Below are 113,952 nucleotides of genomic sequence, written 5' to 3' on the forward strand. Positions count from 1 at the left end.
TCAGCTCCCTATTCCAAATCACCCTCTTTATTCGTTTAAAGGGGGTGTTTTTTTGCTTTGTAGTTTCTCAAGATGTTTTATATTTGGTATTATCAGAAACTTAAAATGCTGAGACACAACCTTTATGAAAACCAAACGACAAAACACAAGTGTCGTAAAATCTGGTGTAAACGTAAGAAGGATGGCATGTCAAAGCTTGTACGATGTATCATTAAATTCTTTATAAAATAGAAAAAGTGTGGCAACTACCACACTTCTAAGAATAAATAAAATACAAGTTTCTTGGCGATTATTTTGATAAATCTATCGCATAATCTGCCAAGCCTTTATTTGAACCGTCGTCATTATTTACGACGCTAATATTGGTTAATCCTGCTTTTTGGGCAAAGTCAATTTTGTTTGCACTCGATTTAAAGGTTACAGGACCCGCTGTTTTCACTTTGACAAACCGCCAGCTACGACTGCTACCATTATTGGTTAATGATAAATTCTTAGCCGCTTTGATGTAGTTAATCAGGACATCACGATTGGCATCAGGTGATTCAACTACATTGGTACTATTGATGCTGTAGTATTCCTTTAGACCTGATGCACGATAGTTATTGGTTGCGATGATAAATGGTGCGTTGTCTTCAATCGGCTTGTCTTTGTAGGTTAAGTTTTGGATACGGCTACCGATAGGTTTAGTCACATCAATTTCATATTGCACATCGGCTGCGGTAAACATATCAAAGTTATACCCAGGAAAAGTGCTGATTAACGATTGTGGTGTGGTAAGGCTTGGGTTTATTTGATTAAAGCGTTTGGCGGAATTCTCTAGCCATTTTTTGATATCACTGCCTTGTATTTTTACTGCAAACACGGTATTTGGATACAGGTATAAATCAGCCGCATTGTTAATGGCGATATTGCCTTGAGCAACATCCGTATAATCTGAACCCCCTGCAAATCCGCTTTTAAATGGGGCACTCACTGATAAGACAGGGACATCTTTATATTGTGGCAAATTGGCGTTAATATAATCGCTAATATAGTTGGCTTGCGCTTGGTTGACCACTTGAATCGCTGACACATCACCCACATCAGCAAAGTAAGAAGTCATTGAGAAATCGGATGTACCGATTGGGGTTTTGACATAATTAATAGTGGCATTATGTTCTGCTTGAATTAATTGAGCCACTCGCGGGTTGGCTGCTACAAAAGTTTTATCAGCATTTTGGATTGTACGCACTTCCACTTTGGTATTGTTTTTATTGACGACCCATTTTTTGCCATCAAAGGTTAGATTCAGTTTGATTACGCCTAACCCTTTACCCCAAAAACTTGGCATGACCGCAGGTACGTTGTTTAATAAGCCATTAACTTTATCAATGCCTGCCTGGTCTAAGCGGGTGTCTTTGCTACTAGCATCAGGAAATACTTGATGTGTGTGTCCCATCAAAATCGCATCAATACCTGCCACTTGTGATAGATGCCAACTGGCGTTTTCCATCGTTGGGCTGTATGGTGAGGTATCAATACCACCATGTGACAAGGCGACAATGACATCTGCACCTTCATTTTTCATTTGTGGCACGTATTTTTCTGCCATTTCTTTCGCACCTGCGGTGGTGACTTTACCGTCTAGCCATTTTTTGTCCCATTGCATAATACCGGGTGTGGTAAAGCCAATGATACCAATTTTTAGCGGTACGGTAACCGTCTTACCCTCTGGTGTGGTTGCCGTAAAGGTTTTGGTAATGATTTTATAAGGCTTAAACAGTGGCTGATTATTGCGAGCGCTAATGACATTGGATAAAACCAAGGGAAAGTTAGGTCCTTTACAAGCACTAGCACTTGCGGTTATGCCATCAACATTAAACTGACTGCCTGTAATTTGATTAAGATAGTTCAACCCATAGTTAAATTCATGGTTACCAATCGTACCGGCATCATATTTTAGGTCATTCATAACTTTATAAATGCCCAGTGTTTCGTCGCATTTGACAGGGTTCACCGTTGCTTGATAGTCACCTAAAGCACTACCTTGAATGGTATCACCGTTATCTAGCAAGATATTATTGGCAGATTCACTACGAGCGTTATTGATAAGCGTTGCGGTTCGCTCAAGCCCAAAACTTTTGTCTTCTGTCAACTTGTAATAGTCATAACTCATGACATTATTATGCAAATCTGACGTTTCAAGAATAGTAAAGTTAAGGTTCGTATTGGTAGCGATTTGCTGTGGTTTAGGGTCATTACTATCATTATTATTGTTATTACAAGCAACAAGTGACATGCTTGCTACAATCATGGATGTGGTGAGGCAAATGCGCTTGATTTGGATATTTTTATAATGATGGTTTTTATAATGATGGGTTTTATAGTTCATGATCGCTCACTAAATTAGGCTCAAATAAGAGCGTTGATAAATTTGTGAAATATCATAGAAAGGTTGCGTGACAAAATGATGAATAGCTAGGGGCTAATAAAATTCGCTGCCCGCTGCCTAGTCTTAAGCGACCCTGCAAACAACCAATCGTTACGACCACGCACCCAAAGACGCGTTTGATAGTCTGCCCAATTCCGAGGTAACTCTTAGCTTGCTCGCCAATACACTTTAAGTACGCTATTATCGCGACTTAACTGTAATAACTCATCCAATAACGAACGCAGTTTTTTCGTTGTTGTCGCTTCAAGACCACCCCAGATGTGGTCAATTTTGTGAGGATGTTGTTGTAAAAAATCTTGTAGAGTCGTGAAAATCTGCGTATGGGGCAGTTGGTCATCATTCGCCACAATTGGCAACACCGTTGCGGGATACTGGGCTAAAACGTCTTCTAAATAAGCCAAATCTAGCGGGCTTTGCAAAAAGGTAAGTACAATCGGCGGTATTGTCCGCTTGGTCATTTGCCACTGCTCTAACAGTCTGGCTACGGTCGGCAGTGAGGTTTCATCAGCGATTAATAGACTTTGTCCCTGTGGCTGATTCACATCGAGATGATCGATTTTTTCGGGGAATTCTCGCTCACTGGTAAAAACATCGCCTGTTTTTAACGATTTTACCCAAGTTTCGCCAAGACTGATTTCGCCGTTTTTTTCTCCATGACAATAAATATCTATCCAAGCCAGATTTTGCGTTTCACCGTTTTCATTCACGGTTTGCCATGCCTTGCGAAGCGTATAATAGCGGTAGGGGCGGGGGTGTTTTTTTAGGTCGGTGTCGGGCAGTTTGACATCAAACAAAAACGCATAACCTGCCGGTAAATCGGATAAATCGCTATCGGTTTGCACTGTCAAACGATACATATGGTGACTGACCGCTTCCACGCTTTGCAGACAAAATTGACGCTGCTTGATGTCAATGGTTTTTTTACCTTGTTTGCGGTCACTGCGCTGCAATAAGGCGACATACTGGTCGTTAAATTTCTCAAGGGTTTGGGTCGGCTCACTAAATGCCAAAAGCTGATTGTCTAAGTGCGGCTCGTTTTGCGCAAATTGCAAATCCAACAGTAAGCCTTGTTGATAGATTTGGCGTAAGGTCGCATTTTTTAAGGTTTTTTGCTGAACCTTGGTTAAGTTTAGCAAGCCTAACGCCATGTGCTTCATATCATCGCTGTGGTCTTCGTTGATGTGATCGATGATGTCGGCAATTTCTGGGTCATCAAATAAAGTCAGATTTTCTGGGTGCATAGAATGTAATTTTTGTTAAAGGGCGATAAGGAAAGGACTTGGGGTAACAAGTCCTTGGTTTAGATTTATGAACATGATTAAAACTTCGCGATTAAGCTAACACTGGCTTGTCGCTCTGCGCCCATCCAGCAATTATTGCGGTCATAACAACTACCCACGTAGGTTTTGTCAAACAAGTTACTGACAGTCAAGCCCACATCGAACGTGGGGTTAATTTGATAACTACCAGCCAAATCCACCAAGGTGACGCTTGGCAAAGTATCTGAGTTTTCTCTATCAATCTGCATCCCAGCGATGTGGCGCACACCCACTTGCACCGCGGTTTTGGCGTTGGGTTTCATACTTGCCCACAGTGTGGCGTTGTGCTTGGCAATTTGTTGCGGGGTATTGCCGACCAGCTGGGGGTTAAACTCATCCTTGGTGATTTCGGCATCGACATAACCATAGCCGACACCCACATTTAACCAATCGTTGAAACGATGATCGGCAGAAATTTCAAAACCCTTTGATGTGGTTTCACCTGTTTGGGTTTGTTTGGTCCAGTCGATGGCAGTGACCTTGTCATTTTTGCGTGTGATATCGTAGGCAGACAGCGTAGCCTTGGTGGCTTTGTCTGCTGAGCTGTATTTTATGCCGACTTCAACTTGATTGGCGGTGGTGGGCTTAAATGCTTCACCTGTAATATAGTTGACGCCTAACACGGGTTGAAATGACTGAGCGTAGCTGACATAGGGGGCAAAACCATTGTCAAGTTGATACAGGGCTGACAATCGCCCGGATGTTTGGTTGGCTTCGTTGACGGTGGTTTTTGCATCGCTACCTGTGGCAGTGGTTTTAGTGGTGCTTTTATAGTCATCGTGGCGTAACCCTGCGACCACAGTGAGCTTGTTCCATTGCATTTCATCTTGTAGATAAACGCCGAATTGACTTTGCTCAATATCATCGGTTTGTTGATAGCCTGTCAAACTCAGGGCAGTTTTGCTAAATAAATCATAATCAGGATCGCTTAAATCGATAATGGGTATGCCATTGTACATGGCATCTGCGTACTTAGCCGTGCTGTCAGTTTTTTGATAGTCCACACCCAATAGCAAATTGTGCGAGGTATTATCGGTAATCAGATTATAAGCCAATTGGTTATCGGTTGCCCAGTTGGTCATTTTCTCATCGGTCGTGTAGGCGGTGCGTATAAGCTTGCTGTCTGAGCCTTCGCTAAAGCCTTGATGGTAGGTGTTTTTTTGTTGGGCGTCGGCATCGGTATAACGCAAGGTATGTTTAAAGGTTAATAAATCATTGATTTTCCAGTTGATGGTCTCGCTTGGCATAAAGACTTTTTTACTAAAATCATTCCATTTATCGCCGGCGTAGGCATCCGCGTCTAACTTACCATAACTGGCTTTATACACTGTGCCAACGCTTGGTAGTGGGGTAGAAGGGACTTGATGAGGGTCATCTTGATAATACAAATTGGCAAGCACCGAGATATTGTTGCTCGGTTTGTATTCGATAGAAGGATTGATTAATACCCGTTTTTCTTCGGTCGTTTGCATTTGTCCGTCTTTTTCACGGGCTAATGCCACCATGCGATAATTGGTGGTATCGTTAATAGGACCTGTGCTGTCAATGGCGATTTCTTTAAGATTATTGGTGCCTGCGCGTAGTCTGATTTCGTTTTCGGGGGTATTTTTTGGGGTTTTGGCGATTTGATTGACCATGCCGCCCGGCTCATTATAGCCGTACAGCGACGAAGCAGGTCCCTTGAGTACTTCCACGGCTTCGGTGGCATAGGCATCGACTTGGGGCATTAAATTCCAAGTTCCATCATACGGCAGCCGCATCCCGTCATAAAAGTTGGAATAATTCTTAAAACCACGCAGGGTGTATTCATCAAAAATGCCAACCGTCCCACGACTTTCGCTACTGACACCTGGCTCATAACGCAGTGCACTCGCCACACTGTCTGCTTGGCGTTGCTGCAATGTCTCTTGCTCGATACGAGAATAACTCATGGGGGTTTTTTCGGGGTCAAGGGCGGTCTTGGTAGCGGTGGTGCGGTAAGCATCACTACGAATGACCAAGGTATCTAATGTGGTTTCTGGCGCTTCTTTGCTATTGGCTGCAACGTCTGCCATCACTTGACTGGTAAAAACATGGCTGATACCCACCGCTAAACACGCCCGTATTGCTACTGATAAAAAAGATAAACGCATAAGTGACCCCGCCCTAATAAATAATTACAGAAATTTACAGTATGTTAAAAGTAATGAAAATAATAACAATAATTATTCTCATTTGCAATTATATTTAATCCGCTTTTACGAGGTTTTAGGGCAGGTCGTATAGATTCTTAATGCTCACCAATCACTGTAATGGCATCTAGACTGGCTTTTTCGCGTTGCAAACCGGTCAGCTCGCTGAGTTCGCCATTTTTCATCATCAACAATCTATCCGCCTTTTCAAAATAGCTGTCATCATGACTAATAATAAACAGCGTTTTGCCCATTTTTTGCAACATGGGAATAATAGTGTGATAAAACACACGGCGATAGGCAGGGTCTTGGTCGGCAGCCCATTCATCAAGCAGTAAGATAGACTTTTCTTCGGCGACAGCAAGCAGCATGGCAAGGCGTTTGCGCTGCCCTTGCGAAAGCTCGGTGGCGCTAAGTTGGTTATCGGTGACGCTGACTTTTTCTTTGATGGCTAAGATATCAAGCCAATTGTCGATTAACTCAGCATCGGGCGCATTTTGCGCGCTTCCCATCACAGTGTTAAACAGATAAAAATCGCTATAAATCGCTGAAAATAACTGGCGATAATGGGGGTAATGTTCTGAGGCGACAGGCTGATTATCGATAAAAATACCGGTGTTTTCCGCAAATTTAGGCTGATATAACCCTGTGATGAGCTTGGCAAGTGTCGATTTTCCGCTACCATTTGCGCCAATTAAGAACACCACTTCGCCCCGTTTTAACGTGAAGTTGATATGTTTTAAGCCAAAACTTGCGCTATTGTCATAGTGATAATTTATATTTTTAAAAGTAATGACTTGCCAATTTGGGGTTAAAATTTGGGTATCAAAATCGCGGCTATAGTCAGCAAGCTGTAATGATTGTATTTTTTCCAAGGCAACTTTAGCCGTTTGCACGGTGGGAAATGCCCCAATCGCCATCAGTAGAGGCGACTGGATAAATAATACGGTGAGGGCAAACGTAGTAGCGGTGGCGGTATCTACCCAATGATAAATATTGGCTAGGGCATAAATCACCCCAATTACGGCAAACATCATAATATTTGACCAGCTTACGGCTGATAGATGAAAAGTATCGGCTTTGACAATATGGTTGAAATAGTCGCTTGCATGGCGTTGATAGTCACTGGTAAATAGACGTTTGGCACGTTCACGATTTAAGGCAAGTTCTTTTCGTCCATCAATCACCGCTTGATAATCTTGATACAGTGCATCATTGATCTCTCGTAATGTAGCTAAATGGGCATACACATGACCCACGAGTTTACTACTGATAAAAATGGTCAGCGTAATACACCCCATGACCACAAGTAGCATTGGCAGAGACAAAAAACCCAAATAAACCGCGGTCGCCGTGCAAATAATCACCCCTTGCACCAGCTCAGGCAAGCGTACAAACGCCACGGTAATCGACTGCACATCGGTAGTTAAGCTGGCTAACAGCTTGGCACTACCGATTTTTTCAACTTGGGCGATTGAAGTGTCTAAGATACGTTTTATCAGTTGCGAACGTAATTCAAATACAAAGCGATGCCCTAACTTAGTCAAGGCAAGCTGTGACGTAAACGTTGTCGCTAATAAACCCATAATCGCTACCAAAAATACCGCTAATATCTGCCAACTGCCTAAGAGGGGATTATCAGTGCCGACTGCTGCGATTAAAAAACGGTTAATGAAGGCGATAATGGCGACATTCACCAAGGCATTAAGCAGATTGAGCAAGATGACTTTGATAAAGGCAATGCGGTGCTGTTGCCAGATGAGGGTCATAAGGGGCATGGTAGTAGGGAACATGTATTTCCTGTTTAGCTTTTATTTTTTAGGCAGTCTCAAATAAAAATCGGACAAAGCAAGCTTTATCCGATGACAAACGTTAACAATGGGTGAAATTAAAAATCAAAGGTCGCTGACAGCTTCAATGTGCGTGGCTCACCTAAGGTAAGATAGCCTGCACCGTTGTCACCTGCGGTATTTTCATAACCGCCCACCGATGACCAGTAGTCTTTATCGGTGACGTTAGCAATCACCCCTTTGAGCGTGACTGCTTTACCGGCAAGTTGGGTTTTATATCTTGCACCCAAATCCACAGTGGTGTAGCCATCGACTGTTAGGGTGTTGGCTTCATTGGCGTAACGTTTGCCGGTATGGATGACATCGCCTGTTAAGGTTAAGCCATCTACTTGTGGTAAATCATATTCTAGCCCTAGGTTCAACAGGTGTTTTGCCGCACCGATAACTTGCTTCCCTTCAGTGGCATCGCTACCGGTATCTTTTTGTTGGGTATCAAGAAATGTCACGCCGCCTAGCACTCGCATATTGGCGGTGGGTTGTCCATATACATTGAGTTCAACGCCTTTATGTTGGTTTTTGCCGTGCGCTTCAAAGGTGGTATCAACGGTAGTATAACGCGGCTTGTTGGTTTGAAAAGCGGTGAGACCTGCACCGATAACGCCGCGGTCGTATTTCACGCCGATTTCGCTTTGTTTGGTGACGTACGGTGACATGGCTTGACCTGCATTGGTCAGCTCAGTTGCTACGCCATCGATGGTGGTGGTGAGAGGGGCAGTTTCGCCTTTGCTGAGGCTTTGCATATAGTTAGCAAAGACTGACCATTCGTTGCTAGGGCGATATAATAGGGCAAACGCAGGCGTGGTTTTACTTTCTTTATATTTGCCATTACTGGCTTGGGTGGTGGGGTCAAAACTTTCATCTTCAATGGTTTGGTGTCTTGCCCCCAAGGTCACTTGAAGTTTATCATCCATGAAGGCTAGGGTGTCTGCCAATGCCACACTGGTGAGGGTGGTTTCGCCTGTCTTAGTAGGATGGTCGATATCGCCACCTGCCAACGCCGCCGCTGACCAGCTGGGTTTGGCGTACGAGGTTGGGTGATATAAATTGGTCGTCAGCGTGTTTTGCCAATCAAATTGATAAGGTGCTTTTATCTGTGATTTATAGATATTGCCAGACACTACCCAGTTATGGTTGATTTTGCCTGAGGTCAGTTTGCCACGGATACCGATTTCACCTGTGTTGATGTCGTCTTCACGGGCATTGTCAAAGCGGTAGGTGGTGCCATCGCCATTTAAATTGGTGACCGTCAAGTTAGCGAGCGAGTTCTCTTCTTCGCCATGACGAAAGCCATACGCGCCATACGCAGTCAAATTTGGGCTAAGGTCATATTCAGCCCGTAATGTACCAAACACATCTTTTTCATTTGAATAACTCCACGGTTGCGACCAGTTGCTTTTGGCATCAGCGGCCTTGGGTACACGGGTCAAACCTGACAAGGTGACATTGGTGCGCGTTTTTTGCAGTTCGTTATTTTGATAGCCCAAATCTGCCGATAACCGCATGTTATCTTGGCGATAATCTAAGCCCAAACCGACCAAACCCAATTTGGCTTTTTCATCATCGACTGCTGTACCGCCATCTTGATAAGCGACATTGGCACGCACACCGTACGCTTGATTTGCGCCAAACCGTTGTCCGACGTCTAGGGCAATTTTACCATTTTCGGCATTTTCGCTGCTGATAGTGACTTTACGAATCGGCGTTTGAGTGGCACGCTTTGGCAGTAAATTGACTGTGCCCCCTTTATTACTACCCCCGGGTGCCATGCCATTTAGGAAGGTGCTAGCGCCACGTTGTACTTCGACCCGCTCAAATAGCTCACTTGCGATAAATTGACGAGGCATAATGCCGTATAAGCCATTCATCATGGTATCGTCAGAGTTGGTGACAAATCCGCGAATCAGATAAGCTTCTTGAAAGTTACCAAAGCCACGAGCCACACGCACCGTTGAATCTTTTTTTAGGATATCCCCAACAGAATCCGCTTGTTTATTTAAAATAAAGTCATTGGTATAGGCCGTGGTCGAAAAAGGCGTTTCCATGGTCGATTTATTACCCAAAATACCGATACGGCTACCGGTGGCGACTTGCCCACCTTGATAGGCTGGCGGCAAACCAGTTTTTGATGCATCCGCACTTGCAGTCACCACGATTTCATCGAGTAGGGTTTCTGTGGCGGCATCCGTGGTATTTGCTTCTTCTGCCATCGCCGCGGTCGATAATAAGCCAATCGTACTTGCTGCCAAAGCCGAACGCACGGCTAAAGATAATAGGGATAAACGCATATTCAATCACTCAAAGGACAATAGATAAAACATTTTTGCGAATGATAACAATTATTATTTTTATTTACAATAAATAATGATAGCGCAACCAAAGAAGTTATCTGTTTAATTTTTCATACCTTTCATCAACCATAAAAAATATAAACCGCCTACGATGGAAGCGATTGTGCCCGCAGGTATTTCATAGGGAAAAATCGCATAACGTCCCACCCAATCAGCAATCAACATCAATCCTGCGCCCAGTAGCGCTGATAAGGCTAATTGGTGAGGTAACTGCACCGCCCCAAGTGTCTTGGCTAAATGCGGCGTCATTAATCCAATAAAACTTAGCGGTCCAACCGCCAATGTCGAAACAGTGCTTAACACTGCTACAAGACTAAAAATCAGTATTTCGCTACGTTTTACTGATACGCCCAAACTGCGAGCCATTGTTTCATCTAGGCTAATCACCCTAAGCGGCTTTAGTAGCAAAAAACTGAGCAAAAATAACACTGCACCAATGACCATCAATGCCCACGCTGTCACAGGATAAGCATGATACGTTGTACCCGATAGCCAATTGAGCATCGCTTGTAAGCGAGGGTCGCCTGACAGTTTGATTAAAGTTAAAATACCACCCATCAATGCAGAAATCGCCACACCCACGAGCAACAAATAGCTTGAGGATAGCCGACGCGCAAGCCATAAAACCAACAGTAACACCAAAGCCGCACCTAACAGTCCGCCCAATAACGGCAATCCCAATGCCCAAACAGAATCGGTTGCCAGTCCCAGTGTGCCTGATATCACTGGACTAAGCACGAACACCAATACCACCCCCAATGCTGCACCTGAACTGATGCCCATCACTTCAGGACTTGCCATCGGATTGCGCGTCAAGTTTTGTAATAGCACCCCTGCGGTAGCCAGCATCAGACCTGTTGCCATTGCCGATAAGGTACGCGGCAGGCGAAAATTTTCGATAAAACTTGCCTCGGCATGCCACCCAAAACTGCCCATTGCATCAGGGGAAATATGTAATACACTTACTGTCAAAAGCAGCAACAACCCTACCGAAACCGCCCAAAAACCGCCACCAAAATATCGGCGTTTGCCGGCCAACAGGCTAGGGCTTTGTTCGGCAATCATCGGCTGTTTACTTTGTCGAATGACCAACCAAATAATCAACCCGGCACCTAATATTCCTGTGACCGACCCCACAGGCAGCGTTATATTAAGTAACTGTTTAAACCAAGGTGACAGCAGCGTCACAATGTTATTGGTCAGCCACAACAACATCGCCCCAAAGGCAAATCCTGCCAGTAATCGTTGTCCAATCGGGCGAATCGCTACTACATTAACGACACTTGCCGCAGCCAAGCCCACAAAACTTAAAACGCCCACGCGGCTTACCACGCTTGCCGTGACTATCGCAACAAGGATTACTACCAACATACGCACGGCAGCCACAGGCACGCCCAAGGCTTTGGCTTGGCGTTCATCAAGGCTCATGATGGTTAAAGGTTTGACCAAAAACAACAAGATGACGGGCAGGACTAGGCTTATTAGCACAAAAAACTGGCTATTTTGCCAACTGGTTTGGGTTAAGTTACCGCTTTCCCATGCCATGACCCCCATAACCCTTTCTGAGAAAAAAATCATCAACAGTGAGGAAATAGCAGAAAACAAAATATTGACCACCAAACCACCCAAAATGAGCACCACAGGATTCATACGGCTGTTGGCAGCAATCGCAAACACCAAGCCCATACTCAGCAATGTCCCAACAAACGCCACCCAAAAGCTACCATACAAGCCAAAACTGGGAAAAAACAGCGTCACAATTAATAAAGCCAATTGTGCCCCTGTTCCTACCGCAAGGGTACTATCTGAAGCAAGGGTATTTTTGACCAATTGTTGTAGCAAGACACTGACTACGCCCAGTAATCCGCCGGCAAATATCGCCACTAACATAGTCGGCAAAATTTGTAACTGCGCCACCATTTGCGCTAAGGTCAGCGACTGTGAACTGGCAAATAATAACCACAATGCATCATGCCAAGTGCTGTTAAGGACTAAAGCCGTGGTTATTAAAACCAGCGACAATAAGCCACTAAAAAGCCAACAGGCAGGGGCATTAAAGGGCTTGGTAATTCGCTGGTTATGTTGTAGCCTAGTTTTATTATCCATGCGCCTTGCCCCCTAACCAATGAGCCTGATTTAATCGCTCGCCAAATACCACCATAGAAGACACACCGCCATACAGCCAAATCGGCGGTAACACTGCCATACAGCGGCTATTGTTAGCCCTTGCGCCATAGCCTAGCCGCTGCCACAGCAAATTCTTGGCTAATTCTTGACGTAGCATAGGACTAAACGGCTCAACCACTACCAAACAGGTATCATCATCAAGTTTTGCCAAATCACTCAATACCAACGAATTAAATCCCCAAAGATTACCTTTACCCATCTGATCTTCAAGTGTAATCAAATTTAACCCCATCACCTCAAATGTCGGTCGAAACAGACTATTGTTGGTATAAATCCGCAAATTATTGCTATCGGCAAACTGCACCACCGCAATTTTTTTGATGTGAGGATGTGTTTGGCGAAATGTCGCACCAAGCTTGCCAAGCTGTTTTTTTGACTGGGTTAAAAATTGCTGGGCGCGCTGCGGCTGATGAATAATTTCACCCAGCTGAAGTGTCGGTTCAGCATAGTCCTGCCAAGTCGCTATCGCGTTTTTTGACATAAAACTCACCGACTTATGGGGTGTGTTGCCGTAAGCAGGTCTTAGATGAGCATAAAAATCATTATCAATAATCACAATATTGTTAGAAGATGAGGTGAGTTGGGCAAGCCGTTCAAAGTTTGGGGTGAATCGTTCCCCAATATCGATAATATCACTTGGCAGCGCGGGCGTCCCCACCCATTCACGGTAGCTTTTGGTATCGCCTGTGGCAATCGGTGGATAGCCTAGGGCGGTGAGTGTCGAAGCCACCGCCCAATCAGGGGTGATGACTTTGACGCTGTGAGCCTCTGCGGGGGGCGCTTCAAGCTTTAAATCCCGCTGAGGCTGGCACGCTGTCAAAAAAAACAAAACAATTAGCAAGCAAAAAGCTCTCATCACACCACCGCCACTTTATTACCGGTGACTGGGTGACTTAATAAATGCAAATTGATACCAAAAATCTGGTCAAGCACTTGCGGTTGCATGGTACTGGCGATATCACCAACATGACAAAGCTTGCCGTTTTTTAACGCAATAAACTCATCACAAAACTGTGCCGCAAGATTAATATCATGAATAATAATCACAATCGCCTTGTTTTTCTGCCGTGCCAAATCACGAATGAGACGCAGTATTTCAACTTGATAGACGATGTCGAGCGGGGCAAGTGGTTCATCAAGTAGCAAATAGGGCGTATCTTGGGCGATACACATGGCAAGCCATGCCCTGGCGCGCTCCCCTCCGGATAGCGTTGCCACTGATTGCTCGGCAAACGGCGTGACTTGGGTCAGCGCCATTGCTTCACGCACCTTAGTATGGTCTTGTGGCGTAGGCTTTTGTAGCCATTTTTGATAAGGGTATCGCCCTAACATCACCAGTTCGGCAACCGTAAATTGACTGGCATCAGGCAATTTTTGCGGTAAATAGGCGACTTGTTGGGCGAGGGTTTTTGGCGGTAAATCAAAGATTGATTTGTCAGCAAAATCCGGTAATAAAATCTGTCCGCTAGTGGGGGTGGTTTCCCCTGCCAAAGCTTTAATCAATGTCGATTTACCCGAACCGTTATGCCCAATTAAGGCATAGATTTTTCCCTTCTCAATGGTAACATTGATGTTGTTTAAGAGGGTTTTTTGTTGGCGCATGACGGTAAGCGATTGGGTGGTTAGCATGAGTTGACCCGGGTCAAAGTTTTAAAATAGCAAATCATAGCATTGATGATAATAATTATCATTAATTTTTATAAATAAGAATTAATATCATTTAAGATATTGATAACGATTCTCATTCACACTATAATACAGCGATTTCAAAAGTTTCCCTAAACATACAGCGCTATAACTATGTCTATCCAACGTCACGCTAACTTTAGTCCAGCCCATTTCTCAAACGATATTAGCAGCATAGTCGATAAAAAGTCGGGCACGTTGGCACTGATTGGTGTATTGAGCTTACATGGTATCGTAGCGATTAGCTTGGCAAATATGGCAACGCCTGATATCAAACCGCCCAAAGTCACGCCACCGTTAGAAATTAGCTTTATCGCGCCACCACCTGCGCCAACCAAGCCTGAAGAGATGACGGTAACAGCCGAGCAACAACCGATAAAACAACTACCTAAGCCCGTCGAAAAGCCAACAGAAAAGCCCATAGAAAAAATAGCAGAAAAACCAGAAGAAAAGCCGATAGAAAAACCCATCAGCAAGCCTGTTGAGAAAACAGTCGAAAAACCGATTGCTAAGAAACCTGTAGAACAACCGATTAAACCATTACCCGAACCGTCGAAACCAGCTGAAAAAACTATCGTCAAGCCGCCACAGGTTGACCAAAACATTGTCATGGCAAGGCAACTAGCCCTCGCCAATGAGCGAGCCGAACAAGCGCAAAAACAACAACTTGAACGCCAGCAAGCACTCGTCAGACAGCAAGAATTAGAAAGACAACAAGAATTGGAACGCCAACAAGCGCTTGCACGGCAAAAAGCGTTGGAAAACCAATTAATTGAACAACAAGAGCGTGAGCGCAAACAAGCAGAAATAGATCGTCAAAAAGCGCTAGCTGATGCCAAAGCCAGACAAGCCGATGAAGCTAGGGCGAAAGCCGAAAAGGCAAAACAACAACAAGCCGACAAGGATAAAGAAGCCCAGCAAGCGCAAAATAATTCACCTGTGAGCTTTTCGGCAGGGCAAGCAAGTTGGCGGCGGCAACCTAGCTTTAGCTGTCATAGTGAAGACCTGGAAAACGGCGCATTAACAGCGATTATTCGCTATACGGTGGACAAACAAGGCAATCCAACCAGCGTCACTTTAGCCAAATCGACCGGCAATGTCAGAGTCGATAGACAACTGTCTATGCAGGCTAAGAGCGGCAAATTTAACCCCTTTACCAAAAATGGCGTACCGGTGGTAGGTATTGTCAATCTACCGGTTCGCTGTCAATAAAGATGATTATTAAAAAAATCCGTACTTCATAAAACCTATCCCCGTACAAATTGCTTTAACCAATATCACTTGCCCATTGTAGATATAAAAAACCCTCTAAATAAGCTATTTAGAGGGTTGTTCTTAGAGATTTTTTTGCTAGCTGATGAATTAATTGTATTCAATCACAAAATCTTCAGTGGCTACGCGTACTTTTGCCATAGGCGCAATCCAATCACGTGCTGGATCTGAAACACCCACATACATGATTACGATACTTTTTAGCCCCAATTTCTCTAAACCTAATACCTCGTCAATCAGCTTAGGATCAAAGCCTTCGGCAGGGCAACTATCTACTTTAAGCTCTGCTGCTTGTGCCAACGCAAGTCCCAAGCCAATGTAAGCTTGGCGAGCGATATGTTCAAAGTTTTCGTCTGCACTTTTTTTGGCCACACTTGCTTTGAGCATGGAAGTATAACTATCAAAACGTCCTCTAGGTAAGCCACGCTCATCTGTGGTCATGTCATACACGGTATCAATTTTTTCGGCGCTATAATCCTGCCAACCTGCAAAAATAAGCACGTGAGAACATTCTTTCATGCAGTCAGGATTGAGCGCACCCGCCACTAGCTGCGCTTTGATGGCTTGGTTTTTGACCACGATAACTTTAAAGGGCTGCAATCCCGATGAGGTGGGCGCCAGTCGAGCGGCTTCGATGATTTTGTCGATATTTTCTTGACTCACGCTTTGGTTTGGATCAAAGGCTTTGACGGCATGGCGCCATTGTAAGTTTTCAATCAGTGACATGAAATATTCCTAATCTAGTGATAAAACTATAATGATAATAGTAGAGCGATAAAAGTTATTGTCCGAGCCTTTAAACAAAGCTAAAGAAAGCTCGATGTTACCAATTTTGTCATTGGCTGTTAGAACGCTTGAATGGCTTTCAACTTGCTCAACTAAACGGTAAATGTGCCCAAATGGGTCTTTGACATTTGAGCACGCCGCTTGCAATGGAAATTATGTTAAATTGATTATGCCACTACTTGGGTATGCAGACGTACGTCAACATTGCCGCGCACGGCATTAGAATACGGGCAGACTTTGTCCGTCGTTTCAACCAAGTCTTTCGCTTGTTCTTCGCTGACGCCGCTAAGTTCAATATACAAATCGATGTCAAGCGCATAACCGCCTTGGGCATTCATGCCCAGTCCCACAACCGCTGAGGTTTTTGAGCTGACGCCTTCTAGCTTCATACGCTGTGCCACATGAGTCAACGCATTGTCAAAACACGCGGCATAGCCCATGGCAAATAATTTTTCTGGGTTGACGCCTGTACTATTTTGCTCAGGGGTTTGTAAATCAAAGCCTAGTGAACCATCTTCTAGTGCAACATGACCTGAGCGGCCGCCTGTTGAGGTAGCGGTTGGGGTTTTATAAAAAATTTTCATAAGAGTACCTTATTTTGAATGCTTAACTTGCGTGAATAAATAAAAAAATCGGCGATAGGCGTGACAACATTTGCCATAGCATTTAGGTTTTAATGTTTAGGTTTTAATATTTAAGTTTTAAAAAATTATATTTTACACAATATAATTTTCGGTGCCTAGATAAGGTAATAAAATTCTCACACGCTGCATACAAACTAATAACAAATGACTAAAAATGCTAAATCTAACGATACCCTAACAAGACGCATGATAATAGACAAGACGTAGGCAGATAGCGCTTAAAGATGAAAATTTGTTTAAGGATTTTTGGGTGATAGATTGTGGGTACACTCGCTTGTATGAGTCGGGCAGAGTTTTTTCGCCACTTGCTGTAGCAGATCTATCGCTTCGTCATCTAACTGCATGGCAGCTAACATAGCACTAGGAATGGTAGCGGCTTGCACTTTTAAGGCATCCCCTTTGGCAGTGAGCGATATTTGTACTACCCGTTCGTCTTGTGTGGCACGCTCACGGTGCACAAAGCCTTTGGCTTCAAGTCTTTTAAGTAAAGGGGTAAGTGTGCCGGTATCAAGGTCTAAAAAATCGCCCAATGTGCCGACAGTTTGTGGACTTTTTTCCCATAGCACCAACATGACAAGGTATTGTGGATAGGTCAAATCCAAGGCTTTTAGCAGGGGACGATAGTGGTTAGTGATACTTTTTGACAGTGAATAAATGGGAAAACATAACTGGTTACTCAGTTTGAGGGCATCAAGGCTCATCGTATTTTTTGGGACTCTAGAGATGAAAGGGTCATTGACCACTATAGGAAAAAACACATCTTTGTGCAATCATTAACCACAATTGGCGGTCTGTGCGGTCAAGCAGTTGATAGCCGATGATAGTGCATAATGTGACAAAGATGGCGGGTAAATAACGGCATTTGTTTTTAAATTCATAATCTTGCATAATGGGTTTGGTATAGTAAAAATCAAGGTGGGGATATGCTAATTGAGCCTTGGCACTGGCTGATTTTGGGGTTAGTGCTGATTATTCTTGAACTATTCTTGACCAGTTTTGTGAGTTTATCGATTGGTGTGGCAGCGATTGTGGTAGCCGCTTTGTCATGGCTATTACCGTTTAGCTGGTTTTTTTGGCTGATGGTATGGCTGATACTGTCGGTGATTTTTACTATCATTGGCTTTAAATTTATCAAGCCGTATATGCAAAATCGCACCACAGCAGGATTGGGTTCGGGGGTTATCATCGGGGAAACAGGCATGATTATTCAAAGTCCGCAAGCAGATAAATTGGGCAAGATTCGTTTTAGTGTGCCAATTTTTGGGGCGGATGAATGGGTGTGTCGTAGCTACCAAAGCGCACCGCTAGCAGTTGGCGATAGAGCGATAGTCGTGGATGTTATTGGAAATGAGTTGCTTGTAGAATCCACCAAGCATCAATAAGCATTAGTAAGCATCAATAAAGGAATTGTCATGGAAGCGTTGAGCGGTATTGGTATTTTTTTGGTCGCCTTTGTGCTATTTACCCTTTATAAAGGGGTAAAAATCGTACCACAAGGGTTTAAATGGATTGTACAGCGTTTGGGTAAGTACCATCAGACCTTAGAGCCTGGGTTGAATTTTATCATTCCTTATGTCGATAACGTGGCATATAAAGTAACCACCAAAGACATAGTGCTAGATATTCCATCGCAAGAGGTCATCACCCGTGATAACGTCGTGATTATCGCCAATGCGGTGGCGTATATCAATATCGTGCATCCAGAGCGCGCCGTATATGGTATTGAAGATTATGAGCAGGGCATTCGTAATTTGGTACAAACCTCACTGCGTTCTATCATTGGTGATATGGATTTTGACAGTGCGTTATCATCGCGCGACCAAATCAAAGCCGCGCTAAAAATGTCCATTTCTGATGATATTGCCGATTGGGGAATTACCCTAAAAACCGTGGAAATCCAAGATATTAGCCCATCACCTACCATGCAAATGGCGATGGAAGAACAGGCGGCTGCGGAGCGTCAACGCCGTGCTACAGTGACCAAAGCGGATGGGCAACGCCAAGCAGCGATTGCAGAAGCTGATGGACGTCTTGAGGCGTCACGGCGTGATGCCGAAGCGCAAGTGGTACTGGCACGAGGCAGTGAGCAATCAATTCGCTTGATTAGTGAAGCGGTGGGCGAGCGCGAAATTCCCCTGCTATATCTACTAGGTGAGCAGTACATCAAAGCCATGACTGATATGTCAAAATCACCGAATGCCAAAACCGTGGTACTGCCTGCTGATATCTTAAATACCGTGCGCGGTATGATGGGGGAAGTGGGCGATAAAATCCACCGTCCTTAACATTGGGCGTGACTCATCTGCTAATTAAAACGCTGACTGAAACCGCATCACCTTGCGGTTTTTTATTCGCCAAAATTGGGTAATCATGACATTTTAGGATATACAGTATGCGTGAAATGAAAAATTTACTATTGGTACTACATACCCCATCAGATAATACCCAGCGATTAGCAGAAGTTGCAAAATCCGCCACACAGCTAGCGGATATTGATAACGTCACCGTGATTGTTAAAACACCGTTACAAACCCAAGTGGAAGATGTGTTAAAAGCGGATGCCATTATCATTGGCACAACCGAAAATTTTGGTTATATGGCGGGGCTGACCAAGGATTTTTTTGAGCGAATTTATTACCCGGTGCTTGAGCAAAAACAAGGACTGCCTGTGGCGTGTTATATCCGTGCTGGGCTTGACGGTACAGGTAGCAAACGCGCGGTAGAGAGTATCGTCACAGGATTGCGTTGGCGCTGGATACAACCGCCTTTAGTATTAAAAGGTGAATGGTCAAGCGCATTTGATGAGCAAGTCGCTGAGCTTACCATGGCAGTCTGTGCAGGTTTATCATTGAATATTTTATAACGGCTTTAGCATGATTTCCGAGTAAATTACTCAAGTTTTTTTCCGCGTGATTATCAAGTTTGTTATAATATCAACAATTTCACATTGTATGACACGCTGTAAGGATAGTTATGACCCGTAAGCCTGAACTTTTATGCCCTGCTGGCACTTTTCGTAATATGCAATATGCGTTTGCCTATGGCGCAGATGCCGTCTATGCGGGACAAGCACGTTATAGCTTGCGGGTGCGCAATAATGATTTTGATGAGGAAAATCTTGCCAAAGGGATTGCCTACGCCCATTCACTCGGCAAGCATTTTTATGTCGTGGTCAATATCCAAGCGCATAATGCCAAGCTTAAAACTTTTATCGAAGACATCCGCCCTGTGATTGAGATGAAACCCGATGCGCTGATTATGTCAGATGCTGGGATGATTATGATGGTACGTGAAGCCTTTCCAGAGCAGGTGATTCACCTATCGGTGCAGGCGAACGCGGTGAACTGGGCAACGGTCAAGTTTTGGAAACAAATGGGCGTCAGCCGCGTGATTTTGAGTCGCGAGCTGTCACTCAAAGAAATCGAGCAAATCATCGCTGAAGTGCCCGATATGGAAATTGAGGTGTTTGTGCATGGGGCACTTTGTATGGCGTATTCGGGTCGTTGTTTGCTCTCTGGGTATATCAATAAACGCGATGCCAACCAAGGCACTTGTACCAATGCCTGTCGCTGGTCATACAACACCTATAAAGCAGAAGAAAACGAAACGGGCGATATCGTGCCAACACAGCCTATCACGCAGCCTATCAGCCAAGCTATCAATAGCCCAGAGGTTTTTGTGCCTACTCAAGCCACGCAAGAAGATGCCATTCAAACTATCAATCTAAATGGTGATGTGGTGATGGGCGATGACTATGTACAGCAGCCATCAGATGAAGTGGTACTGATTGAAGAACAAGGTCGCCCAGGCGAATTGATGGCGATGTTTGAAGATGAACATGGCACTTATATTATGAATTCTAAGGACTTACGTGCTGTTGAGCTAGTGCCTGAGCTGACCCATATGGGCGTACACTCACTCAAAATCGAAGGCCGTACCAAGTCGCATTATTACGTGGCGCGCACCGCGCAAGTGTACCGCCAAGCGATTGATGATGCCGCCGCTGGTAAGCCATTTGATACAGGCTTAATCACCGCACTCGATGGGCTCGCCAATCGCGGCTATACCGAAGGTTTTTTACGTCGCCACGTGCACAGTGATTACCAAAACTATGAATATGGGTCATCAAAAACCGATCATCAGCAGTTTGTTGCCGAGATTAGCGACATTACCCCAACGCGCTTAACCTTGGTAATTAAGAACAAATTAATGGTGGGTGATACCATCGAAATCATGACGCCGCAGGGTAATTTGAGCTACCCACTCAAAGAAATGTGGAATAAACAAGGTGAGCCAATTGATGGCGCTTTAGGCTCTGGCTGGGTGTGTCAAATCGCCAATCCGTTTAAAGAGATGCAGGATGATGTGTTGCAATTTGCGCTAATCATGAAAAGCGTCAGTGAGCCAATTTTTACCTAAGTTGGTCTTGTTGTCACGGTATCAGGCATTAGGTTAAGGAATTTTTGTGGTTCACTCATACCAGCAAAATAAATCAGACACCATTTCAACGATTGTTGAAGCGGTGAATGTTGAAGCATTGCAGGATTCCCTAGCACTTCGCCGTAATGTGTTTATCCAAGGATATTTATCACAGGATTTTAAAGCCATTGAGACGACTTTGGCGGACAACTTTCGGTTCGTTAACGGTAAAGCAATCCACAATCGCGACAGCTGGCATGAGATTTTACATAACTTATGGCAATCTCGAGACTGGCAGTCTCAACCGCTATTGCCTGACCGTGTTCGCTATCACTTTTTCTCACTCACCGAATGTATGATCACTTTGTATTATAAGCATGAACCGCTGGCAAATGTCATGCAGGAATTGTGGATGCAAGATAACAATGTATGGCGCCTAAGTGCGGTGTCAATCGTTAATCGCTAAAGGTTTTAATTGCTAAGGTAAAAACAGACTACAAGACATGGCACTAAAAATCACTTCCGACTGTATAAATTGCGACATTTGTGAGCCCGAATGCCCAAATGAAGCCATTAGCTATGACAATAAAGTACAAAAAACCTACGTCATCAATCCTGACTTGTGCACCGAATGCATCGGGTTCTATGATGAGCCAACCTGCGATAAAGTCTGTCCGATTGACTGCATCATCAAAGACGATGAGCGCCCTGAATCGCCCGAACAGCTGCTTGCAAAATATAAGCAAATTTGGCAAAAATAATACTAACAAAAAGTTGCGGTAAATGTTGCCAAAACATTTTACTATAAGTTAATCAATTTTTTTTGAAGTGATTACTGGCATTTTTTATCAAAAACAACATTTAAAGTGACATTTAAAGTAAAGTGACATTCATGTTTAAAAAAAATAGCAAAGCGACTGACTCTCAAGCACAACAATCGAAGCGCTCAGCACAGCCTCGCAAACAAAAAAACAAAGCTAAAAAGCGTCACGTTGTCGCGAAACTCATTGGCGTCGGTGTGACAGCCACAGCGGCAACGGGCGCAACTGCTGTCTTAGGCAGTTATGGCGCATGGCAATATGCCAAGCAGCAATATAAAACGCGCCGTTTGTATACCCCTGCATTTAGCGGGGTTGTCACTAATCAGCATTTTAAAGGTAAGGTGCACAAAGTCGGTGAGTATTTAACCTTTGTCACCGATGGCGCTACCTATGCGCTCAATGATCCATTACTGCGTATTCAATCACTGTATCAGTCCAATAAAACACCTACTGACAATCAAGCCAGTCATCAAACCAAGCTTATGGATCAGGTGCACTGTGATGACGTCACTATTGTTGCCGAACTCAGTGAAAAAGGACATTATGGCTATTTAGGGCATTTGGACTATCAGTTAACTGTGGTCGACACCGCAGATGATGCCATGAATTTTTAATGGCGTTTTTTTAATAGAGTATAGTATAGCATTCGTGACATACGAATGATTGTAACCACCCAAGTTGAACCATCATCAAAGGAGCTGAAGATGACAACAAAATTTATCCCAAAACCCTATCGTATCGAGCGCAATGACTGCCAAGCCATGCTGATTGATATACAAGAAAAACTTGCGCCCCATATTGCCGAACATCGAAAATTACTCAAAAAAACAGCGATTTTGATTCAAGGTCTACAAGCGCTTAATGTGCCTATTATGGTTAATGAGCAATATCCCAAAGGACTGGGGTCTACCTTACCAGAGTTGACGCAGTTACTATCTGAAAAAAATACCCCAGTGTTTGAAAAAACCACCTTTAGCGCCTGTGATACGCCAACCTCTTGGCATCATATCGCCCAGCAAAATCGCAACAATGTGATTTTATTTGGTACAGAAGCTCATGTCTGTGTCATGCAGACGGCGTTAGATTTACTCGATAACGGTATGCAGCCCATCATTATCACCGATGCGGTGGGCTCGCGAGACCTGTATGACCGTAAAATTGCGATTCGTCGTATGCGCCGTGCCGGTGCCGTCGTCACCACCACCGAAGCGATTTTATTTGAGCTGTGTCGTAGCTCAGAAGATCCCGCGTTTAAAACGATTTCAGCGCTAGTCAAGTGAATACGACTCAGACCATGCATGATTAAGAGGTATTTGATGCAACCACTTATTGATTATCTGTTGGCATTGGATGCCTTAAAATCAGTCAACCGCCGCAACTATACCACCCAACTGTCTAAAGACACGCCACGCCGTCTTGAAAATTCTGCCGAGCATTCATGGCATTTGGCGATGGCGTGTTGGGCAGTCGCGCAGCATTTCAAACTGGATGTCAATCATGAAAAACTGCTTAAACTGGCATTAGTTCATGACTTGGGCGAAATTGAGGCGGGTGACACATTCTTATATGCTGATAAACGCTCGCAGGCGCATGTTGATGAGCGTATCGGCGTTGAAAAACTGGCAGCGATGACTGGCAACCCCGTTTCAGAATTGTTAACGCTGTGGGATGAGCAAGAAATAGGTCATAGTGCTGAAAGCAAACTACTTAAAGTAGTGGATAGGCTATTGCCCTTTATGCTTAATATGGTGACAGATGGCGGTGCGTGGACAGACCATCAGGTCAAGCGCTCCCAAGTCCAAGCTGCCCAATCATTTATCAGCGAGGACTTTCCCATCATTCACGACTGGATAACCGAGCAAATTGCCATTGCGGTACAACAGGGTTGGTTGATTGAAGATTAAATGCTGCAGATGGTCATATGATTAAAAAATTAGCGATGGCTTTAGGATTGGCTTTAGGTCTTATGGGTATTACCCATGCAGAAGTTTACAAGCTAGACCCAAAATCAACCCAATGCTATCTTTTTAGCCACGATAAATTACAGCAAAAACTCGCTTGCAATATGACAGCCACCGCTGCCGCGGGCAAAGTTTGGTGGACGAAGCGAAATTTTAAGCTAGCCAATGGCAAAACTATCAAAACATTTGCCAAAGACACCCAGCGTAAATACCTATCCAAAACCGATAAAATTTTGATGCCTTTTACTTCAGAGCTAGACAGGGGTGATGACCAAATTAGCATTGCCACCATTAACGATCAACCTGCAATTCGTCAAAACCGCTGGCTAAAAGATTACCGTGTGATGAATTGGGAAGAATTTTGGGGCAATCATACTGAATTATTGCCTAATCAAATGACAGACAGGTTGGCGTGTTTACAATTAGAGAATAAGTCTTTCGAGATTTGCACCCCTTACAACCACAATGATTTTCGTACCGATTAAGCCAAATAAAAAACTAAGCCAAATAAAAAACGTGCCACATAGGCACGTTTGTTTAACTCGCTATTTTTAAAATCACTAACAGTTAAACAATCTCTGGCGATTGGTTATCATTAATCACTGCCTCATTGACTGTGACGGTTTTGCCGGGTGTCATTGAAGGCAGTTCATACATGGTATCGAGCAGCGCGTTTTCAACAATGGAGCGTAGACCACGCGCGCCGGTACGACGCTTTAGCGCTTGTTTGGCAATCGCAACTAGCGCATCATCGGTAAACGATAACCTCGCATTTTCCATCTCAAACAAGTATTCGTATTGTTTGACCAGCGCATTTTTTGGCTCGGTTAAGATTTTTACCAATGCTTCTTCATCCAGTTCTTCTAATGTCGCCACCACAGGCAGACGACCAATTAACTCTGGAATCAGACCAAATTTAATCAAATCTTCTGGCTCGACTTGCTTGAACAATTCACCGGTTTTTTTGCCGCTGTCTTTGGCTTTTACCTCAGCGTTAAAACCGATACCGGTTTTTTCGGTACGCTGTTGAATGACATTGTCGAGACCAGCAAACGCACCGCCACAAATCACCAAGATATTACTGGTATCGACCTGAATCATCTCTTGGTTTGGGTGCTTACGACCACCTTGCGGTGGAATATTGGCAACCGTACCTTCAATCAGTTTCAACAGCGCTTGCTGTACGCCTTCACCTGACACGTCACGGGTAATCGAAGGGTTTTCGCTTTTACGGCTGATTTTATCAATTTCATCGATATAGATAATGCCTTTTTGCGCTCTCTCGACATCAAACTCTGCCGCTTGCAACAGTTTTTGTACGATGTTTTCCACGTCTTCACCGACATAACCTGCTTCGGTCAGGGTAGTCGCATCGGCGAGCGCAAAGGGGACATCAAGTAGGCGGGCAAGGGTCTGCGCCAGTAAGGTTTTACCAGAGCCAGTTGGACCAATCAGCAAAATATTACTTTTTGATAGCTCAACCATCGCATCATCGGCGCCAAGTGTTGTCAATGCTTTATCTTCACGCAGTTTTTCACTGACCTTTAAGCGTTTGTAGTGGTTGTAAACCGCTACCGCCAAAGTTTTTTTGGCTTTATCTTGACCGATAACATACTCATCTAAGTGGCTGCGGATTTCTTTGGGGGTTGGCAATTTGCGCGCTGCCCAGTTTTCGCGCTCATCGGTATCACTACCGTCGCTGCCCGATGACTTTGATTCGGCGATTAAATCATCGCACAGTTCAATACACTCATTACAGATATTGGCGTCTTGACCTGCAATTAGCTTTTTGACTTCATGTTTGGCTTTACCACAAAACGAGCAGTGTGGCTCAATGTCATTTTTTGACATAAAAAAACGCTCCTAAAATTATGCTTGTCTTAATTGCTTGGTGAATGTGTAACCTATTAAGCAACGCTTGGACGTTTTTCTAACACTTCATCAATCAGACCGTATTCTTTGGCTTCTTGGGCATCTAGCCAATAGTCACGCTCGACATCAAGGGCGATTTTCTCAAGTGGCTGACCGGTACGTTCTGCCAAGATTTTATTCAAGCGTTCACGGATTTTTAGGATTTCACGCGCATTGATTTCAATATCAGTCGCTTGACCTTGTGCCCCACCTGACGGTTGGTGAATCATCACACGCGCATTGGCTAAGGCATAGCGTTTACCTTTTTCACCCGCTGCCAGTAGGAATGAACCCATGCTATAAGCACCGCCCATACAAATCGTTGACACTTGTGGCTGGATAAAGTTCATGGTGTCAAACACGGCAAGACCTGCACTCACAGAGCCACCTGGTGAATTAATGTATAAGTGAATGTCTTTTTCTGGATTTTCCGCTTCTAGGAACAACAACTGGGCGACAATTAAATTCGCCATGTGGTCTTCAACTTGACCGGCTAAGAACACCACACGCTCACGCAATAAGCGTGAATAGATGTCAAATGAGCGCTCACCGCGAGCCGATTGCTCGACCACCATAGGTACTAAAGCACTTTGTGGTGACAACACGTCACGGGTTACGGTATTTTGGATTTGACTCGTCGCGAAAGGCGAGTCCAAGAATTTTTCTAACATGTTATTGTCCTTTTTAAATATGCAAAAGCCCTTATCGTTTATAAGGGCAATTGGCATAAAAACAAGTTACTAAGCTGACTAATTACTAAGCTGACTAAAAATAAATTCTTAAATGCCTAAGCTTAAATACCTAAGCTTAAATGCCTAAGAATGGATTGAGCCAATTATTACATCATTGCTTGTTGTTGGCTAGCCAGTAAGTCTTGGTAAGATACTTCCCTGTCAGTTACTTTACCTTGAGACAAGATATGATCAACCACTTGGTCTTCTAACACCACCGCTTCGATGTTGGCACGTTCCTGCGCATTGTTGGTGTAATAGTCGATAACTTCGTTTGGATCTTCGTAGTTTTCTGCCATTTCATTGATATATGTGGTCACACGTTCTTGGTCAACTTCAAGTTTATTTGACTCAATCAGACTCGAAACGATGATACCAAGGCGGGCAGCGCGCAGGGCTTGCTCTTCAAATAATTCGTTTGGTAGCATGTCTTTGTTAAAAGTTTTAGGATCGGCACCAAATTGCTGGGCAAAACGGTTTAACATCATACTACGTTGGCGATCGATTTCTTGCTCAAGCATCGATGCAGGTACGTCGATTTCATTTTTTTCAAGTAGGGCGTTAAATGCCGCTTCTTTCACTTGGTTACGGGCAGCGCTTTTTACTTCGCGCTCCATGTTTTTACGCACGTCTGCTTTAAGTTTGTCTAAGCCGCCTTCTGTTACCCCAAATGCTTCAAGGAACTCATCGTTTAATTCTGGTAATTGTGATTGCTCAACTGATTTGACGTTGATTTTGAACTGTGCTTGTTTACCTTGTAGGTTTTCGGCTGGGTAATCTTCTGGGAACGTCACGTCGATGGTTTTTTCTTCGCCTGCTTTCATGCCTTTGATACCATCTTCAAAACCTGGAATCATACGGCCACTGCCTAGTACTAGGCTAAAGTCTTGCGCGCTACCACCTTCAAATTTTTCACCGTCGATTGAACCTTCAAAGTCAAACTTGACTTGGTCGCCTTCATCTGCGGCATCGTCTTTGGCAACGTAAGTTTGGCGTTGTTTTTGTAGGTTTTCAATCATGGTGTCAACATCTGCGTCGCCCACGTTGGCAACTTGACGCTCAACTTCGATGTCTGATAACCCTTGAACTTCTACTTCTGGGAATACTTCAACCGTTGCTTGATAAACCAAAAAGTCGTTTTCAAGTTTCACGTCATCAATGTTTGGCATACCCACAGCGCGGATGTTTTCTTGACGAATCGCATCAAATACGGTATCGCGAATCACATCATTGATCACTTCCTGTTGGATACCTGCGCCATATTGGGCGCGAATGTGTGATACAGGCACTTTACCTTTACGGAAACCATCGATTTTAGCGGTTTTTGCCACTTGGTTGATGCGTTTTTCCACACGACCTTGAATGGTTGACACAGGTACTTTAACCGTGAGTTGGGTTTCAAGGTTTGATTTTTTGTTGGTAGTTACTTCTAAGTTAGTAACTGTTGAATCTGACACATTTGAATTTGACATAACAAAACCTTCCATAAAATATCAAAAAAGAGCAGCGTGGGTGCCACTCATAAAGGTAAATAGCGATAAGTTATCAGGCTTTTAAGGTGATTGAAAAAAGCCTATAAAATACGCAATCCAAAATCTGTTGGTTAACGCATGCTAAAAGGCAAAAATTAACCGAAAGTGGTATAGTATAAATTAATCATCTAGTAAAGTAAAAAAATTGTTGCTGTAAAATCTCTGTATTGACTACCTTAGCAGTCACACCCTGTCTATCTGCAAGAGCGTGAGTTGAAAACCTTTACTTCATCAATTGCATTAGCAGTTGCTGCATCGCTTGCCCGCGATGACTGATGCGGTTTTTATCGGCCTTGTGCATCTCGGCAGCGCTTTTTTGTAAGCTAGGTAGCCAAAATAGCGGGTCATAACCAAAACCAAGCTCACCTTGCGGGGCGGGCAAGATTTCACCTTGCCAAATCCCTTGGGCAATGATGGGTAGCGGGTCATCGGCATGGTGCACGAGTGCCAACACGCAAACAAACTGCCCGATAATCGGCTCATTCGTATGTCTGTGGGGTTCCAGCAGCCGCAATAATTTTTGGTTATTGGCTAAGTCTTTATGCTGGCTAAAGCTGGCTTCATCTTGGGCAAAACGCGCAGAATAAATTCCGGGTTGACCGCCCAAGATAGGTACACATAAACCCGAATCATCAGCAATCGCAGGCAGTCCGCTAATATGGCTGGCATGGCGGGCTTTAATCAGCGCATTTTCAATAAAACTAAGTCCATCTTCGACTGCGTCCTCGATGCCCAATTGCCCTTGTGGGATGACTGTTATTTCAAGATTGGCTTGTTCAAATAATTGCTTGAATTCCGCGAGTTTGCCTTGGTTATTACTGGCGAGGACTAACTGGCGGGTAGGAAATAGTTGATTAAGGATAGAAACTGACATACAGACCCACTGTGTGTATTTTGCATAAAAAACTTGACCTTATCATAGCATAGTTAACAGTGGCTCGCGCTGCAAATACTCACATTGCAAAAGCCTTATACCAAACCACTACAGTTTTTTTTGAATAATTTGCTATCATCAAATAGCAAGTAACGGGTTAAAAATCAGCTTATTAGCATGCACTCATTGATTTTTACCCCACAAGATAATAAATCCCCACTATAGAAACGGTTAAATTTTACCAATTTTTATGGCAAAATAACCCATGTGTTATGAGGATATTATCAAGGCTAATGATAGCAAGGTTAATAAACAAAGCTAACGATAGTAAAATTGGTGAGCGTTTTTAACCCTTGATAAAGCTTGATGAAGCATAGATAAATAACATAAACTAAATAACATCAACCCAGCCAACTTGCCATTTTGGATATGGTTTTGATATATGCGCTTTTAATACAAAGCTTTTATCACACAAATGGCATGTGGTTACTTTTATCATAAAGTCATCACAACAATAGCGAAGGAAAAAGGAAAATAATATGTCACACATTACATTACCAGATTTACCATACGCCAAAAATGGGCTTGAGCCACATATCAGTGCAGAAACCCTAGAATTTCATCATGACAAACACCATGCAGCGTATGTCAACAAACTAAATGAGCTACTACCAGGTTCAGGTCTTGAAGGTAAAGAGCTGGATGAAATCATCAAAGCCACCGCAGGTGATAGCAGCAAAGCGACCATCTTTAACCAAGCGGCGCAGGTTTGGAACCACACTTTCTATTGGAACTGCTTGACAGCCAATGGTGGCGGTGAACCAACAGGCGATCTAAAAGCCAAAATCGAAGAAGCGTTTGGTTCGTATGCAAAATTCCGTGAAGAATTCAAAAACGCGGCTGTAAGCCAATTTGGTTCAGGTTGGGCATGGTTAGTGGCTGACAGCGTGGGTGGTCAATTATCAATCACCAAAACGGCAAACGCAGACACCCCATTAGCCCATAACCAAGTTGCGGTATTGACTTGTGACGTGTGGGAGCATGCTTACTACATCGACTACCGTAATCGTCGTCCAGACTACGTTGACACCTTCCTAGATAAACTTGTCAACTGGGATTACGCAAACGCCAAATACAAAGGTCAACCAGCTGGCGTAGAAAAATAATCGCCTATCTTGGCTTCTTTAAGCCTTTTAATTTTTTAAAAAAGCCGAATCAACTTCGGCTTTTTTTATTATTTTTTTTTATTAATAGGCACTAAAAGTAAACGTTATTAATTCTATAGCAAGCCTTTCGTTGTTTGCCACATTGGTGCTAATTAACCTATCGCAAGCAGATTACCAACGTGCAATTTACGGTTGACCCACCTATCAATCTACTTATCAGCCAAACTTATTGTTTAAATAAAAAATATAGACAAAAAAAGGCGAGTATTCAATGACTCGCCTAATTTATTTGCACATTTGTGGTAAAGATAAAGCAGTGTTAAGAAACTTGTACAGGAATCACGTTGGCAGTGTCTTTAACGATATTACCTTCATCAAGGTAAACCAAGCGTGGATGATGGTTGTCGGCTTCTTTCTCATCCATTTGCGCGTAAGCAGCGATAATTACCACATCGCCTAAATCCGCCATGTGAGCGGCTGCCCCGTTTAGCGAAATCATTTTTGAGCCTGCTTCTGCACGAATCGCATAGGTGCGAAAACGTTTACCGTTGTTGACATTGTAAATGTCGATTGATTCGTTCTCACGGATGCCCGCCAAGTCGAGTAACTCGCTATCAATGCCACATGAACCTTCGTAGTGAAGCTCACAATGGGTCACACGCGCACGGTGAAGTTTGGCTTTTAATAGGGTTAATAACATGATCGTTCCTTACCTTGTCAGGTTAACGCGATGCGCGTCATTGTGGTAAAAGTGAGCAGGCTAGTCATGAGAGGCTATTAACCAACTCGATAAAAGTTAAACATGATTGAAATATCAGGTGAGAAATTCATCCATCTTGCAATCAATATATGGAAGGAAAATAAAAGTTCAAGGATAGACCCTAAGATTTATCAATCTTGTCCTTTGGTTAACGTTAGGCATTAGGTAGTTTAAAACTATTGATGGCTTGCTGGGCTTTGGCTAAGTCACCTGTCACCAAATCGGGCAGGGTACGCATGGCAGCGTCTAGCATACTGTCAAATGCGATTTGCTCATCAGCGGTCGGTTTGCCAAGCACATAACCCGATACTTTGGACTTATGTCCTGGATGACCAATCCCCAAACGTAAACGGTGAAAATCCGCGCCGATATGTGGCACGATATCACGCAGTCCATTATGACCGCCATGACCACCGCCTGTTTTTAAGCGCATACGACCCACATCAAGGTCAAGCTCATCATGAACAATCAGCAGTTCGTCATTGTGGATGCCATAAAAATTTACCATCGGTACCACCGCTTCCCCTGATTTATTCATAAAAGTATGCGGTAACAATAAACGTATATCCATGCCATATACTACGCCACGCCCAACCAAACCATGAAATTTTTTATCCAACGTCATGGTAATATTAAACATCTCGCTTAGACGCTCCACAAACCAAAAGCCAGCATTATGCCGTGTTTGGGCATACTGCTGACCTGGGTTGCCAAGTCCGACAATCAGTTTCAGTTTTGACACGCTGATTATTCCAACTTAAGCGGCAAATGATAAATGATTATTCATCATCAGATTTTGGGGCATCATGGGTATCATCTTGTGCTTGAAGCTTACGTGCTTCTTCGTCACCTTCAGGATCACGAGTACCCGCAGCTTCTTCATTTGCTTCTGGCTCGATTGGCTCTTCAACTTCCACCGTTGGCGCTTGCATAGTAGCCACGGTACGGTTAAACGGTTCAGTCACTTCAAGCTCACGAATGGCAACGCCTTCAGGTAACTGGATATCTAACAAGTGAATCGAATCACCGACGTTCATGCCAGATACATCGACTGTCAAGTATTCTGGGATTTTTGAAGGAATAGCAGTGATTTCAAGTTCAGTGGCATTCGATACAAAGATACCGCCTGCTTTATGACCTGGTGCATCTTCAGCGCCTACATAGTGTACAGGAACAGTGATGTGCATCGCTTGACCACGGACGATACGTTGGAAGTCAGCGTGCATTGGGGTGTTTTTGGCTGGATGACGTTGTAGTGCTTTAATCACCACTTCTTCCGTACCTTGACCTTCTACGTTGATGGTCAAAATGTGAGAGAAGAAACTTTCTGTTTCAAGTGATTTAATCAATTCATTGTAACGGATAGCAATAGAGGCTGGCTCTTTGTCCGCACCGTATACGATTGCTGGTACTAGGTTTTGTTTACGAAGGCGGCGGCTCGCACCTTTACCTTGTAACTCGTCGCCACGTACGACAGCGTTTAATTCAAAAGTTTGGTTACTCATGGGAGTTTCCTTGGGTTAGGCTAGTCAGGGATGCCTTGTCAGTATGATTTGGCTGTTTGCCTTTACTTACAACGCTCTGCTTATAAAAATTAGCAAGTAACTAGCGAGTGAAAAAAAGCATAAATTTGCGACCAATTTATGCGTTATACGCCATTTTTCAAAAAAATAGCAAAACTTTAACAATTATTTTGTAAATAGCAAGTTAATAATAGCAACATGGGCGTAGCCGATAAGCCCGCATTCCACATGCTGGCTAACATTGCCTAAAATTACCTACATAATGTCAAACATCGCACTCAATGATTCTTCATTGTTGATACGACGTAGCGCTTCAGCCAGCATAGGCGCAATGGTCACTTGGCGAATTTTGCCCGTGTTTTTTGCGGCATCTGACAGTGGGATAGTATCGGTTACGACAAGTTCATCAAGCACTGACGCGGCAATTGTTTGGATGGCTTTACCTGACAATACGGGGTGGGTGATGTAACCCACCACACGGCGCGCGCCACGTTCTTTTAATGCGGCAGCGGCTTTACACAGGGTACCTGCGGTATCCACCATATCATCAATAATCACGCAATCGCGGTCTTTAACATCACCGATAATATGCATCACTTCTGATTCGTTGGCTTTGGCGCGGCGTTTATCAATAATTGCCATATCGGCATCGCCTAACTGTTTTGCCATTGCACGGGCACGAACCACACCGCCTACGTCAGGGGATACTACCATCAAGTTATCGTATTTTTGCTCACGTAAATCTTTAAATAAAACCGGCGTACCGTAAATATTGTCTACAGGGATATCAAAAAAACCTTGAATCTGGTCTGAGTGCAAATCCACGGTAACAACACGGTCAATGCTCACAATATTGAGCATATCAGCGACCACTTTTGCTGAGATAGGTACACGCGCTGAGCGAGGACGACGGTCTTGACGCGCATAACCAAAATAGGGCATCACTGCCGTAATACGACCTGCACTGGCACGGCGCAAGGCATCTGCCATTACCATGATTTCCATCAAATTGTCATTGGTCGGTGAGCAAGTTGATTGTAGGATAAAGACGTCTTTACCACGTACATTCTCTTGGATTTCAACCGCGACTTCACCATCCGAAAAACGCGTCACATCGGCACGTCCTAGCGGAATATGTAAGTGATTGGTGACATTTTTTGCCAATTCTGGATGGGCATTTCCGGTAAAAATCGCCAAATAAGGCATATGCGAGTCCTATTTTTCTAGACCAACGACGGTTTCATCAAACAAAAAAACTCATCAACTAACTTTTACAATTAGGATGAGAAAAACGTCATTACGTCAACTACTAAAAATGGGTTAGTAAAGAAAATGGCAGGGGTAGCTGGACTCGAACCAACGAATGCCAGGATCAAAACCTGGTGCCTTACCAACTTGGCGATACCCCTGTGACGGTGCGAACTATACCGATTTTAGGCGATTTTGTCAATGTAAAATGTCTTGAACAGCGCAGATTTTATGACAAAATTTTTACTACGTGAGGCACAAGAAAATCTGTACATCTTTGAATATGGCAGGGGTAGCTGGACTCGAACCAACGGATGCCAGGATCAAAACCTGGTGCCTTACCAACTTGGCGATACCCCTATATTGGAAGCGATATTTTAACCAAAAAACATAAAATTGCAAGCTTTTTTTGGGCATAAACATCAAAATTTTTGCAATTGTTGATTTTCCAAAATTTTGTTACAGCGTATGCACCCAATACGCCTGAAAAGGTGAGGACTGCAGACCGTGTTTAATGCTATTTTTATCAACATCGCTAGGTACTGGCAAAAACACACAGCTCCCTGAGCCCGTCATGCGCGGTGTGGTGTGGGTGTTGGCGGCAAGCGTCATTAAAACATTCATCGCGGCGTTGACGTCTGCAGATAAGGCACATACTACAGGTTCAAAAACATTGGTAAAGCCATCGGTTAACTCATTGGTAAAGGCATGGCAATGGCTTTTTAAATAGTCATGAGAAAGGCTTGCGCAATCCCGTTTTAACAGCGGATGGACGAAAAGTTCAGCCGTGCTGATATGGGCATCGGGTTTTAGCAATAAAAATTGCTGCGCAGGCAAGTCAATCGGCGTTAAAATCTCACCAATGCCTTCAGCAATGGCATCTTTGCCAAAAATAAATATCGGTACATCCGCGCCCAGTTTTGCGCCAATGAGGCGTAGCTGCTCATTTCTCAATCCCAGTCGCCATAAGGTATTGAGCGTCATCAGGGCTGTCGCACAATTAGACGAACCCCCGCCCAAGCCTGCCCCCATCGGAATGTGTTTATCGAGGTGAATATCAACAATCGGTAATTGGGCGATTTGCGAGTCACTCAAAATTTGATGATTTTTGGCAAAGGCTAATAAGGCAATGGCCGCTTTAATAATCAGATTGTCGGCAGGGGTGTCGGTGACGTGCTCGGCATTGGTCAGGGTGACGGGCAAGTTGTCGCCAATGGTTTTATCCGTATGACTAAAAGTGAGCGTATCGTACAAATCTATCAGCCGAAATACGGTTTGTAGATTGTGATAGCCGTCGGGGCGTTTACCGGTAATATGTAAAAATAGATTGATTTTGGCAGGGGATTGTTGGGTAAGGGTCGGCATATTTTTATAATGAGTGACAGGTTTGCTCGAAATTTTAACACATCAATTTGCATTGAAGTTCATTGAAAGGATAAAAATCGGCTGTGCTATAATGCCTTTCCTTTTTGATTCGATGTTCAAATTTAAAAAATGTCTCAACTTAAACCTTTTCTAAAATGGGCTGGCGGTAAATCACAACTCATCGGTGATATACAAGCACGTTTGCCAAATTATACAGCCAATCAAGATTTCTGTATGATTGAGCCATTTCTAGGTGGGGGTGCGGTCAGTTTTTGGGCATTATCTAACTTAAAGTATCTAAAAAAACTTATTATTAATGACTTTAATGAAGATTTAATAAATGTCTATCAGGTTATCAAGGCAGATGTTCAACAGTTAATGATTGAGTTAGATAACTTGCAAAAAGATTATGATAAGTTGTTAGATAAAGATGCAAAAACGCCTTATTTTTATGCTAAACGTGCAAGTTTCAATCAAAGAAATCTTGATCCAGTGAAGCAAGCCAGTTTATTTATATTTTTGAATAAAGCCAGTTTTAATGGGCTATATCGAGTTAATAAAAAAAATCAGTTTAATGTGCCAATAGGTAGTTATAAAAGACCCGTTTTTTTGGATAAAGCATTATTACTTGCAGTCTCTGACGCGTTGCAAAAAGTCGTGATTTTACAGGGTGACTACGAGCAAACGCTTAAAGCGCTACCAAACAACTTACCTTGCTGGTTTTATCTTGATCCACCTTATCGCCCGATTAGCGAAACAGCAAGTTTTACTGCGTATTCTCATCAAGTTTTTGATGACAGTGAGCAACGTCGGCTGCATGAGTTTTGCCAGAAAATTGATAAGTTGGGGCATCAGTTTTTATTAAGTAATTCTGACCCAAAGATGCACAGTGAGTATGATGATTTTTTTGATAATCTTTATCAAGATTTTAATATAGAGCGAGTAACCGCTAATCGTGCTATTGGGGCAAAATCAACCAGTCGTCAAGCCGTCAATGAATTGTTAATACGGAATTATTAATTATGGATAGTCAATTGTTTGCAGATGAACATTTTGAGAAGTTCATTGAGACACTAAATTTAAAAGGTATCACTCAGTTTGATTATTTTGTGAACTGGGGAAAGGTGTTTAAAAATATTACCCCAATCGAAAAAGAGCTGAATTTGTTAAACACTGCCATTGGTAAAGAAGATATCGAAGCGGCATTGTTCGATATTCTTAAGACTTATCCGAAGACAATTAAGACAGTACCCACTCTTTTGGCAATTCGAGATAAATCAGTTGAAGTTTTGATTGATAGCACGGCTTTTATTTATAAAAATTTTGACTTCAATTTAAAAGAAGTCACAGATGAAAAAATTCACGATGTGGTAAATCTCTTGATTGAGAGTGGTTTTGCGGAATTGATCAAAACCAAGCAAATTAAAAGTATCCCTGACTATTGTATTGGTGTAGAAGTTGGACTTGATTCCAACGGTCGAAAAAATCGTGGTGGTACATCGATGGAAAAACTCGTTGAATCCTTTGTCGCCATATTTTGTCATGAACATAATTTAGCTTATTTGGCTCAAGCCAACGCCAAAAAGATTAAAGAAGTTTGGGGCATCGATATTGCTGTTGATAAATCTTCGAGAATCATCGATTTTGTAATCAAAAAAGATGCGCAGTTATTTTTTATCGAGTGCAATTTTTATGGCGGTGGTGGCTCAAAGTTAAAATCCACCGCAACTGAATATATCGAAATGAGCCGCTTTTGGCAGGCTCAAGAGGTTACTTTTATTTGGGTGACTGATGGGAAAGGTTGGCTGAAAACTAAAAATCCATTAAAAGACTATTTTGAACGCAACAATATTTTGCTCAATATTGAAATGTTAAAAGATGATTATTTGGGTAAAATTTTATTCCCAAACAATCTTATTAAGTAAGTCAGCAACATTAAAAAAGTAGTCCGATTGATTATCTCGAATATATTGCAACGGGTCTTTATATTTAGGCTTATCAAACCATTCGCTTAGTAAGTAATAAAAATGAACTTGTTTTCCTAAAGGGGTAAACATTTTTTGATATTGCTGGGTTTTAAAAGGAAAAGTTGTCAGTTTCTCATCAACTGACCCGCCTGTATTTTGAAACTTTTTCTCTATGATATAACATGACTTTTGGGTAATTAATACATCATCAGGCAATAATTGAGAGCTAATAAAATCTTGCCAATTTATTTGATTAAGCAATAAGTAATTCTTGTACAAGCCATACTTAGAAAAATGTTCAGCGACCAAAATATTTTTCAAATAAATTTTATTATTTACCGTATGAAAATTAGGTAGAGCATCAATCACTGTCAAAAGATTCATGTCTCTTTCAAAGGTTAGACCATTAATATTGGTTTGTGCCCCACCGCCAAAACTATTAGGCTGTCTTGCCATTATTTATCCTTAAATTCAAATAATTCACTTAACGACAAATCAAACGCGTTAGCAAAAATCTCAATATTGATTAGTGCAGGATTTCGCTCGCCACGTTCGACCATCCCAATATAGTTACGATGAAACCCTGTCAGTTCTGCTAACTGCTCTTGACTGAGGTTTTTAGCTTTACGCAGTTGGCGAATTTTTTGCCCAAACTTGATTAAAATGTCATTTTCCATTGCGTTATTCTCACTCATTGTTTAAAATAAACTACACACAATAAGTGTTATTTTGGGATTATTGACATGCATGTTGCTTACAAGTTCAATGATGATTGTGAATGGCTAGCGGATGAAGGCATCAAAGGCAAAATTGTGAATACCTTGCGAATGCTTAGCTTGGATAGTCGATTAGAAAACCAGACGGTTTTCATTCCTGATGGTTGTGAAAATATGGGTTTTTTAGAAGGGAGTTATGATATCGCGTCAATGTTGCACTTTATTGCGGATATGATGGAATGATTTTTTATCAATCAGAACTACAGGACTTCACGCTGTTGCAAGGCGATAGTTTGCACATCCTACCAACTATCCATGATAAATCTATCAATATGATTTTTGCCGACCCGCCCTATTTTTTATCCAATGACGGGTTAACGGTAAAAAATGGCATGGTGCAATCTGTCAATAAGGGCGAATGGGATAAATTTAGTGATGATAATGAAGTCTATATTTTTACTTATGATTGGCTAAGCCAAGCAAAGCGAATGTTGGCAGATAATGGCACGATTTGGATGAGTGGAACCCACCACAATATTTTTACGCTAGGGCGAGTATTATCACAACTCAATTTTAAAATCTTAAACATGATAACTTGGGAAAAACCCAATCCACCGCCAAATTTTTCTTGTCGCTATTTCACCTATTCAACTGAATGGATAATCTGGGCAAGAAAAACCCCAAAAATTCCGCATTACTTTGATTATGAATTAATGAAGTCGCTCAATGGTGACAAACAAATGAAAGACGTTTGGCGACTGCCTGCGGTATCAAGTTGGGAAAAGCAATTTGGCAAACATCCTACGCAAAAACCGTTAGGATTGTTGTCAAGGATTGTTTTGGCGTCTACCAAAGCTAATGATCTCGTGCTTGACCCATTTACAGGCTCATCGACAACAGGTATTGCTGCCAATTTATTTGGTAGAAAATTTATCGGAGTTGACCAAGATAGTCATTTTTTAACCTTAAGCAAAAATCGCTATCTTGGGTTGGATGAAAAATCACGCCAATATTTTAAAGAGAGAGTAAAACAACAGATTAGCTTATAGCTTTCATTATTTTCGGCTCTTGAATCGGCAGATTGAGCACAGCAGCCAAGGCAGCCAGTGCCATATCGGCATACCACATATACTGTTGACTTCCTCCCCTCCCTATCGTTCGGGGATTTCTTCTGCAAGACGGTCAAGCCCGACCGCAAGAATGTTCTTAGCAGCATTAATATCTCTATCATGCCATGTGCCACACGATGCACAAGTCCATTCCCTTATTCCAAGCGATTTTCTACCTTTCGGACTATTGTCGGTGATGTCACCACAACACGAACATCGCTGAGTCGTGTATTTCTCATTCACGATTTCAAAACGGCAACCTGCGTTCTCGCATTTGTAGGTCAGTTGCCTTTTGAGTTCAAACCAACCTGCATCGTAAACCGATTTGGCTAGTTTGCCTTTTTTACTGTTAAATTGATTGGTTTTAACGTCACCAACTACAATTAGGGCATTGTCTTTAACTAGTCGTGTGGTGAATTTGTGAATTAGGTCTTGCCGTGTATGTTTGATTTTGGCATGAATCGCTTTGACACGTTTTTTGTTTTTGGCACGTTGGGCGGTAGCTAACGCTTTGGCATATTTAAGCGTTTGCTTGATTTGTAGCTTGTCACCGTTTGAGGTGGTGGCACTTTCCTTTAAACCTAAATCAATACCTACACTACCTGTTCCGCATGATTGTTTGGGATAGTCTTTGACGGTGATACACGCATACCAACGGTTACGGCTGTCTTGCACGACCTCAAGGGTGTTGATTTGGTAAAGCGATAGGTTGTAGCTGTCCCATAGGTCGATGATTAGCTTTTGTCCTTTGGCTAGGCTTAGTTGTAGTGTTGATTTTAAGCCCTTTTTACCAGTTTGGTGCGTGGCAATATGCTTAATGGCAGATTGTTTAAATGGTAGCCAACCCAAGCTTTTACGCTTAGAGTTTGGGTTGTTGGTTCGCCATGATAACTTAGCTTTTTTGAATTGCTTACGGCTTTTGGCGTGGGTTTCGTTGATGGCTTGGATGGTCTGACTATGCAAGCCTAGTAACTCACCACTACCTTTGGTGTATTCGTTCAAGTCATAAGCTGAAAAGAATTTGCCAGTTTTTTGTAGGTGTCTGTAACTCAAATCATTGACGTAGTTCCACACGAAATTGACCGCACCGCTTAGGCGGTTTAATTGGTCTACTTGTTTATCTCGTATGCGTAACTTGAGTGTTTTCATGGGTTTATTTTAACACATTTAGCAAAATTTTGTGCGTAAGCATGGTTACGGAGTTGCCTTATATCCACCGCCTGAAGTCGGTGGTTTTACGGCAACAGAGGATAAATGAGCGATTTTATACAATCAATGTGCGCCGAGCAATCTTGATTAATTTAACCCATAAAAACAAAAAACCCTAGTAAATACTAGGGTTTCATAAACTTTAATGGCTAGCTTAACACTTAACCAAACATTCGTTGTATTAAATTTACTTGCTTTGAAACCAAGAATCCGCACGGCTACGTGCAGTGGCGATGTCTTGTGATGACAAGTTTAATGCCAATTGACCGATTTTACTTTGCGCGCGGGTGCGTACTTGGTCTGATAGCATGCCGTCACGAGCGGCTAGGTCATACCATTTATAGGCATCGACCAATTTCTTTTCTTTTTCATCCAGCATGGCTAGGGTATAGCTGGCACGGTTATCACCAAGTTTTGCTGCTTTTTCTAACCAATAACGTGCTTGCCCAGCATTAGGCTGCACGCCTTCACCACGAATATACATCATGGCAAGATTTAATTGTGCAGGTGCAATGTCTTGTTTGGCGGCGGTGGTGTACCACTGGATGGCTTGTTGGAAGTTTTGCTGAATGCCAAGACCTTTTTGGTAGCGTTTGGCTAGGAAGAATTGGGCTTGTTGGTTGCCAGTTTTAGCTTGGCTAAGTAATTCCATCGGTTCCATGCTGTCATAGCGTGAGCCGTTGAGTGGAATATTGGCAACCAGTTCGGCGCTTGCAACGCCCGATAAGCCTAAAAATGCAGTTAATACGGTGACTTTCAATAATTTCATAACCAACTCCGAGTATCAAGCTGCAGCCATCGCAAGCTTGCCTAGGTTTAGATAAAATAAACTTAATAAATAGGTAAACGAATTAACAGAAAATCTTAAATTTTACAATGATTTAGCCATTCGTTATGTTTTAATAGGATAACGCAATCTTTTGATTGTTTTAGGTTAACACTGTTTGCTTTGCGTTTCAAATATTTAAGTGAAAATGTAAACAGTTGTTACAATATTTCACAGGGGAAACAAACACTTGCGACGTTTGGTGTCGTGTAGGGCTTTACTTTTGTGACATATTGTTAGATTAGACGGTAATTTATCCGCTGACCAAATTTTCATAGGCATAGAATCAGCGATAAAACAGCTTAGTTTTTGGTAACACGATAGATTGCCACATCGGCAAGTAAGTTGGGGTTTTTGCGGATGATTTGCGCCAATGCCCAAGGGTAGGGCTTTTCACTTTCTTGTACCGCAAAACGATTGATGATGCGGATGTCATTGTCATCACACAGCTTTTCAAAGTCTTTAAAGGTACACAAGTGAATATTGGGCGTGTTGTACCAAGCAAACGGCAGGGCTTCAGACATTGGCATCATACCTTTGATACCCAAGTGAATACGGTTTTGCCAATGCGCAAAATTAGGGAAAGTGACAATCACTTCTTTGCCAACACGTACCATGTCGAGGAGTAGTTGGTCGGGCTCTTTGACCGCTTGTAGGGCGCGCGCCATCACCACCGTGTCAAAGCTTGCGTCGGCAAACCGCGCCAACCCATCATTTAAGTCTTGCTCAATGACGTTAACGCCTTTGGTGATACAGTCATTGATTTTAGTTTGGTCGATTTCGATACCATAGCCAAATACGCCCAATTTGTTTTGCAAATGCGCGAGTAAATCACCGTTGCCACAGCCTAAATCTAAGACTTTGGCATTGGGTTTGATCCAGCGTTCGGCAAGTTGATGGTCGATTTTCATTCAATTCTCGTTAAATCTAAGTTAAGCCGTTAAAAAATTAAATACCGATTGACGATAGGTCGGGATATCAAACAAAAACGAATCATGCCCATAGGCGGCATCGATATTGATATAGCTTACGGGCTTACCATTGGCAATTAGCGCATCCACAATTTCTTGCGAGCGCTCTGGGCTAAACCGCCAATCGGTGGTAAAGGATATAATTAAAAACTTACATTGGGTATTTGCCAATGCCAACCGTAGCGCATCGGTATCAGTCAAGCTATCATTAAGACTGTCATCCGCAATCGCGCCACGCGCCGGGTCAAAATAATCCAAGGCTTTAGTCATCAGCAAATAGGTATTGGCATCAAACCGTTCACTAAACTGCTCACCTTGATAGCGTAAATAACTTTCCACTTGAAATTCTACATCGTAATTGAACATCAGCTTGCCGGCTTTCAAATCGCGTCCAAATTTTACCCGCATCGCTTCATCGGTGAGATAAGTGATATGACCGACCATACGCGCCAAAATCAAGCCGCGTTTGGGGATTTTGCCTTGCTCGATATAGCGTCCTTCACAAAAATCAGGATCGGATAAAATCGATTGGCGTGCCACTTCGTTAAAGGCAATATTTTGCGCAGACAGCTTGGGCGTGCTGGCAATGACCACACATTTTTTCAGCCGACCCGGATAGTCAATTGACCACTGCATGGCTTGCATGCCGCCCATTGAGCCACCAACAATGGCATGCCAAATGTCAATGCCCAGATAGTCAGAGAGCATGACTTGTGTTTTTACCCAGTCTTTGATGGTGACTAAGGGAAAATCTGGACCATACGGCTTGCCGGTTTCTGGGTTGGTACTGGTTGGACCGGTCGAGCCGTAGCAGCTACCAATGTTGTTAAGACACACCACAAAAAAACGCGTGGTATCAATCGCTTTGCCAGGACCGATAAAAGTATCCCACCAGCCGGCTTTTTTATCATCGCTACTATGATAGCCAGCCGCATGATGACTGCCCGATAGCGCATGACAAATCAATATCGCATTGGATTTATCGGCGTTGAGCTCGCCATAAGTTTCCACCATTAAATCAAAAAATGGCAGCGTGCGATTGCATTCTAGTGTCAATGGGGTATCAAAATGAATTTTTTGCGGTGTGACGATACCCACAGATTTGCCACCAGATTTGGCAAAACTAATAGGATGATCGTCGTCAAAATTTTTGGGGACAGTCAATTCAGCTTCAGGTAAAATCTTGGCATGTGGTTTGTGTTGCTGTGTGCTCACCCGCTTTCTCACTAATTTTTGATTGATAACGCATTAAAAGTATAGCTATTGTAAGGGTTTATATGGGTTATCACAACTTGGAATTCAAATGCCAAATTTAGCATCATCACCCCACCATACATTCCTATCGCTCACGGGATTGGCGCTCACGGGATTTTTGGCATTGACGTATTTAGCGTTTCATCAGCCAACATCGGTTTTGGCTGCCAATGCTAGTACAGTTACAAGCGATACAATGGTCAGCCATCCAAACAGCCACCAAAGCCACCAGCCCAAACAGCATAACCACCAATCAGACGGTGAATCGGCTAGCAGCCCCTCACAAAACGCAATCTTTGAAAGACCTGTTAAAAGTCATGCTAAAAGCCCCGTATCCTCTGAACAAAATTCTCGCCTAGTGGATGCCCTACTGGTGATGGGTGGGATAGGTTGTCATTGATTCAAATATAGCTTAAAAAATGCAACAATTGAGCAATTTTAGGTGATTATCCAGTACGCGCACCTTAGTAAATATGCTAATCTTAACCCCACTTTTTTTATGATTTTTTGGATTAAAGACAAATTATGAAGCCAAGCAACCCACCTGAAATTGCCGTTGTCCTTGTGAATTTGGGAACACCCGATGCACCAACTGAAGCAGCGGTGCGCCGCTATCTCAAACAATTTTTGTCCGATCCGCGCGTGATTGAAATCCCGCAGTTTATCTGGCAAATCATCTTAAACTTGTTTGTGCTACGCAGTCGCCCCAAACGGGTTGCCCACGCCTATGCTAGCGTGTGGGACGGTGATTCCCCACTGCGTAAAATCACGCTTGCCCAAGTGGACTTGTTGCAGCAGCGTTTTGACCAACATCAACTGCCTTGCAAAGTAAGCGTCCATGCTGCCATGACCTATGGCAAACCTGCGTTAACAGATGTGCTATCGGCACTAAATGCCAAAAAAGTAGAGCAAATCGTAATGTTGCCAGCTTATCCGCAGTTTTCCGGTTCCACCACTGGCGCGGTGTTTGATGTCGTCGCCAAATGGGGGCTTAAGCAGCGTAATTTACCCAGCATCAGCTTTGTCAAAGATTATTTTGCCCATCCGCAATACATCCAAGCCTTGGCTGAGAGCGTCAAACGCTTCCAAGATGAACATGGCAAACCTGAAAAACTGCTATTGAGTTTTCACGGGATTCCAGAGCCATATGAGCAAAAAGGCGATCCGTATGCCAGACGCTGTCGCTGTACGGCAGCGCATTTGGCGCAAGTGTTGGGGCTTGAGCGTCATGAGTGGGAATGTAGTTTTCAATCACGCTTTGGTAAGCAAGAATGGGTCAAACCCTATACGGATGTCACCTTAACCGAGTGGGGCAAGCAAGGGATCAAGTCAGTGCAGGTGCTAAGTCCGGCATTTTCGGCAGATTGCTTAGAGACGTTAGAAGAGTTGGCAGTCGAAAATCGACAGACATTCCAGTCCAATGGCGGTGGGGATTATCATTATATCCCTGCACTTAATGTAGATGCTGCGCATATTGACTTGTTTGAATCATTGGCATTGCCACACGTGCAAGCGTGGCAACAAAATCTGCAAGGATGGTATTAAGACTTATTGTTAAAGCTTGAGATTAAAGCGGATTATTAAGCGCATTAATAGCAAGTCTTATTAACAGCAAGCTAATAAAAAAGGTTGGTAGCTTACCAACCTTTTTGGTGTTTCTTTTTGACCTTTAAATACAAAAAATTTCAGTACAGGAAATCAGTCTTTATAACTTTCATCTGCGGCATCAGGGTCAGCGATATCACCAATAGTCGGATAGTGCTCTTCGCTAAAGCTATCCTCAACCAGTAATTCATCAATCCGCTGCTCATCAATATTTTGGCGATGAATCGGGGTCAAACCACTTTCACCCGCTTCAATATGGCTTGATGACAAGGATTCATCATCCAATTGCACAGTAAAACTATCCGAATCAATATCGGTCAAATTGCTAGATGTTGGTTTGGCTTTCATTGTTGTTCCTTCATTTTCATTTATTGTTTATTATCAGTGTTATGTCGGTATCATAGCCAGTAATCAGCATGACATCTATGTTGCCAATGTGATATTTGTGTTATGTTATCGAAAACAGTTTTTCGCACAGACAGCGTTTTTAACAATTTTTATGGATAAAACAGGAAGTGACTATGTTTAAAAATCTTGCCTCAGATGCATTGGGTTTAAGTGACATCGGTAAAATCATCCCAGCCAGTCAGTTTAACCAAACCGATATTGATGACTATATTTTTCATGAAGATAACGAGCGCATTTATTTTGTGATTAAGTCAAAAATGGACGAATATTGCTTTACCAATGTCGCCTTTATCCACCTTGATGGGCAGTCGGCGACCAGTAAAAAACGCTTGCTAAAACGCTATCCGTACCGCAATTTTCAGCCCGCCAATATCATGATTGAGACCGCAGGCACGATGGATATGGATGCTGAGCTAAAATTTAGCTTGGGCGGTGTGGCGTTTTCGATTGATATCGACAAAAATCAAATCGAGCAAATCCGCGACATCTATAAGGCGCTGACTGCGATTAGCGAGCAGTGCAAACGCATTGCCCATGAAGAAACGGTGCTAGAAAAATCCTTTAATACCGTCACCAGTATGTTTAGCTTACGCGAATTGTCAGAAAACGTGGTGCTTAACTTGCCGGATGTCATCAACCAAACTGTCGCACAAGTAGAAAATGCCTATGGCGAGCGTTTAAAGACCATTCGTAATTATGACTTTGGCGAGATTTTTGAGCATTACTTGCGTCAATAATTGCTAAAATTTATGCAAACTGTACTCACCGCCTACGCTGAGCAAGGTATCAAACTTGCGATTGAAAGCAAACGGGTCAAACATATCAACTTTCGTATCAAATCGATTGATGAAGCACCGTTTACCAGCTTGCTCAGCGTGTCTTATCCGATGCGTATGCCACAACACCTGCTGATGCAATCGCTTGAACATCGCCTTGCATGGGCAATCGACTGCCAGCAAAAACAACGAAAATTTAAAGAACTTACACCCAAAAAACCTGCTTATATCAATGATGTTAAAGACTTGGCAAATTTGACCCTTGAAAGCAATATTTATTTTGAAGGGCAACAGGTTTTAGTCAGAGAGTTATTGTTAAAGCACCCCATAAAACCAAGCGAGCTGGCGCGATTGGATGTTGGCAAAACCTTACGCCATATTTATAAATTTTGGCTCACTCAATTTATCCAAAACCGCCAAGCGTTTTGGCAAGACAAAGTGGGTAAATCCGCCAGCAGAATCACGCCTTACACCATGAAAACCCGATGGGGCAGTTGTAGCACCCAAGCCAAAACCATTCGCTTGTCCGTTTGGCTCGCGCAATTCCCGCCAGACTGCGCGGATTATGTGTTGGTGCATGAGCTTTGTCATCTGATTGAGCCCAATCATTCGGCACGATTTTGGGCGCAGGTGGCACGAGTCATGCCAGATTACAAACATTGGCATGATAAGTTGAAATTTGGGGATTTATAAATGAAAAAAGCCATATCGCTTTGATATGGCTTTTTTGCAAGCATAAAAATATAATAGCAGAGTTTGGCGTGACGTTATGCTAAACGAGCCGTTAAGCTTGGACTTAACACTTAACGGAGTAAAGAACGATGAAACGCTGTTTAATCATCATCGTTCTTGTTGTCCTAATGCTGTTAAGCAGTAACGCTTATTAGACGGACGCAAGACAGCGTGGCAGTTGCTGGAACAACTAAAACGCTGGGGCTTTCGGGAAACCGTTAGCCCACTCCTTGTCTTTATTATAAAGTTGCAAATCCTCAAAATCAATCTGTTAAAATGTAATCAGATTGCATTTTTTCACGAAACCCATCTTTTTCACGATACCATTGATGACGGCGTTTAGAATTGTGTTTCCAACTTTTTGCATATTTGAACGCATAAGTTGGTTTGTCATCCCAAATATGCGGTAAATGCTTACCACGCTTGGGGCGTAGCTTGATGTTATAGTCCCAATATTCCGCTTTGTGCAAATAATGAAATGAGCGTTCTTGTTGCGTTCTAAAGTAGCTATAAATCTGATTGCGTAAATTTGGATAACGACAACTTTCCCACGGAAAATAGATTTTCTTACGCCCAGAACTGCGATATTGAACTTTGGTTTTTTTGTGAGTTTTTTCAAGTTTTTGCATAATAGATTTTTCCTAAGTTAAAAAACTTAGAAAAAATCCAATTTGTAATAATTCATCGTTGATTGCCTGTAGAAAATTCGGTCTAAAAACAAAATTTGGGTTAAAATTTTGTTTTATCCTAGCATCTATTTAAAATTTCGTAAAATTGAAAAAGAAAATATCATGAACAAAATTCATTATCAATTCGACTTTAAACGCTTCCGCGAACACCTTGTCGATGTCACGCTTACGTTTACTGCGGACAACGACAACCCAATCGTTTGGCTACCTGCTTGGATTGCGGGTAGTTATATGATTCGAGAATTTAGCAAACACATTACGGCAGTCACTGCCACCATCCATGACCCCAACGCCAAGAACAATCAACGCCTTAAAAAACTTGATAAAAACCACTGGCAAATCCACGCCAAACAAGGCGACCGCATTAGCGTCACTTATGAAGTCTATGCTTATGACTTATCCGTGCGTGGGGCATATGTCGATGAAACTCGCCTGTACGGCAACTTCACCTCCCTAGCATTAGCGGTACAAGGGCAAGAAAACCAAGCGATTAAAGCCGAACTCATTTGCCCGCAAGACTTTTATGAGGTAAACGGCGTGGAAGTCAGCCTAGCCACTGTTTTACCCGAAAAAATGCACCAACAAGCCGAACAAACCATCTATCAGCTAACTGCCGACAACTACGAGCAACTCACCGACAGCCCGTTTGAAATTGCTGAGCAAGATGAATTTTGGTTCGATGTAAAAAGTGGCGAAAACACCATTGCCCACCGATTTGTGATTTCTGGCGTACACCACAGCGACCTTGAACGCCTAGAAACTGACCTTAGCAAAATTTGTCAAAGCTATGTCGATTGGCTCGGTGATACGCCGTTTGATGATTATCTGTTTATGACCATAGCAACTTCAAGCGACTATGGCGGGCTTGAACACCTTGCCAGTACCAGTTTGATTACCCCACGAGATGACCTACCCACATTTTTTGAACAAGCTGAGCCAAGTGAGAGTTATCAACGCTTTTTGGGCTTGTGTAGCCATGAATACTTTCATGCGTGGTGGGTTAAAACCGTGCGTCCCGAAGTTTTTTTAACCGCCAATTTTAACCAAGAGACTTACACCACCTTGCTATGGGTATTTGAAGGCTTTACCAGTTATGTGGATGATTTTATGCTACAAAAAAGCGGGGTTATTTCACAACATAGCTATCTAAAGCTACTTGCTGAACAAATCAATCGCTACTATCAAACCCACGGACGCGCCTTGCAAAGCGTGGCAGAGTCAAGCTTTGATGCGTGGATAAAGCTATATCGTAGCGATGAGAACACCGCCAACGCGGGGATTAGCTACTACAACAAAGGCGCGCTGGTGGCGTTATGTTTAGACTTGACTTTGATAAACCATGGCAAGCGTATTTTTGATGTGATAAAAGTTTTTTATGACAAAGCCAAAGCCCAAGATAATCGCCGTTTTGGTATGACGGACGCCAATCTAGATGACGTCATGAACGAATGTTTACCCAAAGAGGTTTGGCAAGATTTTAGAGCCAATTATATCGACGGCACGACAGAATTACCGCTATTTGAACGGTTGTCAGAGCAGGGTGTGAGTATCGAACAAAAAGATGATGATATTACTTGGGGCATGAAATATATGAGCGACCCTACGGGGTTAAAAGTGCAACGTGTTGTGCGAAATAGCCAAGCCGCCGCTGCAGGGATTTCTGCTAATGACGTCATCGTGGCAATTGATGGGTTAAAGGCGAGCGAAAAATGGCTCAAAGCCACTGCCAAAACCCAAACAATTAGTGAAGACCCTGCCGTGTGTCATGTATTTCGCCGTGATGAGCTGCTCGTGCTTGAAGTGCCACCCGTGAGTGACGTGCATGTTAAACAACCGCAAAAATGGACGCTGTTAGCGGGTGAAAATATAAGCCTCACAAAATGGCTGCAGTGGAAATAACTTGCAAAAATAAAGCAAATCTAGTAAAATTCGGCTTCCAATTTTATCAATCCATCCTGTGTTGGCTTTAATCGGTTGGGTGTTTGGGTGAATTTTTAGCAAAATAAACATTCACGCCACGCATACTAACTGCAGACCAAAGGGCAGGATAATGACTAGAGACCTAACCATGCGCCCAGATATCCATCCAGCTTATCAAGAAGTTTTATTCCACGACACCAACGCTGACGTTTACTTTTTAACTCGCTCAACTATCAAATCAAAAGTAACTCGCGAATACGAAGGTAAAGAATACCCATACGTTGCACTCGATATTTCAAGTGCCTCACACCCATTCTATACCGGCGAACAACGTAAAACCCAAAACGAAGGTCGTGTGGCAAGCTTCAACAAACGTTTCGGCGCATTTGCAGGTCGTAACAAAAAATAAGTTTAATCGCTTATTATCAAAAACCCTTTGCAATCGCGAAGGGTTTTTTATTGGCTGGAATGGGACATACTAGACAATCCCTAACGATACGCCATAAAAAAGCCCACCGAAGTGAGCTTTTTTTGGATTTATTTGTTTAGGTTTAATAGGAGTGAATTTTTACGTTTTTGGGTAGTAACAATTCTTTTTTGAGTGGCAACTGCGGTGATAACTCAAACAAGGCGCGGCGATATACATTACGTTTAAATGCCACCACTTGGTTAAGTGGATACCAGTAACTGACCCATTCCCAGCGGTCAAATTCAGGTTTTGCCGTATCAAAACGGATATGTTCTACATTGTTCTCATCTAGCTGGAGCAAAAACCATTTTTGTTTTTGCCCAATACACAAAGGATATTGTCCTTGTCGTACAAAACGTTTTGGCAACCGATAACGCAGCCAATTTTGGGTTTGTGACAACACTTTGACATGCTGAGGGTACAATCCGACTTCTTCCCACAATTCCCGATACATTGCATCAAGCGGCGTTTCACCAAAATCAATGCCGCCTTGTGGAAATTGCCAAGCATCGTGACCCACGCGTTTTGCCCACAGTACTTGTCCGTGTGTATTTGCCAAGATGATACCTACGTTGGCTCGAAAGCCGTCTGCATCAATCATGACGATTACCTTCAATTTAATGGTTAAAATTGGCAGGCAATCACATTATCAAGTTTTTTGGGTCGCAAGGTTTACACACATCCTTGCAGACCATTATTAAAGTTTTGGTCAATCAAATCATCGGGCATAAACCCATCTCATACCAACAGACGCTTATTTTATTATTATTGCTAAAAAACATGGACAATGTAATCACTGCCTTTATTACCCACTATTAAACCAGTTTTTATGTCAAAAGTGTAATGTTTATTTGCTATAAATTGTTTCACGGACATAAAAAGCGCATAATATCGCTTGATTTTATACAAAACATTTTTTAAAAATTATAAGCATCTGGGGATAGTATGAAAGCAACAGTAAATTGGTTAAAAAACGAAGACATTAATTTTGAAGCCGTGACCGAAAACGGCAATAAAATTATCATGGATTCAGCCGAAAAATTGGGTGCCAAACCCATGGAAATGGTTTTGATGGGGCTTGGCGGCTGTGCCAGTTATGATGTGGTCAGTATCCTGCAAAAAGCCCGTCAGGCGGTGAGCGATGTTGAGTGTCAGTTATCGGCTAAGCGTGCCGACACGATTCCTGCAGTATTTACTGATATTCATTTGCATTTTGTGGTCAAAGGTAGCGCCATCAAAGAAGCGCAGGTTAAAAAAGCCATCGAGTTATCGGCAGAAAAATACTGCTCAGCAAGTCGTATGCTAGAAAATGGCGGTGTCAAAATCACCCATGACTATGAAATCATTGATGAAACCTCTGATGAAATCACTAATGAAACGGTTAAAGGGTAGGGAATAACGGCATGTTTCCCTATCTAAGTGCTGTCCCTGCCACCAATAGCAGCGTGGTGCTGGCAATGATGGTTGCCAGTTTATTGCCCTTGGTGTTTGCGATATTGGCAAAGGTCTTTGGCGGATTTAAAAGCAAAGACAATGCCAATCCGCGCGAGTTTTTGGGTAAACAAACGGGCGCGGCAGCGCGTGCCAATGCCGCGCAGCAAAATAGCTATGAAACCTTGCCGATATTCTTGGCAGCGGTAATTGTGGCATTGCTATTTTTTGTACCGCTTTCAGTGGTGACCCAGTTGGCGTGGTTGTATGTGGTATTGCGGATTATTTATGGGTTGGCGTACATAGCCAATTGGGCAACTTTTCGCTCAATTATTTGGTCGCTTAGCCTCGCTTGTCCGCTGATGTTGTTTTATTTAGCGATACGATTGAGCTAATTTGCTATGAGCCATCGACAGCTTGGGATTGTGCTTGCAACATCGCAACAATGGTCTCAAGCTGTTTTTGTTTTTTGACCGTTTGCCAAAGCTCGCTGGCTTCTTCATAGCCTTGGGTCAACATGCCAAGCCACTGTTTGTAACGTCCTACCAGCATATTGTCGCTACGGGCATGTCCTTGCAAAAACGCAATTTGTAGCTTAAGTAGCGTGTGCCAAGCCATATTTTCTGCCCTGTCACCTTTATCCATCGCTTTGATTTGATTCACTAAGTCAGGACGAGTGACCGCACCACGTCCGAGCATGATATGTGGGGTGTTGGCTTGTTTGCGGCAACGCATGGCTTGTTCAGTCTGCCAAATTTCGCCATTGGCAATAATCGGTAAGCTTAACCGCTGGGTCAGGGGCGCGATTAACTCCCAATAGGCAGGGGGTTTATAGCCTTGGGTTTTGGTACGGGCGTGGATGGTCAGCCAACTGGCATTGGCTGATTGCACCGCATCGCCGATTTCTTGGGTTAGTGAGGTATCTTCATAGCCGAGTCGGATTTTTGCTGATACAGGCGTATCTGATGGTACGGCTTGGCGTACTGCATGGATGATTTGATACAAGGTTTCAGGTTCGGTGAGCAACACCGAGCCACCGCGGTGACTATTGACAGTTTTAGCAGGGCAACCAAAGTTAATATCAATGGCTAACGCACCAAGCTCGACCGCTTTGACGGCATTACCTGCCATCAAGTCGGGCTCACTGCCCAATAACTGTACATGTACTGGCGTGCCGTGAATGGTTTTGCCTTTTAAACCATCCTCATGCAAAAGTTCGGGTACAAATTTATAAAACACATGCGCGGGCAGGACGTGCTGGGTGACGCGAATGAACTCACTCACCGTCCAGTCGTAATGCCCGATACTGGTTAAAATATCCCGCATCAATGGGTCGGTCAGTCCTTCCATCGGCGCAAGGACAATTTGCGGCTGGGTAAAATCGGTGCTAAACTGCGATAAGTGACTAGCCATAAATCACCTTTTTATCTTTGAGTCCGTGAATCAAATCTTGAATATTAAAAATATCCAAATTCACTTTGGCGCGGGTACAGGCGACATACAGCAGTCGCAATTCTTCGGGGGAGATTTTTACCGCCTGAGAAGTCACATCATAATAAAAATCATTGTCAATTTGCACCCGTGACCATTCCAACCCTTTGGCTTTATGTGCGGTAGAAATGATGTAGTCGGCTTTATCCAGTGTGGTCAAGCTATTGATTGCCTGGTTTAGCGTTTCGGTGCCATGTTCATCCACCAGTTTGACCAGAGTTTTTAAATCGCTGCCTTCGTTCGTCTCGCTATAATCCTGCACGTCGCGCCAATTATTAAAATAGGCAAGCTCAGGCACACCATACGCCGCTTGTCCTTTTTTTAGCCGTTCGGCAGATTGGCTAAATTTGAGCAAACGCTCTGTATCGGCTTGTAGCGCAACTTTATGTCCCATTTTAAGCCCAGATAACAGATTGACCATCGCACTGGCATTGGTACGGCAGAGAATGGCATCTTTTTGACCATGCACCATACTTTTGCCTAAGGTGGACGCCATCGCAGGATTACCGCGCAGGGGCACCTCTTCTTGTAGCGCTTTTAAAAACCCATTCGCCACATCGGCAATTTGGTCGCCAAATCGAAACGATTGGGTAAGCAAGGTTTGGGGTAGCGGCAGGCGCTTCATGGCATTGACAGCGCCGCGCCATTCATAAATTTGCTGATGCGCGTCACCCACATAGATAACTTGGTTGGGCTGATTGGACAAAATCCCCATCATCAAGGGGTCGGCATCTTGCGCTTCATCAAATAAGATAAAATCCGCAGGAATCACCGGTTTAGATAGCGCCCAGAGTTTGAGATAAATATCATGCCCAATCCCCGCAGGGTGGCGCGGGTCAATTGACTGTTGCCAGCGGCGCTCTACATACGGGTATAAGGTATCGCGCAGCTGCTCAGCTTCACTGGCAACCAACCAGTCAGGAAACTGCAAATGGCGCGGCGCGGGGTAACTGGCATGGGTACTACAAAACGTGCTCACCGCATCGGACACAAAGCGCGCTTGTCGCTCTGGCGTTAAGGTTACAAACTGGCTTTTGCCTTCAATTTGGCGTTTGACTTGCACAGGGGTCAACCCCAAATCTGAGGCGAGGCGACTGGGAGAAAAACGCGGTAGTTGTAGCTTTGCGGTGATATCGCGGGCAGTATGACGAAATGCCAATGAGTGAAAAGTGCGACAGTCGACATGGTGGGGAAATTTACGCTGGGCTTCTGAAGCAATCGCTTTGTTAAATGCCAAATAAATCCCGCGACCACGTAGCTGATTGCCAATCAGGTTAAGCGTGGTGGTCTTACCTGCGCCGGCATACGCTACCACCTTAAACGACTGGCGCGTGAGTGCCATATCGACAGCCTGCTGCTGCTCACCCGTTGGGCGTTGGGTCGGGCTGTTGACAAGGGGTTGGGTGGGGATAACGCTGGGGTTTGACATAAGGCCATTGCTAACAGAAAAGTGAGCTATTTTAGCAAAATTTGGCAAGTTTTGCTCAGTTTCCTTTATTTACTCAACCTGTATTTACTAAACCTTTATTTACTAGCCTTTATTTACTAAGTGGGGATGAATGAGAGGTTGACTAGGCTTTAGCGTTATCCAGCCACATTAGCTGTTGTTCTGTAATAACGCTTTCTCTTTAACCAATACCCGCGCCATCACTAGACCGAGTTCAAACAATAACCACATCGGGATAGCCAGCATCACCATCGACAAGCCATCTGGCGGTGTCACCAATGCCGCAATACCAAAACAACCCACGATGATGTAACGGCGTTTTTGCGCCAAGCTATCCACCGTCACTACCCCAGCCAACACCAGTAGCAGTGTCAACACAGGAATCTCAAAGGTTGCCCCAAACACCAAAAACAGCTTGAGCACAAAATTTAGATAGCTTTCGATATCGGTCATCGGTAGCACATTGTCGGGGGAGAATTTGATAAAAAAAGCCAGCACGCTTTTGAGCACGACATAATAGGCAAACGCAATCCCCAGATAAAACAAAATCACCGATGACAATAGCACGGGTAGGGCGATACGTTTTTCATGCTTATATAGCCCTGGGGCGATAAACGACCAAATTTGGTACAAAATATACGGCATAGCCAAGATAACAGCCAAATACAGCGTCAATTTAATCGGTGCCAAAAATGACGAGGTGATATCGGTTGCAATCATAGAAGAATTGACGGGCAGCAACGCCGTTAACGGGGCGGAAAAAATATCGTAGATTTCTCGCGAAAAGCCCGCCAATGCCAAAAAAATCACCAAAACCGCCGCAAAACCATGAATCAAATGACGGCGCAGCTCAATCAAATGCTCAGTGATGGGCATATCTACCAAAGTGTTGTCTTGCGATGGTTCATCATTTTTAGCTTGTTCAATGGCTAATTGTTCAGGCGTTTTTTTGGTTTTGATAAGCTTAATCACTGGGCAACTCCACCCAAACTTGGCAATTGGTGCAGTAAAGGATCGGCCTCATAATTGGGTAAAAACGGCGGATTGGGAAGACGTCTGATACGGTCATAATCACTGAGCAAAAACCAACGATAATACATTGGTTCAGTGGCAGCAAATAGCGCTTCATGTAAGTCTTTAGCCACTTCATCGGCTTCGACATCAGCCTCTAGACTCAGCAAATAATCGTCTGCTTTGGTTTCTGTCAGATAAGACCCGTCAGATGGCTTGTCTAGTAACAGCGCGCTGGTATCTGTTGTTGGCTCAGCTAAATGACTGGGTGGTTCATGACTGGGTGTTTCACGACTGGTTTGTTCAGTGGGTAGGCTAACTGCGTTAGTATCATGACCAAGACTAGGGGTTGTATTAGCCGACTGGGTGTTGTGAGCTTGCATCGAAGGTACTTTGCCATGTTGCTGTAATTCGCTCACACTGCTGCGAAGGGCTTCCATCTCGCGCTTCATATCAACTTCAGCTTGGCGGATTTTTTCCAGCTCAAGCTGCATTTGCTTGCGCGTTTCGGCAAGGTCAAGCTCAGCTTCAATTTCTGATTGCAGTGTTGCAACCGTACGGCGGAATTTGGCATACCACTGACCTGCAGTACGCGCCGCTTGGGGGAGTTTTTCAGGGCCCAGCACAATCAGTGCAATCGCCCCAAATAACAGTAGTTCGGAGAAACCTATATCAAACATAACAACCGTGGCAGTTAGGGATTAAAAACCAAAGAAAAAGTAACGACTAGGGTTTAAACGTTATGTTTATCTTGTTGGGTCTGCGTGGTATTGAGCTCAGCTTTTTCGTGTTCAAGGACACGGTTTTTGTTCAGATGCTGTTCGTTTTCATCTTTGACCGCATCTTTAAAGCCTTTAACGGCACTACCCAAATCTTTACCGGCATTTTTTAGTTTTGAAGTGCCAAAAATGACCACAACAACAACCAGTAAAATTAACCAATGTGTGATTGAGAAACTACCCATGAGAATATCCTTTGATTAACCTTGACAATAGGGGTGAGGACAATATGAATTTGCAGTGTAACACATAACCATTGCGTTGACATAACTGTGCAAAAAACGGTGTAAAACACGGCGAATTTTTTGCACTTTTAGCCAGCAACACTCAGGAATTATCGACTGTTTAGTGGCGTTTACTTAAGGGCGCTCACTTAAGGGCTATTACTTAAGGGATTTGACGTGCGGCTTTTTCGTCGATACCCGATAAGCCAAAACGTCTTGCCAATTCATTGGTGACAGCCCAAGACGGTATATTAAACCATGCCAATGTGACCATTGTGTGAAACCAAACATCAGCAATTTCATACACCAAATCTTTCACTGAGGTATCATCGGCGACGGCTTCATAGGGGGTATCATTGGCAATGTTGATATCTTTGGCAGCGATAATGGCTTCGGTGGCTTCTTCACCGACTTTTTCTAAGATTTTGTTGATACCTTTATGGTATAGGCTTGCCACGTATGAGCTATCAGGATTGGCATCTTTACGCCCAATCAATACTTCATCTAACGCGGTTAAAATATCCGCTGACGTCGTAGCGGTTGGTGTCGCATGGCTTGTTTGGGTTGGATTGCTTGTTTGTGTCGAATTGCCTGCAAGCTGCGAGTGTTCATGAGTTGGTTTAGCGTTGTCACCATAAATCGCATCAGGGTCTTTGATGACCGCATCCGTGATTTGCCATTGTAGCTGTCCGTGGTCATCGGCAAGCAGACGATAAAAACAGGACTGCCGACCCGTGTGGCAAGCAATCCCCCCCACTTGGGTGACTGACAACACAATCACATCAGCATCGCAGTCTAGACGGATTTCATGGACTTGCTGAAAATGCCCAGAGCTTTCGCCTTTGTGCCATAATTTACCGCGAGAGCGTGACCAATACACTGCTTGCATTTTTTCGGCAGTCAGGCGTAATGACTCGCGATTCATCCATGCCATCATCAAAATGCGCCCTGTATGAAAATCTTGAGCGATTGCAGGCATGAGCCCATTGTCATCAAATTTTAGTGTATCTAGCCAATCCATATTCACGCCCTGTATCATACTATGCAAGCCTTAGCCAAAAAAAAGCACCCATCAAACGATGCGGGCATTTATCATAATTCATCAAGCCCTAAATCTCAAAGGGTTTCACATCTAAGGCGTCTTTGATGGCAGCTGATAACGGGATTTCTTGGCTTTGACGATAGTCATACGCCACAAAGCCCATTTTGGCATACGCCACCAAAGAGTCATCAAACATCCGCGAGACTTTAAACACAAAATCACCACCCAAATCGGTTAAATGCTGCACGCCAACCTCAAACAACAGTTCTTCACGCGCCCGTGCCCGATCAAGGATTTGGGTCTCGATATGATTAATGACCAAGCCTTGGTACTCAGCATTAACTTCCTTAATACTTTTTGAATATAAAAAACGAAAACGGGCTTCGGTAAGCAATGCTACCAAATTTTCAACCGTTAAATGTTGTGCTAATCCAATTTCGGTATTGCGCACGCGCATGACGGTCTCAAACACGAAATGGGCAACTTCAATATTTGTGCTTAACGTTGACAAGAATTCTAACCTCATGATGTTGATGAAGATGAAATAGCATTACACGTTAAACTTTACAAAAGCCTGCGAACGATAAATACCTTAAGGTTAAACGAACTAATGTAAACTGTGTCCGAAATAGGGCTTACTTATCACTTTTAGCCAACTGAGCCCCAGTTTTTGTAAATTAAGTTGTTAACTTAATTAAGGTAATCTCGTGATACATTTGCCAAGTTATTCATGGTAAATAATTGATATCATAGATTTTTTAAAATTTTATAAAAACTGGCTGAATAAAAATTTATTATAGTAAAGAAATGTTAAAGTAGCATAAATAAAATGGATGTCAAAGAAAAAATTAGTTTTAACAATTGCGTGCATTCACCAATGATTTTTGATAAAATACCGCCTCCCACCTCAAGGCAAAAAATCCAGTGTAATAAGGATTTTTTGACAAACAGGTTAACTTCACTTGATAAAGATGTTTAATCCTTGTCAAAAACGAACAAGAGGCTATCATGAAATTAAAAACTCGCCGTGGTGCTGCCAAGCGTTTTAAAAAAACTGGTAACGGTATCAAACGCAAGCAAGCATTCAAACGCCACATTTTGACCAAAAAATCTCCTAAGCGTATCCGTCAATTGCGTGGATGCAAATTGGTACACGTGTCTGATGAGAAACGTGTTTACCGTATGTGTCCTTACCTATAATTTATGATAAACATAAGTTCACAGGTATTCAATCAACTGATATTACAAAACTTTAGGAGTAAATTATGGCTCGTGTAAAACGTGGTGTACAGGCAAATCGCCGTCATAAAAAAGTATTGGCTCGTGCAAAAGGTTATTACGGCGCGCGTTCTCGTGTGTTCCGTGTTGCTGTACAAGCAGTTACCAAAGCTGGTCAATATGCGTATCGTGACCGTCGTAACAAAAAACGTTCATTCCGTCGTTTATGGATTGCACGTATCAACGCGGGTGCGCGCTTAAATGGCTTAAGCTACAGCCGTATGATCAACGGTCTGAAAAAAGCCAGCATCGAAATCGACCGCCGTGTATTAGCAGACATCGCTATGCATGACGCGCAAAGTTTTACGGCGTTGGCAGAAAAAGCAAAACAAGCACTGGCTGCTTAATTTGTTTTAAAGCGATTTTTCAAAAAGCCATTAAGTGCAAGCTTAATGGCTTTTTTTATCGCCATATTTTAGTTAAAATGCCTATCACTATTGATAACCAAGATTGCAACGCTCATGACAGAAATAACGACTGACAAACTTACCCAATATTCTGAAAATTTAACCGATATCACCCAAGACCAATTCACCCAATTTGTTCAAGATGCCAAAGTCTTAATCAGCACCGCACAAAATCCCCAAGACCTACAAAACATCCGCGTGACTTTAACCGGCAAAAAAAGCCATTTGACCACCTGGTCAAAACAGCTGGGCGGACTCGATGCCGACGGCAAAAAGACCATTGGTGGTATGCTGCATCAAGTACGTACCCAAATCAATGACAGCCTACAACAAGCGCAAAGCGATTTAGAAGCCAAAGCCTTGGCTGCCAAACTTGCCAGTGAATCCATTGACATCACCTTGCCAGCACGTGGACAACAAGCGGGTAATTTGCACCCTGTCACCATGACCGCTGAGCGTATGCAAGGGTTTTTCCGTCAAGCAGGTTTTGAAGTCGCAACAGGCCCTGAAGTTGAGAGCGACTACTACAACTTTGAAGCGCTAAATATTCCAAGCCATCACCCAGCGCGCGCCATGCACGATACCTTTTATTTTGAAAAGCAGCATTTTAATGCCAATTATGTGCTACGTACCCATACCAGTTCGGTGCAAATTCGCACCATGGAAAAAGGCAACCTGCCGATTCGTATCATCTGTCCAGGACGCGTGTATCGCAACGACAGCGACCAAACCCACTCGCCTATGTTCCACCAGCTTGAAGGTTTATATGTCAGCGAATCGACCAATTTTGCTGAGCTAAAAGGCTTGATTCATGAGTTTTTGCAGGCGTTTTTTGGTCGCAAGCTCACGGTGCGTTTTCGCCCATCGTATTTTCCATTTACTGAGCCGTCTGCAGAAGTGGATATCCTTGCCGATACTTATGCAGGTGGGGGCAAATGGCTAGAAGTGATGGGCTGCGGTATGGTGCATCCAAAGGTATTGTCCGATAGCGGTATTGACCCGACCAAATACCAAGGTTTTGCATTTGGGATGGGGATTGAGCGCTTTGCCATGTTGTATTATGGGGTAAATGATTTGCGCTTGTTCTATCAAAATGATGTCAGATTTTTAAAGCAGTTTGCTTAGGGGAAAACAATGAAAATTAGCGAAAACTGGTTACGCCAATGGGCAAACCCAAACTTAAGCGCTGAGCAAATTGGCGAACAACTGACGATGGCAGGCTTAGAGCTTGATAGCTTGGATAAAGTTGCCAAAGACTTTAGTGGTGTGGTGGTCGGTGAAGTGATTGACGTCACCCAACACCCCGATGCTGATAAACTGCGCGTTGCCAAAGTGAATGTCGGTGAGCATAGCGAAGCACCCCTACAAATCGTTTGCGGTGCACCCAATGTCGCCGCTGGCGTGCGTGTACCTGTGGCACTGGTGGGCGCCAAACTGCCGCCCGCACAAGGGGATGAACCCTTTAACATTAAAAAAGGCAAACTGCGCGGCGTAGAATCGCACGGTATGCTGTGTGGTGGTAGTGAGATTGACTGTGATGATGGTGTTGATGGCTTGTTAATTTTGCCACAAGACGCCCCGATTGGCATGGATATCCGAGCGTATCTTGGCTTAGACAATCATGTGCTAGATATTTCAATTACCCCAAACCGGGGGGATTGTTTTAGTGTGCGCGGTATCGCGCGTGAGCTTGCCGTGCTCAATGATTTAACATTTCAGCTACCCTTTGACAATATCACCGCAGCTGTGACCGACAACGACAGCCAAGCGGTTAGGGTAGAGACCACCGACTGCCCACGTTATTACGCGCAACTGGTCAGTGGGCTGACAGGCACGACGCCATCACCTAATTGGATGAAACAAGCCCTGAATGCCTCAGGTGTTAAACCACGTAATTTACTGGTGGATGTTACTAATTATGTATTACTTGAGCTCGGTCAGCCGCTGCATGCGTTTGATGCCGATAAGTTGGTGGGCGCAATTACCGTGCGCCATGCCCAACAAGGCGAAACCCTTGAGCTTTTAAATGAGCAAACCATTACCTTACAAGGCGATGAACTGGTGATTGCCGATGAACAAGGTGTCATTGCGTTAGCGGGGATTATGGGTGGGCTTCGCACCGCAGTGACCGATAGCACGACCCGAGTGGTAATCGAGAGCGCATTTTTCAAACAGTTGGCGATTGCAGGTAAAGCACGCCGTTTTGGCTTGCATACCGATGCGTCACAGCGTTTTGAGCGGGGTGTTGATTTTGAATTGCCAAAATTGGCACTCGACCGCGCGGTCAATCTATTGGCGACATTTGGCAATAGCTCAAGTGAGGTTAGGGTCGGTCAAATCACGTTGGTTGAAAACACCGCTGAACTGCCAAAACGTACGCCAGTGACGCTGCCGATTGTCAGTATCAATAAATTGTTAGGCGCGGATATCGCCACCGACAAAGCCATTGAGATTTTAAATAGTCTACAAATCAGCACCGAGTTACAAGGCGAAAATCTGGTTGCCACGCCGCCGAGCCATCGTTTTGATATCAGCTTGCCCGAAGATTTGATTGAAGAAATCGCCCGTATTTATGGCTATAACAATATTGCCAACAAACTGCCGGCGTTTACCAGTAACTTGTTTGATAATAAACGCCAAAATGATCTGCATAACTTAAAAATGAGCTTGGTCAATCAAGGTTATTTTGAAGCGGTGAGTTTTAGTTTTAGTGATGCCAAAGTCGAAGCGTTGTTTGATGGGGCGCATTTTGCTGCACCACTCGCGCTTGCCAATCCAATCTCAAGTGACTTAGCGGTCATGCGTCGTACCCTGCTGTCTAGTTTATTGCCTTGTGTGCAATATAACTTAAACCGTCAACAAAACCGCGTGCGTCTGTTTGAGACGGGTCTGCGTTTTGATGGCAGTGATATCGCAAGCTTAAACCAAGTGGACACTTTGGCGATGGTGGCAGTGGGCAGCACTCATCCAGAACAGCATCATGACAGCCGTGTGATGGATTTTTACGACCTAAAAAATGACGTCGAATCGGTTTTCCCACGGTTTTCCCAGTCGGCTATCAGTTATCAACGTAGCCAGCAGCCGTTTTTACACCCCGGTCAAAGTGCCGATGTACACTATCAAGGTAAGGTGATTGGCTGGTTGGGTCAGTTGCACCCACAGATTGCCAAAGCCTTGGATTTGCCGACCAGTTGGGTGGCGCAGCTGAATTTACAGGCGGTGATTGACATGCACCAGCAGGCATTGACCATCATGACGCCAAGTAAATTCCCACAAGTACGCCGTGATATCGCCGTGGTGGTAGACAAGTCGATTGCTATGCAATCAATGAAGGATACTATCAAACAAGTCGGGGGCGAGCTATTAAAAGATGTGTGGTTGTTTGATGTTTATGCCGGTAGTAATGTGCCTGAAAGCCAACAATCGCTTGCTTTTGCACTGGTTTGGCAAGACATCGAAGCCACGCTTTCTGACGAGCGTATCAATGCGCAAATGGAAGCTGTCATCGCTGCGCTACATGAGCAGTATCACGCAACGCTACGTATGTAATCTTGGACTAGCAAATTATGCCAGTCGATACAATGTTTTTCTTTGATTTTAAAGTAAAAATAACTATCGACTGTATTTGCTAGAATCGCTAGAATAGGAACATTTAGTAGGGTGGGTATGATAATGAATATGCAAGTTGAAGGCAAAACCTTAACCAAATTAGAAATGATCAATCATTTGATGGAAAATTTGGGCATGACGCGTCAAGACAGCCGCGCATTTGTGGAGAATTTTTTTTCAGAGTTGTCGGAGACGTTGACCAAAGGTCACCAAGTCAAGCTATCGGGGTTTGGTAACTTTGAAATCAAGGATAAAAGCCAACGTCCAGGTCGCAACCCAAAGACTGGCGAGATGGTTCATGTCACAGCGCGCCGCGTTGTTACCTTTAAAGCGGGGCAAAAAATGCGTCGCAGTATTGAAGATAAACTATTCACAGAATAACGCGCTTTATTATTTTTTAGATTATTTCCAGTTAATTTAGGCGTTTTAAAATCAATTAACGCATTTTGACCATAAAACATTCTGTCTATAAATTTTAACCATAAAAAAAAGAAGCTTAATGCTTCTTTTTTTATGCCAATCATGCCACTATTTGGCAGCAGAGGCGGTTGCACTGGCAGCTGCTGGTGTCGCAGGGTTTTCACCCCAGATAGCTGGGTATTTGTAACCTGGGAAAGTTTTGTGGGCGTATTGTTTAAATTCTTCTGAATTATACGCATTGGTCACGTCTTTTACCCATTGTGTGTCTTTGTCTTTGGTGCGAATCGCTGACCAGTTGACATACGCATAGCTAGGTTCTTGGAACAGCGCTTCAGTCAATTTGATACCTGAGCTGGTCGCATAGTTACCGTTGATGACTGCAAAGTCAACGTCTGAGCGCGCACGTGGTAATTGTGCCGCTTCTAGCTCTACCAATTTGATATTTTTTGGGTTTTCTGCGATATCATTTTTTGATGCGGTCAGTGGGTTGATATTGGCTTTAAGTTTTACCCAGCCTAGTTCGTTGAGCATTACCAGCGCGCGTGCAAAGTTGCTTGGATCGTTCGGTGCAGCCACGGTGGTACCGTCTTTGACTTGTTTTAGGTCATTTAATTTACCTGGGTAGATGCCAAGCGGTGCGGTAGGCACTTGGAAGGCTTCAACGATATCTAAGTTGTTGTCTTTTTTGAAAGTATCAAGATAAGGTTTGTGTTGGAACACGTTGATATCAATATCGCCATCGGCTAAGGCTTTATTTGGGCGCACATAGTCAGAGAATTCAACCAATCTGACTTTATAGCCTTGTTTTTCTAACTGCGGTTTTACAGAGTTTTTGACCATGTCACCAAAGTCGCCCACAGTAGTACCAATCACAATTTCAGATTTATTCGGGTCGATACCTGTGCTTGCCGCTGCCGTGGTCGTGGTTGAGCTTGCGGTGGTCGTGGTTGTAGTTGTGGTGGTGCTGGCTTGTGCTGTGGTTTCGGTTTTGCTTTCTGGTTTGCTACAACCGACTAGGGCAATCCCTGCCACCCCTACAGTTGCTAATAGCTGCGCGATATGGCTTGATAAATGCGTTAATTTCATACATAACTCCAAAAAAGAAAAAATAAACGGATAAAATAATCAGCTTACCTTAACATACCTATAAAAAAAATGTTATTGAGAGTTAACCTATGGATATGAAATTTTTTCATAATTCCTAGAAAAACCATCAATAACAATTTTTTAAACAGCCATCAGCTAAAATTAACGTTTATCCAGACGGTGCGCCAAAATATTACCAACCGATTGGATAATAATCACCATCACCACCAATAGAATCACCATAAAAATCATTACATCATTTTGATAGCGGTTATAACCATAACGAATCGCCAAATCACCGAGTCCGCCACCCCCAATCATACCCGCTGCCGCACTGTAAGAGAGTAAACTAATCATCAAGGTAGTAATACTTAAAATCAAACTTGAGCGTGACTCGACCAATAGCACGTTACGAATAATTGTCCCTGTACTTGCACCCATCGATAACGCCGCTTCGATGATACCTTTTGGCACATCACGCAGATTTTGCTCAACGAGCCTAGCAAAGTAGAAGATACCGGCGACACTCAAAGCAAGCGATGCCGCGATTGGGCCAATGGTGGTACCGACAATGAGGCGAGTGACAGGAATAATCACAATCATCAAAATCACAAACGGAAAAGCACGCATAATGTTGGTAAAGTTGCCAAGTCCTGCATACAGCGATTTGTTGTCGGCGAGCTGATTTTTACTGGTCAAAAAGAGCGCAACGCCGAGCAATGTACCAAAGATGACTGACGCAACCGTTGAGATACCCACCATAATCAGCGTCTCCCAAAACGCTTGCCAAATTTCTGCCTTCATCCCCAAAAGATTATCAACCGCGCTTTGCCAAGTTAATGTGTTTGCCATGAAATTACCCAACGATTCAATTTAAAACTTAAAAAATTATCCAGCCATCGACGATGTTTGTGCGCCATTAATCATCACTAATCAGCAGCTGCCCAATCGGCGTGGTGGCATGAATTTGCCCCGAATGTACGTCAGCAACTTCCAACAATTTGCCTTTATCAAGCAGAGCGACGCGGTTACACAGCTTGCGAATCACAGACATTTCATGGGTCACAATCACGATAGTGACGTTAAACTTGTCATTAATATCCTTGAGACAGGCTAACACCGATTTTGTTGTCGCAGGGTCGAGCGCCGAGGTGGGCTCATCGGCGAGCATTACATGAGGCTTGGGTGCTAACGCCCGTGCGATACCTGCCCGCTGTTTTTGACCGCCAGAGAGCTGGGCGGGATAGTGGTTGGCGCGATTGACCAAATCGACAATTTCAAGGCATTCCATCACCCGCGGCATGATGGCTGCTTTTTCCCAACCGGCAATTTCTAGGGCAAAGGCAATATTTTGTGCCACCGTGCGATTTGCCATCAGATTAAACTGCTGAAAAATCATCCCGATGTTTTGACGGGCATGGCGCAAATCGTGGGTGGATAGCGAAGTCAGCTCCTTGCCATCGATGGTGACCGTGCCGCTATCTGGGCGTTCAAGTAAATTAATCAAGCGTAGCAAGGTGGATTTGCCCGCGCCCGAATAACCCATCAAGCCAAAAATCTCGCCTTGTTGGATTGTGAGCGATGTCGGCTCTACCGCGGTAAACCAGTTGCCATCTTGGGTTTGGAAGCGTTTGGTAACTTTATCAATGGTAATCATGATAATAAAAAATTTTGCAGTGGCTAAAAGAAGGTAATTTTAGCACAGCTCGTCGTCAGCGTTTAGTCGCTTTAACGAATAAATAAATGCCGAATGGTGGGTTTAATTAAATAATAAAGGAGAAAAGCAAAAAAAATTGTGACAAAACTATAGGCAGAGTTAAAAGCGGTTACGATTGGGTGATAGGTAATGTGACCAAAAAGCGGGTATGACCATGCACTGTGTCGGTGATGATACTACCGCCATGGGCTTTGACAATCTGCGCGACCAAAGATAGCCCGAGCCCTGAGCCTTTTTTCTCTTGTTGTAGCCGTACAAATGGACTGAAAATATCGGTGCGTTTGTCTTCAGGAATGCCTGTACCTTGGTCGATAACCGCAATACACACCTGATGAAATTCTGGCAGGTGCACAATGTCAGATTTTTTACGGGAAAAAATAGAGGATTTATTTTTTGGTTTGTTAGCCAGTTTGTTCGAAGTTGCTTCGCTATCTGCTGTGTCCGTTGCTGTGTTTGTTGCTAGAGGTATAGTGGTCGCGGATATCGTAGTATCAAAGGTGATGTCATTGCCGTTTTTAAGGGCACTGGTGGTATCTTTTATAGGGGCGGGCAACGCTATTTTATCTTTTTGAGCATCGATATGTTTTTGAGTATCGGTATCTTTGGTACTCTCTTGGATGGTAGGTAGAGCATCAATTGCCAGTTGATTACCCGCATCATCAATGGCGTACAGCTGTACGCTCACAGGTGGGACGCCATGGAGATGGGCATTGTCGAGCAAATTACGCACCAGGTGGGTGAGAAGTTTGGCTTGTCCTTGGATGATAATATGACCACCCGTAAAGCTAGCTTGGGGGTAGTGCTGAATCTCGTTTTTAATTAACTCATATAAATCGACGTCTTCTACTTTTTCTATCGCATGACCGGCATCCATACGACTGACGAGCAAAATACTTTCCACCAAATCATTAAGACCCGTTAAATCACGGTTGATGGCATCGGCACGTTTTTGTACTTTATCTTGTATTGTTTTGTCAAAATGACTTGCCAGCATGGTCATCATTTCAACTTGTAGACGAATACGGGTAATCGGTGTGCGAATCTCATGAGAAGCATGCGCTAACAGCAGTTTATTGGCATTCATCAAGGTTTCGATACGCTCGGCGGTTTGGTTAAAACCGCGTGCCAAAATGGTAATTTCATCGTTGCCCACGGGCGTGACACGGGCAGAGAAATCGCCATCACCCAGTTGGGTGATTTGCCGACTTAGCTGATTGATACGCCATGTCATGGTACGTGCAATCATCCATAACATGCCCGACATAATGAGCAGCAGTAGCAAGGTGCCTGTCAGTAAATTAATCGCGGGCGAAATCGCACGGCGGTTACTAAGTTTTGATTGGTATAACAGCACATAACCCGATTGGCTATTGACTTGAATTTCGGTCGGGTGTTTTGGATCATCTCTAGGAAACAAAGAGGAAAAAAATGGCGGGTTTGGGGGTAAAGTGGCAGGCAGCCCACGCATGATCATAATCGCTTCGCCACTTTTGCCATCGTATAGACCAAATTTGGCGTTGAGTGAATCGCTATAGATATTAAAACTACGACGTACGAGGGCAAGTAAATAACGGGTTTCGAGGTTTTTTTGTTGGTCTTGAGCGGTACGTAGCTCCACTAGTAGCGGGTCTAGCTGCTGGGTGACTTGGCTGGCAATGACTTGGTGGCGGGTGTTGGCCGAAGTATCGTGTACCAAATGGCTTAAAACTACCATTGCCCCAGCAAAAATGACCAATGCCAGCATAACGCTGGCAAATAACTTGCTAAATACACTGTTAAATTTTATGCCGCTTAATCGCACACAGAATCCAGAAATCGTGGGTCATCATTGGCTATTATAATAGCTTTGCTAGCATAAATAACCAAGGATGATGACCTTTTGCGTGTTAAATTTGTCAAGCTATCTTACACTCTTACACTTGGTCAGTGGCAAACTGATAGCCGACACCACGCACTGTGATAATGCGTTTTGGCTGGCGAGGATTGTCTTCAATCAGCGCGCGCAGACGTGAAATATGCACATCAATGGCACGGTCGATGTTATCACTGCTGTCATCGTTTGGCATCGCATGCCAGAGCTGTTCACGGCTCAGTACTTTACCTGAGTGGGTAGCAAAGTAATGCAATAACTGAAACTGGTGGGTGGTCAAACGCACCGGCTCATCATCAATCGTCACTTCATGGCTGTCCGGATAAACCTTTAAGCGACCAAATACTAAGTTATCTTCTTTTTGCTGATGAAGCGGCAGGTCATGACGGCGCATGACCGCACGGATACGCGCCAATAGTTCACGCGGTTCAAATGGTTTTGAGACATAATCATCCGCGCCCATTTCAAGACCCAACACACGGTCAGTGGTGTCACCTTTGGCGGTGAGCATGATAATCGCCGTTTGCGCCAGACGACTATCTTTGTGCTGACGAATACGTTGACACACTTGCATGCCATCCATATCCGGCAACATCAAATCTAAAATTACCAAGTCAATGGATTTGGCAGGGTTAAATAGCGTCTCTAGACCTTCTGTTGCGGTTGGGGCATGCTGAACCTCATAGTAGTTCATGCCCAAATATTCGCTAATCAACTCGGCTAAATCTGGATCATCCTCAATCAATAGTACGGTTTTAGTACCACTATTATTTTCTTCCATCACCAACTCCAAAAATTCTCTAAAATAAATCAGTTGTTATTATTGCTTTTGCTCATCAAAGCCAGGCTTCTATCATCAATCAAGAGCCTATTATCATATAGCAATAGACTGCCAATATGATAGTGTCTTACACAGATTTATAAAACTTCTTAGCTGCCAATCATACAGCTATCAATCACACAGCCCAATTAATGCATAGCCCAATTTAAAATTGTACTGGGCTACTCATTCTTAAGTTTCTTTACACTGTATAAAATTGTAATGAATTATTGCTTAAAGTGAGTCGTGGCGCTCTATTGCAAGGGTTTTTGCTTCCTTTTTAGCAAATAACCGAAAAAACCGCTGTTTGCCATCATCTAAATAGGTATAAATCACCGGCACCACAATCAAGGTCAATAAAGTTGAAGTAATCACCCCGCCAATAATAGCGTGTGCCATCGGTGCTTGCTGCTCCGACCCTTCACCGATGCCCAGTGCCAGCGGTATCATCCCCATCACCATGGCAGCGGTAGTCATCAAAATGGGGCGCAGGCGCGTTTGACCCGCGAGCATAATAGCTTCATTACGACTCAAACCGTTTGACAAAGATTCTTTAATAAAATCAATGAGCAAAATCGCATTCTTACACACCAATCCCATCAGCATGATAATGCCGATGATAGAAAACATATTAAGACTAGAGCCAAATAAAAATAACGCAAAGAACACCCCAATCAGCGATAACGGCAGCGATGCCATAATCGCCACAGGGTATAAAAAGCTATTAAACTGTGACCCTAACAACATATAGATAAATACAATTGCCAGTCCAAGCGCGGTTGTTGCGTAGCCGATGGATTCTGCCATGTCCTTGTTAGAGCCTTGTACCGCAAAGCTGTAACCGGGCGGCAGTTTCATCTCGTTTTGGATTTTTGTGATATCCGCGCCGATATCACCTGCCGGTCTGCCGTCCGTGTTGGCTTGGACTACCACCTCACGAAACAGCGAACGCCGGTTGATTTGCGGTGCACCTAAGGTTTCACTAAAATTCGCCACTTGCGATAGCGGCACTAGCACTGGTTGACCATTTTGATCCGTACGGCTTGATGACAAGTACATGGATTGTAGTTGCGAGATGGTCTGGCGGTTGTCGTCATTTAAGCGCACGTTGACATCGATATTGTTGCCGTTGTCATCTTTAAAGGTGCTCACATTGTCACCGGCCAGCAGCGGGCGTAATGCTTGTCCGATTTGCCCAATCGAAAGACCGGCGTCATTTGCTGCTTCTCGGTTAATGGTGACATTGACCATTGATTTGGGCTGTTTAAGCGTGCTTTCCAAATCTACCAAGCCATTGACGTTTGAGAGTTTTTGCATAAACTCATTGGATAAACGTTGCAGCTCATTTAAATCATTGCCTTTGATGGATATCATAATCGGCTTAAGACCACCGCTGACCGCCATGGCAGCGGCTGCCACAGAGGTGACTTTAATGCCGCCTACCTGCTGCAATTGCTCACGCATGGCACGGTTTAAGGCATCTAGTCCGCGCGTGCGCTCATCTTTGGGTACTAACGATACATTCACTTGTACCCGATTGTTACCGCTATAGGACATCGCATTAACCGTGGCATAAGTATTGGTAACCTCAGGAAAACTTTGTAATACCGCATTGACTTGTGCTGCTTTTTGCTGGGTGTAGTCAAGATTGGCATTAACAGGTGTTTCAAATTTGACTTTGATTTCATTCATATCCGCTTGCGGGACAAACTCTTTGCCCACCAACCCCACGGCAAAAAATGCGGCAACCAGTGAGCCAATTGCAATAAGCACCGTTATCAAACGATGGCGTAGACTCCACGCAAGAATATGGCTATATAGATTGGTCAACCGATCTAACAGGCGCTGAAAACCCGCTAATAGCCAAGCAATCGGTCGCTTGCGAAACGATACCCGCCCATTGAGTCGGTCATGTTGGTGCGCGGCATCTGGGTCTGGCCAAATCGAAGACAACATCGGGTCAAGTGTGAAACTAACAAATAACGACAGCAACACAGCGGTGGAAACGGTCACGCCAAACTGATAAAAAAAGCGTCCGATAATCCCGCCCATAAAAGCCACGGGTAAAAATACCGCCACAATCACCAGCGTCGTCGCTAGCACGGCAAGCCCGATTTCTTGGGTGCCATCAAGCGCCGCTTGGCGGTGATGTTTGCCCATACCCACATGGCGTACGATATTTTCCCGCACCACAATCGCATCATCAATCAGTAGTCCGATACATAATGCCAGCGCCAGTAGGGTCATCATGTTGATGGAAAAACCAAACGTCCAAATCGCCGCTAAAGTACCGAGCAGCGAAATGGGCAGCGTCAATCCTGTGATAATGGTCGAGCGCCACGACCCTAAGAACAACCAAACAATAAACACCGCCAATATCGCCCCTTCAATCAAGGTGCGTACCACATTATTTAACGAGCCGCGAATACTTTTGGAGCTATCAGCCACCACCGTCATAGTGACACCTGAGGGTAGGGTCGCTTGGATTTCTGCCAGACGCTGCTGGGTTTTATCAACCACATCAATCACATTGGCATCCGACATTTTGATAATATCCATTGCCACCGCAGGTTGACCATTTTGTAGCGACGCTGACTCAGCCTCGGCTTGCCCATCAACGACTTGGGCAACTTGCGATAAGTACACAGGCACGATAGCACCCGTGCTTGAACGATTTTGGGCGACAATGATTTGGTTAAACTCATTGGGTGTTTTGACCAACCCGTTGACTTGAATCACCATTTCTTGGTTTTGATTGTTGATAGTACCAACAGGTAATTCGACGTTTTCTGAGCGTAGCGCATTGCTAATTTGATTGACTGAGACTTTATAGGCATTCATTTGGGTGGGATTGAGTAGCACACGGATTTGACGCTGACGACCCCCCAAGATATCGACACGACCCACCCCTGTGACTGTTTGTAGCTGTTTTTTGACCGTGTTGTCTAAATAAGTGGATAATTCCCGAAGCGACATTTTGTCAGAGCGAAACGTGACAGACACTACAGGTGCGTCGGCAGGATTGTACTGCGCAACGATAGGCGTGGTGACTTCATCCCGAAAGGTGGGGGTCACCAGTGCCAATTTATCACGCACATTTTGCGCGGCAACATCGGACGGGATATTTAAATCGAACTGCACGATGACTTGTGACAGGCCTTGTTGGGTGACGGAGGTCACTTCTTTGACACCGGCGATGGTATTGACTTGGTCTTCAATTTTTTTGGTAATGTCGGTCTCGATGACTTCAGGCGAAGCACCACTATAAACGGTATTGACCACCACAAAAGGGAATTCAATATTAGGAAATTCCTCAACTTTCATGCGAAATGTTGCCAGTAATCCAATGACCATCAGCGCGAGCATGATCATGGTGGCAAATACAGGATTGTTGATACTGACGCGGGTGAGCCACATAGCAAATTCCTAATACTAAAATTTTTAACAATATAAAATGATTGAATGAAACACTATCAGTAAGCTATTTGAGCACGACTTTTTTACCCACATCATTGGCATTGAGATTTGCCACAATCACTGTGGTGTTAGGCTCGATGCCAGCAATTAAATACTGACTGGTATCGTCAAGGTGTTTGAGTACCTTGATAGGCTGTTTGGTAATCACATTGTCTCTATTGACCACCAAAATCGTGCCTGCTTCTAAGGTTGGGCTTGTGGCGGATTGGTCGCTGGGTTTATTGGCTGCGCCTTTAGCCGTATCTTTGGCGTTAGAATCTAAGGCTTTTGACTCAAGCATTACCGCTGACATCGGCACCAATACCCCAACTTGTGCAACCCCATAATTAAGCTTGCCCGTGGCATACATGCCTGGTCGAAGTCCACGATTACGCTGAGAAGGTTTAACCGCGATATAAATGGTCAGCTGGCGAGTGGCGGCATCGACTTGGGGCGAAATGCGGCTAATTTGTCCGATGTACTGATTGGTTTGATTACTAATAGTAAAAGGCACTTGTTGACCCAGTTGTAGCTGTGTTTGTGCTTCGCTAGGGACATTGGCGGCAAACTCAAGTTTATTTGGGTCAATGATTTCCATTAAGGCTTGGTTTTGCGTGACTACCTGTCCGACATTGACGCTGCGACTGCTGACAATCCCCGCGGTAGGCGCATAAATCGTGGTATCACCAAACATTTTTTGTGCGCTACTTAATTGGGCTTGTTTGGCTTTGATGGATTCACGCTGGGCAATGCTATCTGCCACACTGCGCTCATACTCTATTTGTGATACAAAGCCTTGCTCGAGCAAAATTTTATTGCGCTCAGCAAGTTTATTGGCGACGATGGCTTGTGCTTGGGCGGCAGCAACATCGGCTTGCGCTTGAGCGAGTTGGTTTTTACTATCGCTGATATCAAGTCGAACCAGTGGCTCACCTTTTGCCACAGTTTTACCCACATCAGCGAGCACTTGCTGCACTTGCGCATTCACGGTTGATTGCACCACTGTGTGGTCTGAAGGCTGCAGCGTCCCTGTCACGGTGACACTTGGTTCAAAACGGTCTGCTTTGGCGGTGATGACATCAGCGGCTAATAGCTGAATCTCGTTATTGGCGATTTGCGTGGTGGCTGACGCGGTGGTGACTTGAGTCTTTTGGGTTGACAGCGGGCTTTTGCTGTCGTTTTGCTGTTTTTGGCAGCCACTCAAACTCATAACAGTGGTAGCCACAGCTAGGCTCAGCGGTACAACTTTGGTGATAAACTTCGATGTTATCATGAACGAGACGTCCTCAGCGCAAACAATCAACTTAAAAAAATATAAAATGATGTAGAAATAACCAGTACAATAAACTTTTCTAAGCTTATCTCAAGATGTGTCACTAGCATCATGGAATCCGTGCATATTAACATGGGTGTATGGGCAATCTACAAAGCAGTCAATAGATCAGACCTGAATCATCATAGGATGTTAAAAATGAACGGTAAGTGCATCGATTTAAGCATACTTTGCAGCAAAAAAGTATGGTAGTATTTTAAAAATATCACCATACAGTTGGTTTGTAACTATACTGTATGAAATATTTGTTATATCTTATAAAAATTATTTAGAATAGCTTTGTTTAATTGTCAAAAATTGTACCAGTTGCTTTTGAGGGTTGAGGCATCATTTGATAGTTGCCCCAACGCCTATAACTTAAAGTTTTGAGCAATCGCTATAGGACAATGGGTAGCAAAATCGTAGCGAAACAACCATTAGGAAAATATTATGGATGCAAATTTTGAAGGCCTAAAAGTCATGATTATTGACGATTCAAAAACCATTCGTCGTACCGCAGAGACGTTACTTGCCAAAGCAGGCTGTGAGGTGACTACTGCCGTTGATGGCTTTGATGCGTTGGCAAAAATTGCGGATACCAACCCAGATTTGATTTTTGTCGATATCATGATGCCACGCCTCGACGGTTATCAGACTTGTTCACTAATCAAAAACAACGCAGATTTTGCTGCCACGCCCGTGATTATGCTGTCATCAAAAGATGGCTTGTTTGATAAAGCGCGCGGTCGTATCGTCGGCTCAGATGAGTACTTGACCAAACCATTTAGTAAAGAAGAGCTATTTGATACCATTGAGCGTCATCGTCCTGCGTCTTAATGCGCTGTGCTTCTTCATGCGCTAGGTTGAAGCTAAACAGCATGCCATTGCTTGCAACTGTTGTTAACCCCTAAAGTCTGCAATCACTCGATATGACTGAAATATAAGCCCAGATTGCAACCTAGCTAGACGTAGATTTGGGATGCGTGTTTAGTTTAACCGTTGTGCTGTTGGGTTTTTATTCCCACCGACATACAAAACAGTAAAATATTAATGCAATCAATAATTAGGTAAAAGGGTAAGTGTATGGCCAAAATCTTAGTAGTTGATGATTCACCATCAGAAATGGCAAAATTTCGAGATATTTTGACTCGTCATCAGCACGAAGTCATTGAAGCGCATACAGGCGAGGATGGGATTCAAAAAGCCAATGAGTTTTTCCCAGATGTGATTTTGATGGATGTGGTCATGCCAGAGATGAACGGCTTTCAAGCGACCCGCAAACTTACCCGTGACCCAAAAACCAGTCATATCCCTGTTGTTATCATCAGTACTAAAAATCAAGAAACTGACCGTGTATGGGGCAAGCGCCAAGGTGCCCGGGATTATCTAAGTAAGCCGATTACAGAAGAAGCATTAATCACTGTAATCTGCGCCGTGATGGAGTAGGTTTCGTGTCCTCAAACGGCTTTATCGAGCTTTTAAGACTCGCTAACCGCGGTATCAAACGACAAAAAGGTACTCACTTTGACCAAAGAAATCAGTGGCTAGGGGTCGCGTTTTCGCTAGGTGGCCACCACTTGGTAGCCCCACTCGGTGATGTGGCTGAGGTACTATCTCTGCCTGCCTATACCTCGGTGCCTTTGTCAAAACCTTGGCTACTAGGGATTGCCAATGTTCGGGGACGGTTATTACCGATTACCAATTTGTCGAACTTCTTAGGTTTACATCCATCAGGCTTAAACTATCAATCAGGCAATCAAAAGATTTTGTTGATTGATCAACCAAAGCTCTTTAGTGGCTTACAAGTTGATGAGGTATTGGGTATCCAAACCTTTAGTCGTGGGCAATATCAGCCTATCGAGATGCCGAACGATTCGCCGCTCGCGCAGTATACGCATGGTCGTTTTAGACAAAACGAGCAGATTTGGTATGTGTTTATGCCAAGCTTATTGGCGCAAGACACGCGTTATTTAGAAGCAGCGTTATAACCTAATTTTCTAACTCATTAAAACAATTGAGGGTTTACCATATCATGGATACTAAAACTTCGACCCTAAGTACCAATACCAACTCCCCTGTCGCGGTCGGGCCTGGCAAGAGTAATTATCGTTTGAATAGAGGGGGCTCAACCAACTGGATTATTTGGGCAAGTATCTGTGGTGGTGTTGCTAGTTTGGCATTTATTTATCGACTCTACCAATTGCTGATTTTGGTACGTCAACAGAATAGTGTTGCCCATAATTTTTTGACGATTTGGTTGCCCTCTATTTTGATTGTATTAGGCGTCATTGGGGCGATTTACTTTTTGACCCGCCAGATTAGTGCCAAAACCCATCGCGAAATGGTAGAAGGTGAGCGTGAAACGCTGCGTCAGCGTCATGAGATGGAGGTTGAATCTGAACGTGCCCGCAGAATCCAAGAAGAAAACGAACGTAACCAAATGGCGATTTTGCGTTTGCTTGATGAGTTAGGTGACTTGGCGGAAGGTGACTTGACCGTGAACGCAACGGTATCAGAAGACTTTACAGGTGCGATTGCAGACTCGGTCAACTTTGCAATTGACCAATTGCGTCAACTGGTTTCTGCGATTAACGTCACCGCAGAGCGAGTCGCTCGCGCCTCTGACCAAACCCAGGCAACGGCAGTTGAACTAGCCCAAGCCTCTGAAAGCCAAGCGCAAGAGATTGCGGGAGCCTCTGCAGCGATTAATGAGATGGCGGTGTCTATTGACCAAGTATCTTCAAATGCCGCCGAATCTGCTGCGGTTGCGGACCGTTCGGTTGCGATTGCCTATAACGGGGCAGAAGTGGTACAACGTACCATCGATGGTATGAATACCATTCGTGACCAGATTCAAGAAACCTCAAAACGTATTAAGCGCCTCGGTGAATCATCGCAAGAGATTGGCGATATCGTTGGACTGATTAATGACATTGCTGACCAAACCAACATCCTGGCGTTGAATGCAGCAATTCAGGCATCGATGGCGGGTGAAGCAGGTCGTGGTTTTGCGGTTGTTGCTGACGAGGTACAGCGCCTAGCAGAACGTTCAGCCACAGCGACCAAACAGATTGAAACACTGGTTAAAACCATTCAGGCAGATACGAACGAAGCGGTGATGTCGATGGAATCAACCACCGCAGAAGTTGTACGCGGTGCAAAACTTGCAAAAGACGCGGGTGAGGCGCTTGAAGAAGTACAAACTGTATCTAACAACTTGGCATCATTGATTCAGAGTATCTCGAATGCTGCGCGTCAGCAGGCAGCCTCGGCGGGTCATATTTCAAATACGATGAACGTCATTCAAGATATTACCTCGCAAACCACCTCAGGTACCATGGCAGCCGCTCGTTCAATCGGTCAGCTTAATGAAATGGCGGCGGCGCTTCAAGAATCAGTATCGGGCTTTAAATTGCCAGATGATGCTTTAGCAAGCGCTTAATGGCTAATGCTTAATTAGGCTTAGTAATCAACAGTTAGCTAAAAGTAAAGGGTGGTTTTTACCACCTTTCTTTTTATGACTGTTAGATGAATTATAAGTAGTAAACAAGGGTATGGGTGTTAGATGAGGAGTTGGACGCGGTTGTTTTAATCACTAATTGAGATTTTTTAATGCCAAGTCACGTACCGATAATAAGTTATTCACCGATAACAACTAGGCTAGAGGTAAGACTAAATAACTTTTATGCAACAATACCATCTATCTGAGCAAGCATTGTCACTGTGGCTCAACTATGTTGAACACCAAGTGGGTTTTATCCTACCAAAGTCTCAGAACAACTGGGTAAAAGGTATCATTGAGCGGCATATGCGGCGCAATGCGCTTGACAGTACGGCGTTATTACAGACAATTGTGCAGAATACTACTATCTATCATCAGCTAATCGATGATATATTGATTCCTAGAACCCAGTTTTTTCGGCATTTACCTACTTTTGCATTTGCTGAAGCAGTTGCCAACGCATGGCATTTGCAGCCACAAAACCAACAACATAGTTTTACAGCGTGGAGTGTGGGGTGTTCGACAGGGCAGGAGGCAGTCACGATTACACTATGTCTAGAAAATGCCTTGGATGGGATGCAAGTTTATCAGGTGTTTGGCTCAGATTTTCACCAGCAATCATTGATTGATGCAACGCTTGGCAACTATGACAACGCGCAAAAACCGTTTATTCCTGCTCTGTATCATCACTATCTTAAAGACGTTGGTAGGGATAAATTTACGCTAATCCCTACAATAAAATCGCAATTGAAGTTTTTTAGCAAAAATTTAGTCGATGCTCAGCAATCGATTCCTCTAGAGGCAGGTCAATGCCAAATGATTGTCTGCAACAATGTGTTAATTTATTTTCGGCAATTTGAGCAGCGTGACATCGTGCGTTATTTAGCCCGTTATTTGGCGGATGATGGTGTTTTGTTATTAGGCGCAGGTGAAAGTCTGGTGTTTAGTGATCCAGATTTACAGCAAATTGCCGTACCGACAATCAATGGCTATTGCAAAACGGTTGCCCCAGATTGGCTCAAAGCAGTGGCAAATATTGAGCGCTAATCAGTGAAGTCAATATTGAAGGTTATAAAAGCTATCAACCTGAGTTGACGCCAGACAGCGGGTAAGTTATTTTAAGTGATATAAGAAATTAATAAACGACTGCGTTACAGCTAACTTAACATCGAGAAAAATCGTCATCGTTTTTGACAGTCGTTGTACTAGGAATATGGTATGAGTAAACAACGTAATTTGATCGCCTTAGACTGGTTGATGCCGGTTTTAAAAGACGTATTTGGTGAACTTAACCAGTTGCTACAACGACAGGACACGCAGCCAGCGTGGCAGTTAATCGGTCAACATTTGCACCAAATCACCGGTGCACTCGCGCTTGCCAACCAGCCAGCCTTATCAAAACTGGCAAAAACGCTTGATAAAACCACTATCGCCATTCAGCAAGAAACTTTATCCCCGCAGTATTTTAGTCAAATCAGCCATGCGGTGAGGTTGCTGCAATTTGATATTGAACAAGTACAAGCTAAACAGCAGATTCATACCGACTGGGTCAATGACCGAATCGCTTATTTTGAGCAATTGCTTGGCATAGCATCATCTTATGAGCCCATCCAAGCTGCCACAGACAATACTTTATTATTTTTAAGCCAATTACCCACGCCAGACATCAAACATTCATGGGACAGTGCCCAAGCCGATGAGTTACTTAAAATCTGGCGTTATACCAGTTTGCAACTACTACAAAACGCGACCAACGATAGCAAACATTTAGATGCACTGACCAAGGTTGCTGGCTATTTATCCCAGGCTGCCATCAATCCTGCTTGGCGTCAATTTTGGCAGTTGGTCGCAGTGTGGTGCAATAACCTAACCATCAATGACAAGCCTGCGCCAACCGCTTATGCTTCGCTATTAAACAGTCTGTCATTGGTGCTGACGCATGATTTGACTCTCACCCCTGATATTACCGTGTCTCGTCTGGCAGTTGATGTGTTATTAGCGCTCAATGCGTTAACCCACAAATCGCATGATGCTAAAGCCCTGCTATCAAGCTTGGATATCAATAGTAGTGACACGCTTGATAATTTATTTAGTCAAGTATTAGAAAAACTTGAAAAAATTATTTATCAAGTGCATGAGCCGCTCACCATTTTGCCGCTGCTTGAATCGGTCAAAAACAGTTTGGCAAATCGCGGTTGGGTGTTTTATGAAAACCAAATGGCGCAAATTATCGATGACGTGCGCTTGATGACGCAAGATACTTTTATGGCGTCATCACTCAGTTGGCAGGTAGAACGCCAGCTGCAAGATGTTCATAGCCAGTTGTTGTCAACGGTTGAAATCCTTGATAGCCAAATTGGCTTAAAGCATTTTGCCTATGCCAGCAATCCGCAAAATGAAGCGGTGCGCCAAACGCGCGTGCATATTGAACATATCAAACAGTCGTTTAATCAATATATCCAAACCCGTGATTTAAATAAATTAACTGTCAATGACGAATTGATTGCCACTATTCAAGTTTTTGGGGCATTAGGATTAACACGTCCCAAAGAATTGGTCGAGCAAATTCGCTTATTATTTAGCCGTATGCATAAAAATTCGGTACAGGTATTAAGCGCGGAAGCCAGTGATGCCATCGCCGACATGCTTGCCCGCTTTGAGCTATTTTTGGATTATTTATCCAATCAGTCTGTCAATGAAGAATTTTTGGATGAAACCCAAACACAGCTTAACCGCGCCAATTTATTGCTTAATCGCTTAATCGAAACGCCATTAACCGCCGCCGAAGTGATAGCGCCAACCAAGCACTTTGGCAGTGATACAGTGATTTACGATGATGGAGGCGAATATATTGCCAGTGATATGAAAGCACCAACACAAGTGCTAGCTACGGCTTCAGAAGCGCCTATCAAGCAAACAACTATGACGCAAACGAATGGCGTGCAAGAATCGCAAGCGCTAGCGGCTGCGAGGCAAGCCCTCAAAGCTGATGATTACAGTATGGATGAAGATATTCGAGATATTTTCATTGAAGAGGCGCAAGAAGTCCTCGCTGAGTTGGGTGAGCAAATTCCCGTATGGGAAGTGGACACTCGTGAATTAGTCGCGCTCAAAGATATCCGCCGAGGTTTTCATACCTTAAAAGGCTCAGGTCGTATGGTGGGCGCTCATCAAATTGGTGAGATGTGTTGGGCAGTAGAAAACATGCTCAACCGTGTGCTAGATGGTACTTTAGCGGTTAGTGATGCGTTAGTGGGCTTTATCAAAGATACCCATCGCAAACTGCCGACACTGGTTGAAGATTTTCAGCAGCAGCGGGCGCCAAGTATTGACCCTGCGGTTACCGTGTTGCAAGCGACTAATCTATTACAGCAGCAGCCAATTAACACAGGTCTGCCAAAAACGAATGGCTTAGATAACCTTGTATCAGTCAGTGCTAGTTTGGCTAAAGACAGTGATAATATGGCTCAAGGTAGGGAAGTTGCCAGCGACACTGCGCCATCAACCACAGAAGATATTCATGCCTTACCTGAGGTGGTGGCTCGCGAATATGAACAGCTAACGATAGTCACAGATGCGGTCAGCGATCCCGATATTCAAGAAATTTATATCGAAGAAGCCAATGAAGTGATTGAGACAATTGCACCGCTTAACCAAGCTTGGCAAGCCAAGCCCAATGATTTTGATACCTTAAAAGAAATCCGCCGAGGTTTTCATACCTTAAAAGGCTCAGGTCGCATGGTTGGCGCCAATCAGCTAGGGGAGCTTGCTTGGTCGATTGAAAACATGCTCAATCGCGTGCTTGACCATACCATAGCGGTTGATGAGGGGGTTTTACGTCTAGTTAGTGATGTCATTGACGCATTTGCTGGACTCATCACGATTTTTGCCCAAAATCGTACAGACTATCCCGCCGTGATTCAATTATGGCAAGCCGTTGCTAATAGCTATGCCAAAAAACATGGCGACAGCTTTAGCTACTATCAAGCCTTATCCGCTTTTGCGGGGCAGGCAGCAGCTTCGCCAAGTGCACCACGCACAGATGCGGTGCTTTCGTCTGGTCACGCCAACGCCCAAACTCAAGTGCTAGAGAATGTCAGTGGCATTAGTGACATCAGTAGTGAAATGGATGTCGCTGATGACGTATTTATTGAAGAAGCAGACGAGTTATTGGTCGATATTGATAACTTTATCACCCACCATTTGGGTGAACCTGCAACGCATGTGCCTGATGCCATATTACGGGCATTTCATACCTTGCGTGGTGGCGCAGCGCTGATTGAACTCAACAATGTTTATCGCTTAAGTGCCGCGGTAGAAGAAGCACTGGGCGACTTATTACATAATGAAATGCCGCTCACCGCCAGCCAGTTATTGACCCTGCAAGAGGCCACAGATCTACTGCAAACCTACATTGATGAGCATAAAATCCATCATGATGTGACGGTGGTGGAAGATAACACTGACATTGTTGCCGACTTGATTGAGCGGCTAACAGATGCCAATACTGAATCTTATGAAAGCACAAAACTGACGGTCAAAGACCTGATAGCGCTTGGGATTGATGACTTACTCGATGCCGATCAGCAAGCACAGGCTAAGTTTGCTGGTGAGAGTGAACAAGTTATTGCTTATGCCGAGCAGCTTGAACAACAAGCCTCAAGGCTTGCGCAAGCGACTGAAGGTTTGAGCTATTTTATCATTCCAAGCACTTTACAGTTTGCCTATAAAAAACTCGCTGATTATCCGCAATTTGCCAAAAACGAAGACATTTATGATGGCTTAATGAGCTTACACAATCAGCTCATCAATATGTTTGACGCCATTGCAGCAGGACTGCGCGTCAATATCAATGAAGAGGCGATTGAAAGCTTAAGAAAATTATTGGCAAAAAGTCAGTACCAAGCTGAGATGGATGCTATCGAGTACCAGACAGTTGCTACCGACGATGAACTATTGCAGATTTTCTTGGATGAAGTGCAAACCATTCAGCCCGATATGCAAAATTACTACAACCAATGGCTCAATAACCTTAGCAATTTAGCGGTGGTCAAAGAACTAGCTAATTATATGCACATCTTAAAAGGGGGTGCAGAGCTAATCGGGGTATCGGGTATCGTCGAGATGGCGTTACGTGGTGAGCAAGTGTATGACGCCATTGACAAAGGTATTTTACCTAGTGATACCGATACTGCTTCATTGCTGCAAAAGCTGCATGAAACCATTGCCTCACAGATCAAGCAAGTTCGACAATTTAGTCGCTCTTTTGAAGCCACAGATTTTGCCCAGCAAATTGATGAGGTCATCGCCGGCACAGTAAAAAGTCGAGACTTGGTATTTGCGGTGCCACTGATTGTTGAAGCCAATCCTGAAGAGTCGATAGAGCAAAAACAACCTGCCAAAGAGGGTGATAGCGCGCTTGCGAAAAATGATCCACTCTACATCGAAGAAATTATTAACAACTTTGAAGAACGTCGTTTAGAGACTTGGAAAGGTCAAGAGCCTGACGAAGATATCTTAAAAGTGTATCTTGAAGAAGCCAAAGAGCTGATTGATAGCAGCAGCCAGCATTTACAAGAGTTCCGTAGTAATAACAGTGATCTTGCAGCATTACAAGCCTTGCAACGTGAATTGCACACCATCAAAGGTGGTGCAAGAATGGTCGGTGCAGAAGGGATTGCTACATTAGCGCACGAAATGGAAACCATCTACGAAGAGCTAGGCAGCCGCCGCAAACCTGCCACTCGGATGATTGGTAACCTATTGGCGGTGTGTCATGACTGGTTAGCAAGTGCGATTTATGTATTAGAAAATAAATTTAACCCACAAACGCCGGTGGCGTTGGTTGCAGCGCTGCAACAATTCTCGCGAAAGCCTGATAGCTTAAAAGAAATCCCCAATGTTAACCTCACCAGCCAAATTGAACAAATTGATATCTATCGCAGTAGTCTCGGGCAAGACACGTTAGAAGTCAAACAGCGCGACCTAAGCGTCATGCCGCTGATGACGGGTAACTTTGAATCTGAGCAAGATCAATCGAGCCTTAATGCTGAGACGCTTAGGATTTCTGCAAGTACCATGGAGCGTATGATTAACCTATCAGGTGAGTCCGCGATCAACCGCTCACGAATTGAGATGGGTATATCGAGTCTATCAAACAATATCGAAGAGATGGGCGCAACCGTACAGCGTCTAGCAGATCAGCTACGCCGTATGGAAACTGAGCTTGAGATTCAAATTTTGTCACAAATTGGTGATGAACATGCGTTAGAAAATGACTTTGACCCGTTAGAGATGGACCAATATTCAGCGCTCAACCAACTGTCAAAATCGCTCTCGGAATCGGCATCGGACTTGTTAGACATCAAAACGACCATGCTCGATAAAACCCGTGAAACCGAAAACTTGCTACTGCAATTATCACGCACCCAGTCCGATTTGCAAGAAGGGTTGATGGATTCACGTACTGTGCCATTCTCGCGTATCACGCCACGTCTGCAACGGGTCGTCCGTCAAACAGCCACCGAGCTTGGCAAGTCTGTTGAACTACGAATCCTAAACGATGAAGGTGAAATTGACCGTAATATCCTTGAGCGTATTACCTCACCGCTTGAGCATATGCTACGTAACGCCGTTGACCATGGTATCGAAAAATCGCAAGAACGTATTGAGAGTGGTAAATCAAGAACAGGCTTAATCACGCTTGAAGTGCTGCGTGAAGGTGGTGAAATTGTTATTAACTTAATCGATGATGGGCGCGGTATTAATGTGAATGCGGTACGCGAAAAAGCGATTGAGCAAGGCTTGATTTCTGCCAAAGATAGCAGTCTAAAAACACTTGATATCATGCAATATATCTTTAACGCAGGTCTGTCCACCGCCAAATCTGTATCACAAATCTCAGGCCGTGGTGTGGGTATGGATGTGGTACAAAGTGAGGTCAAACAGCTGGGTGGTGTAGTCACCGTCGATTCTGAAAGTGGTAGAGGCTCACGCTTTACCATGCGTTTACCATTGACAGTTGCGGTGTCTGATGCCTTGATGGTTAGGGCAGGGGATAAATACTTTGCTGTACCATTGGTGCAAATTGAACGTGTGATGCGGGTCAATATCGATGCGATTGCTAATTTTTATACCACCAATGCCGATAGTATCAATATCGATGAACAAGCCTATCGTCTGCGCTATCTCAATCAGATTTTATACGGTAGCGACCCGGTGGATGCACTAGCGCACCAGTCAAGCAGCGTACCCGTGATTATTATTCGTACTGACTTAGGTCAGCGCATGGCGCTGCAAGTGGATATGATTGCAGGCTCTCGTATTGAAGTGGTCGTCAAACCACTCGGTCGTCAGCTCTCACATATCGATGGAATTTCGGCTGCTACCATCATGGGGGATGGTTCGGTCATGCTCATTCTTGACTTGGTGGCATTGATGCGTAATGTCAGCAATATCGCCAAAGTCGAGCAGCAAAAAGCCAATAAGTCGGTCAAACAAGCGCACAAACCCGTGGTACTAATTGTGGATGACTCAGTAACCGTACGTAAAGTCACCTCGCGCCTACTGGAGCGTAACGGCTATGATGCCCAAGTGGCAACGGATGGTATTGATGCGCTAGAAAAACTGCAAGAAATGCTACCGGAAGTCATTGTATTGGATATTGAGATGCCACGTATGGACGGCTTTGAAGTCGCCAACCATATTCGCCATAACCCACGACTCCAGCATATCCCTATCGTCATGATTACATCGCGTACCGGTGAAAAACACCGTGAACGGGCGTTTGGTATCGGGGTAAATGAATACATGGGTAAACCATTCCAAGAACAAATGCTGTTAGACACGTTAGCGCGCTTTACCCAACAAGCAAAAACTGACTAAGCCGACCATGTAAAGGATACAATCATTCATGCTGTCAAAGCACTCACCGCCGCTGCGATTTTTTATCGTTGCTGAGGAAAATCAGCAACGGCTTGCCTTTAGCGATACTATTCGTTCATGGGGATTTGAAATCGTGGAATGCTTGGTAGCGTCACAGCTGACCGAAAAACATTTTCAGCAAAAAGTGGATGTATGGCTAGTCGATACCCAAGATGATTACGCAGTCATTCAAAATGTTGAAAAACAGCTGAATGTCAATTTGACTAAGATTGTATTACTGGGCTTTGTCACGGCACCTTATATCAATGAAAGTCTGTTATATGCCAAATGGCAACGCCAACTCAAGCGAAAAATCGCTATAATGCTAGAACGTAGCGATTTGCTAGCGCACTATGAGGCTGCCAAGCGTGAAATCAAACCGTGGAAATATGTGGTATTGCTCGCAGCATCAATGGGCGGACCGCTCGCCATTAAGGAATTTTTAGATAATTTGCCCGAAGATTTGCCAGTATCCCTGTTACTAGCGCAGCACTTCAACCAAAATATGCTCAACACCTTGCCAAGAATTTTAAATCGTCACAACGAGTGGCGCTGTGACATAGTGACCAATACCCAAAAATTATTGTCAGGGCGTTGTTTGATTTTACCGATTGACCACAGCGTGGTGTGTGATTCCAATGGACGGGTAATTTTGCAGCGCAAACCTTGGCAAGGCAGTTACAAACCCCCAATCAGTGAGGTCATGCGTAATTGCAGCGAAGCGTTTGGCAACAACTTAATCACTATCGTGTTCTCCGGTATGGGCAATGATGGTAGTGATGCGGCAGCGACGGTCAAAAAAAATGGCAGTATTATTTGGGCACAAACCCCTGATAGCAGCACCTGCGCCAGTCAGCCACAAAGCATGATTGAAAGCAATCAAGTTACTTTTGTTGGCACCCCTAAGCAGTTAGCTGAGCAGCTAATCGCCTTGTGTGGCTAATGCTATAGGCTGGTAGCGACCGCTAAATTTCTTATTAATCACTAAAATGAGCAAGCCATGGCAAACGAGTTAAACCGTTACTTTAAGCAAGATGAAGATGTAGGCGTCCTAAGTATCACCACAGGTCAATTAACCATTGCTCGAATTCCTTCTAGCAGTTCGCCTGACTGGATTGTGCCGCAAGCCTTGATTTTGAGCATTGATAACTATGATGAGCGCATTTGGAATTATATTTGGCGCGGTCAAGAAGTGTCAGTGTATCACTTGTTGCCAAAAGATGAGCAGCCCACCCACTTAGTGGTGTTAGAAAGCGTCACCGATATTCATCGTCTTGCCTTGCAAATTCACGGCGAAGTGACTTTCCATTCTGTGCGTATTGCTGATCTCAAAGACGCTGATGACGCCACTTACCAAGCTGAATTAGCGACTAACTATCCTGACTTATTAACCGCCTTAAACGCGCCAGATGATGAGGTCGTTGAGAGTTCACGTGCACCGAATTTGGCAGACTACAGCCTACAGCACGCCTATATTTTTCAGCCAGTCATGTTGGCAGGTGAGCTATGTGTAGTGCCAGATTTGGACAAGCTCTCGCATTTCTTGGTGGATTTAGATAGTTAGACCCAGTCCGCTTTTGTGCTATTTTGCCAACAGTCTGTTACTTTTATTTTGCCCAAACATTGCTAGAATAACCCAAAACAAATCATGATAAGGTAAAATTCATTATGGCATTATTTCCTGCAAATGAAGCGCCACAGCCGATTGCCCCACACGGTATCAACAAATGGTCGCTATCGTCACGTATTTTCCATTGGATTAGCGTGGTATTGTTGATTGCAACTTGGGCAATGATTGAGCTGAATGAAGATGCAACTGACTTTACCTATTTTGATTTGCATAAAGCGTTTGGACTCAGTGTGTTATTTTGGACAGTAGGGCGTATTATCAACCGTTTTGTTACCAAAGCACCTGCCGATGTGCCGATGCCAAAATGGCAAAATAAACTATCGCATTTAACCCATTTAGCACTGTACTTGATTTTACTTGCCATGCCTTTAGCGGGCTGGTTGTCTGTCATGTTTGATGGGGAAGGGGTGAGTATGTTTGGGCTATTTGATATCCCAGCCTTTGTCAGTGAAAACAGTGATTTGTCAGGCACGTTGGAAAAAATTCATAAAAATCTGTTGTGGACGTTGCTGCTGGTGTTCACGGCTTTGCATATCATCGGCGCGCTGTATCACCAATTTATCCAAAAAGACCATTTGATTCGCCGTATGCGCTAAGTTAGCTGATAGTATAAAAAAGCCCATGTATGATGGGCTTTTTAGTAACAATTTTTTAAAAGCAAGCTAGATTAAAAACAATCTAGATTAAGCGCAATATGAATTATTGGCGTGTACTATCAGGCAAGCTGATATTCATCTCCAATACTTCCATGTTCGCTTCATTGTGATGTTGAATATTGACGTCATCAATGTTGACACCTGACACGTAGGTATTGACCACGGCCAAAATCTCACGTTTCATTTTTTCGATACGCTCTGGGGTTAACCGATTGTGCAAGCGGTTTTCGCTGGCAACGATGACCTTTAGGCGCTCTGCGGCAGTATTGGCACTGTTTGACTTTTGCTCACCGCCAAATAAATTACTCCAAAATCCCATAGCCTAACCTCCAAACCAGCGTTGTAGGAAGCTTTTCTTCTTCACCTCGATATGGCGATAGGGACGTTCTTCCCCCAAGAAACGAGCGACCATGTCATCATAAGTTTGACCGGCTTTTGAATTTTGATCTAGCACCACAGGGACACCTTGGTTTGATGCCTCAAGTACGCTATTGCTTTCAGGAATCACGCCAAGTAGTGGCACTTTTAGGATGTCATTAGAGATGCTATTAATATCCATCATTTCACCGCGCTCAGCACGCTCAGCGTTATAGCGGTTGATGACCAAGTGCTCGCGTACCACGCCTGTACCTTCTTCAACTTTTTTGGTACGGCTTTGCAAAATACCAATGATACGGTCTGAGTCACGCACCGATGAGATTTCTGGGTTGGTCACGATGATGGCTTCATCGGCATGGTACATAGCGAGCTGGGCACCGCGCTCGATACCAGCGGGCGAGTCACACACGATATAGTCAAATTGTTTGGCTAACTCATTAATGACTTCGGCGACTCCTTCATCTGTCAAGGCGTCTTTGTCGCGCGTTTGGCTGGCAGGTAAGATAAACAAGTTATTGAGTTGTTTGTCTTTTACCAACGCTTGTGACAGGCGCGCGTTCCCTGAGATAACATCAACAAAGTCATACACGATGCGGTTTTCACAGCCCATAATGAGGTCAAGGTTTCTAAGACCCACGTCAAAGTCAATCACCACAGTTTTAAAGCCGCGAACGGCGAGACCCGTAGCGAAAGAGGCACTGGTGGTGGTTTTACCTACCCCGCCTTTTCCTGAAGTTACAACAACGATTTTTGCCACTTTGGCATACTCCTATTCATAGCACGGTGTCAGTGAGGCAGTATTGAATCATTCAAGCCATACACACATTCACGCTAAACTGGTTTGAAAAATACGGATATAAATTAACGTAAATCGTTAAAAATTAAGACTTAAATTTTAGTTAGCCTAAATTTGGTTAATTGGACTAGTTTAGCATAAAAAACTTTTCGAAGTTAATCGAGAGATTGACGATTTTTGCATAGATTATGGTATAAGTGGTTGTTTAGGTGATTGTTATTCCATCAACTCAAACACCAAGCCTTGTCCATCCAAGTAGCTGACTTGTACCGCTTTATCCAAATACTCAGTAGGAATATTTTCTTTTAGGCAATAAGTCCCCGCAACTGACACCAGTGAGGGGTTAAAACGCAAACAGAATATTTTGGCATTGGTATCGCCCGTCGCCCCTGCCACCAATCGCCCTTCGGCTTTGCCATACACGTGTAGGCTATAATCGGTAATCGCTTCCGCGCCGGCATTAATGCCTTTGGTCAAAATCACGTCGCCACCAACGTGGTTGATACTTTGACCTGAGCGCAACATTTGATTATGCACCAAATCGCCTTCAAGCTGCGATTGGTGATGCGGTGAGGCGACAAATTTTTCAGGTGCAGCTCCAGTATCATTACTTGTGGTCTCATTGCTTGCGGTTTTATTGGTTACGATATCACTGGCGGTTTGGCTTTGTCGCTGAGTCGCTTGACTGTCGGATGCGGGTGATTGGTTAGGGGACTGCGCAACGTGCTGAGAGGATGGAGTATTGGCTGTGCTGTTTGATTTTTGCTCACTACCCGTCGCCAAATTTTTTGGTGCTTTGCCGTCAATACGCTGCCCATCCGTTGGAAAAATGGCAATGCGAAGCTCATTGGCTTGGGTATCATTGGCGCCTGTGACCAACCCAATCGGCTGTAACCCTAGCACCCATAAGCCGCCCCAAAGCTGCGCTAAATTTAATGGCTGTTGACAACTGACAATCACCGGTAAGTTAGACTGACGTTGACGGCCTAGCTTTTGTGCAATCTTTGTCAAAATTACTTTGATATCATTGCCTTCAATATGTAGGCGGGTAAAGTTGAGGAGTCTGCCCGTAAGTTTCACGCTAGTGGCTACAGGGTCGGTGGGTAATGGGTTGGCTAGCTGCTGACTTTGCGGTGAATCCTGCTCTGATAGGTTAGATACGCTTTGTAAGTTTTGTGAGGAACTATCTTGGGTCAAGTCAAGGGCAGCGGGCTGTGTCATGAAAAACCTTTTTATAATAACTTTTTATACATCAAAATCGATTCATACCGCATATTAGCAAGTATTATTTAAAACAACAACCATTCACCGCGCTATTTATTGTTTGGCAACCAAAGCCATAATAGGGCGATAAAAAAAGCGTTGAATAGCGGTTATCGGCGCCAGATCGGTGGATTCAATCAGCGTATTTGGTGCTTCCATTGTTGAATACGAACTTGGTTGGCAAGTGACGTCAAACTATCATCAATAATATCGCTAACTAATTTTTCTAGCGCAGGGCTAGTGACGTCAATTTGTACTAAGCTTTTGGCGATTTCTTCATACATCAGCGTGAGCGTTTGCGGTTTGGTAAGGTTAGTGGTCAAGCTTAATGTCAGATTTTCCCCAATGTGTTGCCCGATGCTGTGCATTTGGTTTTCTATTAGACTACCTGCAATTGGTATCAATCGTAATATGCGGTGCAGCTCGGGCGTATCGGTCAGCGCTTGCTGAATGGCAATGCCCACTTGTTCTGCCAAAGGTTTGGCAAAGATGGCAGGATTGGCGGGCGTGGATTGTAATAACGGTGTGGCCTCTTGCTGCAGCACATCGACAATGACCTTTTGGATGTCATCCCGATGCTTGTCGATGATGTTTTTGACCAAATGCCCATCGGTGTTGCTTATTTCGGTGCGGATATTGTCAATCGCAGTTAAAATCACCCGATCAGAAATCTCTTCCATAATCATTTGGTAATAAAATTTGATCGTGGCAAGCCAACTGGCGGGCAAAACTTTGTAGCCAAGTTCGTGCAGCCGATAGCCAATCACGCCAACGCGCAGCAGTCGCAATGCGCGCAGCTGCGGTGCACAGCCCAACACTTCATACCAATGCACGAATGGAAAGAAAAACCAGCGGTAATGGCGTTTTTGGACGATGGCAATCAACCAGCGAACCACAAGCTCTGCTACCAAAAAGATGGTAAACAGACCCCCTGCCACTTTGAGCGGCTCGTGCCATCCTTGCTGATAACTGACGATACTGTCAACAAACCCCATCCAACTTGCTATTTTTGCCATAAAGCTACTTAGCATCAAAGTGTCAAACCCCATGAGCAGCAAGTCCAACACAATGGCAATCATCATGATGGTATCGTAGGCTAACTGCCAACGACTGGGTTTGGCAGGGTGAGCAGCGAGCGGTTGGCTAATATTCGAGCTTGGCGTTGGGCTGGATTTTGGGTCTAAATTAGCAGTTGGCATAAAAAAGTGCTCAAAATGGGGTCAATACCGCAAAAAATGTGAGTGAGAACAAGGCAGGTAAGTCATGCCTTGCATGACTCTCCTTAGATTTTAATTAGCAATATAACTGGTGAGATTGCTAGGGATGACGGGTAAAATCATCGAGCATGGCTTGGATACGTTGATCTTTTTGCTGCCACACATCATCAAGCCAACGGTACATATCTATTTTGGTTTGTTCATCCTGTTGGTATTTTCCATCCATGAGCCGCTGTAGCAAATCATCTGGCAATGCAATTTTTTGAATATCCACCCCGATGCGTTTGATATTACCTTGCCACAAATCCTGATAGGTAGGAATACCGTCAGGATACACAATCGTCATGTCAAGCACCGCGTCTAAATCGTCACCTAACGCACCCAATGCAAGCGCAATGCCGCCCGCTTTGGGTTTTAGCAAATGTTGATACGGTGATTGTTGCAAGTCATGTTTTTTTTGGGTAAACCGCGTGCCTTCGATAAAGTTAAGTAAGGTAAAAGGCTTGTCGAGTAAGTTTTGACAAGCGCGTTTGGCTTCGATGATATCGCGGTCTTCTAGCGCTGGATTTTTAGCAATCGCTGCCTTCGAGTAGCGTTTCATCATCGGAAAGTCTAAAAAATAAAACGCTTGTCCCACAATTGGGATATACAGTAGCTCGTATTTGGCAAAAAATCGCGTTAATGGCAGTCGGTTTTCACTGATATATTGAATGACAGTGGTATCGACCCAAGATTGGTGATTACTCAGCAAAATATATTTGCCATCGACCGATAAGTCATCAGGCAGGTTGACGCGAAAATCAATATCGGGCAGGATGTTGTCAATCAAACGATTGTTGGTATTGATCCAGTGATTGGCTATTTTTAACACGGATTTATCTGCCAATGTATGACCCGTTAATGTTTTTACCGCGCCCATCGCCCAAAGCGGTAGACTAAACAGCACTGAATTGCCGGTAATGGTGCCTGCCGCCACCGCTAAGCTGGCGTTTTGCGCCAAAGGTAATGATGTTTTACGCAGTTTGTTGAACGTGTTTTTGAGCAATGATGGTTTATTGTTATTTGTCATATTTGGCTCCCACAAAGCTTATTCAAAAAAGCTTATTTGAATGAGACATAAGAAAAAATACTTGGCTTCATTAATTTGGCTTCGTTAATTGTAAAAATAAGTGTTAGTTTAGCAAACGTCAAAAATGTTCACTAATAAATTTTTATACACTGGCAAGCACAAATCTTTCGAGTTTAACGATGCTACGCTATAAATCCCAGTAAAGTTAATTGTCAAAAATTTTTATTAAAAATTAACAAGTTATTGAATAATCTGTAGATGATAGGTTGACTATGCAGCATAGTTTTCAACAAAATCACAAAGCATTTAATATATAAGAATAAATAATATAAATAATGAATACTTGAAAATATTTTGTAACAAATTATGCCATCCTACAACATCCTTAAGACAAATCATTACATATAAAGGAAAAGTTTATTGCATAATGAGCTCAATCACAAAGCAACTGAGTGTTGTCAGGTTTATCTGGCAAATGAGATAAAAACAACAAGTTGGTGCGTGGCAATTATAACTAAGCCATTATAACTAGAGGAATTCAAAGGAGATTACTCATGCGTACTAAATTATTAGCAGCTACTTTAGCATCAGGTGTTATCTTAACAGGTTGTGCAACAACGCCAACTGGTACGACAACAACAGGCATTACCGACAATAAAGCGCTTATTGGTGGTCTATTAGGGGCAGCCGCAGGTGCGGGTGTCTCAAAGGCAACGGGCGGTGAAAAAACCGGTCGTGATGCGGCAATCGGTGGTGTACTAGGTGCTGGTGTTGGTTACTACATGCAGCAACAAGAAGCTAAACTTCGTGCAGAAACCGCAGGTTCTGGCGTGACGGTAACACGTGACCCAGTGACTAATAACATTAACTTGTCTATCCCAGAAGCGATAACTTTCCGCGTTGGTGATTCTACTATTCTACCTAACTTCTATAATACGTTAGACAAAGTAGCTACCACACTACGTGACTATAACCAAACTAACATTCAAGTAAATGGTTACGCCTCAGTGGAAGGTGATGCAAATAGAAACCAAGCGTTATCACAACGCCGTGCATCAGCAGTCGCTAATTACTTAGTCAATCGTGGCATCTCTGGTAACCGTATCAGCGCTATTGGTCGCGGTGCGACAACACAATTTGGCTCAAGCTATGAACCAAACCGCCGTGTAGAGATGATTATCCTTGCACCACAATCGGTTAACTAATGAAGTTCAAGTCAAGCTAGATGATATTTTCATCAGCGAATTGATAAAAAAAGCACCTTTTATAAGGTGCTTTTTTGGTTCAAAAAATGAAAAAAGGACTATATCGGCGTTATAAAATACTCACCACAATATTATCGCCATTGTCTAAGGCGTCATTATAAAACGCCAATAACTCATTATATGAAGCCAGTAATTCTTTATCCAAGTTTTCCTTTTTGTCTTGCCAAATATTGGGTGGGAAAATAGCTTGCTCACGTAGTGACTTCATTGAGACTTTTTCTAAGCGTTTTTTAAAGTTAATTTGTTCTAGTACATCAACGATTTCGACAATATGTGCCCACGGGATAAAAGCAATGAAATCGGCATCTTCATTGTCGCTAAAGGTTTCTACACCCACCACAAACTCGCTGACAGGCTCATCGGGTACAGGTTGGGTGGCGCTGTGTTTGGTTAACACAAAATGGATGATGTCCCACAGTTTGCCCAAATCTACCAATTGTGCTTGAGGCTGCTCACTCATACTTTCAAGTAACGCCGTTCGCGCTGTATCAGTGGCATTTTGCAGTTGCTCGAGCAGGGCGTTATCGACCATCAAATATTGTGCGATCATACAATTTCCTAGTTATAAAGTAGCGAGATATTAGCGTAGTGGGATATGACAGTCCTATCACTTTATGTTAAGACGAGGACCACAAGCGAGGATAGTATACCTCATACAGCAAGCGATTTTGACGATGTATTCACTTGAATTGACCGACTCATTTAGCTGTATTGGGCTGACTCATTTAGCTGACTTATTTAACTTTAACCGATTAGACCCGCTGACATATTGATTAATGAGGCTAAAATTGCGGTATTAAAGAAAAATGATAACACACAATGAATGGTACCGATGATTCGACTTTGCTGGGTGTTGAAGGCGACATCCGCTGTTTGACCAGATGTGCCAATGATGTAGGAAAAATATAAAAAATCCCAGTAGGCGGGGTCGTCATCGTTAGGAAAATCTAGCATTTCTGTGTTTTTTTCTTCTTTAAGCAAGAAATACTCGTGGGTGTAATGAATAGCAAACATGGTATGAATAAACAGCCAGGCCGTCAAAATCGTCATGGCGGTGAGCGCGATATGAAACAGCATCAAAGCGCCTTTGGCGTCCTTGCTCGCGCCCAACTCTACGACAATCGCTAGCATACTGACAATGGCTGTGACAAAAACCAAAATCAGCATTAACATCGTGCCTTCGTCTTCAGCATGGGCTTTATCCAAAATTGCATTTTGATCGGCTTTATACATCATCCGAAAAATAGCCAGTAAATAAACCCAAAGTCCGATATTCCAAGCCAGCAAAAATTGCGTCACAAACTTCAATTTATCATAGGCTACCGCCAACGTCCAATCTTTGGGCAATAGGCCAACCAGCGTCGATAACCCAAAATACACCACCACCATGGTGGCAAACCCTAACAGTAGACGAGGGCGGCTTTGAAAAAAACGATAGATGTAACCGATCATGGCTGTTTTCTCATAGCGGTTTCCTTAAGGCTGTCTGCTAATGGCTGTTTGCGTCGGCTTGTTGGGTGCTTTGCGTGGGTTGATGTAGGCGGTAACACGCGAGGTTTTTTGCGCGATTGTGGCGTTATCGTTGCCGCGGATAAAGGTTGGACACCCAGTCGCTTTAAATCGGCAGGTGATAGCGGTATTTGTGTGGATGCGCCCACCTCTAAATTTCCCAAGCTAAAGCCACTCGATGCCATGCGAATCAGCCGTAAACAGGGCAGTCCCACATGGGCCGCCATGCGACGTACTTGACGATTTTTACCTTCAAAAATAGTAATGGCGAGCCACGTGGTGACTTTGCGTTTGGCAATCTTGTCAGGCGCTTGCCAAATATGCTCGGCAATTTGTGCTTCGCTTAGCCTTACAACTTCGGCAGGTAAAGTGATACCGTCTTTGAGTGGCACCCCTGTTTTTAGTTGTTGTAACTGGGCATCGCTTGCATCGCCTTCCACCTGTATCCAGTAGGTTTTACCTTGTTGTTTGCCTGCATTGGCTTTGGGTGGATGGGTCAAGGCTTTATTAACCTGCCCATCAGCGGTTAGCAGTAGCAATCCTTCGGAAGTGGCATCTAATCGCCCCGCCACGCGTAGGCTTTTGTCGCTAAAATAATCGCTGAGCGTCGCAAAGTTGTTATTATCATCGCTGCGAAATTGGCTGAGTACGCCATAAGGTTTGTTAAATAAAATCAGTGTCGGCATGGTAGAGGGTGACAAGTGAGTGAAAAAAAGCTTAAACCGCATCAAGCAGTTGGCTGCTAAGTTGTTCAGTGTAAACGCTAATCTTGGCTATTGCAATTTGGTTATTGCAACAAAGTCACCGTTATAAACCACACCGCCCAACGCCATACATATTTTGCAAAATTGTGTCAAATTGTGCAAAAGGATAAGCCCGTATTTTTGGCTAAAAACAAGGTATAATAATCCGTTCATACAACTACAATAATACTAACATATGTCCTATCACTATCAATTTACCACTAAGTTTGACTGGCACTTACAGACACAGTGGCAGACGCCTGATACGCCCTTTATGCACTTTGATTTTTGGCAAGCGCTGATAGATGCAAAGCTGATTGGTGAGCGCAGCGATTGGTGGGTGCAGTATGTGCAGATTGTAGATGACAGTGCTCAACTGATTGCTGTGATGCCTGTGTTTATCAAAAAGCATCATCAAGGTGAATATGTGTTTGATTTTAGCTGGGCAGAAGCCTTTGAGCGCTATGGTAGAAATTATTATCCAAGATTGGTGACAAGCGTGCCTTTTACACCCGTCACCGGCGAGCGAATTTGGGTGGCACAAGGTAAGTCATTAACCGCGCCACTGTATCAGACCTTACTACAAGCGATTGATGAATTGGCGAGCCGCTATCAAGCATCCACTTGGCACGGGCTTTTTGTCTCCCCAAAAGATGTCCAAGCGTTGCAAAATGTGCCCAATCTTTGCGAGCGGCTAAGCTGTCAGTTTTTATGGCAAAATCGCAATCTACAGGATAAAAAATTCGCCAATTTTGATGAGTTTTTGGCAACATTAACTGCCAAAAAACGCAAGTCAATTAAGGTGGAACGCCAAAAGGTACTCAAACAAAATCTAAGTTGTCAGGTTAAAATCGGTGACGATATCACCGAGGCGGATTGGGCAGTTTTTTACCAATGCTATGCCATGACCTATCTGGTGAGAGGACGGCAGCCGTATTTGAATTTAGCATTTTTTAAGCAGCTTGGGCAGACTATGGCAGACAAGCTGATGCTCGCTCAAGCGCATAACGCGCATGGTGATATCGTAGCTTGTAGTTTGTTTTTTTTCGATGACGATGCCGCTATCAGCACGTTATATGGCCGCTATTGGGGCTGCCTAGAAGAATATGATTGTTTACACTTTGAGCTGTGTTATTACCAAGGCATTGAATTTGCTATCAAGCATGGCCTTCGCTACTTTGACCCTGGTACCCAAGGGGAGCACAAGTTGATTCGCGGCTTTTATCCAGTGTTGACCCATTCACTACACCGTGTCTACGACAAGGTGTTTGCCCCTGCCATTGCCCAGTTTTGCCAAGACGAACAGCACGCTATATTGGCGTACCAAGCCGATGCGATGACCGCGTTACCTTTTAATGACACCTATAAAAGCCAATTTTTTGGTGACGGTGCCGCGCAAGGCACAATAACCGATAATGAGTTTTTGAAAAAATAATGATAAATATTGGTCTAAACCTAAACCTGGCTGGCGCGCATTTGAGCGTGGCACACAAACAGCAGATACCGCCGAAACTTATCCCTTGGCTGACGTCAACAGGGTCGCTTACCGCCAAATTTGAAGCCTTATCTCAGCATAGACTCATCGTACAGCCGACGTTTGAAGGACGGCAAACCTTGTCCCTGAGCGAAAAGCGCCAATTGCAGTTACCGCTTGGTGTGAGCCAATCGGCATGGGTGCGCGAAGCCTTATTATTTGGCAAGCCTAATCAAGATGCGTGGGTGATGGCGCGGTCCGTATTTCCGTTTGCCAGTCTCATTGGTAATGCGCGAAAACTGGCGAATCTGGGCACAACACCGATTGGCTATATACTGTTTCGTCGGCATGGCGCAGTGATGACCAATCGCTGGATTGATGTGACAGCGCAAGGCTGGCGACGCACCACCCTTTACCAATGGCAGGGCAGAAATTTTTTGATTAGTGAAACCTTTTTACCTGCGTTTGAAAATAGCCTTATGGGTGAAGAAGAAAACGGCATGATTCATGTCAGCACTGACAAACGAGAAGGATAAGTACAAAAACCACTGTGCCTTGCACTAATTTTACCCGGCCAAAAAACATAACCAAATAAACATCGCTAAAAAACATCGCTAAAAAATATAGCAAAATAAACACAGCCAACCAAAAATCGACAGTCGCAGCGGCTGTCTTTTTTACGGTGACTTTTTAATATCGTGTTAATCGCAGTATCGAGTGATTTTTTGAGCCGCTTTGGTTAGCCCAACGCTTGATAAATAACCTCAAAAATCGCAGGCGAATGATGAGACAAATTCAGCCAAACCTGTGGATTATGCTAACCCAAACAATCAAACCATGCTAAACTAAGCCATATTTTCGGTTTTATCCGCCCATTTTTTGACTCACTTAAAAGGAAATTGCCATGTTTAAAAATGTCACTATTCACCAGTTTGACGCTGAACTTGCCCAAGCGATGGACAATGAAGCCAAACGTCAAGAAGACCATATTGAACTGATTGCTTCAGAAAACTACTGTTCGCCAGCGGTGATGGAAGCGCAAGGTAGCCAATTGACCAATAAATACGCCGAAGGCTATCCAGGCAAACGTTATTACGGTGGCTGTGAATATGTTGACGTGGTTGAGCAATTGGCGATTGACCGTGCCAAAGAATTGTTTGGCGCAGACTATGCCAACGTGCAGCCACATGCCGGTAGCCAAGCCAACAGCGCGGTATTTTTAGCCTTATTAAAAGCAGGTGACACGGTACTTGGCATGAGCCTTGCTGATGGCGGTCACTTGACGCATGGTGCGCATGTGAACTTTTCTGGTATCAACTATAAAGCCGTACAATATGGCTTAAACAAAGAAACGGGCATCATCGACTATGATGAAGTCGAACGCCTAGCCAAAGAACACCAGCCCAAAATGATTATCGCGGGTTTTTCTGCTTATAGCCAAGTGGTTGATTGGCAAAAATTCCGCGACATCGCAGACAGCGTTGGCGCATACTTGATGGTCGATATGGCACACGTGGCAGGACTGGTTGCTGCAGGTGTTTATCCAAGCCCTGTGCAAATCGCTGACGTTACTACCACCACCACCCACAAAACCCTACGCGGTCCACGTTCAGGCTTAATCTTAGCAAAAGCCAACCCAGAGATTGAGAAAAAACTCAACTCTGCCGTGTTCCCTGGCAACCAAGGTGGTCCATTGATGCACGCGATTGCAGGTAAAGCGGTGTGTTTTAAAGAAGCGTTAGGCGAAGATTTCAAAGCCTACCAACAACAAGTGGTTAAAAACGCCAAAGCCATGGCAGACGTCATCATGTCACGTGGTTATGACATCGTCTCAGGCGGCACAGAAAACCACTTAATGCTGATTAGCTTAATCAAACAAGAAATCACCGGTAAAGAAGCGGATAAATGGTTGGGTGATGCTCACATCACCGTCAACAAAAACGCGGTACCAAATGACCCTAAATCACCGTTTGTGACTTCTGGGGTGCGTATTGGTACGCCCGCAGTCACTACCCGTGGGTTTGGTGAAGCGGAAGTAAAAGAATTGGCTGGCTGGATTTGTGATGTGCTCGATAGCCGCGGTGATGAAAAAGTTATCGGCGAAGTGCGTGAAAAAGTCCAAGCAATTTGTGCCAAACACCCAGTGTACGAGCAAACAGCTTAATCATTAGTTATTAAAAACCGCTCAAAAAACCGCCTAAGTCGTGACTCTGGGCGGTTTTTTTATGGCTAACATTTATTGATTCAGATGGCTCAAATGCGACGCTTTGAACTTGTTATCTTACGCACTAGATTTTAAGCTAGGCAAATCGCGGTTTACCAATACCAAATCGTGATAAGAATTTTTTGACTTTATTACCAAAACTACGCGTTTCAACTTCAGTGACGGCATCAACGACATGTCGCGCTTGTAATTTTGGTTGATTGACTAAGGTCTGGTGATAATCATAAGCGCGCTGAATACTAATTTCGAGTAACAACAAATTACTGGGACGCGGTAGGTAGCGATACACTTGCCCTTTATTGATCAAGTCGATTAAGGTGTGGCTATCGTTGAGTGAGGTGAGTACCAATACCGCTAAATCAGGGAAGCTTTGTTTTAACGCATAGATCACGGGTGAAATATTCTCGCCACCCAAGGACACATCGGTGATTGCCACGCCAAAACGGTCATTTTCAAGTAGCTCAATCGCTTTTTCTAACGAATTTGCCCAGTGAGTTTCAAACTGGGTGAATTTTTGCTGCATCTGTAAATATACCATTTCACTGTCATCGATCACCAACACTTTGCGTTTGGCGATGGTTGGCTGAGCGACCTGCAGATTTTCTTTGAATACATCTTTGGTTTGCAGCGCGATTTGGGTGGCTTGATTGACGATACTTTTAAGTTCATCCGTCTGCCAAGGTTTGGTGATATAGCGAAAAATCTCCCCTTCGTTGATGGAATCAATTACTGCAGTTAAGTCTGCATAGCCGGTCAATAAGATGCGGATAGTATGGGGTGATACGTCTTTGATATCTTTTAGTACTTCGACACCCAGTTTTTTTGGCATGCGTTGGTCGCTAATCACCACTTGGACCTCGTTATTTTGCACATAGCTTAGTAGCTCATCGGGCTCGGTAGTGGTAAACACATCATGGGTGGCGCGAAAATGCATTTTTAGGCTGCGTAGAATGCGGTCTTCATCATCGATAAAGGCGATTTTGGGTTTGGTTACAGTCGTTATCATGGTCATGTCACTTAGGTATGTTGACTAAAATCAAGGTTGACTACAATTAAAATTGGCTACAATCAAGCGTGGCTCGTGTATGGCTGAGCAGATTGCCTGTCAGCTATCGGTTATCTAACATCAGCATTAGCTTTCTTCTGCGATTAAAAGCTTGGGTGATTGCTCGCTGCTAATCGCTGTTTTGGGCAATCTAATGGTAAATGTCGTGCCTTCGCCAAGTTGTGATTGCACATGAATATCGCCGTTATGCTGCTGCATGATTTGGGTCGAAATAGCAAGACCCAGTCCCGTACCTTCGCCTGCCGCTTTGGTGGTAAAGAATGGTTCAAAAATCTTGGCTTGGGTTTCAGCGCTCATCCCAGTACCGTTGTCCGCCACGCTGATATACACATTGGCGCCGTCTTCTGTGCTAGTAATGTGTAATGTAGGGTGCTGAGTTTGCCCCATCGCTTGTGCTGCGTTATTAAATAGGTTTAGCAGCACTTGGTTAATCTGGGATGGGTTACAACTAACCGGTTCGATAGCATTTAACTCAGTTATCACCTCTAACTGCTTGATATTGTTACGGGCAATGACTAGGGAGTTTTTGATACAGTCGTTGATATCGACGGCTTTGATTTTGGCTTGGTCGATACGAGAAAAATCACGTAAATTGACGACCAATTCTGAGATTTGACTAACCCCAAATTTGGCATCATCCACCAATCCATGCAAATCATCACTCACCGCATCGGCGACCAATTCATCACTGCAAGCAATGGTTTGTTCAATCGTTTGATTGATGGTTGCTGTATCAGTCGGCGACGCTTGCATCAGTTGTTTGAGCTGCTGGGTATGGTCAATCAATTCGTCATAACGTACGATATTTTCATCAATCAACTCTAAGTTACTACCCACATAGCCCAATGGCGTGTTCACTTCGTGGGCAACACCCGCGACCATTTGACCGATGGTTGCCATTTTCTCTGATTGTACTAACTGCACTTGAGAGGCTTTTAAATCTTTTAATGCTTGGTGCAAGTTTTCGGTACGCTCTGCCACTTGCTGCTCTAAGCGTTCATTGACTTGTGCTAATGCGCCTTCGTTCTCGACCACCCGATCAACCAGCTGGTTCATCGAGTCAGTAATCACGCCAATTTCTTGAATGTTTGCCGGTGGCAATTTGTGATCACTGAGTGACAGATATTTTTTTTGTGCAATCAATTGACCGATTTCACGGACGTTACGAGCGACTTGGTGCAGCGGTACCGCCAAAATACGGTGGAAAATATAACCACTTAATAGCAGTACCGGTAAGAAACCCAATAGCATATACCATTGCAACTGTTTACCTAGCTGATTGGCAAATAACATCAGTTCTTGATTGGGTTTGACGATGACCATTTTCCAATTGGTCATCGGCATGGCAAAAATAAACGCTGTGGAAGGGGTTTTGAGCAATAAATCGTTGTCTAAGCTGACTTGTTCGACAAAATGGGTGGCGTTGAGATTTTCATTTTGCCCGCTTTGGGTCATTAGCATGGCTGAAATGATGCGTGCTTCTGAGGGAGAGATTTTTTGTAGGTTGGTACTACTCACTAGCGTATTGGCGGTAAAATCAAATTTACCACCGTCTATTTTTTGCGCTTGTTTGATGATGCTGTCATTGATGTTGTCTAAGCTTTTGGCAATGGGGGCAAAATCAGGGTTTTTCTTGGCAAAACTATTGACATCAATCATCTCGCCTTGCGGATTAGTAGCAGTCACTTGTTTGACTTGGGCTTCATTGGGGAAGGTCAAAAAATTGTTGTTCATATCGACCAAAAACACATAACCGCCTGTTTTGCGCTGCCATTCTTTGACCATCGACTGCATACGCCCGAGCAGCACATCAAAACTCACCACACCTTCAAAGCCATTGTTTTGGGCATTAAAAATCGCCTTGGCACAGGTCATGACGGGCTGTTTGGTGGTCGGGTGAATATAAGCACGGCTCCACACACAGTGGTCATGATTGGCATATACGGCGGGCACATACCACCAATCACGGTAATAGGGCATGGCAAGCTGTGGTTGTGTTTTTTGGTCGGCTACCCGATTTGCGGTAAGTTTGGCTGGTGCTTGATAGCCAGGATTGATGGCTTGATATTGGCTGGCAGACTGCATGACACCTTGCATATCCCGTTGCCAAACAAACGCGGCTTCATCGACGTTAGGTTTGTACATCAAAGGATCATACCACACACCGCCGCCGACAATGCCTTTATCCATATTTGCCATTAAATTGCCAACACTGGTGTTGATGATATCGGCATTCTTGGGCAAACTGCCGGTCATACGGCTCGCTGTCACTGCCATGCCATCAATTTGACTCACACGCGACAAAATACCATTCACCGCCTCATTGCCAGTTTCAATGATAGTCTGAGAGGTCAGTTTAGCGACGTTAGGCTTGGCTTGTTGGTCAATGATCCAATACACCATCGCCAAAAACACCAAAAAAACCAGCAATAATACGCATAGCAAACGTGTGGTAAGGTTGGAAAAATTCATCATTGTCACTTATCTGTTGGCAAATTGATTGGCTAATTAAATGACCTATTGCACCGCTTAGCCCCAAGTAAAAAAGCTTACAAACTCTAACAGCAGCCGTTAACGCAAAAAAACGATGGTTCATCTCAATTTCCCAAATTGCGTCATCCTATTGAGAAAATCGATAAACCATCGTCCGTCGGTGACGGTAGTGTAGTCAGGTTATATGACAAAATGATGAATTATACCGATGAAAGGTAATGGGGCAATCCATAGCAATTTTTAAATCACATTTTGCTAAATTATTAAACTTAAGTTGCATAAAAAGTCGGATGAAATGCAGAAAAATGTTACGAATTCATTGTGTGATAGGATGGTGTGATAGCGTGATGTAATAGGATGGACATGAAAAAAGCCCTGAATGCTGTTGAGCGCTTTTCCATGGCTAATAGTTAATGGTGAACGGTTACCGTGTAAACTAACGCTACATTAATGAGATGCTTTATCGTGCTCTGTCAAACGATTAGCTGCTTTATTCATAGCCACTTATGGTATGGATTAATTCGTGCAATCCTTTATTAGATAGCACAATAAATGGCTCACTGGGCTTAATACGGTTTTCCATTTGAAACAACTAATCATTCATATTTGTATCCAAATATTTACTAGCGTAACAGTTTTAAAAATACCCATCGCTTTTCGCGATAGTATCGGCCAAATAAAGCTAAAGCGTTCTTGCCCAGGTGTGCCATATAGCCAATATTAATGCCGCCCTCTAGCGCCAATTCACCGACTGACTAGATTTGGCAAGTGGGTTAGGGGCATTGGGGTATCACTGATGGTAACAGCTAAAAATTGCGTAGACTGTGCAACACCAGATGATGGATTGGGAACTTGAGCAGGCGGATTTGAAGCTACGCACTGGTTGGCTATAGTGTCTGTCGTTGATTGATAAGCGTCGATGGCATCAGCGGTGAGCTTAGCGGCAGTAGATTCCTTATTGCTGACAGGTACGCCAGATAAAAATGGCAATTGTGAAAACAACCACTCACTCAGCGGCTCTAAATCTTTGAGCGGCAACACCAATAAATCTTGCGATAAATAGCCGTTTTCCGTCTCACTACGAGCGGTATAAATAGTTGCCGTATTGGGTTTGCTACTAATTAACTTTTGAACGCTTTCAGCATGACGAAAATCATGATTGACCATAAATAAATCAATTTGCTGATTGTTCGCTGATACCCATTCAAGATCTGCTTCGAGTCTAAGCAAGATGCGTAGATACCCTTTTAGCATCACTTGGTCGCCAGGCTTGATGCCAACCAAAGCAATCCGCATCACTTTTTTTAGACGATCTGAGGCAGACGTGACATTCATTCAGTAAACTCTCCAACAGCTAGCGAATTGATCTTTTACACAACTAAAACGCCATCAAGCATCCTTGCAATCAATTAACGTAACTCTTGGTGAAATTGATACGTTAAGTGGCTATTATTATTGCAAATTTTGATGATGTAGCAAATAAATGTCGTCTAAAACTAGCGGGTTATCTAGTGGACTAGCTAGCGGGTTATAAAGTTGAGATTTTAGCAACATTCCTATTATTAAGGTAGGTTACATATCCATTATTTATGCCTTTCATACCAATTCTGATAGGGCACAAAAATAACATAAAACAAAAAAACGCTTTTATCCTTGGATTGGTTTTATTGATAGGCAAACAATCGGTTTAACGGCAATTGTTAGTGGGCGCGGTAACTTTCACAGTGACTTGTACATTTGCCAGTGCAAATAACGATTGCACTTGCTTTTGGGCATTATCATTGGCAGTTTGTAGAATGCCCGAGCGGCAAGCCGATGTCAGCACTTGGTTTTTGCCAGCCACTTGGGCTTGGTTAAATATTTGCGGGTCGGCTTGCACCATGCCAAATACCCCTGTTTGAATATCATACACTTCAATGTTATCTAAATAACTATCCAAAATCTGCGCAGCGGGCAAGGTAATACTGACATGGCTACCATCTGGGGTCACTTGTACATCAGTGGGTTTTAGTTGATTTAAGTCAATGCCCGCGGTCACCCGCCCATGAGCGACAAAAAGCCCCTTTTGTTGATCTTGCCACAGGGCGTACCAATTGCCTTCTTTTTGGCTGGTGATAACGGTATCGACATTATAGGCCACGGTTTGTAGTCGATTGAGGCTTTGAATCTTAGTGACCACGCCTTCACGGGTTAATACCTCAACTTTTTTAGGCGTATTTGCTTGTTGCCACTGCAAAAATAGCCAACCCGCCACCGCAATCACCGCCAGTAAAAATAAACTCACCCAAAAAGAAACCGGCTTTTTGTTGCCCGGTGCAGGTGGATCTGGCAAGTTTGTAGTCGGTTTTGCCTCAGCTGATGGCGTGGAAGACGAAGTGGGGAGTTGGGTCATGTATCCATTCCTAACAGTTTAATAGTGGATACTATTTTGTATGGTTATGACTTGCCATAATTTCAATGTAGTTAGTTTAAATAGCCAATGGGTACGACCAAATTGTCATAATTTATAAAAATGCTAAAACCAAAAATGCTAAAACCAAAAATGCTAAAACCAAAAATGCTAAGTCCAAAAATGCTAAGTCCAAAAATACGGCATCGACTTGGTAAAAATTAAAAAAACTATTGCACCACCCAGTGGCATAAAATAAGATAATCGGTTTACCAAATAGTCTATCCATTCTCGTTTTTTTCTTATTTCAAGCCGTACAAACAAGGTGTGCCATGCGAGCCAGTCAATTTACTTTTGCAACGTTAAAAGAAACCCCAAGTGATGCCGATATCATATCCAGCCAATTAATGCTCCGTGCAGGGATGATTCGTAAATCTGCGTCGGGTCTCTACACGTGGCTACCGATGGGTCTAAAAACCTTACAAAAAGTTAAAAAAATCATCCGTGAAGAGATGGATGCCATCAACTGCCAAGAGCTGCTAATGCCTGTGGTGCAATCGGCCGAGCTTTGGCAAGAATCAGGTCGCTGGGAAGCCTATGGTCCTGAGCTGCTGCGGTTTAAAGACCGTCACCAACGTGACTTTGTGTTAGGTCCAACGCATGAAGAAGTGATTACCGATATCGCGCGTAACTTGCTAAAAAGCTATAAACAACTCCCTGTGAGTTACTACCAAGTACAAACCAAATTTCGTGACGAAATTCGCCCACGCTTTGGGGTGATGCGTTCACGTGAATTTATCATGAAAGATGCCTATTCGTTTCATATCGACCAACCGTCATTACAGCGCACCTATGATGATATGTATCGCGCCTATCATAATATCTTTACCCGTCTTGGGTTAGATTTTCGTGCGGTGCAAGCCGATACCGGCTCGATTGGTGGCTTTGCGTCGCATGAGTTTCAAGTCCTAGCCGGCAGTGGTGAAGACGATATCGTATTTTCAGATAGCTCAGATTATGCGGCCAATATTGAGCTTGCTGAAGCGGTAGCGGTCGGTGAACGTGCTGCCCCAACGCAGGACAAAGCCGATGTCAGCACGCCCAATATGCCAACCTGTGAGCAAGTGGCTGAGCATTTAGGCTTGCCATTGTCACAGACGGTCAAAACTTTAATCGTCGAAGGTGAACCTACCGCAGAAGGTAAAAGCACCTTAGTCGCGTTAGTGTTACGGGGCGATCATACCCTAAATGAAATCAAAGCCGAAAAATTGGCGCAAGTCAAAGCCCCACTCACCATGGCGAGCGAAGAGGCGATGCAAGCGGCGGGCCTGCACAAAGGTTATATCGGGGTGTTTGATTTGAACATGCCAGTGATTGTAGATCGTGCGGCTGCGGTGTTATCAGATTTTGTTAGCGGTGCTAACAAGCCAGATTTTCATACCACGGGCGTCAACTGGGAGCGTGATGCGTCCATCACCGAAATTGCCGATATTCGCAACGTGGTAGCAGGCGACCCAAGCCCAGATGGACAAGGTACTTTACAAATCCGCCGCGGTATCGAAGTCGGTCATATTTTCCAATTGGGTGACAAGTACGCCAAAGCATTAAACTGTGCGGTGATGGGCGAGCAGGGCAAACCTGTCATTACTATGATGGGCTGTTATGGTATCGGGGTTACCCGTATCGTCGCTGCCGCCATTGAGCAAAACCACGATGACAATGGTATCATTTGGAAAACCAGTAGCACAGGTGAGAGCCTTGCGCCATTCACTGTGGCGATTGTGCCGATGATTAAAGGCAAAATGAAAGATGCCGCGACAGACAAAGCAATGCAGCTTGCCGAAGCGCTTTACACAGAGCTAAAAGCCCAAGGTGTTGATGTGCTGCTTGATGACCGAGACGAGCGTGCGGGGGTAAAATTCGCCGATTTAGAGCTCATCGGCATTCCTCATCGTATTGTTATCTCAGAGAAAAATATCAGTGAAACAGGCGAGGTGAAATACGAATATGTCAATCGCCAAGATGGTGAAAAACAATTGCTCACTGCTGCGCAATTAAACCAACTGTTTAAAGACAATCAATTGATTGGCTAACAGAGCAACTTACCGCTACAAACGATTAGGTTTGATGGATGATTTGAGTCGAACATTTACACGTTTTGTATGGTGTGGAAAAACTGACAGTGCTAAGATGGGCTGTCAGTTTTTTCTGTTTATCGCTTCATTAAATAGAGTAAGGAAAGTCATGCAATACAAACAACTTACCGCCAGTGTATTTGCCCTGTTGATGGGTGGGGCGATACTGGGACAAAGTTACCAAACCGCCATTGCAGCGTCGACGAGCGTCGGGCAGATCAATAACGAGCAGCGGCAGGTGACTCGGCAAGTCGCAGCGTTGTTGGATCGTAGTCATTATCTAGATAAAAAAATGGACGCTGCAACGGGCAAGCAAATTTTAGGCGACTATTTTGATGCGCTTGACCCCAATCATAGCGTGTTTTTGCAGTCCGATATCGATGAATTTACCCAAAAATATGGCAATAGTTTCGCCGATTATCTCAAACGCGGTGATTTAAAAGCGGGTTTTGACATCTATCAGCGTTTTATTGAGCGCTCAAAAGCGTATTACAGCTTTGCCGATAGCTTGTTAAAATCGCCTGTGAACTTACAGAGCAATGAAACGGTCATTATGAACCGTGAAAAATTGCCACGTTTTAAAACCGTTGCCGAGCAACGCGATTTTTGGCGCAAACAGCTGACCTACCAGCTAATTGGTATGACCATCAATCAAGATGAAGACAAAAACAAAGACAAGTTTTTGCAAGAAAATGCCGATAAATACAACGCCAGTGATTTAGTCAAAAACGAAACGCGCTCACCAAGCCAAGTGCTAGACCAGCGTTTAAAGCGCCAATATGCGCAGCTACAGCGTATCGATAGCGACCAAATCGTTGAAACCCTGTTAAATGCAGCGATGGCAGCCTATGACCCGCACAGTAATTACTTTGCCCCCGTGCAAGCCAATGAGATGCAAATCCAATCAACACTTGAATTGGTCGGTATTGGTGTCTCGATTCAGCCCGATCGCAAAAATCCTGACTACACCCGTATTATCAGCTTAGTTGATGGCGGGCCTGCCGCTCGTTCGGGTCAAATCAAACCCAATGACTTAATCATCGGCGTATCCACTGAAGATAAAGGCATGGTCGATACCGTCGGTTATTCGACACGGGAAGTAGTGAACCTCATTCGCGGTAAAAAAGGTTCATCCGTCACCGTGCGCGTCAAAGCGCCTAACACCCCAGACAGTAGCGCGCGTAATGTCACCCTCATACGTGACGTGATTCAGCAAGAAGAATCGGGCGTCAATCATCGGGTGATTAGTATCAAAGATAAAAACGGACAAGCCAAAAAAATCGGTGTGCTAGAAATCCCAAGTTTTTATCTCAACTATAAAGCCCGCCGTGCGGGAGAAGATTATCGTAGTGTCAGCATTGATACGGAAAACGCGTTAAAAGCTTTAAACCAGCAAAACATTGATGGCCTAGTGGTAGACCTGCGTGATGACCCAGGTGGCTCACTCGATGAAGTCGCCAAAATGATTGGCTTGTTCATCAAGTCAGGTCCGCTGGTACAAATTCGTGATAATCGCGGCAATATCCAAGTGTATGAAGACGAAGATAAAGGTAAGCAGCTGTATACAGGCCCGATGACCGTACTTATTAACCAAGGCTCAGCGTCAGCCAGCGAGATTTTTGCCGCAGCGATTCAAGATTATGGCCGCGGTCTGATTGTCGGCAGCACGACCACAGGTAAAGGCTCAGCGCAAATTCAGCTTGATAACCTTGCCTTAGGGTCAGCGACCTTAACCCAGCGCAAGTTCTACCGTATCACTGGCGGCAGTACCCAAAATAAAGGCGTTGTACCCGATGTTCGCTTGGTCAATATCTATGAAGGCATGGAGTTTGGTGAACGTAGCATGAAAAACCCACTGGCATGGGATACCATTCGCGCCGCACCGTACCAACCTGCGGGCAACTATTCCGGTGAGACCTTGCAATCGCTCAACGCCTTGTCACAGCAGCGTCAAGCAGCCAATGCCCAGTTTGCTTATCTAAGCCAACTCAACAGAATCCGTAATGAGGAAGATGATAAAAAGCCTGTCAAATTAGACATCAATGACCGCCGTACTTTCCGCAAAAACATTGAGGCAAAAATGTTGGCGGCAGAAAATGCGAGACGCCAAGCCAATGGGGAAAGCCCGTATAGCACGTGGACAGCGTACCAAGCTGCGCAAGATGCAGAATTAGAAGTCCGTAGCCGTCTAAAACAAGCCGAACGTCCAAAGCTTCCTGAAAGTGAAGCATTTGTGATTGAAGCGGCTAATGTGATGCTTGATGCACAGACAGCCAACAACCAGCGACCCTAATGGCAAAAATGTGTGTAAGCAAAAGCTTACATGCATTGACGTTTGTACGACTGTTACCGAATGGTAAATTTTGTAATAATACATTCAACGGCACAGGGATGGTTCTCAAGGATTGAGATAGGGACAGAATTGCCAATAAAGGAATGGTTTATCGTAGTATTAAGGAATGATGCTTGATAAACACGTGGAGTGAGACTTAGGATGAGTCAAGAAATTCACTACCAGTTAGTAAGGACCTTAAGGATGAGGTCAGTGATGCTAGGATAGCAGGTAAAAAAGCCATATCATCTGATATGGCTTTTTTACTTTGGAGGAGGAGTTAATCTATTCTAGAAACGATAGTCATGACGGGCTGACCAGTCGTCGATTTCTTTTTCTACCACATCTTCGGCGCGGCCATAACGCTCTTGGATTTTACCTGATAGCTTTTGGCGATTACCTTCCAATTGGGTAATTTCATCATCAGTTAAGTCACCCCAAGTTTCTTTTACAGCGCCTTTAACTTGTTCCCATTGACCTTTAATTGTATTCTCGTTCATGAGTAGTATCCTTTTTTGTAATTAATTTAATGCTATATAAATAATTAAAAATATATACCCAATCCTGCGTCTTTATTATTGCTTGGATTGTTTGTTGGGTATAAAACTATTATGCCTAAATCTAGCGCACAGTGTGTGGTAAAAACTGTAGTAAAGCATCAAAAAACGTAACTAAATCAATGATTTTGTAAATAATATCAAGCGTTTCTTACACCCCGTAAAAGTATTTCATAGGGTAAAATTTTGCACAAAAAAAGAAGGCTATAAATATAGCCTTCCATTTAATCTTTCTAAGCTTTAATGATAACTTAGTGGTGATGACCGCCTGCACCGTGTACGTGACCGTGTTGTAACTCTTCATCTGATGCATCACGAATGCTTGCCACTTCCACATCAAAATGAAGTTTTTTACCTGCTAGGGGATGGTTAGCATCAACAATCACTTTGTCCTCTTGTACATCTTTCACAGTGACTAACATCACATGACCGTCTTCAGTTTGCGATTGGAACTGCATACCTGGTTGGATATCTTCGACACCTTGGAAATTTTCGCGTGGAACTTCTTGTACTGCAGCATCATCGAATTCGCCGTAAGCATCTGCAGGTTCAATGCTTGCAGTAAATTTATCACCCACTGATTTGCCCGCTAATTGTGACTCAAGACCTGGAATAATGTTTTGGTAACCATGTAAGTAGGCTAGGGGTTGACCTTCTGGTGATTGGTCAATGACGTTACCTTCGTCGTCTTTTAAGGTGTAATGAAAATGTACAACGTTGTTATTATTGATAGTAGACATCGCTAAAATTCCTTATGAATCAATGAATGGATTGGCAAATCGCTTTTTTGGCACAATAAATTAAAAATTGCTAGAAATTAAAAATTGCTAGGATTTTTCACTACAATTACTGTGAAAATCTTTCAACTTTTGGTTAAACCTCAAAATACGCCAAAAAATGTTAATGTAAATTGTAACATCAATCATTAAAAGTTTGGCAGTTATAGATGTTAAAACACATTTTTAATCATTCAACCATACAACACTGTAACAATAAAGCCGTGTTCTGTTATTAATGGCGATAAGATTTAAAAATTCAATTTATTGGGCAAATTATTTATTAATGTGTCCTGTAGCAAGTAGGGGCATTTATATAACCCAGCCCCTATCTGCCAAAATGCGTTTGATTTGGGCATAAATGACTGGCGCACTAATGAGTCCCGCCAACCCAAACGTCGCTTCAAGCACCAAAATAAATAACAACAATTCCCAAGCAGACGCTCGGATTTTGTGACCAATGATTTGCGCATTTAAAAAGTATTCAAGTTTATGAATGCTTACCAACCATACAAGCGATAAAATGCTGATGCCAAGCCCGTGAGTCAGGCTAAGCAAGACGATAACAATGTTTGAGACCAAATTACCAACGACAGGGAATAGCCCTGCGCAAAAGGTGATAAGCACAACGGTCCAAGCCATCGGTAGCGGATGACCGAGTAACGGTAATATCCCTAGCAAAAACACCGAAGTTAAGATGGTATTGATACTAGAGATTTTGACTTGCGCAAAAAATACATCATTAAACCCCATGATAAGTTCATCAAATTTTTGGCGCAAATGCTGGGTAAATGGGGTTTTATGTGCTGCGCTATTCACAGGTACTTGCAGTGCCACAATACAACCAATCACGACACCCGCTAGCACATAACCAAGGCCGCGCAACGTATGAATACCCACTAACTGTAGTTGTGGCGCATGACTTTTGATAGTACTCATGAGCATAGCTTGGAATGAACTGACTGAAATGGGTAGATGCTGAGAGATACTTGCGGGTAGTAGGGTATGAAGCTGGTCAAATATGTCCAATATCTGTCGGATAAGCTTATTAAAGACATCAACACTGGCTTTATCAGCAATCCAATCGCCAAATACATACACACTAAGTGAAATCAAAGTCGCCAAAATGGCAATAGCAAACCATTCTGCCACTTTACCCATACGCTGCTGACGCGAGGCGCTGTGCATATAGGCAATGACATGCCGATGAATCCAGCCGGCAATGCCGCGAACCAGCGCATAAGTAATTAAGGTGGCAAAAAGCACTAAAGTCAGGTGTAGCAATAGTACAGGTAGCCAGACAACAATCACACTGCTAATCGCTAACAAAAAACTTTTCATATCTGACCACTGTAACCGATCATTGGTCAAAAAAGGATCGCCCAAATGAGCACTGGTCGAGGCGTTGTTTTTATTGTTGAGTGCGGGTTCAGGATTGTTGCCAAATGGTTCAGCGGTCATAAATAACATCTTAACAAGATAAAAAAAGATGAGATAAAACTAACACAATTTTAGTGATTAAAGTATTAGATTTATGACAAAATTTTGTCAAAATCGCGCGCGTGATGCGCAATAATAACCCGCGAAAATCGCAATCAAACGTAAAATCGGCTACAATATGCCATCTTTTTTATTCTTTCTTTTATCGGTTATCAAGCCTCGCTACTTTTAAGTCAAACACTATGTCACTACATTCTGAAATCGCCAAACGCCGCACTTTTGCTATTATCTCGCACCCCGATGCCGGTAAAACCACCATGACCGAAAAATTACTGCTGTGGGGGCAAGCAATTCAGCGCGCAGGTGAAGTCAAATCACGCAAAACCGACAAACACGCGACATCTGACTGGATGAGCATGGAGCAAGAGCGTGGTATCTCGATTACCACTTCTGTGATGCAGTTTCCCTATGCCGACAACATGGTCAATCTGCTAGACACCCCAGGTCACGCCGACTTTTCAGAAGATACCTATCGTACCTTAACCGCAGTAGACAGCGCACTGATGGTGATTGATGGGGCAAAAGGGGTCGAAGAACGAACTATCAAGCTGATGGAAGTATGTCGGATGCGTGACACGCCGATTATCTCGTTTGTCAACAAGCTTGACCGCGAAATCCGTGACCCGTTATCACTGCTTGATGAAATTGAAAACGTCCTAAAAATCCAATGTGTGCCGATGACGTGGCCGATTGGTACAGGTCAGCATTTTGTTGGGGTGTACAACATCAGCGAGGATAAAACCTACTTTTATCAAAAAGGTCATGGTACTGAGATTGTCGAGATTGAGAGCCGTGACGGCTATGACTATCCAGACGTCCGCGAGAGAATCGGTGAAATTGCCTTCCGTGAATTTGAAGAAAGCCTAGAGCTTGCAAAAATGGCACATGAGGATTGGGATGTCGATGAATTTTTGACCGGTAAACAAACGCCTGTGCTGTTCGGTACTGCGTTGGGTAACTTTGGCATTAACATGGTGCTTGATGTACTGACCCAATACGCCCCAGCACCTAAAGACCATGACACAGTCGAACGCACTGTCAAAGCCGATGAAGAAAAATTCTCCGGCTTTGTCTTTAAAATTCAAGCCAACATGGACCCAAAACACCGTGACCGTATTGCCTTTATGCGGGTGTGTTCAGGCAAGTACGAAAAAGGCATGAAAATGAAACATGTGCGCTTGGGCAAAGAAGTACGCATTTCAGATGCCTTGACGTTTTTGGCAGGTGACCGCGAAGCGCTGGAAGAAGCGTATTCGGGTGATATCATCGGCTTACATAATCACGGCACCATCCAAATTGGCGATAGCTTTACCGAAGGTGAAACTTTAAACTTCACAGGCATTCCCCACTTTGCGCCAGAATTGTTTCGCCGTGTGGTACTTAAAGACCCGCTTAAGTCAAAACAACTGCAAAAAGGTCTACAGCAGCTATCAGAAGAAGGTGCCACCCAAGTATTTATGCCGCAAATCAACAATGATTTGATTTTGGGCGCGGTAGGGGTGCTACAGTTTGAAGTGGTCGCGCATCGCCTCCTTGAAGAATATAAAGTGCAATGTACCTTTGAGCCTGTGTCGATTGCGACGGTGCGCTGGGTGCATTGTGATGATAAAGTGGCGTTTGAGAAGTTTAAGAAAAAAGCCCACGACCAGTTATCGGTCGATGGTGGTGGGTATTTGACCTATCTTGCCCCAAGCCGGGTTAATCTTAAATTGATGCAAGAGCGTTATCCAGAAATCACCTTTAGCGCCACCCGTGAGCATTGATACATTCACGGTGATAACTGCAGAAAAGCTGACAAACCCTGTCAGCTTTTTTCAACCTTAAAAGGATTTTACCCAATTTACCAAACGATAACCCAATGAGTGCAAACAATAAATATTGGTAACCTAATTACTTTAGTAAAACGTTTAAATTTTGGCTACAATAAACCCATTAGCGATAACTACTAGAGACCTTTGCACGAAACAGCCCCTTTGCTCGAGGCATACCACCAAACCGA

Annotated in this window: 103 protein-coding genes, 2 tRNA genes and 1 pseudogene; 45 read left to right on the forward strand and 61 right to left on the reverse strand. The window is 43.8% G+C overall.

All coding sequences use genetic code 11. The features are described 5' to 3' along the window. Positions 1-289 precede the first annotated feature (289 nt). From RT084_RS07190 to RT084_RS07225, 8 genes are all read right to left on the reverse strand, one after another. Entirely contained in the window at positions 290-2,371 is a 2,082-nt protein-coding gene (locus RT084_RS07190) for a bifunctional 2',3'-cyclic-nucleotide 2'-phosphodiesterase/3'-nucleotidase (protein WP_313098722.1), read from the reverse strand. Between the two features lie 206 nt (positions 2,372-2,577). Further along, a complete protein-coding gene (locus tag RT084_RS07195) occupies positions 2,578-3,672 on the reverse strand; it encodes an SIP domain-containing protein (protein ID WP_313098726.1) in 1,095 nt (364 codons plus the stop codon). 77 nt (positions 3,673-3,749) lie between these two features. Then, positions 3,750-5,882, reverse strand: coding sequence for a TonB-dependent siderophore receptor (locus RT084_RS07200; protein ID WP_313098729.1), 2,133 nt, complete (start codon positions 5,880-5,882; stop codon positions 3,750-3,752). Positions 5,883-6,019: 137 nt separating this feature from the next. Further along, the gene (locus RT084_RS07205) at positions 6,020-7,714 is read right to left on the reverse strand and encodes a multidrug ABC transporter permease/ATP-binding protein (RefSeq protein WP_313098732.1); all 1,695 of its coding nucleotides are present in this window, start codon (positions 7,712-7,714) and stop codon (positions 6,020-6,022) included. A gap of 95 nt (positions 7,715-7,809) precedes the next feature. Further along, the gene (locus tag RT084_RS07210) at positions 7,810-10,056 is read right to left on the reverse strand and encodes a TonB-dependent receptor (protein ID WP_313098736.1); all 2,247 of its coding nucleotides are present in this window, start codon (positions 10,054-10,056) and stop codon (positions 7,810-7,812) included. Between the two features lie 105 nt (positions 10,057-10,161). Further along, the gene (fhuB, locus tag RT084_RS07215) at positions 10,162-12,225 is read right to left on the reverse strand and encodes a Fe(3+)-hydroxamate ABC transporter permease FhuB (protein WP_312539729.1); all 2,064 of its coding nucleotides are present in this window, start codon (positions 12,223-12,225) and stop codon (positions 10,162-10,164) included. After that, a complete protein-coding gene (locus tag RT084_RS07220) occupies positions 12,218-13,126 on the reverse strand; it encodes an ABC transporter substrate-binding protein (protein ID WP_253852240.1) in 909 nt (302 codons plus the stop codon). The genes fhuB and RT084_RS07220 overlap by 8 nt, the downstream gene beginning before the upstream one ends. A 35-nt stretch (positions 13,127-13,161) precedes the next feature. Next, positions 13,162-13,935, reverse strand: coding sequence for an ABC transporter ATP-binding protein (locus tag RT084_RS07225; RefSeq protein WP_007117267.1), 774 nt, complete (start codon positions 13,933-13,935; stop codon positions 13,162-13,164). Positions 13,936-14,106: 171 nt separating this feature from the next. Here RT084_RS07225 and RT084_RS07230 point away from each other — a divergent pair, with 171 nt between their 5' ends. Beyond that, on the forward strand, positions 14,107-15,204 hold the full coding sequence (locus tag RT084_RS07230; protein ID WP_312383663.1) for a TonB family protein: 1,098 nt from the start codon (positions 14,107-14,109) through the stop codon (positions 15,202-15,204). Positions 15,205-15,354: 150 nt separating this feature from the next. Here the strand turns inward: RT084_RS07230 and RT084_RS07235 are convergent, their stop codons facing one another. The 3 genes from RT084_RS07235 to RT084_RS07245 form a co-directional block, all read right to left on the reverse strand. Beyond that, positions 15,355-15,990, reverse strand: a complete 636-nt coding sequence (locus RT084_RS07235; RefSeq protein ID WP_203171359.1) for a nitroreductase family protein — start codon at positions 15,988-15,990, stop codon at positions 15,355-15,357. A gap of 227 nt (positions 15,991-16,217) precedes the next feature. After that, positions 16,218-16,634, reverse strand: coding sequence for an Ohr family peroxiredoxin (locus tag RT084_RS07240; protein ID WP_144918210.1), 417 nt, complete (start codon positions 16,632-16,634; stop codon positions 16,218-16,220). Between the two features lie 296 nt (positions 16,635-16,930). After that, a complete protein-coding gene (locus tag RT084_RS07245) occupies positions 16,931-17,395 on the reverse strand; it encodes a MarR family winged helix-turn-helix transcriptional regulator (RefSeq protein ID WP_313098749.1) in 465 nt (154 codons plus the stop codon). A 222-nt stretch (positions 17,396-17,617) separates the two neighbouring features. Between RT084_RS07245 and RT084_RS07250 the strand changes: the two genes are divergently transcribed. The 10 genes from RT084_RS07250 (at position 17,618) to RT084_RS07295 (ending at position 24,380) form a co-directional block, all read left to right on the forward strand. Next, a complete protein-coding gene (locus tag RT084_RS07250) occupies positions 17,618-18,076 on the forward strand; it encodes an NfeD family protein (RefSeq protein ID WP_007117261.1) in 459 nt (152 codons plus the stop codon). A gap of 30 nt (positions 18,077-18,106) precedes the next feature. Continuing rightward, positions 18,107-18,979, forward strand: a complete 873-nt coding sequence (locus RT084_RS07255) for an SPFH domain-containing protein (RefSeq protein WP_050324924.1) — start codon at positions 18,107-18,109, stop codon at positions 18,977-18,979. Between the two features lie 107 nt (positions 18,980-19,086). After that, complete coding sequence (locus RT084_RS07260) at positions 19,087-19,557, forward strand: flavodoxin family protein (protein WP_082168271.1); 471 nt, start codon at positions 19,087-19,089, stop codon at positions 19,555-19,557. 110 nt (positions 19,558-19,667) lie between these two features. Further along, the gene (gene trhP, locus RT084_RS07265; protein ID WP_313098756.1) at positions 19,668-21,113 is read left to right on the forward strand and encodes a prephenate-dependent tRNA uridine(34) hydroxylase TrhP; all 1,446 of its coding nucleotides are present in this window, start codon (positions 19,668-19,670) and stop codon (positions 21,111-21,113) included. Positions 21,114-21,159: 46 nt separating this feature from the next. Beyond that, positions 21,160-21,579: a hypothetical protein gene (locus tag RT084_RS07270; RefSeq protein WP_095356728.1), complete on the forward strand. Its 420-nt coding sequence runs from the start codon at positions 21,160-21,162 to the stop codon at positions 21,577-21,579. Between the two features lie 37 nt (positions 21,580-21,616). Beyond that, positions 21,617-21,874, forward strand: a complete 258-nt coding sequence (locus RT084_RS07275) for a YfhL family 4Fe-4S dicluster ferredoxin (RefSeq protein ID WP_007117256.1) — start codon at positions 21,617-21,619, stop codon at positions 21,872-21,874. A gap of 131 nt (positions 21,875-22,005) precedes the next feature. Next, on the forward strand, positions 22,006-22,548 hold the full coding sequence (locus RT084_RS07280) for a hypothetical protein (RefSeq protein ID WP_312539725.1): 543 nt from the start codon (positions 22,006-22,008) through the stop codon (positions 22,546-22,548). 90 nt (positions 22,549-22,638) lie between these two features. Next, positions 22,639-23,214 carry a hydrolase gene (locus RT084_RS07285; RefSeq protein ID WP_203171364.1) on the forward strand — a complete coding sequence of 192 codons (576 nt, stop codon included), beginning with the start codon at positions 22,639-22,641 and terminating at the stop codon, positions 23,212-23,214. A gap of 36 nt (positions 23,215-23,250) precedes the next feature. Then, positions 23,251-23,838 carry an HD domain-containing protein gene (locus tag RT084_RS07290; RefSeq protein ID WP_313098765.1) on the forward strand — a complete coding sequence of 196 codons (588 nt, stop codon included), beginning with the start codon at positions 23,251-23,253 and terminating at the stop codon, positions 23,836-23,838. Between the two features lie 17 nt (positions 23,839-23,855). Next, entirely contained in the window at positions 23,856-24,380 is a 525-nt protein-coding gene (locus tag RT084_RS07295) for a hypothetical protein (protein WP_313098768.1), read from the forward strand. Positions 24,381-24,462: 82 nt separating this feature from the next. Here RT084_RS07295 and clpX read toward each other — a convergent pair whose 3' ends face one another. From clpX to rdgB, 4 genes are all read right to left on the reverse strand, one after another. Continuing rightward, the gene (gene clpX, locus RT084_RS07300; protein ID WP_313098771.1) at positions 24,463-25,746 is read right to left on the reverse strand and encodes an ATP-dependent protease ATP-binding subunit ClpX; all 1,284 of its coding nucleotides are present in this window, start codon (positions 25,744-25,746) and stop codon (positions 24,463-24,465) included. 56 nt (positions 25,747-25,802) lie between these two features. Continuing rightward, positions 25,803-26,477, reverse strand: coding sequence for an ATP-dependent Clp endopeptidase proteolytic subunit ClpP (clpP, locus tag RT084_RS07305; protein ID WP_313098774.1), 675 nt, complete (start codon positions 26,475-26,477; stop codon positions 25,803-25,805). 167 nt (positions 26,478-26,644) lie between these two features. Next, positions 26,645-28,009 carry a trigger factor gene (gene tig, locus RT084_RS07310; protein ID WP_313098778.1) on the reverse strand — a complete coding sequence of 455 codons (1,365 nt, stop codon included), beginning with the start codon at positions 28,007-28,009 and terminating at the stop codon, positions 26,645-26,647. A 283-nt stretch (positions 28,010-28,292) separates the two neighbouring features. After that, on the reverse strand, positions 28,293-28,943 hold the full coding sequence (gene rdgB, locus RT084_RS07315) for an RdgB/HAM1 family non-canonical purine NTP pyrophosphatase (protein ID WP_099833395.1): 651 nt from the start codon (positions 28,941-28,943) through the stop codon (positions 28,293-28,295). Between the two features lie 539 nt (positions 28,944-29,482). Between rdgB and RT084_RS07320 the strand changes: the two genes are divergently transcribed. Further along, positions 29,483-30,109: a superoxide dismutase gene (locus RT084_RS07320; protein WP_313098783.1), complete on the forward strand. Its 627-nt coding sequence runs from the start codon at positions 29,483-29,485 to the stop codon at positions 30,107-30,109. A gap of 319 nt (positions 30,110-30,428) precedes the next feature. On the opposite strand, the gene panD is transcribed toward RT084_RS07320, so the two are convergent. From panD to ispE, 7 genes are all read right to left on the reverse strand, one after another. After that, positions 30,429-30,809 carry an aspartate 1-decarboxylase gene (panD, locus tag RT084_RS07325; protein ID WP_036589204.1) on the reverse strand — a complete coding sequence of 127 codons (381 nt, stop codon included), beginning with the start codon at positions 30,807-30,809 and terminating at the stop codon, positions 30,429-30,431. Between the two features lie 214 nt (positions 30,810-31,023). Further along, complete coding sequence (gene pth / locus RT084_RS07330) at positions 31,024-31,611, reverse strand: aminoacyl-tRNA hydrolase (RefSeq protein ID WP_312383685.1); 588 nt, start codon at positions 31,609-31,611, stop codon at positions 31,024-31,026. Positions 31,612-31,648: 37 nt separating this feature from the next. Further along, positions 31,649-32,374, reverse strand: a complete 726-nt coding sequence (locus tag RT084_RS07335; protein WP_007117245.1) for a 50S ribosomal protein L25/general stress protein Ctc — start codon at positions 32,372-32,374, stop codon at positions 31,649-31,651. A gap of 273 nt (positions 32,375-32,647) precedes the next feature. Further along, a complete protein-coding gene (locus RT084_RS07340; RefSeq protein ID WP_007117244.1) occupies positions 32,648-33,598 on the reverse strand; it encodes a ribose-phosphate pyrophosphokinase in 951 nt (316 codons plus the stop codon). A gap of 127 nt (positions 33,599-33,725) precedes the next feature. Continuing rightward, positions 33,726-33,801: transfer RNA gene (locus tag RT084_RS07345), tRNA-Gln, on the reverse strand. Positions 33,802-33,924: 123 nt separating this feature from the next. Further along, positions 33,925-34,000 (reverse strand) — tRNA-Gln (locus RT084_RS07350). A 99-nt stretch (positions 34,001-34,099) separates the two neighbouring features. Beyond that, complete coding sequence (ispE, locus tag RT084_RS07355) at positions 34,100-35,005, reverse strand: 4-(cytidine 5'-diphospho)-2-C-methyl-D-erythritol kinase (RefSeq protein ID WP_313098797.1); 906 nt, start codon at positions 35,003-35,005, stop codon at positions 34,100-34,102. Positions 35,006-35,134: 129 nt separating this feature from the next. Here ispE and RT084_RS07360 point away from each other — a divergent pair, with 129 nt between their 5' ends. After that, on the forward strand, positions 35,135-36,025 hold the full coding sequence (locus tag RT084_RS07360) for a DNA adenine methylase (RefSeq protein WP_313098801.1): 891 nt from the start codon (positions 35,135-35,137) through the stop codon (positions 36,023-36,025). Positions 36,026-36,027: 2 nt separating this feature from the next. Then, complete coding sequence (locus RT084_RS07365; RefSeq protein ID WP_312383690.1) at positions 36,028-36,930, forward strand: type II restriction endonuclease; 903 nt, start codon at positions 36,028-36,030, stop codon at positions 36,928-36,930. Here RT084_RS07365 and RT084_RS07370 read toward each other — a convergent pair. After that, entirely contained in the window at positions 36,904-37,428 is a 525-nt protein-coding gene (locus tag RT084_RS07370; protein WP_076775013.1) for a hypothetical protein, read from the reverse strand. The genes RT084_RS07365 and RT084_RS07370 overlap by 27 nt on opposite strands. Beyond that, positions 37,428-37,649 carry a helix-turn-helix domain-containing protein gene (locus RT084_RS07375; RefSeq protein WP_076775015.1) on the reverse strand — a complete coding sequence of 74 codons (222 nt, stop codon included), beginning with the start codon at positions 37,647-37,649 and terminating at the stop codon, positions 37,428-37,430. The genes RT084_RS07370 and RT084_RS07375 overlap by 1 nt, the downstream gene beginning before the upstream one ends. Positions 37,650-37,715: 66 nt before the next feature. Here RT084_RS07375 and RT084_RS07380 point away from each other — a divergent pair, with 66 nt between their 5' ends. Then, positions 37,716-37,931 (forward strand): hypothetical protein, encoded by a 216-nt coding sequence (locus tag RT084_RS07380; protein ID WP_036596632.1) that lies wholly within the window; start codon positions 37,716-37,718, stop codon positions 37,929-37,931. Beyond that, a complete protein-coding gene (locus RT084_RS07385) occupies positions 37,928-38,737 on the forward strand; it encodes a DNA-methyltransferase (RefSeq protein WP_313098808.1) in 810 nt (269 codons plus the stop codon). The genes RT084_RS07380 and RT084_RS07385 overlap by 4 nt, the downstream gene beginning before the upstream one ends. Positions 38,738-38,839: 102 nt before the next feature. Here the strand turns inward: RT084_RS07385 and RT084_RS07390 are convergent, their stop codons facing one another. The 4 genes from RT084_RS07390 to metX all read right to left on the reverse strand — a co-directional run bounded on the left by RT084_RS07390 (position 38,840) and on the right by metX (position 42,931). Further along, the gene (locus RT084_RS07390) at positions 38,840-39,946 is read right to left on the reverse strand and encodes an RNA-guided endonuclease InsQ/TnpB family protein (protein WP_313098812.1); all 1,107 of its coding nucleotides are present in this window, start codon (positions 39,944-39,946) and stop codon (positions 38,840-38,842) included. 247 nt (positions 39,947-40,193) lie between these two features. Beyond that, positions 40,194-40,775: a tetratricopeptide repeat protein gene (locus tag RT084_RS07395; protein ID WP_135888607.1), complete on the reverse strand. Its 582-nt coding sequence runs from the start codon at positions 40,773-40,775 to the stop codon at positions 40,194-40,196. A 359-nt stretch (positions 40,776-41,134) separates the two neighbouring features. Next, the gene (metW, locus tag RT084_RS07400; RefSeq protein ID WP_062332622.1) at positions 41,135-41,743 is read right to left on the reverse strand and encodes a methionine biosynthesis protein MetW; all 609 of its coding nucleotides are present in this window, start codon (positions 41,741-41,743) and stop codon (positions 41,135-41,137) included. 21 nt (positions 41,744-41,764) lie between these two features. Next, positions 41,765-42,931 (reverse strand): homoserine O-succinyltransferase MetX, encoded by a 1,167-nt coding sequence (gene metX / locus RT084_RS07405; protein ID WP_312116642.1) that lies wholly within the window; start codon positions 42,929-42,931, stop codon positions 41,765-41,767. A gap of 175 nt (positions 42,932-43,106) precedes the next feature. Between metX and RT084_RS07410 the strand changes: the two genes are divergently transcribed. Next, entirely contained in the window at positions 43,107-43,457 is a 351-nt protein-coding gene (locus tag RT084_RS07410; RefSeq protein WP_157819345.1) for a hypothetical protein, read from the forward strand. Positions 43,458-43,582: 125 nt separating this feature from the next. Then, positions 43,583-44,602, forward strand: coding sequence for a ferrochelatase (hemH, locus tag RT084_RS07415; RefSeq protein ID WP_099833405.1), 1,020 nt, complete (start codon positions 43,583-43,585; stop codon positions 44,600-44,602). 153 nt (positions 44,603-44,755) lie between these two features. Here the strand turns inward: hemH and RT084_RS07420 are convergent, their stop codons facing one another. Beyond that, complete coding sequence (locus tag RT084_RS07420) at positions 44,756-45,010, reverse strand: hypothetical protein (RefSeq protein WP_007117228.1); 255 nt, start codon at positions 45,008-45,010, stop codon at positions 44,756-44,758. Between the two features lie 173 nt (positions 45,011-45,183). Between RT084_RS07420 and RT084_RS07425 the strand changes: the two genes are divergently transcribed. After that, positions 45,184-45,807 (forward strand): PH domain-containing protein, encoded by a 624-nt coding sequence (locus tag RT084_RS07425; RefSeq protein WP_312383693.1) that lies wholly within the window; start codon positions 45,184-45,186, stop codon positions 45,805-45,807. 12 nt (positions 45,808-45,819) lie between these two features. Next, a complete protein-coding gene (locus tag RT084_RS07430; protein ID WP_312383695.1) occupies positions 45,820-46,539 on the forward strand; it encodes a M48 family metallopeptidase in 720 nt (239 codons plus the stop codon). Between the two features lie 302 nt (positions 46,540-46,841). On the opposite strand, the gene RT084_RS07435 is transcribed toward RT084_RS07430, so the two are convergent. Further along, a complete protein-coding gene (locus tag RT084_RS07435; protein WP_007117225.1) occupies positions 46,842-47,207 on the reverse strand; it encodes a hypothetical protein in 366 nt (121 codons plus the stop codon). Positions 47,208-47,369: 162 nt separating this feature from the next. Here RT084_RS07435 and RT084_RS07440 point away from each other — a divergent pair, with 162 nt between their 5' ends. Next, complete coding sequence (locus tag RT084_RS07440; protein WP_312383696.1) at positions 47,370-49,166, forward strand: M61 family metallopeptidase; 1,797 nt, start codon at positions 47,370-47,372, stop codon at positions 49,164-49,166. A 169-nt stretch (positions 49,167-49,335) separates the two neighbouring features. Further along, positions 49,336-49,596 (forward strand): type B 50S ribosomal protein L31, encoded by a 261-nt coding sequence (locus RT084_RS07445; protein WP_065254160.1) that lies wholly within the window; start codon positions 49,336-49,338, stop codon positions 49,594-49,596. A gap of 142 nt (positions 49,597-49,738) precedes the next feature. Here RT084_RS07445 and RT084_RS07450 read toward each other — a convergent pair whose 3' ends face one another. Continuing rightward, entirely contained in the window at positions 49,739-50,257 is a 519-nt protein-coding gene (locus RT084_RS07450) for an RNA pyrophosphohydrolase (protein ID WP_036596083.1), read from the reverse strand. A 344-nt stretch (positions 50,258-50,601) separates the two neighbouring features. On the opposite strand from RT084_RS07450, the gene RT084_RS07455 reads away from it, so the two are divergent. Both RT084_RS07455 and RT084_RS07460 read left to right on the forward strand, forming a co-directional pair. Next, positions 50,602-51,048 (forward strand): OsmC family protein, encoded by a 447-nt coding sequence (locus tag RT084_RS07455; protein ID WP_312383698.1) that lies wholly within the window; start codon positions 50,602-50,604, stop codon positions 51,046-51,048. Between the two features lie 11 nt (positions 51,049-51,059). Further along, a complete protein-coding gene (locus RT084_RS07460; RefSeq protein ID WP_312383700.1) occupies positions 51,060-51,482 on the forward strand; it encodes an MAPEG family protein in 423 nt (140 codons plus the stop codon). Between the two features lie 4 nt (positions 51,483-51,486). On the opposite strand, the gene RT084_RS07465 is transcribed toward RT084_RS07460, so the two are convergent. From RT084_RS07465 to RT084_RS07495, 7 genes are all read right to left on the reverse strand, one after another. Next, positions 51,487-52,500: a tRNA dihydrouridine synthase gene (locus tag RT084_RS07465; protein WP_312383702.1), complete on the reverse strand. Its 1,014-nt coding sequence runs from the start codon at positions 52,498-52,500 to the stop codon at positions 51,487-51,489. Beyond that, a complete protein-coding gene (locus RT084_RS07470) occupies positions 52,493-54,007 on the reverse strand; it encodes a UvrD-helicase domain-containing protein (protein WP_239741425.1) in 1,515 nt (504 codons plus the stop codon). Before RT084_RS07470 ends, RT084_RS07465 begins: the two co-directional genes overlap by 8 nt. A 168-nt stretch (positions 54,008-54,175) precedes the next feature. After that, positions 54,176-54,901, reverse strand: coding sequence for a twin-arginine translocase subunit TatC (tatC, locus tag RT084_RS07475; protein ID WP_228274288.1), 726 nt, complete (start codon positions 54,899-54,901; stop codon positions 54,176-54,178). Positions 54,902-54,993: 92 nt separating this feature from the next. Next, positions 54,994-55,716, reverse strand: a complete 723-nt coding sequence (gene tatB / locus RT084_RS07480) for a Sec-independent protein translocase protein TatB (protein ID WP_248107679.1) — start codon at positions 55,714-55,716, stop codon at positions 54,994-54,996. A 53-nt stretch (positions 55,717-55,769) separates the two neighbouring features. Beyond that, entirely contained in the window at positions 55,770-56,000 is a 231-nt protein-coding gene (gene tatA, locus RT084_RS07485) for a Sec-independent protein translocase subunit TatA (RefSeq protein WP_203171383.1), read from the reverse strand. Between the two features lie 202 nt (positions 56,001-56,202). Beyond that, positions 56,203-57,060 carry a bifunctional phosphoribosyl-AMP cyclohydrolase/phosphoribosyl-ATP diphosphatase HisIE gene (gene hisIE, locus RT084_RS07490; RefSeq protein ID WP_313098837.1) on the reverse strand — a complete coding sequence of 286 codons (858 nt, stop codon included), beginning with the start codon at positions 57,058-57,060 and terminating at the stop codon, positions 56,203-56,205. A gap of 88 nt (positions 57,061-57,148) precedes the next feature. Continuing rightward, the gene (locus tag RT084_RS07495) at positions 57,149-57,592 is read right to left on the reverse strand and encodes an acyl-CoA thioesterase (protein ID WP_203171385.1); all 444 of its coding nucleotides are present in this window, start codon (positions 57,590-57,592) and stop codon (positions 57,149-57,151) included. 494 nt (positions 57,593-58,086) lie between these two features. On the opposite strand from RT084_RS07495, the gene rpmI reads away from it, so the two are divergent. From rpmI to RT084_RS07520, 5 genes are all read left to right on the forward strand, one after another. Then, entirely contained in the window at positions 58,087-58,281 is a 195-nt protein-coding gene (gene rpmI, locus RT084_RS07500) for a 50S ribosomal protein L35 (protein ID WP_036604595.1), read from the forward strand. Positions 58,282-58,346: 65 nt separating this feature from the next. After that, a complete protein-coding gene (rplT, locus tag RT084_RS07505) occupies positions 58,347-58,706 on the forward strand; it encodes a 50S ribosomal protein L20 (protein ID WP_101963999.1) in 360 nt (119 codons plus the stop codon). A gap of 114 nt (positions 58,707-58,820) precedes the next feature. Next, a complete protein-coding gene (pheS, locus tag RT084_RS07510; RefSeq protein WP_099833413.1) occupies positions 58,821-59,891 on the forward strand; it encodes a phenylalanine--tRNA ligase subunit alpha in 1,071 nt (356 codons plus the stop codon). A gap of 9 nt (positions 59,892-59,900) precedes the next feature. Next, positions 59,901-62,315, forward strand: a complete 2,415-nt coding sequence (pheT, locus tag RT084_RS07515) for a phenylalanine--tRNA ligase subunit beta (protein ID WP_312383716.1) — start codon at positions 59,901-59,903, stop codon at positions 62,313-62,315. 123 nt (positions 62,316-62,438) lie between these two features. Next, positions 62,439-62,756, forward strand: coding sequence for an integration host factor subunit alpha (locus RT084_RS07520; protein WP_007117206.1), 318 nt, complete (start codon positions 62,439-62,441; stop codon positions 62,754-62,756). A 147-nt stretch (positions 62,757-62,903) separates the two neighbouring features. Here the strand turns inward: RT084_RS07520 and RT084_RS07525 are convergent, their stop codons facing one another. The 7 genes from RT084_RS07525 to RT084_RS07555 form a co-directional block, all read right to left on the reverse strand. Continuing rightward, entirely contained in the window at positions 62,904-63,881 is a 978-nt protein-coding gene (locus tag RT084_RS07525) for a MetQ/NlpA family ABC transporter substrate-binding protein (RefSeq protein ID WP_065262707.1), read from the reverse strand. Between the two features lie 162 nt (positions 63,882-64,043). Next, positions 64,044-64,733 (reverse strand): methionine ABC transporter permease, encoded by a 690-nt coding sequence (locus RT084_RS07530; RefSeq protein ID WP_007115396.1) that lies wholly within the window; start codon positions 64,731-64,733, stop codon positions 64,044-64,046. A 67-nt stretch (positions 64,734-64,800) separates the two neighbouring features. Further along, positions 64,801-65,538 (reverse strand): methionine ABC transporter ATP-binding protein, encoded by a 738-nt coding sequence (locus tag RT084_RS07535; protein WP_312383720.1) that lies wholly within the window; start codon positions 65,536-65,538, stop codon positions 64,801-64,803. 169 nt (positions 65,539-65,707) lie between these two features. Next, positions 65,708-67,342 carry a sensor histidine kinase gene (locus RT084_RS07540; protein WP_312383722.1) on the reverse strand — a complete coding sequence of 545 codons (1,635 nt, stop codon included), beginning with the start codon at positions 67,340-67,342 and terminating at the stop codon, positions 65,708-65,710. 169 nt (positions 67,343-67,511) lie between these two features. Further along, complete coding sequence (locus tag RT084_RS07545) at positions 67,512-68,249, reverse strand: response regulator transcription factor (protein WP_062332572.1); 738 nt, start codon at positions 68,247-68,249, stop codon at positions 67,512-67,514. 273 nt (positions 68,250-68,522) lie between these two features. Then, the gene (locus RT084_RS07550; protein ID WP_313098853.1) at positions 68,523-71,705 is read right to left on the reverse strand and encodes an efflux RND transporter permease subunit; all 3,183 of its coding nucleotides are present in this window, start codon (positions 71,703-71,705) and stop codon (positions 68,523-68,525) included. Positions 71,706-71,769: 64 nt separating this feature from the next. Further along, a complete protein-coding gene (locus RT084_RS07555; RefSeq protein WP_313078407.1) occupies positions 71,770-73,017 on the reverse strand; it encodes an efflux RND transporter periplasmic adaptor subunit in 1,248 nt (415 codons plus the stop codon). Positions 73,018-73,506: 489 nt separating this feature from the next. On the opposite strand from RT084_RS07555, the gene pilG reads away from it, so the two are divergent. From pilG to RT084_RS07600, 9 genes and pseudogenes are all read left to right on the forward strand, one after another. Beyond that, positions 73,507-73,893, forward strand: a complete 387-nt coding sequence (gene pilG, locus RT084_RS07560; protein WP_050324978.1) for a twitching motility response regulator PilG — start codon at positions 73,507-73,509, stop codon at positions 73,891-73,893. A gap of 246 nt (positions 73,894-74,139) precedes the next feature. Beyond that, positions 74,140-74,502 (forward strand): response regulator, encoded by a 363-nt coding sequence (locus tag RT084_RS07565; protein ID WP_312383730.1) that lies wholly within the window; start codon positions 74,140-74,142, stop codon positions 74,500-74,502. A gap of 5 nt (positions 74,503-74,507) precedes the next feature. Next, positions 74,508-75,044 carry a chemotaxis protein CheW gene (locus RT084_RS07570; protein ID WP_309592892.1) on the forward strand — a complete coding sequence of 179 codons (537 nt, stop codon included), beginning with the start codon at positions 74,508-74,510 and terminating at the stop codon, positions 75,042-75,044. Positions 75,045-75,463: 419 nt separating this feature from the next. Then, a pseudogene (locus tag RT084_RS07575) lies at positions 75,464-76,498 on the forward strand (methyl-accepting chemotaxis protein); the annotation flags it as partial. A 243-nt stretch (positions 76,499-76,741) separates the two neighbouring features. Beyond that, positions 76,742-77,605: a CheR family methyltransferase gene (locus tag RT084_RS07580; RefSeq protein ID WP_312383731.1), complete on the forward strand. Its 864-nt coding sequence runs from the start codon at positions 76,742-76,744 to the stop codon at positions 77,603-77,605. Between the two features lie 171 nt (positions 77,606-77,776). Beyond that, positions 77,777-84,442 carry an Hpt domain-containing protein gene (locus tag RT084_RS07585; protein WP_313098863.1) on the forward strand — a complete coding sequence of 2,222 codons (6,666 nt, stop codon included), beginning with the start codon at positions 77,777-77,779 and terminating at the stop codon, positions 84,440-84,442. Between the two features lie 28 nt (positions 84,443-84,470). Next, positions 84,471-85,424: a chemotaxis protein CheB gene (locus RT084_RS07590; protein ID WP_312114615.1), complete on the forward strand. Its 954-nt coding sequence runs from the start codon at positions 84,471-84,473 to the stop codon at positions 85,422-85,424. A gap of 57 nt (positions 85,425-85,481) precedes the next feature. Continuing rightward, entirely contained in the window at positions 85,482-86,045 is a 564-nt protein-coding gene (locus RT084_RS07595; protein WP_312383736.1) for a hypothetical protein, read from the forward strand. A 104-nt stretch (positions 86,046-86,149) separates the two neighbouring features. Beyond that, on the forward strand, positions 86,150-86,707 hold the full coding sequence (locus RT084_RS07600) for a cytochrome b (protein WP_101964012.1): 558 nt from the start codon (positions 86,150-86,152) through the stop codon (positions 86,705-86,707). Between the two features lie 103 nt (positions 86,708-86,810). Here the strand turns inward: RT084_RS07600 and minE are convergent, their stop codons facing one another. The 5 genes from minE to RT084_RS07625 all read right to left on the reverse strand — a co-directional run bounded on the left by minE (position 86,811) and on the right by RT084_RS07625 (position 91,490). Next, positions 86,811-87,086: a cell division topological specificity factor MinE gene (gene minE, locus RT084_RS07605; RefSeq protein WP_007115412.1), complete on the reverse strand. Its 276-nt coding sequence runs from the start codon at positions 87,084-87,086 to the stop codon at positions 86,811-86,813. 3 nt (positions 87,087-87,089) lie between these two features. Then, positions 87,090-87,902: a septum site-determining protein MinD gene (gene minD, locus RT084_RS07610; RefSeq protein WP_062332529.1), complete on the reverse strand. Its 813-nt coding sequence runs from the start codon at positions 87,900-87,902 to the stop codon at positions 87,090-87,092. A 255-nt stretch (positions 87,903-88,157) separates the two neighbouring features. Continuing rightward, on the reverse strand, positions 88,158-89,162 hold the full coding sequence (minC, locus tag RT084_RS07615) for a septum site-determining protein MinC (protein WP_312383739.1): 1,005 nt from the start codon (positions 89,160-89,162) through the stop codon (positions 88,158-88,160). 179 nt (positions 89,163-89,341) lie between these two features. Then, entirely contained in the window at positions 89,342-90,403 is a 1,062-nt protein-coding gene (locus RT084_RS07620) for a hypothetical protein (RefSeq protein WP_219300439.1), read from the reverse strand. A gap of 118 nt (positions 90,404-90,521) precedes the next feature. Continuing rightward, positions 90,522-91,490, reverse strand: coding sequence for an acyltransferase (locus RT084_RS07625; RefSeq protein WP_007115416.1), 969 nt, complete (start codon positions 91,488-91,490; stop codon positions 90,522-90,524). Between the two features lie 554 nt (positions 91,491-92,044). Here RT084_RS07625 and RT084_RS07630 point away from each other — a divergent pair. Next, a complete protein-coding gene (locus RT084_RS07630; RefSeq protein ID WP_007115417.1) occupies positions 92,045-92,695 on the forward strand; it encodes an OmpA family protein in 651 nt (216 codons plus the stop codon). 109 nt (positions 92,696-92,804) lie between these two features. Here the strand turns inward: RT084_RS07630 and RT084_RS07635 are convergent, their stop codons facing one another. From RT084_RS07635 to RT084_RS07645, 3 genes are all read right to left on the reverse strand, one after another. Next, positions 92,805-93,305: a YfbM family protein gene (locus tag RT084_RS07635; protein WP_050324990.1), complete on the reverse strand. Its 501-nt coding sequence runs from the start codon at positions 93,303-93,305 to the stop codon at positions 92,805-92,807. 194 nt (positions 93,306-93,499) lie between these two features. Beyond that, complete coding sequence (locus RT084_RS07640; RefSeq protein ID WP_050324991.1) at positions 93,500-94,207, reverse strand: DUF1345 domain-containing protein; 708 nt, start codon at positions 94,205-94,207, stop codon at positions 93,500-93,502. Then, positions 94,204-94,992, reverse strand: coding sequence for a pseudouridine synthase (locus RT084_RS07645; RefSeq protein WP_313098895.1), 789 nt, complete (start codon positions 94,990-94,992; stop codon positions 94,204-94,206). The genes RT084_RS07640 and RT084_RS07645 overlap by 4 nt, the downstream gene beginning before the upstream one ends. Before the next feature lie 211 nt (positions 94,993-95,203). Here RT084_RS07645 and RT084_RS07650 point away from each other — a divergent pair, with 211 nt between their 5' ends. The 3 genes from RT084_RS07650 (at position 95,204) to glyA (ending at position 98,645) form a co-directional block, all read left to right on the forward strand. Further along, positions 95,204-96,442, forward strand: a complete 1,239-nt coding sequence (locus tag RT084_RS07650) for a GNAT family N-acetyltransferase (protein WP_313098898.1) — start codon at positions 95,204-95,206, stop codon at positions 96,440-96,442. Continuing rightward, entirely contained in the window at positions 96,442-97,017 is a 576-nt protein-coding gene (locus tag RT084_RS07655) for a chorismate--pyruvate lyase family protein (RefSeq protein WP_201664886.1), read from the forward strand. Before RT084_RS07650 ends, RT084_RS07655 begins: the two co-directional genes overlap by 1 nt. A 368-nt stretch (positions 97,018-97,385) precedes the next feature. After that, positions 97,386-98,645 carry a serine hydroxymethyltransferase gene (gene glyA / locus RT084_RS07660; RefSeq protein WP_050324995.1) on the forward strand — a complete coding sequence of 420 codons (1,260 nt, stop codon included), beginning with the start codon at positions 97,386-97,388 and terminating at the stop codon, positions 98,643-98,645. Between the two features lie 136 nt (positions 98,646-98,781). Here glyA and RT084_RS07665 read toward each other — a convergent pair whose 3' ends face one another. From RT084_RS07665 to RT084_RS07685, 5 genes are all read right to left on the reverse strand, one after another. Further along, positions 98,782-99,711 (reverse strand): response regulator, encoded by a 930-nt coding sequence (locus RT084_RS07665; RefSeq protein WP_286172920.1) that lies wholly within the window; start codon positions 99,709-99,711, stop codon positions 98,782-98,784. Between the two features lie 126 nt (positions 99,712-99,837). Then, positions 99,838-102,174, reverse strand: coding sequence for a sensor histidine kinase (locus RT084_RS07670; protein ID WP_313098906.1), 2,337 nt, complete (start codon positions 102,172-102,174; stop codon positions 99,838-99,840). Further along, positions 102,155-102,367: a hypothetical protein gene (locus RT084_RS07675; RefSeq protein WP_313098909.1), complete on the reverse strand. Its 213-nt coding sequence runs from the start codon at positions 102,365-102,367 to the stop codon at positions 102,155-102,157. Before RT084_RS07675 ends, RT084_RS07670 begins: the two co-directional genes overlap by 20 nt. A 641-nt stretch (positions 102,368-103,008) precedes the next feature. Then, the gene (locus RT084_RS07680; RefSeq protein ID WP_313098912.1) at positions 103,009-103,599 is read right to left on the reverse strand and encodes a hypothetical protein; all 591 of its coding nucleotides are present in this window, start codon (positions 103,597-103,599) and stop codon (positions 103,009-103,011) included. Between the two features lie 352 nt (positions 103,600-103,951). Next, positions 103,952-104,656, reverse strand: a complete 705-nt coding sequence (locus RT084_RS07685) for a DUF4230 domain-containing protein (protein WP_312383759.1) — start codon at positions 104,654-104,656, stop codon at positions 103,952-103,954. A gap of 329 nt (positions 104,657-104,985) precedes the next feature. Here RT084_RS07685 and RT084_RS07690 point away from each other — a divergent pair, with 329 nt between their 5' ends. Together RT084_RS07690 and RT084_RS07695 are read left to right on the forward strand one after the other, a co-directional pair. Beyond that, complete coding sequence (locus tag RT084_RS07690; RefSeq protein WP_313098916.1) at positions 104,986-106,746, forward strand: proline--tRNA ligase; 1,761 nt, start codon at positions 104,986-104,988, stop codon at positions 106,744-106,746. A gap of 151 nt (positions 106,747-106,897) precedes the next feature. Beyond that, a complete protein-coding gene (locus RT084_RS07695) occupies positions 106,898-109,081 on the forward strand; it encodes a carboxy terminal-processing peptidase (protein WP_313098920.1) in 2,184 nt (727 codons plus the stop codon). Between the two features lie 329 nt (positions 109,082-109,410). Here RT084_RS07695 and RT084_RS07700 read toward each other — a convergent pair whose 3' ends face one another. The 3 genes from RT084_RS07700 to RT084_RS07710 form a co-directional block, all read right to left on the reverse strand. After that, positions 109,411-109,620, reverse strand: coding sequence for a CsbD family protein (locus RT084_RS07700; protein ID WP_060995603.1), 210 nt, complete (start codon positions 109,618-109,620; stop codon positions 109,411-109,413). A gap of 308 nt (positions 109,621-109,928) precedes the next feature. Continuing rightward, entirely contained in the window at positions 109,929-110,417 is a 489-nt protein-coding gene (locus RT084_RS07705; RefSeq protein ID WP_065254139.1) for an FKBP-type peptidyl-prolyl cis-trans isomerase, read from the reverse strand. Positions 110,418-110,765: 348 nt separating this feature from the next. After that, a complete protein-coding gene (locus tag RT084_RS07710) occupies positions 110,766-111,914 on the reverse strand; it encodes an AI-2E family transporter (protein WP_248107733.1) in 1,149 nt (382 codons plus the stop codon). 221 nt (positions 111,915-112,135) lie between these two features. Here RT084_RS07710 and RT084_RS07715 point away from each other — a divergent pair, with 221 nt between their 5' ends. Further along, positions 112,136-113,716: a peptide chain release factor 3 gene (locus RT084_RS07715; RefSeq protein ID WP_050325426.1), complete on the forward strand. Its 1,581-nt coding sequence runs from the start codon at positions 112,136-112,138 to the stop codon at positions 113,714-113,716. The last annotated feature ends 236 nt before the right edge of the window (positions 113,717-113,952 follow it).

It is taken from the genome of Moraxella sp. CTOTU48717, assembly GCF_032057165.1.
GTDB classification, from domain to species: Bacteria; Pseudomonadota; Gammaproteobacteria; order Pseudomonadales; family Moraxellaceae; genus Faucicola; species Faucicola tetraodonis.

What these genes read in the sequence shown, in the direction of transcription:
- RT084_RS07190 (WP_313098722.1), bottom strand. Translation starts at nt 2,371, where the DNA reads ATGAACTATAAAACCCATCATTATAAAAACCATCATTATAAAAATATC.
- RT084_RS07195 (WP_313098726.1), bottom strand. Translation starts at nt 3,672, where the DNA reads ATGCACCCAGAAAATCTGACTTTATTTGATGACCCAGAAATTGCCGAC.
- RT084_RS07200 (WP_313098729.1), bottom strand. Translation starts at nt 5,882, where the DNA reads ATGCGTTTATCTTTTTTATCAGTAGCAATACGGGCGTGTTTAGCGGTG.
- RT084_RS07205 (WP_313098732.1), bottom strand. Translation starts at nt 7,714, where the DNA reads ATGTTCCCTACTACCATGCCCCTTATGACCCTCATCTGGCAACAGCAC.
- RT084_RS07210 (WP_313098736.1), bottom strand. Translation starts at nt 10,056, where the DNA reads ATGCGTTTATCCCTATTATCTTTAGCCGTGCGTTCGGCTTTGGCAGCA.
- fhuB (WP_312539729.1), bottom strand. Translation starts at nt 12,225, where the DNA reads ATGGATAATAAAACTAGGCTACAACATAACCAGCGAATTACCAAGCCC.
- RT084_RS07225 (WP_007117267.1), bottom strand. Translation starts at nt 13,935, where the DNA reads ATGCTAACCACCCAATCGCTTACCGTCATGCGCCAACAAAAAACCCTC.
- RT084_RS07230 (WP_312383663.1), top strand. Translation starts at nt 14,107, where the DNA reads ATGTCTATCCAACGTCACGCTAACTTTAGTCCAGCCCATTTCTCAAAC.
- RT084_RS07235 (WP_203171359.1), bottom strand. Translation starts at nt 15,990, where the DNA reads ATGTCACTGATTGAAAACTTACAATGGCGCCATGCCGTCAAAGCCTTT.
- RT084_RS07240 (WP_144918210.1), bottom strand. Translation starts at nt 16,634, where the DNA reads ATGAAAATTTTTTATAAAACCCCAACCGCTACCTCAACAGGCGGCCGC.
- RT084_RS07245 (WP_313098749.1), bottom strand. Translation starts at nt 17,395, where the DNA reads ATGAGCCTTGATGCCCTCAAACTGAGTAACCAGTTATGTTTTCCCATT.
- RT084_RS07250 (WP_007117261.1), top strand. Translation starts at nt 17,618, where the DNA reads ATGCTAATTGAGCCTTGGCACTGGCTGATTTTGGGGTTAGTGCTGATT.
- RT084_RS07255 (WP_050324924.1), top strand. Translation starts at nt 18,107, where the DNA reads ATGGAAGCGTTGAGCGGTATTGGTATTTTTTTGGTCGCCTTTGTGCTA.
- RT084_RS07260 (WP_082168271.1), top strand. Translation starts at nt 19,087, where the DNA reads ATGCGTGAAATGAAAAATTTACTATTGGTACTACATACCCCATCAGAT.
- trhP (WP_313098756.1), top strand. Translation starts at nt 19,668, where the DNA reads ATGACCCGTAAGCCTGAACTTTTATGCCCTGCTGGCACTTTTCGTAAT.
- RT084_RS07275 (WP_007117256.1), top strand. Translation starts at nt 21,617, where the DNA reads ATGGCACTAAAAATCACTTCCGACTGTATAAATTGCGACATTTGTGAG.
- RT084_RS07280 (WP_312539725.1), top strand. Translation starts at nt 22,006, where the DNA reads ATGTTTAAAAAAAATAGCAAAGCGACTGACTCTCAAGCACAACAATCG.
- RT084_RS07285 (WP_203171364.1), top strand. Translation starts at nt 22,639, where the DNA reads ATGACAACAAAATTTATCCCAAAACCCTATCGTATCGAGCGCAATGAC.
- RT084_RS07290 (WP_313098765.1), top strand. Translation starts at nt 23,251, where the DNA reads ATGCAACCACTTATTGATTATCTGTTGGCATTGGATGCCTTAAAATCA.
- RT084_RS07295 (WP_313098768.1), top strand. Translation starts at nt 23,856, where the DNA reads ATGATTAAAAAATTAGCGATGGCTTTAGGATTGGCTTTAGGTCTTATG.
- clpX (WP_313098771.1), bottom strand. Translation starts at nt 25,746, where the DNA reads ATGTCAAAAAATGACATTGAGCCACACTGCTCGTTTTGTGGTAAAGCC.
- clpP (WP_313098774.1), bottom strand. Translation starts at nt 26,477, where the DNA reads ATGTTAGAAAAATTCTTGGACTCGCCTTTCGCGACGAGTCAAATCCAA.
- tig (WP_313098778.1), bottom strand. Translation starts at nt 28,009, where the DNA reads ATGTCAAATTCAAATGTGTCAGATTCAACAGTTACTAACTTAGAAGTA.
- rdgB (WP_099833395.1), bottom strand. Translation starts at nt 28,943, where the DNA reads ATGTCAGTTTCTATCCTTAATCAACTATTTCCTACCCGCCAGTTAGTC.
- RT084_RS07320 (WP_313098783.1), top strand. Translation starts at nt 29,483, where the DNA reads ATGTCACACATTACATTACCAGATTTACCATACGCCAAAAATGGGCTT.
- panD (WP_036589204.1), bottom strand. Translation starts at nt 30,809, where the DNA reads ATGTTATTAACCCTATTAAAAGCCAAACTTCACCGTGCGCGTGTGACC.
- RT084_RS07335 (WP_007117245.1), bottom strand. Translation starts at nt 32,374, where the DNA reads ATGAGTAACCAAACTTTTGAATTAAACGCTGTCGTACGTGGCGACGAG.
- RT084_RS07340 (WP_007117244.1), bottom strand. Translation starts at nt 33,598, where the DNA reads ATGCCTTATTTGGCGATTTTTACCGGAAATGCCCATCCAGAATTGGCA.
- ispE (WP_313098797.1), bottom strand. Translation starts at nt 35,005, where the DNA reads ATGCCGACCCTTACCCAACAATCCCCTGCCAAAATCAATCTATTTTTA.
- RT084_RS07360 (WP_313098801.1), top strand. Translation starts at nt 35,135, where the DNA reads ATGTCTCAACTTAAACCTTTTCTAAAATGGGCTGGCGGTAAATCACAA.
- RT084_RS07365 (WP_312383690.1), top strand. Translation starts at nt 36,028, where the DNA reads ATGGATAGTCAATTGTTTGCAGATGAACATTTTGAGAAGTTCATTGAG.
- RT084_RS07370 (WP_076775013.1), bottom strand. Translation starts at nt 37,428, where the DNA reads ATGGCAAGACAGCCTAATAGTTTTGGCGGTGGGGCACAAACCAATATT.
- RT084_RS07375 (WP_076775015.1), bottom strand. Translation starts at nt 37,649, where the DNA reads ATGGAAAATGACATTTTAATCAAGTTTGGGCAAAAAATTCGCCAACTG.
- RT084_RS07380 (WP_036596632.1), top strand. Translation starts at nt 37,716, where the DNA reads ATGCATGTTGCTTACAAGTTCAATGATGATTGTGAATGGCTAGCGGAT.
- RT084_RS07385 (WP_313098808.1), top strand. Translation starts at nt 37,928, where the DNA reads ATGATTTTTTATCAATCAGAACTACAGGACTTCACGCTGTTGCAAGGC.
- RT084_RS07390 (WP_313098812.1), bottom strand. Translation starts at nt 39,946, where the DNA reads ATGAAAACACTCAAGTTACGCATACGAGATAAACAAGTAGACCAATTA.
- RT084_RS07395 (WP_135888607.1), bottom strand. Translation starts at nt 40,775, where the DNA reads ATGAAATTATTGAAAGTCACCGTATTAACTGCATTTTTAGGCTTATCG.
- metW (WP_062332622.1), bottom strand. Translation starts at nt 41,743, where the DNA reads ATGAAAATCGACCATCAACTTGCCGAACGCTGGATCAAACCCAATGCC.
- RT084_RS07410 (WP_157819345.1), top strand. Translation starts at nt 43,107, where the DNA reads ATGCCAAATTTAGCATCATCACCCCACCATACATTCCTATCGCTCACG.
- hemH (WP_099833405.1), top strand. Translation starts at nt 43,583, where the DNA reads ATGAAGCCAAGCAACCCACCTGAAATTGCCGTTGTCCTTGTGAATTTG.
- RT084_RS07420 (WP_007117228.1), bottom strand. Translation starts at nt 45,010, where the DNA reads ATGAAAGCCAAACCAACATCTAGCAATTTGACCGATATTGATTCGGAT.
- RT084_RS07425 (WP_312383693.1), top strand. Translation starts at nt 45,184, where the DNA reads ATGTTTAAAAATCTTGCCTCAGATGCATTGGGTTTAAGTGACATCGGT.
- RT084_RS07430 (WP_312383695.1), top strand. Translation starts at nt 45,820, where the DNA reads ATGCAAACTGTACTCACCGCCTACGCTGAGCAAGGTATCAAACTTGCG.
- RT084_RS07435 (WP_007117225.1), bottom strand. Translation starts at nt 47,207, where the DNA reads ATGCAAAAACTTGAAAAAACTCACAAAAAAACCAAAGTTCAATATCGC.
- RT084_RS07440 (WP_312383696.1), top strand. Translation starts at nt 47,370, where the DNA reads ATGAACAAAATTCATTATCAATTCGACTTTAAACGCTTCCGCGAACAC.
- RT084_RS07445 (WP_065254160.1), top strand. Translation starts at nt 49,336, where the DNA reads ATGCGCCCAGATATCCATCCAGCTTATCAAGAAGTTTTATTCCACGAC.
- RT084_RS07450 (WP_036596083.1), bottom strand. Translation starts at nt 50,257, where the DNA reads ATGATTGATGCAGACGGCTTTCGAGCCAACGTAGGTATCATCTTGGCA.
- RT084_RS07455 (WP_312383698.1), top strand. Translation starts at nt 50,602, where the DNA reads ATGAAAGCAACAGTAAATTGGTTAAAAAACGAAGACATTAATTTTGAA.
- RT084_RS07460 (WP_312383700.1), top strand. Translation starts at nt 51,060, where the DNA reads ATGTTTCCCTATCTAAGTGCTGTCCCTGCCACCAATAGCAGCGTGGTG.
- RT084_RS07465 (WP_312383702.1), bottom strand. Translation starts at nt 52,500, where the DNA reads ATGGCTAGTCACTTATCGCAGTTTAGCACCGATTTTACCCAGCCGCAA.
- RT084_RS07470 (WP_239741425.1), bottom strand. Translation starts at nt 54,007, where the DNA reads ATGTCAAACCCCAGCGTTATCCCCACCCAACCCCTTGTCAACAGCCCG.
- tatC (WP_228274288.1), bottom strand. Translation starts at nt 54,901, where the DNA reads ATGCCCATCACTGAGCATTTGATTGAGCTGCGCCGTCATTTGATTCAT.
- tatB (WP_248107679.1), bottom strand. Translation starts at nt 55,716, where the DNA reads ATGTTTGATATAGGTTTCTCCGAACTACTGTTATTTGGGGCGATTGCA.
- tatA (WP_203171383.1), bottom strand. Translation starts at nt 56,000, where the DNA reads ATGGGTAGTTTCTCAATCACACATTGGTTAATTTTACTGGTTGTTGTT.
- hisIE (WP_313098837.1), bottom strand. Translation starts at nt 57,060, where the DNA reads ATGGATTGGCTAGATACACTAAAATTTGATGACAATGGGCTCATGCCT.
- rplT (WP_101963999.1), top strand. Translation starts at nt 58,347, where the DNA reads ATGGCTCGTGTAAAACGTGGTGTACAGGCAAATCGCCGTCATAAAAAA.
- pheS (WP_099833413.1), top strand. Translation starts at nt 58,821, where the DNA reads ATGACAGAAATAACGACTGACAAACTTACCCAATATTCTGAAAATTTA.
- pheT (WP_312383716.1), top strand. Translation starts at nt 59,901, where the DNA reads ATGAAAATTAGCGAAAACTGGTTACGCCAATGGGCAAACCCAAACTTA.
- RT084_RS07520 (WP_007117206.1), top strand. Translation starts at nt 62,439, where the DNA reads ATGAATATGCAAGTTGAAGGCAAAACCTTAACCAAATTAGAAATGATC.
- RT084_RS07525 (WP_065262707.1), bottom strand. Translation starts at nt 63,881, where the DNA reads ATGAAATTAACGCATTTATCAAGCCATATCGCGCAGCTATTAGCAACT.
- RT084_RS07530 (WP_007115396.1), bottom strand. Translation starts at nt 64,733, where the DNA reads ATGGCAAACACATTAACTTGGCAAAGCGCGGTTGATAATCTTTTGGGG.
- RT084_RS07535 (WP_312383720.1), bottom strand. Translation starts at nt 65,538, where the DNA reads ATGATTACCATTGATAAAGTTACCAAACGCTTCCAAACCCAAGATGGC.
- RT084_RS07540 (WP_312383722.1), bottom strand. Translation starts at nt 67,342, where the DNA reads ATGCTGGCATTGGTCATTTTTGCTGGGGCAATGGTAGTTTTAAGCCAT.
- RT084_RS07545 (WP_062332572.1), bottom strand. Translation starts at nt 68,249, where the DNA reads ATGGAAGAAAATAATAGTGGTACTAAAACCGTACTATTGATTGAGGAT.
- RT084_RS07550 (WP_313098853.1), bottom strand. Translation starts at nt 71,705, where the DNA reads ATGTGGCTCACCCGCGTCAGTATCAACAATCCTGTATTTGCCACCATG.
- RT084_RS07555 (WP_313078407.1), bottom strand. Translation starts at nt 73,017, where the DNA reads ATGATAACATCGAAGTTTATCACCAAAGTTGTACCGCTGAGCCTAGCT.
- pilG (WP_050324978.1), top strand. Translation starts at nt 73,507, where the DNA reads ATGGATGCAAATTTTGAAGGCCTAAAAGTCATGATTATTGACGATTCA.
- RT084_RS07565 (WP_312383730.1), top strand. Translation starts at nt 74,140, where the DNA reads ATGGCCAAAATCTTAGTAGTTGATGATTCACCATCAGAAATGGCAAAA.
- RT084_RS07580 (WP_312383731.1), top strand. Translation starts at nt 76,742, where the DNA reads ATGCAACAATACCATCTATCTGAGCAAGCATTGTCACTGTGGCTCAAC.
- RT084_RS07585 (WP_313098863.1), top strand. Translation starts at nt 77,777, where the DNA reads ATGAGTAAACAACGTAATTTGATCGCCTTAGACTGGTTGATGCCGGTT.
- RT084_RS07590 (WP_312114615.1), top strand. Translation starts at nt 84,471, where the DNA reads ATGCTGTCAAAGCACTCACCGCCGCTGCGATTTTTTATCGTTGCTGAG.
- RT084_RS07595 (WP_312383736.1), top strand. Translation starts at nt 85,482, where the DNA reads ATGGCAAACGAGTTAAACCGTTACTTTAAGCAAGATGAAGATGTAGGC.
- RT084_RS07600 (WP_101964012.1), top strand. Translation starts at nt 86,150, where the DNA reads ATGGCATTATTTCCTGCAAATGAAGCGCCACAGCCGATTGCCCCACAC.
- minE (WP_007115412.1), bottom strand. Translation starts at nt 87,086, where the DNA reads ATGGGATTTTGGAGTAATTTATTTGGCGGTGAGCAAAAGTCAAACAGT.
- minC (WP_312383739.1), bottom strand. Translation starts at nt 89,162, where the DNA reads ATGACACAGCCCGCTGCCCTTGACTTGACCCAAGATAGTTCCTCACAA.
- RT084_RS07620 (WP_219300439.1), bottom strand. Translation starts at nt 90,403, where the DNA reads ATGCCAACTGCTAATTTAGACCCAAAATCCAGCCCAACGCCAAGCTCG.
- RT084_RS07625 (WP_007115416.1), bottom strand. Translation starts at nt 91,490, where the DNA reads ATGACAAATAACAATAAACCATCATTGCTCAAAAACACGTTCAACAAA.
- RT084_RS07630 (WP_007115417.1), top strand. Translation starts at nt 92,045, where the DNA reads ATGCGTACTAAATTATTAGCAGCTACTTTAGCATCAGGTGTTATCTTA.
- RT084_RS07635 (WP_050324990.1), bottom strand. Translation starts at nt 93,305, where the DNA reads ATGATCGCACAATATTTGATGGTCGATAACGCCCTGCTCGAGCAACTG.
- RT084_RS07640 (WP_050324991.1), bottom strand. Translation starts at nt 94,207, where the DNA reads ATGATCGGTTACATCTATCGTTTTTTTCAAAGCCGCCCTCGTCTACTG.
- RT084_RS07645 (WP_313098895.1), bottom strand. Translation starts at nt 94,992, where the DNA reads ATGCGGTTTAAGCTTTTTTTCACTCACTTGTCACCCTCTACCATGCCG.
- RT084_RS07650 (WP_313098898.1), top strand. Translation starts at nt 95,204, where the DNA reads ATGTCCTATCACTATCAATTTACCACTAAGTTTGACTGGCACTTACAG.
- RT084_RS07655 (WP_201664886.1), top strand. Translation starts at nt 96,442, where the DNA reads ATGATAAATATTGGTCTAAACCTAAACCTGGCTGGCGCGCATTTGAGC.
- glyA (WP_050324995.1), top strand. Translation starts at nt 97,386, where the DNA reads ATGTTTAAAAATGTCACTATTCACCAGTTTGACGCTGAACTTGCCCAA.
- RT084_RS07665 (WP_286172920.1), bottom strand. Translation starts at nt 99,711, where the DNA reads ATGATAACGACTGTAACCAAACCCAAAATCGCCTTTATCGATGATGAA.
- RT084_RS07670 (WP_313098906.1), bottom strand. Translation starts at nt 102,174, where the DNA reads ATGGTGTATTGGATCATTGACCAACAAGCCAAGCCTAACGTCGCTAAA.
- RT084_RS07675 (WP_313098909.1), bottom strand. Translation starts at nt 102,367, where the DNA reads ATGAACCATCGTTTTTTTGCGTTAACGGCTGCTGTTAGAGTTTGTAAG.
- RT084_RS07680 (WP_313098912.1), bottom strand. Translation starts at nt 103,599, where the DNA reads ATGAATGTCACGTCTGCCTCAGATCGTCTAAAAAAAGTGATGCGGATT.
- RT084_RS07685 (WP_312383759.1), bottom strand. Translation starts at nt 104,656, where the DNA reads ATGACCCAACTCCCCACTTCGTCTTCCACGCCATCAGCTGAGGCAAAA.
- RT084_RS07690 (WP_313098916.1), top strand. Translation starts at nt 104,986, where the DNA reads ATGCGAGCCAGTCAATTTACTTTTGCAACGTTAAAAGAAACCCCAAGT.
- RT084_RS07695 (WP_313098920.1), top strand. Translation starts at nt 106,898, where the DNA reads ATGCAATACAAACAACTTACCGCCAGTGTATTTGCCCTGTTGATGGGT.
- RT084_RS07700 (WP_060995603.1), bottom strand. Translation starts at nt 109,620, where the DNA reads ATGAACGAGAATACAATTAAAGGTCAATGGGAACAAGTTAAAGGCGCT.
- RT084_RS07705 (WP_065254139.1), bottom strand. Translation starts at nt 110,417, where the DNA reads ATGTCTACTATCAATAATAACAACGTTGTACATTTTCATTACACCTTA.
- RT084_RS07710 (WP_248107733.1), bottom strand. Translation starts at nt 111,914, where the DNA reads ATGACCGCTGAACCATTTGGCAACAATCCTGAACCCGCACTCAACAAT.
- RT084_RS07715 (WP_050325426.1), top strand. Translation starts at nt 112,136, where the DNA reads ATGTCACTACATTCTGAAATCGCCAAACGCCGCACTTTTGCTATTATC.